The sequence below is a fragment of the Chryseobacterium sp. GVT01B genome (genome assembly GCF_019970045.1).
In the GTDB taxonomy this organism is placed as follows: domain Bacteria; phylum Bacteroidota; class Bacteroidia; order Flavobacteriales; family Weeksellaceae; genus Chryseobacterium.
In genome coordinates, this window is record NZ_JAHXYI010000006.1 from 1 (window position 1) to 115343 (window position 115343).

The following is a 115343-nucleotide window of genomic DNA, read 5'->3' on the forward strand; positions in this document are numbered from 1 at the left end:
ACTACGGAAATCGAATGATGTCTTTGTAAAACCTTAACAACACAATCTGTTTTAAATGCTAAACTATACTTTGATTTGCCCATAAAAAATGCCCCTAAAAAGTGTCTAACTTTTTGGGGGCACTCTAAAAAAGGTGCTTTTAATTTTCCAATATACCGGATAATACCTCTTTAATTGCATTGATAACAAATTTTGGTCATAAAGAGCAGTCGGTTACATCCTTTGACAAAACAATAGCAATAACGAAGGGCAAAAAAACATCTTCAACGCCCAGGTTTGTATATGGCAAACTCATAAAGTCCGATCGTGAAAATATTTACCAGAAAAAACATTCCGATCTAGTCTTTTACTACAGGATTTTTTTATTATCTGGAGTATTATACCACAAATACATCCTGTAAATATATTCAGTAAATTTGACGCATGCAGATTTCGCCGCCTGAACATTTGGCTCCTTTTATAAGACATTATATCTTTTTGGAAAATTCTGAAGAGGATATAAGGCGTTTAAGGCTTTTTACGGATGGCAGTTCCGGGCTTATTCTTTCCGGAGATATGAATCTGTATTCCGGTATTTCAGAAGATCGGATACCGCTTTCTTTTTTTTATGGAACTCTAAACGGCTATAAAGACTTCTTTTCAAAAAGGAAATTTTCTTTGATTGCTATTGTATTCCAGCCTTATTTTTTAAATATTCTTTTAAAAACATCCGCCAAAGAGGTTAGAAATCAGATTGTTTCTGTGGAAGATGTTCTAAAAAATAAGCTGGAAGTATTTCAGGAAAAACTTTTTAAGAAAACCAATCCTTTGACTGTTATCAATGATCTGAATATTTTTTTTACTGAATTTTTATCTGAAAAAATAAACACGGATTACCATATTATAGCGTCCACACAGCAATATATTCTTCAAAATAAAGGAGCTGTATCCTCCAAAGAATTAGAAAAATTCACAGGATATTCTGAACGTCATCTGGAAAGAAAATTTGAATTTCATATGGGAATATCACCTAAAAAATATGGAAATATTATCCGTCTTCATTACTTTTTAAGCCTTATTAATAAAAGTGTTGATGATAGAAACATGACGGTTCTTTCTTATGAAGCAGGTTTTTCTGACCAGTCCCATCTTATCAGGGATTTTAAAAATAATATCGGGCTTACTCCCAAACAGTATTTGAAGACAGAAAATAAAATGGCTGTCAATTTCATTCAGCTGTAAACAAGCATGTCGGTTTTATACAATTTTTGATAAGCAGAGTCCTCTAGTTTTGCTTAAAAAAACAATGAATATTAAAATTTCAACTGCACAATTTGAAAACAAAAGTGGAGATAAGGCGTATAATCTGTCTGTCATTGAAAAACTGGCCAGCCAGGCTGCTTCCCAGGGATCTCATGTTATTGCTTTTCATGAATGCTCCATCACAGGGTATACTTTTGCCCGGAAACTTTCAAAGGAACAGCTTCTTGATATTGCAGAACGTATTCCGGAAGGGGAGAGTATTCAAAAACTGCAGGAAATTGCAGCGCAGAATGACATCACCATATTAGCCGGGCTATTTGAAAAGGATGAACATGATCATCTTTTCAAAGCGTATGTATGTGTTGATAAAACAGGACTGAAGGCTAAATACAGAAAATTGCATCCTTTTATCAATCCCCATCTTACACCCGGTAATGAATATTGTGTATTTGATATCATGGGCTGGAAATGCGGTATTCTTATCTGCTATGACAATAATATTATTGAAAATGTCAGAGCTACAAGGCTTCTTGGTGCAGAAATTATTTTTATGCCCCACGTTACGATGTGTACTCCTTCTACAAGGCCTGGAGCAGGTTTTGTAGATCCTCAGCTTTGGGAAAACAGGATAGTTGATCCTACCTCTTTACGTTTAGAATTTAATGGAATGAAAGGCAGAGACTGGCTGATGAAATGGCTTCCGTCAAGAGCTTATGATAACGGGGCTTATATTGTTTTTTCAAACCCTGTCGGTATGGATGATGATCAGTTGAAAAACGGTTGTTCTATGATTATAGATCCATTCGGAGATGTTATTGCAGAATGCCGGTCATGGGAAGACAGTTTTGAATCTGCGGTTATTACTTCTGAAAAACTCAGCCAGTCAGGAGGATACAGGTACATTAAGGCAAGAAGACCTGAGTTATACAGGAATATCATAGGACAGGAGCATTCATCTGAACAAAAAGTGGTATGGCTGGATGATAAAACTGTTTAAAAATATAAACCCTCTTCAGACTCTGTCACGAGGGTTTATTTTATGGATTAATTGTTTGTTGAAGATCGCTCCAGGCACCACCATTGTAAATATGTTTGAAACCTCTTTCTTTCAGGATATTCTGTGCTTTTACACTGCGAAGTCCATGGGAGCATACGGTGATATATGTTTTTTTTGGATCCAATTCTACGTACCGCTCTCTGATTGTTCCTAATGAAATATTAACCGACCCTTCTATATGTCCCGTTTCATATTCCTTTTCAGTTCTTACATCAAGAATCACTGCTCCTTTTTTAATCAGTTCAGGCAATCCGTTATCTAAGGTCTGAAACCGATAAACTCTATATACAACATACAGTATAAAAGCTATTCCACAGACTATAAGAACATTTTTCATAGTTTACTCAGTATTTTTTTATCAATATAAAATGTTCCGAAAGGAATAAAACAGGCAAGAATCACTTTCCATGTAATCTCTTTAAATTTCCAGTTCTGTTCTACACCAATGCTCAGCGTATTAAACAGAAAGAGCAGGAATAAAGTTCCATGAACGGGGCCTATTAATCTTACAAATAAAGGGTTTCCCATCCAGTATTTCATCGGAACGGCAATACACACTAAACTTAATAATGAAATGCCTTCTAAAATAGCCAGAATTCTTAGCCGGCCAATTTTTGTTTTGAATAAATCCATCATAATTATCTGAAATAAGATCTGTTTGCTAAAGGAGAAAAAGGCCACGGAATAGCAATGAAAATAATAATCAGTGCAATAGAATACCAGATGCCCATGGTTTTGAATTTGTCTTTATCTGAAAGTTTTCTTTTGGCTAAAGCGGAACCGATAGTGATGATCACAACAGCTGTAATCATCAATGAAATATGAATCAACCCGAAAAACAGATGTTCAAAAGATTCTTTGGCTTCATTAAAATTTTTCCAGAAATATTGAATCACCGGACTTTTGAAATAGAATATCATTCCGATAATTAATTGTACATGAGCTATGGTAGCTGTCCAATGTCTTACAGAGTTATCTGTTCCGGTAAATTTTCTGTCTGAGGAATATCCTTTGTAAGAACGGAAAATAGCGTATATCAAGCTTATTAAAACCAGCCATCGGGTCTGTGAATGTAAAAAAGTCAGGGTTTGATACATTGTTTATTTTTTTGAACACAGCAAAGGTATAATAAAAACATACTAATTAGTATGTTTTTAATCAAAAAAATTATTGAAGAGTGTTGAAATATGATTTAAGTCCCTTTAAATAAACTAGATATACCTCTTTGGAATTTTCAACTTTTCCGAGATTTCTGACACCCCAATATCCTGAAATAACAAAAACGCTTACTTCTCTGGCACTGACATCTTTCTTAATGATTCCTGTTTCCTTACCTTTTTCAATACTTTCCGCGAAAGCATTTTCCCATTCTTTTGAAAGTTCGTGCAAAGCCTGGGTAAACGCAGTATGCCATGGTGCCATCTGCTGTACAAAATTGGAAGTAGGGCAGCCGTATTCAACTTTTAAAAAGTCAGTTTCCATCAGAAGATTGTAGATGATCTCATAAATATTGTCTAATGGATTTTTATTATTCTGAAGGGATTCAATAAAATTACGTCTGAAATTGGGCTTCATTAGTTCATTGATAATAGCCAGCCCCATTTCATCTTTGGTTTTGAAATGATAATAAAAAGCACCCTTCGTTACCTGAGTCGTTGCAATAATCTCATCAATGCTTGTGGTCTGGAAACCTTTTACATAGATCAGTTCGAACGCTTTCTGGAGAATAGTAAGACGGGTTGCTTCTGATTTCTTCATTAAAAATAAGTGATTATTGTACAAAGGAACAAATTTTAAATTGAAAATAAAACTATCATTATTCTGATATGTTTATACAATTTAAATAATTTTTATAATACAATTATTCGTCGGAAATTTGCTTTGTCAATATCAACAAAATACAAGACAATGAATTATCAAAAAGAAATACAGATCAATACTGCAACACAGACTGCTAAAAAAGGTCTTCCTGCAGCACTATGGGCATTAACAATAAGTGCCTTCGGAATAGGAACTACAGAATTCGTCATTGTAGGTCTTCTTCCAACAGTAGCTTCTGATTTAGGGATCACAATTCCTTCTGCAGGGCTATTGGTAAGTCTTTATGCGATAGGAGTAGCTATTGGAGCTCCGATACTAACGGCATTAACGGGGAAAATTCCGCGCAAGACACTTTTGGTTTCTATCATGCTGTTGTTTGTTATCGGAAACGGTTTGGCATCCATTGCTCCCGGTTTTATCACCTTAGTTTTGGCCAGGATTCTTACGGGATTTGCTCATGGGGTTTATTTTTCCATCGGTTCTACCATTGCAGCTTCATTGGTTCCTGAGGAGAAAAGAGCTACAGCAATATCTATTATGTTTGCCGGACTTACCCTGGCGATTGTAACCGGAGTGCCGTTAGGAACTTTTATAGGACAGCATTTCGGATGGAGAGCAACGTTCATAGGGGTTTCTATCCTTGGAATTATCGGATTAGTTGCCAGTTTATTATTGGTTCCCAACAATCTGAGAAACGGTAAAACAGCTTCTTTAAAAAGTCAGTTTAAAGTACTGGGAAACAGACGTCTGATTTTCGCATTTTTAATGACAGCCATGGGATATGGGGGAACATTTGTAGTATTTACCTATCTGTCACCTATTTTACAGAAAATTACAGGGTTTCAGGAGTCTACCGTAACTTTTATCCTTTTGATTTATGGAATTGCGATTGCACTGGGCAATTTGATTGGAGGAAAAGTTGCTAATAAAAACCCATTGAAAGCACTTCTATGGATGTTTGCTGCGCAGGGATTGGTATTGCTTGCTTTTTATTTTACTGTAAGCAGTCCGGTGTTAAGTATCATTACACTTTTCTTTTTAGGCGCCTTATCATTTGCTTCTGTTCCCGGACTTCAGCTATTAGTGGTACAGATTGCTGAAAAAGAACTTCCTGGAACAGAAGATGTAGCTTCAGGGATTAATATTGCTGCCTTTAATATGGGTATTGCAATCGGATCTTATGTGGGAGGAATGATTGTTACCTCCTCTTTGGGCTTGGAAAGTACTCCTTGGATCGGAGCTTTATTCCTTTTAGTTACAGTATTGATCACGGTTTACAGTATCCGTTTAGGTAAGAAAAATATATAGTTTTCATTACCCATGTCAAGGTTTAGAACCTTGACATGGGTAACTTTTATAGCACAAATACCATTAAACCTCATAAATCTCAGCATCTGTAAACACAAAAAATGTACTGTTCTTAGGCAGATTTTTAGTATCCAATCCTGTAAATTCACTGAAAGCCGGAAGTAACAACTGATTACTGCTGAGAGCAAAGCAGGGAAGCCTGATGTTTTTTACAGCAGAATTCAGGACAATTCCGGGATGAATATGTCCGGTAATCTGGAATTCAGGTCTGGCTGTATCAAAATCGTGAATAAAGGTAATCACATCTATTTCCAGCCACTCAGATTTGTGTTGAAAACATAGCTTTTTCTCCAACGCTTTTGAAATGCGGTCATGATTTCCTTCAATAAGATAAAACTGTATGTCCGTATATTGATTTTTCCATGTACAGAACTCATCCACATCAGAATTGTCTCCTGCATGGAGTAAATCTCCAACAACAATAAATTTTTCAGGCTGAAAAAATTCAATCAATGCTGATAATCTTTCCAGATCGCTTTTCATAATATGATTTGCCAGAGCAATGCCATTTTTGCGGAAATGAGCTGTTTTTCCAATGTGAAGATCAGAAAGAATAAGGGCTTTTTCCCTTTCCCAGAATAATGCACGCTGATTGGTAAGAATGAAAGTTTCATCTTGTACAGAAATGCTTTTGGTTGCTATAAACACGCTTTATAATTGAATATTTAATGTTTAAAGTTACGTCATATTAATGGAATCAGCCTACCTTCCGGCTTACATGAAACTTTTCATCAAAAACATAGGTCAGAGGAAAGCCTGTAGCGATTTCTCTTTCTAAGATTTCTTCAGGAGACAGATGCTCAAGGTACATGATCAGTGCACGAAGGCTGTTTCCATGAGCGACAATCAATACATTTTCGCCTCTTTTTAATAAGGGTCTTATCTGGCTTTCAAAATAAGGAATTACTCTGTTGTAGGTATCTTTAAGACTTTCCCCTCCGGGAGGAACCACATCATAGGATCTGCGCCAGGTATGAACCTGTTCATCACCATATTTCAAAGCGGTTTCAGCTTTATTTAATCCTTCCAGATTTCCGTAAGAACGTTCGTTTAATGCTTTATCTTTAACGATTGGTACATCAGGATTTCCTATTTCATTCAGAATGATGGATAAAGTATGCTGCGCCCTGATGAGCGCCGAGGTAAAAGCAATATCTATTCTTTCTCCTTTTAAAGCAAGACCTGCTTTTTTGGCTTCTTCAATACCGGCTTCGGTTATATCAATATCTTTCCACCCCGTAAATCTGTTTTCCAGATTCCAGAGTGACTGTCCGTGACGGACCAAGAACAATTTTTCCATTTTAAATTTAATTTACAACTTCTAAGATATACTCTAAGTTACGATGATTATTTAAACTTATCAAGAAATTTCAAACAGAATATTAGGCTAAGAATAAGATTAAAACGATAGATTTTTTATTTGATTTTATAAATTTTAGAATCTTGCAAAGGCGCAAATTTTATATTATCTATTTTTATTTAAGGCGCAAGAAAATCAAAGATTTGCAGCAAGATTAACGTGACTAAATTTTATCGGAGATAAAATCTTTGCGCCTTAAAATATTATTAATATCTATTTTTTGCTTCTTTGCGATAAACAAATATTCATCGGCATATCTGTTCTTACACAAAACACATTAATTAATTATAAAAGATCACTTATATTGGATAGCTTCAGCATTCTTTTAATTCTTGCATCAAGCCCTTCACTGGAAAGGGTTTGTCTCAGACTGTCTACTTTGATCGGGAAACTTAGCGGAGTAAAGGAACGGGAGTGTTTTAGAATAATTTCAGATTTTTCAATCCTTTTAAATGCTTCTACAAGTCGCTGCTCCTGAAGCTGCATATTAAAGACTTCCGTATAGGCCTGTTTAATTAAAAAATGATTGGCATCATGGTCTTCCAGCACTTTAAAAATAAGTCCGGCTGAACTCTGTAATGATTTATTGGAGCGCTGCTGTCCGGCATAGTTTTGAATCACCATTCCTGAAATTACAGCAATATCTCTGAATTTTCTTCTCGCCATTTCAGCAGAATTGATACTGGCAATCACATCGTTCATCAGATTGTCCCGGGTTAAAATCTGTTGCAAATTCTCTTCATTTAAAGGAATTTCTTTATCGCTGAACAGTTCAAATCCGTAATCATTCATTGCCATCGAAAATGAAATAGGTGCCAGTTTTGAGATACGGTAAGCAATCAGTGCAGCCATGACTTCATGCACCAGACGACCCTCAAAAGGATACATAAACAAATGATATCCCTCACGGTTCTTAATCATCTCCACCAAAAATTCTCCTTCTTTAGGAATATGAGAGTTCTTCTCCTGATTGACGAGCAATGGATGTAAAAATTTCAGTTCCTTTTCTGAAGCCTTCGGATTTAAAGCATGGGACAGCTTTTCTCTTAAAAAATGTCCAAGATTGGTACTTAGAGGCAGTCTTCCGCCAAGATAACTGGGAACAAGAGCTCTTCCTTTGGCTGCTCGTACATACACGGTCATATCTTTGATCATTGCGACCTCCAGAGTACGCCCGGCCAGAATAAATTTTTCCTCTTTTTTCAGTTTTGAAATAAAATATTCCTCAATCATTCCGATATAACCTCCGGAAATAAATTTCACTTTCAGCATGGCATCACTTACAATCACACCCATATTCATTCTGTGGAGCATGGCAATCTTTCTTGAAGTCACTTTGTAAAGTCCATCTTCCGTAATGACTACCTTATGGAATTCTTCATAGTTCTTTAAAACACTGCCACCAATCGTAAGAAATTCGAGAATGCTTTTCCATTCTTCATCGAGCATTTCCTGAAAGGCATATACTTTTTTGATTCTTTCGTAGAGTTCATCAGGATAAAAACCATCACCAACAGCCAGTGTCATCAGAAACTGAACCAGAACATCAAAGCATAAGACCTGTGGTTCTCTGGGCTCAACAACTTTCTGTTTCACGGCTTCTTTTAAAGCAGAAACTTCAATCAATTCCAAAGAGTGAGTGGGGACACAATAGATTCTGGAGGTTTCAAAAGGAGAGTGCCCGCTGCGTCCGGCCCTTTGCAGAAAACGCGCAACTCCTTTGGCAGATCCTACCTGAATAACGGTGTCCACAGGTTTAAAATCAATACCAAGATCCAGCGATGATGTGGAAACCACTGCTTTTAATTTACCTGAACTTAAATTTTCTTCAATCCAGATCCTCAAATGGGCATCAATGGAACTGTGATGAATGGCGATCTGGCCTGCAAAATCAGGATGAGCATCCAGCAAAAGCTGATACCACATTTCACTCTGGCTTCTGGTATTGGTAAATACAATGGTAGATTTTGATTCCAGAATAATTGGAACAACTTTATCAGCAAGCTTATTCCCAAGATGTCCTGCCCATGGTAATATTTCAATTTCATCCGGGAAAACCGGGAGAATATCTATCTTTTTCTGCTCTTTGGCGGTAATTTTTGTCTTTTTACCGTCATAAGGAATAAGAACGTCCATGGCTTCATCCAGATTTCCGATGGTTGCTGTAATTCCCCAGATTTTTATCTCCGGAACATATTTTCTAAGCTGTGAAATGGCCAGTTCTACCATGACACCACGCTTTGAACCCAATAATTCATGCCATTCATCCACAGCCACACATTTCATATCTGTGAAAAAACGGTCATTATTTTTCTGAGCGAGTAGCAAATGGAGACTTTCGGGGGTTACAACAAGAATTTCAGGCATTTTTTTGACCTGCTGCTGTCTTACTTTCGGATCGGTATCTCCGTTTCTTACGCCTACAGCCCAATCAAGTCCTATTTCATCAATAGCTTCCTGCATCGCTTTTGCAATATCTTTGGACAATGACCGCAGTGGAGTAATCCAGATCATTTTCAACCCTTTTTTATAGCTCTCAGGATGATTCAGGAAATCTGAAATCAATGCTAAGAAGACAGAAAAAGTTTTTCCAAAACCAGTAGGAGCGACTACCATTCCGCTGTAGCCGTTTCCAAATTTCTTCCAGGTTTCCAGCTGAAATTTAAAAGGGGCAATACCTTTATCGGTCATCCACTGCTGGATGATCTTTAATCCGTCGCTATGTTCAAAAACTGCCAATTTATATTTATTTTAAATTTTAATGCTAAGGACGCTAAGAGTTTATTTGATATTGTTTTATTCGATCGAAAGGGTGTTTCACTTAGCAAAGTTCGTATTTTATTGTAGCTGAACTTAGGCCTTTTCGAACAAAATATTACTAATAAGTTAAAAAACCTTGCGCCATTGCGTTATAATATTATTGTATTAATTTTTTTATCTCTTCCAAATTATCAATTTCATCTACTGTTTTATCTTTCCGCCATCGTACAATCCTCGGAAACCGGAGAGCAACACCGCTTTTATGACGGTTGCTGAAACCTATTCCTTCAAAAGCAATTTCAAAAACCAGTTCTGCTTTTACCGTTCTCACAGGTCCGAATTTCTCAATGGCATTTTTAGTAACAAACCGACTTACTTCCATGATTTCTTTATCTGTAAGCCCGGAATATGCTTTAGCTATGGTAACCAATGCGTCTCCGTTTTTTACAGCAAAAGTATAATCGGTATAGTAAGTGCTTCGTCTGCCGCTTCCTTTTTGAGCATATATAAGCACCGCATCAATGGTAAAAGGATTGATTTTCCACTTCCACCAGTCACCTTTTTTCCGGCCGGAATGGTAGGGTGAATTTTTTTGTTTTAACATCAATCCTTCACTGTTTACTTCTCTTGAATTTTCACGAAGTGAGTCCAGCTCTTCCCAATTTTCAAAGTCAAGACTTTTGGAAATTTTGATGTTCTGAGGATTTTCATTTAATAATAATTCTTCAAGCAAAGCTCTTCTTGCGGAGATAGGATTCTCTCTCAGATCATTATTTTCAAGCTCTAATAGATCATAAGCAAAGACTTCTATCGGAATTTCCGACAGCATTTTTTTAGTTAAAGTCTTCCTGTTTAATCTTTTTTGTAATTCATTGAAATTTAAAACTTTATCATCTTTTACCGCAAGTATTTCTCCATCTATCACAAAGTTGCCTTTCATGCCTTTTACGACTTCTGTAATCTCCGGAAATTGTTCGGTTACAAGTTCTTCACCTCTTGACCAGATAAAGACTTCATCATTTCTCCGGATGATCTGTCCGCGTATTCCGTCCCATTTGTATTCTACCAGCCATTCATCAGAATTTCCCAGTTCGTCAGGCTTTTTTTCCAAAGGATAGGCAAGACAGAAAGGATAGGGTTTTGAATTATCCGGATTCACATTTTCAGCCTCAATAAGCTCTTTAAAAGAGACTTCATCCGGCTGCCATTTTCCCATTAAGCTATGCATCAGTGCACTGGATTCCTGGCCGGAAAACTTTGTCAGAGCATTGATCAGGGTTTTATCTGATACCCCGATTCTGAAACTCCCTCCAATTAATTTATTGAAAATCAATCGTTCAGTGTAATCCAGACCGTTCCATGATTGCAATACAAATTCTTTTTTTTCTGTATCTGTTTTTCCTTTTAAACCGACAATATCATTCATCCATTCTGATAAGGTACGCTCTATATTTTCCTCAGGAGGTGGAAGAATCAACGATAATGTTTCCCCGAGATCTCCTACGGAAGAATAAGATTCCTGAAACAGCCAGTAAGGAAGTTTTGTGATTTCCAGCGCCCATTCTTTCATGTAATTGGTATTGACATTTCTCTTGGGCCTTTTTCCTGTAAACAAGGCGATAAACCATACTTTATCTTCATCAGGAGCACGTTCCAGATAATCGATGATGGCATCTATTTTAGCATTGGTCTTATTAGTGGTTTCCAAAGCGTTGATAAGGTCTGCAAAATGTCTCATGATTCCGGGGTTTCAAGGGTTTCTTTTTCAGATTCTTCTTCGTCTTCTCCAAATAAGGTTTCCACAACATCTGCTTTGACTCCGATTTCATTCAAATATTTTGAAAAAACTTCGGTTTGTCCGTGCGTAACGTGTACGAGTTCAGCTTCTGTGGCTTTTACAGTCTGCAATAAACCTTTCCAGTCTGCGTGGTCACTCATGGCAAAGCCAGCATCTGCACTCCGCCATCTTCTGGCACCGCGAACCTGCATCCAGCCGGAGCATATTGCAGTAGCCGGATCTGGAATTTTTTTGATAATATTACTGTCAAGTAAAGCGGGAGGGACGATTACAATTTCATGTTCCATTTCTTTTGGACGTTCCCTGAAATCAGCAATGGTGTAGTCCGGAAGGTCGATTCCTACTGTTTCAAAGGCTTCATTCAGCTTTCCGATGGAATAGTGGACGTATATTTTTCCCAGATCTTCCACCGCTTTCATAATACGCTGGGCTTTTCCTAAAGAATACCCAATAAAGACTGATGTTTTATTATTTTCTTTATTCTTCAGTACCCAGTTTTGTAGTTTTTTATTTAAATCCGGAACTTCAAGCCAATTGTAAATAGGCAGTCCAAAAGTACTTTCTGTAACAAATTCATTACATTTTACCAGCTCAAAAGGAGTGCTTAATCCATCATCCTGAACTTTATAATCCCCTGAAATGACAGTCACATATCCTTTATATTCAAGTCTGATCTGTGCAGAACCAATAATATGTCCGGCAGGATGCAGAGAGAGTTTTACCCCATTGATGTTGATAACTTCTCCGTATTCTACACTCTGGCATTCGATATCCATTCCGATTCTTTGGTGCAGAATAGGTTTTGTGAAATGGTGACAAAGGTATTTCTTCATTCCCCAACGAGCGTGATCAGCATGGCCATGGGTAATAATCGCCATATCTACAGGCCTCCATGGATCGATATAAAATTTTCCCTGAGGACAGAAAATTCCTTTTTTTGTAAATGTGATTAATTTCAATGGTGTGACTGGTTTTATAGAATAAGCTTCAAAAACTTAACCAATTTACAATAAACAGTTTGTTTTTTTCGATTGAATGTCTGAAAAACAGATGAAAAAAGCCGTTTCAAGTAGAAACAGCTCTTATTTTATTTTTCATTAAGGATATCGCTTACATGATCAATCCATTGATAATCAGGAATTGTTTTATCTATGTAATAATCCGGTTGAATCCCTTTTCCGTCAATAGCCATCTCCGGAATACGGAAGCTTTTAGAAAGTGAATATCCCAGTTTAAATTCGTTACAAGGGGAATTTACAAAATACATATTTGAAATGTCCAGAACTCCTGCTGTGGTCGTCCCAAAAAGTTTTACTTTTTTGCTTTGTTTGACTGCCAGTAAGAACTCTTCTGCAGTGCTGCCGTTCCCTTCATTGATGATAATTCCTACATTTTTCGGATAAGGTGAAATTTTATCTATTTTAGTAATTCCAACAATCTTTCCATCGTCCTGCAGGCTTACAAACTTGCCTAAATTCTGGTTTAATTTGTCGTAGGCTTTCTTTAGATACTCTTTTTCTTCTGCCGGAATTCCATATTTCTGGTAATTATCATAAAGATCAAGCATTCTCTGATTATTCAGTTTCGTAGAATAAAGCTGTGTTCTGACACTTCGGATAGGGTTTGTATAGATATAAGGGATAATTTTGGCAAAACTGTTGTCACTTCCGCCGCCATTATTTCTGATATCAATGATGAGGTTTTCTGTGCTTTCAATTTTAGATTGGTTGGCTGTGATAACGCTGTCTATATCTTTTTTCAATGCTCCATTAAAGGAAGGAATTCTTAAAAGCAGGGTAGTTTTATTAATCTGTTTTAAAAAAGGCTTTCCTGCCTGTGCTGCTTCGAAATAAGTTTCAATACCTTCTTCTTTTTCAAATTTCGGTGAAACTCTTTTCAGGGTAAAGTCATTGATTTCAAGATAATTTTTCCCGATGAATCTTATATTATTTATTTCCTGCCCGGATTTGTTTCTTAAGTAGAATGTTCCTTTTGTTTTATCCGCGTTAAAAGTCAGTTTTAAATCATAGGGTTTCCAGTTATCTGCTCCGGATTGGATAATAAAACCTTTATAAACATCTCCAAATTTTTTAATTCCTATCGTGTAAGGCTGGACTTCCCAGATCCCTTCAATATCAGAATCTTTTTTGGATGAAACTTCCTTTTTAAACTTTTCAATATCTACTTTTATGATTTCCGTGTTACTATTTATGGCTGAGACTACCGGCTGAGGCTGGGCTTGCTGATTCTCTTTTTCGATCATTTTAATGGAAATATGTCCGGATCTGAAGAATTTAAGCCATTCATAAATAGTCTGGGTGCATTCAGTATCTGATTTTGAATTTTTAATTCTGTTCAGAAATTCATTGTTATGAGCCTGGTAAGCCGGAAGTCCTTTTTTATCAATTATATATTGGTATCCGGCATCATTTTCCTCGAACGTTTTTTTTACCCATTGATAATTACTTTCACAGGTACAGTTTTGAGCAAAGCTAAAGGAAGAAGTGGATAAAAAAATGAATAAGAGTGTCTTAATTTTAAGCATACATGGTTTTTTAGTTTGAAAGCTACAAATCTAACGATAAATATATTTTTTTATGATTTTGAAAGGGTGTTTATTTAGCGATAAATTCCCTTTTTAATGGATTGTCTGAACTTTTCAGCAATATAAAATTGAACGCTGCAGCAATATTGTGCTTCCCGAAATCTTAGAAATTTGTATCATCATTAAAAAAGAATACAATGAGTAAAACAATTTTAATTACAGGTGCAGCTAGTGGATTCGGAAAGATTGCTGCTTTTGATCTTGCCAAAAAAGGACATAAGGTAATTGCTACAACACAGGTCTATCCTCAGATGAGTGATTTAATCCGCGAAGCTAATGAACAGGGAATTGATCTTACGGTCGATAAACTGGATGTAACCAGCCAAAGAGATATTGATTATATCTTAAAAAAGTATGAGATAGATGTTTTAATCAGCAACGCCGGAATCATGGAAGGTGGTCCGATTGCTGAACAGCCGGTAGATATTATCCGCTCTATGTTTGATGTAAATGTGTTTGGTGCATTGAATCTTGCACAGGGATTTATCAAAAAGTTTGTTGAAAAGAAAAGTGGTAAGATTGTTTTCACCTCTTCAATGGGAGGTTTATGGACCGTTCCGTATGTAGCCGCTTATTGTGCATCAAAACATGCTTTGGAATCTATCGCTGAAGGCTTGAGAACTGAACTTGCTCCATTTAATATCAAAATTGCAACTTGTAATCCAGGGGTATTTGGAACAGGATTTAATGACAGAGGAGTAGATTCTATTTTTCACTGGTATGATCCAAAAGTTAACTTCACACCGGAATCTGCTTTTGATGGGGCCGCAGAATCTTTAGCTCATCAGCTGGATCCACAGTCTATGGCAGAGGTGATCGTGAATGTAGCATTAGATGATGAGAGTCATTTTAGAAATGTACATCCAAAAGAAACTGAAGATTTTGTAAAACAGCTTCAGGCAGATGCATGGACCGCAAAAAGCTAATATCATGAAACTGAATTATAAAACCGCAGAAAAAGCACTGCATGCAGCAAAGGAAAAAGCATTATCCATGAATATTCCTGTAAGCATTGCTGTGGTAGATACCGGAGGACATCTTGTCGCACTGGCAAGACTGGACAGCGTCTACGGAGTGATTGACTTTGCCATTAAAAAAGCAAAAACAGCAGTTATGTTTGGTGTAAACAGTGATTTGATGGGTGAAATTATCTCAGAAACCGGTATTCACGGCTACGGAATGCTGAATTCAAATGAGGGGCTTCTCACTATTGCGGGCGGTGTTATCCTTAAAAATGCAGATGGAGATGTCATTGGTGCAATAGGCTCTTCAGGCGGGACTCCCGAGCAGGATAAACAAATTGCAGAAGCAGGCGCTCAGGCTATTGGTTAATTTCAGATATTTGTATGATGGAAAACACTTCTGAGATCATATTCGATAAACTGGTTTATTCATGTGCCTTTGAGTCTTACAGAGGTCATGAAGAATTTATTCCAGACCATTTTCTGGGATTTCAGATCTCCGGAGAAACGCATGCTTTTCATGAGCAAGGAAAGACTGTGATCAAAGAAAATACAGTAGTTCTGGTCAGAAAAAATCAGCTGATCAGGACTATTAAATATCCTTCATCGCATGAAAAATATCAATTTATTTCAATTACGCTTGATGATGAAACGCTGAGACAATATGCCAATGAAAACAAAATCACTGTAAATAATAATTTTCCAGGAAATCAGCGTTTGTTTTTTGAGCCCAATGATTTTTTTAAGAGCTATTTTACATCTCTTATTCCTTACATTAATAAAACACAGGAGATCCCGCCAAAATTAGCGATGTTAAAGGTCAAAGAGGCCATAGAACTCCTTTTGCTGAGTAATCCGGATCTTAAAAACCTCCTTTTTGATTTTTCTGAACCTTATAAAATTGACCTTGCAGAATTTATGAACAAAAATTTTATGTTCAATGTATCAGTAAATGCTTTTGCAAGACTCACAGGTCGTAGTTTATCGGGTTTTAAACGGGATTTCAATAAAACATTTCAGATGACCCCGAAACAATGGCTGAAAGAAAAAAGGTTAAAGGAAGCCTATTATTTAATTAAAAACAGGGATAAAAAGCCTTCAGATATTTATCTTGATCTGGGTTTTGAGAATTTGTCCCATTTTTATTCTTCTTTTAAAAAGAAATTTGGGGTGACAACTACAGAAGTTTAATGTCAATCAATAAAAAAAACACATTTATAGTATAAGGATTGGAAGTACAAAGACACAGAAAATAAATCTTGTGTCTTTGTATTTTCCTTTTCTGTTAAGGAATTATATTTTCAGATGTTCACTGATGATGCAGACCTTCAAAGTCCTATTTTTCAAAATTATAAAGATTGATTCCTATTTCTTCATTTTTAATTTTTACGACTCTGATATCCAGCGGATATATAATAAATTCTGCAGCTCCCTGGATTTTTGCCTCCAACAGATGTCCGGCTAAAGCAGTATAATCTTCTCTTCCCAAAGTAATGTGAAGATGAAGGGTTAGTTTTCCTTCTATTTCAGAGATATTTCCTGAGATATTAGTGACTTCCATCTGTTCTTTAAAGGTTTTGTCAACATACTTTTTGGTTGCAGGATTAAAAAAACGAAGTGTTGCTTCACTTACTGCTCCTATTCCAGAGACTTCTCCTGCCTGGATATTCCGATTCCTGATAAAATCCGTCAAAGTCTCTACAATACTAGAAAGATTATCAAGACTTACCACATATATTGAACCTGCTTTTCTTGCGGACCAATTATTTCCTTTATAATTTTGAACCTCCATAATACTAAGATTTTAAGGTAATACATACAATAATTATGCTTTGGTCAAACTTTAGGTAAAAAATGTATTATTTCTCCTGACATTTTTGAATAGTAAGTCCCTGAAACCGGTAAAAAATGCCGAAATTTGCAGCAAATAAGAAGTAATGAAGATTGTAGATATAGAGAACTGGAACAGAAAAGAACATTTTGAATTTTTTTCTAAAATGGCAAGCCCTTATTTTGGATTTACAACGGAGGTAGACTGTACAAAAGCGTATGATACCGCTAAAGAAAAAGGATATTCTTTTTTTGCCTATTATTTTCACAAGTCTATGGTGGCGATCAATACTATTGATGAATTAAAGCTAAGAATCATTGATGGTCAGGTGATACAGTTTGATACTGTACATGCCGGCAGTACGATCGGAAGACCGGATGGTACTTTCGGATTTTCATTTACGCCTTTCTCAGAAGATTTTGAAACCTTCAATGCAGCGCTTCAGGAGGAGATAAAAGGAGTGCATCAGACTTCAGGATTAAGATTAAGCAATGAAAGGTTGGGGAAAGACCACGTAAGACATACGACCATTCCATGGAATTCTTTCAGTGCTATATTGCATCCTACAGATTTTAATACTACAGAATCGGTTCCTAAAATTGCTTTTGGCAGGTTCAACATTCGCGACGGCAGAAAATATCTTCCGGTTTCTATTGAAGCACATCACGGACTAGCTGACGGTCTTCACCTTGCCAAATATCTGGAAGAATTTCAGAGACAGCTTGATCAGTAGAGGATAGTTTAAAGATAAGGATTGGTACAATTTTTAACAATAATTAAAGCCGGATATTTCCGGCTTTTGCTTTTTAATAATGAATCTTCCGTTTTTCTATTTTCACAATCTGATCTTTCTCCATCTGCTTTATGGTCCGTATAACCGTTTCTACACATAATCCGGTGAGTGAAGCCATTTGCTGGCGGGTAAGAGGAATCTGGAAAGAATAAGGCGCTTTATCCTCATGATAACTCTTCAGGTAATCCATCAGCAGTTTGAGTTTAGCAACCGGATTCTGGAAAGAAAGATTATAAAACATGATGTATTTATAGTACATTCTTTCAGCAAGACATTCATAAATGCTGAGTGAAATTTCAGGATTACTTTTGACCAGATCCAGAAAATTCTGCTTTGGCATTTTGTAAATGACGGAATCTTCTATCGCTACAGCATTCATGGGATAAGGCCGGTCAACAAAAAGCAGAGATTCTCCAAAGCTGTGACCATCCGAGAATATATTCTGAATAAATTCTTTCCCGTCTTCCGTATAATTATTGAGTTTAATTTTCCCTTTTTCAATCTGGTAATAATGGGTTGGAAACTCTTTTTCATGGAAAATCATTTCGCCTGTATGATAAGTTCTTGTTTCTGCCCCAAAAGAAATTAATAAACTTTCAATAATCATAGTTGTGATTTATTTATAAAATAAAGAAACACCGATTTTCTTGATTTCTCTTATCATGTGGTACCATTCATATACCACATATATTCATTTTTTTATGCGTGTTTAACCTTGAAAACATTGACTGAGATCATAAAAAGTAAAGGCAATAACACGTTACATTTACATCCTATCCAAAATTAAAGTATAAATAAAGGGAAACTGGCTGATAAAAGCAGTTAAGATATTTTTGTTTAAAATATAACGTGGTATCTATGTGGTACACGGTTTTTATAAAATTTTAATCATTTTCTCTTTCTTTGCCAGTATAAAAATGAAATAAAATTCATAGGTGTGATTTTTTTAACATAATCATTCAACAAATACAAACTATATGCTATGAATTATTGCAATATATTAATGAAAACCAATGAAATTTTGAATACATAAAAATTATTTTGTTCCCGATGTTAAATCAGCAAAAACACAGATTGAGTAGAGAAAATAAAGACTTTGTACAGATTCACAAAAGATGTGGTATCTGAAATGAGTAGAGATGAGAAAGTATTATGAAAAATAGAAAACCTGAACCCAACTTAGAGGATTTGAAGCAGAAAATTCTTGTACAAGACGAGATTATGGCCTTAGCCAAGGCAAATTCTCCTCGTCTGCTGAATAAATTCAGACTGGTTCATCCTGATTTTTTTAAAAAGTTATCCGCTATACAGCCTGCCCTTAAAAATTCTGAATTGATCTTTTGTATTTACCTTAAGCTCAATATGACCACTAAGGAAATTGCAACTTGTATTTTTGTAACACCTAAGGCGATACAAAACAGGAAAAACAGGATCAGAAAGAAACTCAATATTCCTTCTGAATTTGATATTTATAAATGGTTTAATGAAATTTAAACCATTTTTTTATTTGATTTCTATTACATTTCTTTCCAGATCGTGATAAAGAAGAACTTTCCAACGGTTTTCTTTTGCCTCTTTTTCCCATTTAAGACGTAATTCCATTGCTTTTCTGCCATCGAAATCACTTTTATAGGCTACATGGTATTTTAAATAAGAGGCCTGTGGAAGATCATCAGCTCCATAGAAAGCTGTTTCGCCATTTTCCCTGATCCAGAAAACCTGCATAAAAGGAGTATGTCCACCCACTACTTCATAGGAAATCTCATTTGTAATCTGCCCTGATCTTCATCCATCCATATAATATTATGCAGTTGAACCAGTTGTTCCAGAATAGTAAAATCAAAAGAGGGGTTGCCTTTCTTTTCCATAGCAAAATCAAGTTCACGTTTCTGGATATAAATCTGAGCATTCGGAAAAGTGGCTTTAAAGCCATTATCTGTAACGGTTATGGCCCCGTCAATATGGTCTTTGTGGAGATGGGAGAGTAATAGCTTCGTGATTTGATCAGGATGAATATTTTCTCTTTTCAGAATTTCTGAAATCACAGTTGTTCCGGATTCATTTTTCCAGCCTATTCCTGCATCTAAAAGGATATAATCACTTTCAGTAATGATAAGAAAAGGCTGTACAGACATTTTGATTCCACCAACTTTATCAAAATTTTCTTCTGTTAAAAGAGTGAAGTCTTTGGTTTTACTTGCCGAAAAATTGCCTTCTTTGAGCGGAATGATTTTCATGCTGCAAATTTCCTTAATATTTCTAACATTCAAAAGGTTTTCCATCGATATATATCATCAATAAAAACAATGATACAGACAGAGTGTTGAAATCATTCTACTTACCGAAGAATCTTATAGTATTCATAGAAATGTAAAGCCAAGGGGCGAATAATTTCTTTTTTTAATGATTATCTTTGATCTCTTAAAAATCTGACGGATTATTTTTGGTCTGCTGTCAGTCACTTTTCAATTCAAATAAAAACTTATACGTAATGCAGGAGAGTTCTTCCCACGGTATTTCCCGGACTGTTATCTGGCTTATGGCCGTTATTTCCGGACTGGTCGTCGCCAACAATTATTATAATCAGCCTTTACTGGCACTTATTTCAGAAGAGCTTCAGGTTTCTGAGAGTGCGGCAAGTAAAATTTCTGTGCTTACCCAGATCGGGTATGCATTGGGATTGTTGCTGATTGTTCCGTTGGGTGATAAATTTTTCCGCAAGAAATTGATTTTAATAGATCTGTTTCTCGTTTTCGGATCTCTTTTATGGATGACTTTTGCTACTGAGCTGTGGATGCTGTATGCTGCCAGTTTACTGATTGGAGCTACATCAGTTATTCCGCAATTGTTTGTTCCTATTGCAGCAGAACTTTCCTCAGATAAAGAAAAATCGGCCAATATTGGACTGGTAATGTCCGGATTGTTGCTGGGAATTCTTCTTTCCCGTTTTGTAGGAGGAATAGTGGGTGAAGTCTGGGGCTGGCGGGCTATGTTTGGTATTGCGGCAGGACTCATGATTCTTGTATGGCTGGCAGTATATAAAATGCTTCCTGAGCTTTCTCCTAATTTCAAAGGAACTTACAAAGAACTGATGCGTTCTGTGGCTCACCTGGCAAGAACACAACCTGTTCTTCAGCTGGCATCTTTCCGTGGTGCAATGGCATTTGGATCTATGTGTGCATTGTTTACAACTTTGGTCTTTCATATGGAGAAACCACCTTTTAATGCCGGATCATCTGTTGTAGGAAGTTTTGGATTAGCAGGAGCTGTAGGAGCTTTAGCCGCTGCAAAAGTGGGAAAGCTTCAAAAATATCTGGATATTAACCGTATTATATTGTATTCTTTGCTGATCGTTATTGGAAGCTGGGGCTTTACTTATTTTGCCGGAGAAACCTATTGGGGGCTGATTGTAGGCGTTATTCTTGTTGACCTGGGTGTACAGTCAAGTCATATTATGAATCAAACCAACTATTTCCTGATCAAATCAAATGCAGTCAACAGACTGAATACTGTGTATATGGTATCTTATTTCATTGGGGGATCACTGGGAACATGGCTGGCTTCCGTTGCATGGCAAAAGGCTCAATGGAGTGGGGTGTGTTTTGTAGGAACCGTGTTTGGAGTATTGGCCCTGATCGCTCATATTCTGTTTTCAAAAAGGGTAAATAGAGCAAATGCAGAGATGTAAAATTTTATATTGCTGATTGTTTAAGGCGCGGGATTTTATCAAAGATAAAATCCCGCGCCTTTTATTTTCAAGTTTATTCAGGTTCAAAATCTGCAGAAACTCTTACGCTTCGGTTGTTTCCTGTGCCAGCATCATTTCTCTGTGTTTTCCTCCCCATTCATCAAGCTGTTTCCATATAGGAATCAGTTCCCGGGCAATATCTGTAAGTTCATAATCTACTCTTGGGGGAACTTCTGCATAAACAGTTCTTTTTACTAAGCTTTCTTTTTCCAGTTCTCTCAGCTGCAGGGTAAGCATTCTTTCCGTTATTCCTGAAATAGAGTTTCTAAGTTCGCTGAAACGCAATTTCCCGTCCTTTAGTTTGTTTAAAATAATAAGTTTCCACCGGCCTCCGATTTTACATACAGCATAACTAAGATCACATCCCTGTATATATTGTCTGTTGATATTATTCGTTGAATTTTCTTTTAGCTTTCCCATTACTTACAAATTTGTTCGTACCATACATTTAGCTGTATACGGTGCAAATGTAAGGTTTGAGATTTAATTTTACACACAGAAAGCAGAAAATATGCGGCAATGAGGAACAATAGCGCTCACGTTCCCTGCAAAATAATAGTAACTTAAATCAAAATAATAATGCAATTAACACCTAAAATAACACAGATTTTAAATCATTTAGAAAAAATACAACCTTTCAATCCTCAGAGTTCCTTAGACGGAGCCCGTAAATATCTTGAAACAATGTCCCTTCAGCTTAGCGGCAAAAAGGAATCCGTAGCAATGATTGAAGAATTGGAGATTCAACAGGAAAATCATCAGATTCCCATTCGGATTTACCGTCCCAATGGAAAGAATGTTCAGAATTCATCGGCTATTATTTATATTCATGGAGGGTGGTTTATTGCTGGTGGATATGAAACCCATGATGCTGTAGTCCGTAAACTGGCCAATAAAACCGGATCTGTGGTTATTTTTGTAGATTACCGTCTTGCTCCGGAACATCCTTTTCCTGCAGGCTTAAACGATTCTCTTGACAGCATAAAATGGGTTATAGCAAATGCAGAATCTTTAGGAATTGATCCTGATAAAATAGGAATAATAGGAGATAGCGCTGGCGCAGCATTGGCTACGGCTGCCTCTACTCAAATGGGAAAGCATCTGAAATTTCAGGTATTAATTTATCCTGCAGTCGATAATCAACTCAATTCAAAATCATGGGAAACTTATGAAAACGGGCCTGTTCTTAATAAGCAGGGCGGTGTTGAAGCATGGGATTGGTACCTTCCCAAAGAAGAAAAGGATAATCCTTTGGCGATTCCTGTCTTAATAAAAGATTTTAAAGAAACTCCACCCACTTTAATAATTCTTGCAGAGCATGATCCTTTGCTTGATGATGGGAAACAGCTTTCTGAAAATATGAAAAATGCAGGTGTTACACTTACAACAAGTCTTTACAAAGATATGGTCCACGGATTTATGCATATGGGAGAAATTCTGGAAGAAGTACAGTCTGCAATAGGTGAAATGGCTGTTTTTGCTCATCAAAATTTAAATTCTGTCCAAGAAAAAGTATAATGAAAAAGTACGCATACATTGGATGTCTGGGATTTATAGCCGTTATTACAACAGAATTTGGGGTTATCGGAATTCTTCCACAAGTTGCAGAACATTATAAAATCAGTATAAACAAAGCAGGGTATCTGTTGAGTGCTTTTGCATTAATTATCGCTCTTACAGGACCTTTTATGACCTTATTTACGTCAGGGTTTGATCGTAAAAAAATAATGCTTGCAGCCATTTTTATGTTTCTGATTACGGGTTTTGTATCTTCTTTTTCACCACCTTTCTGGCTGTTGATGCTGGTTAGGATTTTACCGGCATTTCTACAACCCGTGTATATTGCAACAGCTTTATCTGTGGCAGTTTCCCAGGCAGATGACCGGAAAAAAAATGAGCTGATGGGAATTGTATTTAATGGAGTAGCCATTGCTATGGTTACAACGGTTCCTTTTGCAACATGGATTGCTGGACTTTGGTCCTGGGAATATTCATTTATGATACAGACTGCGGTAAGTCTGATTGCTTTAGTGGTCATTTACTTCCTTCTTCCCCCGATGCCTGTGAAAGAAAAAAAATCCTATGGAAACCAGATCAGAATCCTGAAGCAGCCTCCATTTATTCTAAGTACTCTGACTAACTTTTTCATGATTACGGCTTGGTTTTCTACTTAAAGCTACTTTGCAGATTATCTGAACAAAGCAAAAGGAATGGATACGTCAATGGTCAGCTATATGCTGCTGCTGTTTGGACTTATTGGAGTGGCAGCCAATGGAGTTGCCGGAAAAATGCTTAACAAAAATATTGCGGGTACTACGGCTATTTTTCTTTCCGGAACCATTTTAATACCTGTACTTTTATATTTTTCTGATGGAAATTTATGGGCAACGATTGCAGTCATCGGAGTCTGGGGATTTCTTTATTCGCCAAGTTTTCTGAATGCATCTGCTTATATGATTTCTTCTGCACCAGATTCACTGGAATTTGCCAACAGTCTGGCTACATCTTTCGGAAATCTGGGAGTAACGCTGGGAACTACGATAGGAGGTTGGATCATCGTTACAAAAGGAGTAGCATATATTCCCTGGATAGGTGTTGTTTTCGGGCTTCTTGCATTTCTGATGATGATCTTGAAAAGCAGAGTTGAAAAACGAAGCGAGGTTGTTTCCATTTGTCAGAATTAAACTGTAACAATTTTTGTTACATTGGATAAATTGTAGTAACTTTGTACTATCAATTTGATTTAAAATTAAATACAATGAAAATAGAAATCTGGTCGGACGTAATGTGTCCGTTTTGCTATATCGGAAAAAATAATTTTGAACAGGCTTTAAGCAAGCTGCCTTTCAAAGATGAAGTAGAAGTAGAGTGGAAGAGTTTTCAACTGGATCCAACTTTAGATCCCAATAAAACTCAGGATACCATTCAGTATTTCAGAGAAAAGAAAGGAGTTGGCGAAGCTCAGGCAACGCAAATGCTTGGACAGGTAACTCAAATGGGAAAAGGAGCAGGAATTGATTTTGATTTTGGAAAAACTCTGATCACCAATACTTTCAGTGCCCATAAATTACTTCACTTGGCTAAAAAGCACAATAAATCCAATGAAATGGAAGAAGCCTTGTTTATCGCTCATTTTATTGACGGTAAAAATGTAGGAGATACAGAAGTTTTGGTAGCTCTTGCTGAAAGTTTAGGACTTGACAAAGAGGAAGCAAGACAAGCTGTTACTACAGATCAACTGGATGATGAAGTTAACCAGGATATTCTTGAAGCAAGAAATAATGGCGTTTCCGGAGTTCCATTCTTTGTGCTGAACGGCAAATATGCTGTTTCCGGAGCTCAGCCTGTAGAGACGTTTGAAAATGCACTTCAGCAGACTTATAAAGAAACTGTAAGTCCGTTTAAGGATCTTTCCGGTGGTGCCGGAGCTTCCTGTGATGCTGACGGATGCAGTATTTAAGATAATAAAACCCCAAAACAATTGATTTGTTTTGGGGTTTTAATTTAATATATTAGAAAAACCTGTTGTATCTTTGTCATGCAGTACCAACAGCTGTATAAATCTGATTTCTCCATGATAAAAATTAACAACGAAACTCACTATTCAATTGACGATACCCTTTTTGTTTTTGCATTAGATTCCGAAGCAGGAACTGTTTTTGATGATAAAAATAAATTAATTACAGGCATCGGAAAGGTAAATGCAGCGATAGAATTAACCAAAGAAATTCACGCAAGAAAACCAAAACTGATTGTAAACTTAGGTTCTGCAGGAAGTAAAGGATTTCACAAAGGGGAAGTGGTATGCTGTACAAAGTTCATCCAGAGAGATATGGACGTAAGAGGGCTTGGATTTAAACTCTATGAAACGCCATTATCAGGAGTGCCCCCTGTATTGGAATATGGCCTTAAAATGGATGTCTTGAAAGAAGGAATCTGTGGCAGCGGTGACAGTTTTGAAATGAATCACTCTGAGACAGATTATAATATTGTAGATATGGAAGCTTATCCACTCGCGTTGATTGCTCAACAGGAAAATATTCCGTTTTTATGTCTGAAATATATTTCTGATGACGCAGGAAGTGACGCAGCAGATGATTGGAGCGTACAGGTACATCTGGCTTCCGAAGCTTTTAAAAAAATACTGTTTTCATAAACAAATATAAATCCTGAACAAAGTTTCAGGATTTTGTTTTCTATTTGTATTTTTACTTTCAACCCATCACTCATATGAAAGTTACTTTTTATAAGCCGATGCATCCTGTTTTGAAAGATTATATTGAAGGATATTATTTTATAGAAAAAGATGATCATCAGAAACCGGTAAAATATCTTACATTTCCGGACAATTACTTTATCGTGTCAGCATGTCAGGATGTCTCTGTTACACAGGACAAAGGATGGGTAGAAATTACCAGATCTTCTTCTGAAAATATAGTGGTTGATTTTGTATTCAGATGCTCTGTGCCTACTGAAATTTTTTATCGGCAATCGGTTAATGAAGTTACCGTTTACTTTAAACCCTTAGGTATTTATCATTTTTTTAATGCTGATAAAAGCGAAGATCTGGAACAGGAAATCCTTCTTTCAGACTTTACAGACATTATGGGCACTGTTTTAAAAGAGTCTGACAGAAGAGTACAAATTGATATACTGGAAAACTATTGTCTTTCCAAATTCCGGAAGAGGGACTTACATCTGGCTTATACAATATTGAATGATTTTGAAACAGAATTGAGTATCGAAGAAATTGCTTCAAAAAATAAAATCACGAGACAGTATGTCAACAAAATATCTCAGCGATATCTGGCTAAACCCGCTTCAGAATTCAGAAAAATACAGCGGTTTCGTAATGTCTTGATTTCAAATAAAAAATCCAGAAATCTTACAGAACTTTCCTATGAACATCTGTTTTATGACCAGTCCCATCTTATTAAAGATTTTAAAGAACTCACCAGGATAAGCCCCGGGAAATTCTTTGAGAATGTAGATACTGATCAGAATAATGTCTGGTTATTTATCTGAGTTTCCATTTTTACAATTCATACAGAACTCATTAAAATACATTTGTTGAAATATTAAATCCTTATTTCAATGAAAAAATTATATGTTGGGATTTCCCTTTTCACTTTCTTATTTTCGAGTGCCCAGAAAAATGATATTTCAGTAGTGCTTGCTGATATTACAGAAAAAGTAAAAAGTCATTATATTGATAAAGAAACTTATAAAAAAGTGGACTCTTTATTTCAAAGTGAACTTAAAAAAGGAACTTTTAAAGACCTCAATAAAAAAGGTTTTGCGGATCTTCTTACTCAAAAGTTAAGAACAACTATTAAAGACGAACATTTTTTTGTTAAATATCTCGAAAACTACACGCCTGAAAAACAGATGAGTGAAAAAGAGAAAGAGAAATTGAACAATGAACACAATAGTCTTGAAAATTTCGGATTTGAAACAGTTCAGCGACTTCCGGGGAATATTGGGTATATCAATTATAAAGGTTTTGCCTCTCCTGAAGCCAGTGAAAAAACTTTAGCTGCCACCATGAACTTTGTTGCCAATACCCATTCTTTGATTATTGATCTCAGAGAAAACGGAGGTGGAGAAAACGGGATGCTTCTTTTATTTTTAAGCTATTTTTTTGATCAGAAAAAAGATCTTTATACCACGTATTTCAGACATAATCAGAAAACAGTTGTAGACAGTACCCAACCCAAAGTTTCCGGACAGAAATATCTTCATAAAAAGATCTATATTCTTACCAGCAAAAATACTTTTTCGGCCGGAGAAGCTGTTGCCTATTTTTTACAGCAATATAAACTTGCCGAAGTAATTGGTGAAAAAACAGGGGGTGCAGCCAATCCTGTGGATCATTTTATGGTTCAAAATCAATATTTACTGCTTGTTCCGGCAGGAAAAATAACAGCCTTAAGTACTCAAAAGAATTGGGAACATATAGGAGTGATCCCCGATCAGGAAGTGAAAACTGAAGATGCTTTAAAGACGACTCACCTCAAAATTTTAAAAAATATAATAGCATCAGAAACAAAAACAGAACTAACCTTATCTGAAATAAAAAATCTTATTTATAAACTAGAACAATAAATACCTTTTATGTCATCAATTATTATCAATACATCCAGCGAAAAAGACCTCGAAATACTTCAGAATATTGGTATACAAACCTTCACTGAAACGTTTGCAGAAGATAATACTGAAGAGGCTATGAAAAAGTATCTGGAAGAAAGCTTTAATACTGAAAAGATAAAATCAGAGCTGAGTAATCCTGATTCATTTTTCTATATTGCCTGGGAAGAAGACAATCCGGTTGGTTACCTGAAAGTCAATTCAGGAAAAGCACAGACAGAACTTCAGGACGAAACCAGCCTGGAAATTGAAAGAATCTATGTAAAGAAAAGCCATCACGGAAAAAAAGTAGGTCAGCTTCTTTATAACCAGGCTTTGGAAACAGCAAGACATCTGAATAAATCATACTTATGGCTTGGAGTCTGGGAAGAAAATTTAAGAGCACTCAATTTTTACAGGAAAAACGGGTTTGTTGAATTCGATAAACATATTTTCAGACTGGGAGAAGAAGAGCAGACGGATCTGATGATGAAGAAAATACTGGATTAGAAGGACTTTTGTTCCGTAAATAATACAGATTTTCACTGATAATTATAACATTCCCAAATGAACAACTCAGAATTTATAAAAGAAATCACCCAATATTATCCACTATCTGATGAAACGGTGAAGGCTTTACTCGATATATGTACTGAAAAACATTATCACAAAAATGATTTACTGCTGGAATCCGGTTCAATGGCGAGATATTATTACTTCATCAAATCCGGGCTGATAGGATATTACACGGTAGATGAACAGGGAAATAATATTTATAAAATTTTCTTTGAAGAAAACAGTTTTGTAGCTTCCACAGCCGCCATTATCAAAAATGAACCTAGTGATTTCACAATCATAGCACTGGAAGACTGCACAGTGATACAATATCCTGCAAAAACTTACCGGGAACTGCTTGAAAAGCATCATGATCTGGCACTTTTTCATCTGTATTATCTGGAGAAAAACTGGGTGGTAAAAAAAGAACCTCTGGAAGTCTCGTTAAAGTACGAAACAGCAAAAAAACGTTACTTACAACTGGTTGAAAATAAGTCTCTTTACAGCAGATTAAAACAGCACCATATTGCTTCTTATCTGGGAATTACGCCTACACAACTTAGCCGGATAAAGAAGGAGCTCAACTGATATTGTAAGTCTGAGTGAAATAAAGTAACAAAAGCTTCAACATATGTTGAGGCTTTTTTTCTTTTTCTGCTGCAATTTTGCTATGTCAAAAGATCATTGGTACATTATATGTTTTATAATTAAAAGCCTGTGATTATTCATTAATTAAACATTTTCAACATGAAAAAGCTTATCAACATTGTCTTTGTACTGACTGCATTTGTACAGTTATCAGCACAAAAAATTATTCATCAGGAAGTATTCAGTCCCAAAATGAATAAAAAAATCAAAACAGTCATCATTACCCCAAATATTCAGCCTAATACAACCTATCCAACGGTTTATATCCTTCATGGTTTCAGCGGTAATCCGGACAGAATTATTAAGCAGGACATTCCTGATTTGGTTAAAAAAGCTCAGGAATTTAAAACCATTTATGTACTTCCGGACGGAAATTACAGTTCATGGTATGTAGATAGCCCCATTCTTAAAGATTCACAATATCAAACCTTTATTGGAAAAGAACTGGTAGAATTTATTGATAAAAATTATCCGGTAAAAGCAGAGAAAAGATTCCGCGGAATTTTGGGATGGAGTATGGGCGGTTATGGAGCTACCAATATAGGAATTACATATAATAAAACATTTGGTATCGTAGGAAGTTCTTGCGGAGCTCTGGATTTCAATTCTTTTGGAGAAGGCTATCAGAAATATATGGTGAATAAAGTTCTGGGACCATTAGAATCAATTAATCCCAATTTCCTTACTGACAGTAAAGTAAAATTAATGTCCGGAGCAGGACAGCAATATATTTTTGATTGTGGAACAGAAGATACCCAGATGATCAATATGAACAGAAATTTTCATAAGAAACTGACAGAGATGAAGATCCAGCATCTCTACACCGAATCTTTAGGAGGACATGTTCCAGAATATTGGAGCAGATCATTATCTGAGCAATTGTCATTGTTTGACAGGTTTTTTAAACAGTAAAATTATAACCCATGTCAAGGTTTGAAACCTTGACATGGGTTATAACAGCTGATTTTAGGTTTCGGCTAAAGCAAAAGGATTTATATTTTTTATTTGTTAAAACGGGCTAAAGCCCGTTCCTATTGAATATTGATTAGTTTTTATATCAATAGAAGTGGGCTTTAGCCAAAACTTACCACCTTTGATCCTTGTCAAGGTTTAAAACCTTGACAAGGATCAATCAAGTGAAAATCAAATAAAAATCCTTTTCAAGCACTGCTTAAAAAGGATTTGCGATTGATTGAATGTTCAAAAATGCTAACTAAGCATTATATTAAAAATGTTGAAAGTTTTTACCCAAATGTTCTTCTATCACAAAGAACGGATCTTCTGTAAGTGTATGTGCTCTCATATCAATAAGGCTCACTTTACTCATCATACGAAGCATGATTCTTCTCTCGCACGGATGTTCTATTCCGTCAATATTTCTTACTCCCGCACGGAAAGCCGACCTACCATGAGCACATAAATGATTATTAACCAGAATAACGTCTCCTGCCTGAGGCGTAAATCCTGAGTAAATCAAATGTCTGGCTTCTTCCCAGAACTCATACAGCGTATTCTGTGCTTCATCCGATTGTCTTATACTGGAATTGAACAACTGTTCAGCAGCATCAAATCTCATAAACGGAAGACTATAATTACCATACAGTACAGAATCTAATGTTTCTTCTTCATTTTCTGCTGTTTCCAGGTTGGCATCTTTCGGAATTTTATAAATACGCTCAAAAAGAGGTCTGTAATTGTCCCCGATAGATTCATGAGAACGGATAGAATAAAGCGTAGAAGGAACCTGCTCCTCATTTCTTACATACATAAAGCTTAAGTAGTCAGCCTGATGTTTCAGAAAAGCATCTTCTGTGTGTACATACAAGTCTGTTGAAGACCCTGATCCGGTTTGCGTTTCCTTCATTTTTTCATCAGGAATGATGGCATGGATCAGTCCGCCTCCTTTACGCTGTGAATAATATTGTACAGGTTTTGAAGGAAGTGCCCCATGAATAAGTGCACATGCAAAACCATATAAATTAAATTTTGAATAATCTGCCGCCTGCCAATTCGGAGGGGTAGATCCTATATCCTCCTGATCGATATCCATTAGTCCTGTAAAGATCAGGGCACCATACTGATTTTTTGAAAAGTCACTTGCAAAATCAGCCGCTATATTTAAAATTCTCTCCGGTAAGAAATAAGACGCCAGCTGATGTACATGCTTTATAAAATCACGGTTTTCATAATTGTCATACTTTTTCTGAAGATGCAGCGCCGCATCTTTTATCATTCTTCTTTCCTGAGAGGTGACTTCTATGACCGTAGGAAGCAGTTTTACCGCTGTTGAACAGTCTTTATCTAAAATTTCTGTAGAATTCATTAAAAAAAATTTGGTGTTAAGTAATAATTTTTATCTTTGTTTTTAATTATTCTAAATAACAATAGCTGGTTCAAATTTAGTAATAATTACGCAATCACCAAATAAATTATAATAAAAAATGAAAAATTTAAAAACCTGACTATCAGACATATACAATAGTGTATCAAAAAAACCACAACAACTCACAGATTTAAAAAATCACATTACAAAACTTTTATGAACAACAATTTAATATCCCTAGAAGAGCTCGCAAGCACAACTTCACCTCACATTTCGGGGAATTTTGGGAATATTTTTCATCCTGACAATTATGATCATTATCGTAATGCTGTCAATAGTACTTTAGACCTGGTTCAGGAATTTCTTCACAGAAACAACAAGCCTTTCAGTGGTATAGAAGCCAAAACAATGAAAGGAATGGTGGAACAGATTGATCTTAATCAAAAACTTTCCAATTATAATGAGCTTCTGGCAGAAGTAGATGATATTTATGTAAAACATGCCACAGCTTTTCACCTTCCACAATATGTAGCTCACCTTAACTGTCCTGTAGTAATCCCGGCATTGGCAGGAGAAATCCTTGTAAGTGCGATCAATTCTTCACAGGATACTTATGACCAGAGTGCAGGAGGAACTTTTATGGAAAGAAAACTGATCGACTGGACTGCCGGTCAGATCGGATATAATACGAATGAAAGCGATGGTGTTTTCACCGCAGGGGGCTCACAGAGCAATTTAATGGGATTGGTCATGATGCGTGACTGTTTTTCTCAGAAAAGATATAATCACAACATTAAAATGGATGGTCTGCCAGTGGAGGCAAGCCGTTTCAGAATATTTGTTTCAGATAAATCTCACTTCAGTAATCTGAAAAATGCTTCCATTATGGGACTGGGTGAGAAAAGTATTGTTAAAGTACCTACTGATGACCGTTTCCGTATGGATATTTCTCTTTTGAAAAAATATATTAAAAGAGAAGAACAGCTAGGAAATATTCCTATTGGTATTGTAGCAACAGCAGGAACTACAGACTTTGGAAATATTGATCCATTGGATGATATCGCCAATATTGCAGAACAATATAACATCTGGATGCACGTAGATGCTGCTTACGGTTGTGCTTTATTATTAAGTGAGAAATACCGTGACCTGATCAATGGTATTGAAAGAGCAGACTCTGTAACGATTGATTACCACAAATCATTCTTCCAACCTATCAGCAGTAGTGCTTTTATTGTTAAAAATAAAAAAGAACTGTTGATTCTTAAACACCACGCCGATTATCTGAATCCGAAAGAAATGGACGAAGAAGAAATTCCGGCACAGATCAATAAATCCATTACTCAGAGTACGAGAAGATTTGATGCTTTAAAACTTTGGTTTACCATAAGAATGATGGGGAAAGAACAGTTGGCAGAATATACAGACACCGTGATTGATCTTACCAAAGATGCAGCCGCAATGATTACGGAAGATGCAGATTTTGAGCTTCTTTCAGATTCTGACTTAAGTGTTCTTGTTTTCAGATATGTAAATCCGGAAATCAGTGATCTGAATGCCCTGAATCAATACATCAAGATGAAATTGTTCTACAGCGGAGAAATCCTTGTAGCAAGTACAAAAGTGGATGGAAACTTCTATCTGAAGTTTACGTTCCTGAACCCGATTACGACTACAGAAGACATTCATCAAATTCTCACCACAATCAAAAATCATGGAAAAGACTTTAATTCAGAAAAATAGAACAGGAGAAAAAGCCCGGGAAATTACTTTCAGAATTCTGTTGAACGGAATGTTGAGAGAACTGGGAAACGGAAAATTCTATCAGGGCGTTCCGAAATATGATCTTCTGACAGCAAAGGCTCTTCAAAATAGCGATTATTCATTGTTTATGAGATTTGAAATGAAGAAAAGCGGACTGTTTTTATTTGCTCCGGTTTCTTATCGTTCCGAAACTCTTTTTCATGAATACGAACCTGTTTTGTGGGCGGTAGACCACCAAAATCAAGAGGTTTCTGAAGTTAATGATCAAAAACTGACTGAATTGGTTTATAAAGAGTTTTCTGAGACAACCAATGAAAAAGGATTCCAACAATTTGTGGAAAGAATTCAAAGCAGCTTAAGAAATCTGGAACTGACAACAGAAGCTTGTCTTCAGGATGATCAGCTTTTAACGTATTCTTTCCTTGAATCTGAGCAAATGCTTCCTGCCGGACACAATCTGCATCCTTTCACCAAATCAAGAATGGGATTCTCTGAGGAAGAACAGCTTTTATATGGTCCTGAATTCGGGAAAGGATTTCAACTGGATTATTTCCTGATTCACAAATACTGCATCACGGAAAAGTCCCTTCCGGGAATTTCTGCAAAAGAAATCTTCGAAAAATGGACTTCTTTACCGGAAAGCTACGATTTTGAAAACATCAATGATTTTTATATAGTTCCATGCCATCCGTGGGAGGCACAATATCTTTTATCAACAGCAGAATATCCTGAAATGCTGGGTTCCGGGAAAATTATTCACATCGGGCCTTTGGGAGAGGATTTTTATGCGACATCTTCTATAAGAACAGTATATAATCCGGATTTCAGCTGGATGTTGAAATTTTCTCTGCATGTTTTAATGACAGGTTCTGTAAGAACGAATAGCTTAAAAGATCTCAACAGAGGATATGCTTCCGCAATCTGGTGGCAGCATCAAAAAGCTTCATTTGAACAAAATTTCCCGAATTTCAAATTATTGCTGGAACCTTCCACGTTAAGCGTTCATTATGAAGGAAAGAATATGGACAGTCTGAATATACTGCTCCGCGAAAATCCTTTTTCAAATGAAGATAAAGTGATTTTATTAGCAAGACTTTGCCAGGATGAATCTACAGATGGTTTCAATTTTACGACGCATTTCTTTAAAAACGTTGCGAATCAATTAGGGGTAGATACTGAAAAAGCAGCTATTATCTGGTTTGAAAAGTATGTAAACCTGTTGCTTTCTCCTTTAAACAGATTGTACAATCAATTAGGCATGGCTCCTGAAGTTCATCAGCAGAATCTTCTTGTACAGCTGGATAATCAGCTTCTTCCTGAATCTATTTATGTAAGAGACGGACAAGGGTATTTAATCAAAGAAAGCTTCAAAGGAAAATATGAATCTCTAATTAAAGATTATCCTGAAGTGGAAGACCTTTTCATCAGAGATGAGCGTCTTCTGGACATTATTTCACACCATCTTCTGGTAAGCAACCTGAGTGCACTGATTGCTTCAATTGGTAAAACAGGATTGGTGAAAGAAAGAAGATTAATCCATATTCTGTACAGGGAATTTGAAAATCTTCATGAAACTGAACCTTCCTCATTAACGGATTATGCTTTGAATCAAAGATATTGGGCAGTAAAATCAAACCTTCAGTCGGCGGTTGCTGATGTAGACGGCGGTGTAAATGCTTCTTCAATTTCTTATGCTAAAGTCCCGAACCTTCTTCACAAACATTTTTTCTCGGATCAGCTAATCAATCCACAGGGAACAGAAGTTTTCTTTAAAAGATATTTCCAGAAAGAAGACGTAACCATGAGTATGCGTCCTATAGATCTTGAAAATGACCTTGAAATGCTGCATGAATGGTTCAACCGTGAACATGCCGTAAAAATCTGGCAGATGAACTGGCCGATAGATGAGCTTGAAACCTACTACAGACTGATGCTTCCAAGTGATGAAGCGCACAGTTATATCATCGCAGGAAACGATGAACCTTCTTGTAATATTGAAGTGTATTGGGCTTGCAGAGATATTGTAGGCGATTATTATGAGGTACTGCCTACGGATTACGGAACACACCAGTTCATTGCACCTATTGATCCTAAAAAGAAATTTGTATCTCCATCCACTCAATCTATGGTTGACTATGTTTTTGCACAGCCACAGGTAGGAAAAATGGTAGGAGAAGGATCTGTAGACTCTCTTGCATCTATGATGAATAAAGCTCATGTAGGCTTCAAAGTAGATAAAGTAATAGAAATGCCTCATAAAAAAGCCAATCTGAACTTCTGTTATAGAGAATGGTACTGGGAAAAATTTCCACAGAATAAAGAGGTACAAATCACCACAAACATCACAAAAAATGACTAACGAAGCCGTATACAATGTAATAGGCATAGGTATAGGCCCTTTTAATCTGGGACTTGCCGCATTATCTAATCCGATTTCGGAACTGAAAACCCTTTTCCTGGACCAGAGAGATGGTTTCGACTGGCACCCGGGACTGATGATTGACCATGTAACCCTGCAGACCCCATTTTTATGCGACTGCGTTTCCATGGCTGATCCTACCAATCCTTTAAGCCTTTTGAACTATCTGAAGGAAACCGGAAGACTGTATAAGTTTTTTATCAGAGAAGATTTTTTCATTCCGAGAAAAGAATACAACCGTTACTGCCAATGGGTAATTGAACAGCTTCCACAATGCCGTTTCTCTACTCAGGTAGTGGATATTACTTATGAAGAAGGTTTATATCATGTAACTACGATTCACACCAAAACCAAAGAAACTACGGTTTTCAAAACGGAAAGACTGATTTTGGGAACAGGGACACAGCCTCATATTCCTTCTTTCATTCCGAAAGATGATTCCCGTGTTATTCATACCAGTAATTATCTGTACAGAAAAGAAGAGCTTTTATCTCAGGGTAAAAAAATAGCGATTATCGGTTCTGGTCAGAGTTCAGCGGAAGTTTTTTATGACCTTCTTCAAAACAGAAATGAAGAAACACAACTGGGATGGTATTCCCGTCCTGACAGATTTTTCCCTATGGAATATTCTAAACTGACACTGGAACTTACTTCACCTGATTATGTAGAATATTTCTACAACAGAAGCGAATCTGCAAGGAAAACGATTTTAAGCAAACAGCAAGCTCAGTTTAAAGGAATCAATTACGATCTGATCAATGATATTTACGATTTTATTTATGATCTGAATATCGACAATGCTGATCCTAATCTTAAAATTATTCCTAACAGCCAGCTGAATAGAGTAGACAACAGCAATCCTGATTTCATCAATCTTGAGTTTACCCAACTGGAACAGGAAGTACCTTATGACCAGGAAGCTGATTATCTGATTCTGGGAACAGGATACCGTTATCATGAGCCTGCATTCTTAAAGAATATTCAGGATAGAATCAAGAGAGATTCCAGCGAATTGTTTGATGTCAACAGAAATTATTCAATAGACCACAACGGAGGGGAAATTTATGTGCTTCATGCTGAAGTTCATACTCACAGCTATATTTCTACAGATCTGGGAATGGCTGCGTACCGTAATTCCTACATCATCAATGATATTCTGGGAAGAGAGCATTATAAAATTGAAAAGAAAATTGCTTTCCAGGATTTCGATGTAGAAAAATATGCTGATTTACCAACTGCCAAAATTTAATCAAAAAATGAACACCAACTTAAAAAATACAGTAAGCCAGGAAAACTGGAATCAGGCCAACAGAAATTTAATGGCTAAAACCATCGCAGAATTGATGCACGAAGAGCTTCTAAAGCCTGTGGTAACCTTTGAAAATAAAAACGGATATACTGTTTTTACCCTTGAAACCGGAGTTGAAAATATTGTCTACAGCTTCCGCGGACAGGAAAGAATGATGGATTACTGGCACATTGATAAAGACAGCATTACAAAAACAGAAAACGGTGAAGATTTGTCTTCTGTAGATGTAGCAGCTTTCTTCCTCGAAATGCAGACTGTTTTTGACTTAGATCCTTATACCATTGCAAGATACACGGAAGAATTACTGCATACTTTGTATTGTGATGCTTTAATCTTATCAAGAGGAGTAATGTCTTCAAAAGAGCTTTCAGATGCGGATTATCAGACGGTAGAGCATAATATGACCGGACATCCATGGGTAATTGTAAACAAAAGCCGATTAGGTTTTTCTCCACGTGATCTGAAAACATATGCTCCTGAAGCCGATGAAAATTTAAAAGTAATCTGGCTGGCTTCTCATAAAAGCAGATCGTCATTCCAGTCTTTGGAACATATTAACAGAGAAGAATTTTATCGTTCTGAAATAGGAGAGGATTTATATAATGATTTTCAGCAGCAGCTATTGAGCAAAAGAAAAGCTGTTGAAGATTATCACTTTATCCCTGTACATCCATGGCAGTGGGAGCATAAGCTTCAGATTCATTTTGCCGGAGATATCGCTTCTGGACTTTTAATCCAGTTAGGTGAGGGTAGTGATACTTACAGTCCGCAGCAGAGTATCCGTACTTTATTCAATGTAGATCATCCTAAAAAGAGATACCTGAAAACCGCTGTTTCTATTCTGAGTACGGGAAATATCAGAGGATTATCACCTAAACAGATGAAAATTGCTCCTGCTATTACAGATTGGGTAAAAGGTTTGATTAAAGACGATGCTTATCTGGAGAATAAAGAAACTATTTTCTTAGGAGAAGAGGCTGCAATTACCTATTTGCATCCACAATATGGAGCTATTGCCAGTGTGCCTTATCAGTATAATGAATTCCTTGGCGCATTATGGAGAGAAAGTGCTGAAAATTATCTGAAAGAAGACGAACAAATGGTAACCATGGCTTCTTTACTTTATGTAGATGAGAGTGGAGTTCCATTGGTTCAGGCATTCGCAGAAAAAGCAGGTGTGAGTATCAAAGAATGGATTGAAAGCTATCTTGATGCCTATCTTACCCCATTATTACACATTTATTACACCCATTCATTATGTGTAACGCCACATGGAGAAAACATTATGGTTGTTTTGAAAAATGGAGTTCCAAAAAGAATCGTAATCAAAGATTTTGTGGATGATATTGTACTTACTACAGAAGCCAGAGAAAAACTTCCTGCACACCTTGCAGATGGTTTGATTCAGTCTTCCAACAAAGAAAATATCCCGTTGTTTATTTTACTTGGCGTTTTTGATGCTTTCTTCAGATATCTGTCGAATGCACTTCATACCTATTCCAACTTTAATGAAGAAACATTCTGGGAACTGGTTCACAACTGTGTAGAAAATTATAAAGCTGAGAACACCCACCTTCAGGAAAGATACGAAAAGTATGACCTGTATGTACCGGCATTCAAAAGATTCTATATCAACAGTCTGCGTCTGAAAAATAACGGTTACAGCGAGAACAAAGCATTTGCCATTCCGAGAAAAGACGGAGCACTGCCAAATCCGCTGTATCAGATTGCCAATAAAAATTCAGTAGCAGCAGTATGAGGAAATTCCTGCATATACTAAAAGAAGGAGCGGTTTTTACGTATGGAGCCATAGCCGGAAAGAAAGTTGAACTGACTTCCGGAAGTATCAACCGTTCCATCTTTAGTCTTGCCATTCCCATGGTGATGGAACTTGTCATGGAATCTGTTTTTGTGAGTGTCAATCTATTGATTATCGCAAAATTAGGCGACAAAGTTTTGGGGCTTGTGGGAATTACAGATAACTACATCAACTTTGCTTATGCTATTGCCGTAGGTTTGGGAATTGCAGCAGCAACCCTTACCGCCAGAAGAGCAGGTGAAAAAGATAAAGAAGGAATGGGCAGAACAGCCCAATACATCATCTTGCTGGCCCTGTTTTTCGCGGTGCTTATTGGTGGAGTTTCCTGCTTTTTCGCATCGGAAATTGTTGATTTTCTGGGAATCAATGCCAGTACGGTAACCGAAGGTGTTTCTTTCTCAAGACTGGTCTTCCTGAGTATCGGGCTTGTGATTCTCCGCCTTTCTGTGAATGGACTTTTCAGAGGGGCTGGTGATGCCGATATTGCCATGAAATCACTTTGGATCTGCCATATTTCCAATATCATTTTCGCAGTGATCCTTGTTTTCGGATTAGGATTTATACCTGCTTTTGGATTGATGGGATTGGCGTATGCTACAGTTTTATCAAGGCTTTTAGGTGTTTTATATCAGGCTTTCGTATTGATATCCGGAAAAACCAGCATCAGCATCGGAGTTCCTTTACAGCTTGATCTACCCTTACTGCAAAAGATTCTGAAAATAGCCTTTGGAGGACTGGTTCAGTATATCATCCCAACATCCAGCTGGCTGATTATGGTGAAGATTATCTCCACTTTCGGAACCACAGCGCTTGCAGGATATATCATTGCCCAGCGTATTGCTTCCGTAGCTACGATGCCTGCCTGGGGAATAGGAAATGCTGCCGGAGTTCTTACTGGCCAGAATTTGGGTGCCGGAGAACCGGAACGTGCTGAAAAAACAGTTTGGAGAGCCGGAACCATCAACATGACTTATCTGGTACTTGTAGCCTTATTTTGGCAGATTGCAGCAGAATATGTGGTGAAATTTTTCACTACAGAACCGGAAGTTGCCAGATATGCGGTTCAATACATCCATGTGGTCTCTATGGCGTATCTGCTGTTAGGATTCACTATGGTGATCAGCCGTGCTCTGAATGCTGCTGGAAACATATTACAGGTAACATTGTTGTACCTCGTCATGTTTTATGTGATTCAGCTTCCTCTGGCTTATCTCTTAGGAGTAAGGTTTCAGTGGGAACTGAGAGGAATATTTACCGCAATCGTTTCTTCGGAAATTGTTTTGGCTGTACTATTCCTCATGATTTTTAAAAATGGAAAATGGAAAACTATAAAAATTTAAAATGAACACTACAGAAGAATTTTATGAAATTATCGCCTCTGCCATCGCAATAAAGAAAGAATTGGTAGATGAAAAACTAACGTATCAGGAAATCCCGGAATGGGATTCTATGTCTCATCTTCTTATCGTAGAAGCGCTTGAACAGTTTTATCAGATCAAATTTGATTTTAACGATATCCTGGAGATGGGAACCGTCGGAAAGATTCGCGAAAAAATGAAAAAATACGAAGTATTCGTAGAAAACTAAGCATATGAAAATTTTAGAAAATGTAATTGCCAATAAGAACTTGGGGTTTACAGATGCTTCCACCGGTACAACAATACCGGTGGGAACACTGTACCGGTCTTTAGGCTTAAACCCGGTAGAAAAAGGGCTGCTCTTTTTGTACAATGACAATCAGCTGTCCAGTATTGAGGTGCTTCTCAATTTTTACGGAACAGCTTACACGATTGCGGTACTGGGACAAAAACTGCATGAGGAATTCAAAGAACGTATTGAGGCAGAATACCGTCCGAAATACATCTTTGATCCACAGAGAGAAGCCATTGAAGGATATACTCTGAAAGCATTCTCAGACAACATCAGCATCTTTGCAAAGGATGATTATAAGAGTGAAGTTACGATTCACCCTGACATCAAAATCCTTTTGAGTACGTCTGGAACAACAGGTGTTCCGAAACTGGTTAAATTATCTGATGAAAGCCTTTATCAGAATGCATTGAGCATCCTTCAATATATGCCGGTTCAGGGAACGGATGTAGTTCCTTTAAATGTTCCGATCAATTTTGTATACGGATTCTCTATTTTCACCACCAACTGTATGCGCGCCGGAAGAATCGTATGTACAGATAAAGACATTATGCAGAAAGCATTCTGGGACGAAATGGAGGAGTATGGGTACAGTACTTTGGGCGGAGTTCCTTTTCTTTATGAAAACCTGAACAGAATAGGATTTTTCAGAAAAGATTCTCCAAGTCTGAGATATTTTACCCATACCGGAGGAGTAATCAATGCTGAACTGAGAAAAACGATTTTCTCTTACTGTCACGAGTTTAAAAAAGATTTCTTTGCACAATACGGACAAACGGAAGCAGGAGGAAGAATGGCTTATCTTACTACAGAAGGATTGCTGGAAGAAGAAACATCAATCGGGAATGTGGTAGAAAGAGGAAGCTTCAAAATTGATCCTGAAACGGATGAATTACTGTTTTCTCATGTCAGTATTTTCGGAGGTTATGCCAATAAACTGGAGGATCTTTCCACGTATGAGCAGCCTTCTGTACTGCATACCGGAGATACCGCCAGAAAAGGTGAAAACGGAATTTATTATATCACAGGAAGAATAAAACGTATCATGAAGCTTTTCGGAATACGTCTTAATCTTGATGAGGTAGAATTTATCCTTAAAAATGAAATGCAGGGCAATACTTTCGTATGTCTGAATGCCAATGATAAAAAAATTGTGGTATTGTATGACAATCCGGAAATAGATCCTCAGATCATCACCGAAACCATTAAAAATAAACTGCGTATCAACCCGCAATATGTACGCACAGAACTTATAGAATCATTCCCATTATCACAAAACGGTAAAATAAACTATCCCCTGTTACAAAACTTACAGCATGAAAACATCTAAAACCCTTATATTACTTCTTGGTCTTGCTTTATCTTCAAATTCGCTTTTTGCACAGCAAGGCGACAGAATTCATGGCAAAATCATGCTGTCTGAAAAAGCACCGGTAAAAAATGCTATTTTAAGACTTGTCAACACGTCTTATCAGGCAAAAACCAATAATTTAGGAGAATATTACTTTGAAAATGTGCCACCTGGAGAATATACGCTTCAGGTGGTTTTAAATGACATTGAACTGATGAGGGAACCCATCCAAATTCAGAAAGATGTCTACGAAATTCCTGCGATCTACGCTCCTTTACACAATAATGTGATTGAAGGAATTACAGTATATGCAGTGAGCAGAAATAAATTTTTGGATAAAGACAGTACTTCAGTGGCTAAAATGCCTTTGAAAGTTCTTGAAAATCCACAGGCTTACACAAGCATCAACCAGCAGATCATGAAGGAACAGCTTACTTACGATATTTCGGAAGTATTGAAAAACGTTCCGGGTATGGTAAAAATGCAGGGAAGTCCGGGAAGAGGTTCCGGAGACGGAAGTTTCTACTACAGCCTTAGAGGTTTTCCTACCAAAGTATCCATGGTAGACGGCGTTCCTGCAACCACCAACGGAGAGATAGATCCTGCCGATCTTGAGCGTCTTGAAGTGATCAAAGGACCTTCAGGAACATTGTATGGTGGGGCTGTAACTTCCTTTGGAGGTTTGATTAATGCTGTAACCAAAAAACCGAAAGATTATTTCGGAGGAGAGGCTTCTTATCTTATGGGAAGTTATAATCTGAACCGAGTAACCGCTGATGTTTACGGTCCGATTACAGAATCCAGAAATATGCTGTTCCGTTTGAATGCCGCTTATCAGTATCAGAACGGATTCAGAGATTCTGAATTCAGGAAGTCATTCTTTGTAGCACCTACAGTAAGTTATCAAGTTAATGAAAGATTGAAATTTAACTTAGGAGCTCAGATTTACAATTATGAAGGAACTAATACTCCGATTATTTTCCTTCCGAGAACAAGGCAATATTTTGCCCATAATCCTGATGAACTTGGTTTTGACTGGAAAAGATCATATTCCAACAATGATATGACCTTAAAAGCACCATCTATCAATGTAAAAGCAGAAGCGAATTATAAAATTTCAGATCAATGGACTTCACAGACTTTGCTTTCAAGAAACTTCAGAAAAACAGAAGGGTTATATCAATATCAGTTTATCAGAGGAAATACAAGTGATGCCATGCTGGAACGTAACGTACAGTGGCAGAACTCAGAAGCTTCTTCTACAAGTATTCAGCAGAACTTCAATGGACAATTTAATATTGGTAAAATTAAAAATAAGATGTTGATTGGGCTAGATTATCTGAATCAGACAATCAACAATAATCATTCTCCAATTGTAGTCTTTGATAATGTCAACGGACAAAGCTTAGAAGGATATCCGAATATTTCTAAAGATCTTGCCCTTCAAAAAATCCAGGCATTTACACAGGCAGCCATTCAGGCAGGCAAAACGCCTTTGGTAAGAAATAATTCCGCATCAAACCTTTATGGAGCCTATATTTCAAACGTCACTTATATTACAGATCGTTTGATTACCCTTTTAAGCTTACGTATGGATCATTACGAAAGTAAAGGACAACTTAACCTGAATGATAATAAACGTACCGGTGATTTTAATCAGACTGCATGGTCTCCAAAAGTAGGGATTGTATATCAAATCCTTAAAGACCAGTTATCTGCTTATGGTAACTATATGAACGGTTTCAGCTATACAGCACCTGTTGCACAGCAGCTTCCGGACATTAGCGGGGAAATGAAACCTCAGATGGCCAATCAGTGGGAAGTAGGAATTAAAGGAAATCTTTGGAGAAATAAAATTAATTTCACCGTTGGATACTACGATATTCTTGTGGATAACATCCAGAGAGGAAGCGGCGTAATCCGTGACGGAAAAGAATACAATATTGTTGTTCAGGATGGAACACAAAGAAGTAAAGGGATTGAAATTGAAACCATCATGAACCCTGTTCAGGGATTAAATATTATGGCCGGATATAGCTATAACCACAGCAGATACGAAAAGGCTGATCCCGCTGTAGAGGGACGTCGTCCTGAGTCTGCAGGTCCTGCGAATGTATTCAATTCATGGATCAGTTATATTCTTCCGATCAAAGGACTACAGGGACTTGGAATTGGTTTCGGGGTAAACCGCGTAGGAAAACAGATTACCGGAAATAAAACTGTTACCGGACAGTTTGCATTCCCAGCCTATACTTTAGTGAATGCTTCCATTTCTCTTGAAAAAGAAAGATACAGATTAGGATTTAAAATGAATAACCTGGGCAACGCACAATATTTTGCAGGGCAGGGAGTGGTAGTCGCTCAGATGCCTCGTAATTTTGTTGCTGAGGTAAGCTTTAAATTTTAAGAATGAAGCTGAAGTTTAGAAAAATTGCATATCAGTTACATCTATGGCTCGGACTCACGTCCGGGCTTATAGTTGTTATCATGGCCGCTACAGGATGTATCCTGGCTTTTGAAGAAGAATTAAAACATATTGTTCATCCCAACAGATATTACGTTGAAAACATCGGAAGAAACAAACTTTCATTGTCAGAGCTTACGGAAAAAGCAGAAAGAGCACTTCCGGAAGGTTTAAAGGTCAAAAGAGTCATTATGCCTTCTGATCCCTCACGAACGTATATATTCCGTACCTTAAAAATGAACGATGAAGCATGGACGTATTGGGGGACTTATCTTTATTATTATCGAATTTATGTAGATCCTTACACCGGAAAAGTACAGGAAGTAGAAGATGCAAAAAAAGACTTCTTCGAAATTGTACTGGATCTTCACAGAAGACTTCTGCTGGGTGAAAAAATCGGAAAAGCGATTACCGGTTATTCCACATTGATATTAGCTGTAATCCTTTTATCGGGGCTTGTGATATGGTATCCCCGAAAAATGAGTAAAGCCATGCTGAAAGGAATGTTTTTCATTAAAACATCTGCCAATTGGAAAAGGATTAATTATGACGCTCATAATGTGTTGGGATTCTATGCCATTATTCCTTTACTCTTAATCTCTTATTCTGCATTGATATGGAGCTTTGAGGATGTAGACAAATGGGTAAAGAATACGCTGAACGGAAATATTCCCACAGAAAAGAAAGCCAAAAGTATAATCCCTTCAGAGGAATTTTCAAACCGTGAAAATATTCTCAATCTCATCGGAAATACCATGGAAAAAGGATTGAAAGATAAGAAATCAGCACTTGTCAATTTCCCTAGATCGGAAGAAGGAACCTATTATGCTGAACTTACTTATGACGGAAGGCAGTATAGAAATGAACATTTTAATTTTGATCAATATTCAGGAGATATTTTAAAATCTCAATCTTATAAAAACAAAAATATCGGATATGGAACCGCATTAAGAGAAAGAAATTATGATCTTCACACCGGAAGCATTCTGGGACTGACTACCAGAATTATATATTTTCTGGCAGCCATTATCGCACTATCACTCCCGATTACCGGTTTTATTATCTATTTGAATAAGAAAAAGAAGAAACCAAAACATAAGAAAAACAAAGTAGTTTTTCCTCATCATCATTAATAAAGAGAAGAAGTTGTCTCAAAAGTGTCATTCTGGGCGAAATGAAATGTAGTGAAGAATCTCATAAAGGATATTATTGAGATTCTTCCTTCGTCAGAATGACAAAAGTCAAATCATTTGACCTTTGACATAGCCTTTTCTCTTTTCAAAAGTAAAATATAAAGTATCAAATTTTATCGGAGATAAAATCCTCGCGCCTTAAAAACAAAACGTTATAATCTAACTTGCGCCTTTGCGTTTTCCAACTAAAAAATAAGCAAACTATAATAATCACCCAACCAACCCTTTCACATTCTTCGAAAAAACCTCAATTCCTTTATTCATCTCTTCAAAATTGAGATCTCCAAATCCCAGACGCATCGCAGTAAGACCTTTATTCTGATATAACAATGTTTTAGGAATGAAAAGATTATCTTTTGCACAATTTCGGCTCAGTTGCATCAGATTCAACGGTATATTCCATTCCAGCCATATGGCCAATCCTCCGGAAGGTCTTTGAAAAGTAATAAAATCCCCAAGATTCTCTTCCAGTAACGCAGAAAAATGATCACGTCTTTCCTGATATACCTTTAAAGATTTTTTCAGATAACGGTTGATTTCCCCTTCTGCAATCATCTCTCCAAGCGCTCTTTCCATCAAAATATCTCCTTGGCGGTCTATAATTCCCAGATATTTACGCATTTCTGTCATCAGATTCTCCGGAGCAACGATAAATCCTGTTCTGAATCCTGGCGCCAACGATTTCCCGAAAGATCCAATATAGATTACCATTCCATTCGTATCAGCACTGGCTAAAGGAAGAATAGGACTTTTGTCATAATGAAATTCGTAATCATAATCATCTTCCAAGATAATAAATCCATATTCATTCGCTAATTCCAATAACTCAAACCTTCTCTGAGCACTTAAAGCAACGGTAGTAGGATAGTGGTGATGAGGTGTCAGATAAAGCATCCGTATTTTCTGCTTTTTACATGCTTCTCTTACACTTTCCACCATAATTCCTTCTTCATCAATGGGAATCGAAACAATGTCAACACCCGCTTTCATAAAGATCATATTGACGGAAAAATAGCTTAGAGCTCCCACCAATACAGTGTCACCGGCAGAAAGAAGAATTTCTGAAACAATATAAATACTCATTTCCGTACTTCGGGTGATGAGAAGATTATTCTTGGAAATAGGAAGCCCGCGGGAAAGATTCAGATATTGAGATAAATGTTCTTTAAAAAATTCACTTCCATCATGATTATAATGTCCCAAAGCCTTCTGATTAGATTTACGCTTCAAAATTGAGCTATAAAATCTTGAATGTTGTCCGATTTGGGTTAAACGGATATCCGGCACCCCATCATTAAAGACATACTCACAGTCCGAATGTTCAAAAGGATTATCAAGAATATTAGACATTTTGAATGAAAAACCAGTAGAAACAGGGTAGTTTTGAAGGTTATTTTGCTTAAAATCATTCAATTTCACAGGTTTTTCCTGATCTTTTCCAATGATAAATGTTCCTTTGTTGGGAAAGCTCTCTGTCCAGCCCTGAGCCGATAATTCATCATAAACCGCAACTGCTGTATTTCTGTGGATTTCCAGCATTTCACTGAAAGTTCTTGTCCCTGGAAGCTTGGTTCCGAAAGGTAAAAATCCTCTCTGAATCGCATTGATCAGTTGATTGGCAATCTGCAGATAGATAGAAGTCTCTGATTTTCTATCTATTTTTATAAAACTATCGTAAGGAATTTTAACCGGACTATCCATAATATCAAAACTGGCACCATGTAACCATCCGGCAATATACTACTTTTGACATCAAAATAAAAATCTATGGAATTTCATCATCTGTTAAAAAAAATTGTACAGGAAGGAAGTACCCATGCCAAATGGCTGAACACCCTTTCTTTTATGGAAAATGCCGGTGCAAGAAAAATATCAAAATGTGAACATCCTACTTTGGTTTCTCAGATCCAGCTGAAACACGCTGCTGAAGAGCACCGCCACGCTTATTATTTAAAGAAACAAATCGGGAAAATAAATCCTGAGCTTTGTAAAACCTACGAAAGTACAGAACTTCTGGCGCCAATTGCAACTAGCCAATATCTTCACTCATTGGATATAAAAGCCTGCCGTTATCTTCAGAAAGCTTTCAACCTTGATAAAACAGATATTAAATATGCTGCCTATCTTTTTGTAACCTATGTGATTGAGGTACGAGCTGACGAACTTTATCCGGTTTATCAGGAGGCACTTACCGAAGCTTCTTCTAAAATTATGGTAAAATCTATTATCCTTGAAGAAGAAGGACACCTAGAAGAAATGATTCATCAGCTCAATGAATTTGCTCAAGACTGGAAGCATCATGCAGAACATATTTTAACCATAGAAAAAGAATTGCATGAAGAATGGATCAATGCTGTTACCCGGGAAATTGCTCAGTTGAATTATGCTTAGCAACAGCTCTCGTTTTCAGGAATCTCTTGACAAAAGAAAAGAGGAGGGAACATTAAGGCGTTTGCGGCTTAAATCTGATGGAACCGATTTTTATTCCAATGACTATCTTGGATTTGCAAAAAGTACAGAACTCCAATATTTGCTACTGCAAAAGATTATGGATAATCCTCAGCTGCTTTCCGGAAGTACAGGCTCAAGGTTAATCAGCGGGAATAGTCAAATTGCAGTTTCTGTTGAAAATGAAATTGCACAGAAACATCAGTTTGAATCTGCATTACTTTTTCCGTCCGGATATAATGCCAATCTGGCCTTGTTTTCCACACTTCCCAGCCGTCATGATGTAGTTATTGTGGACGAACAGATTCATCGTTCAGTACATGATGCCTGTAAACTGTCGAATGCTAAAAAACTAAAGTTCAGGCATAATGATCTTGAAGATCTTGAAGATATTTTAAAAAGACAGGAAGATCATTGTTATATCGCGATAGAAAGTCTTTATTCAATGGAAGGAGATTTTGCTCCTATTCAGGAAATTACTTCAATTGCAAGTAAATACAAAGCTTCTTTGATTGTAGATGAAGCCCACGCTTTCGGTGTTTTTGGATATGGATTGATTGAAAAATATCAATTACAAAATCATGTTTCGGCAGCAGTTGTGACCTATGGAAAAGCTCTTGGAGCCCATGGAGCGGCAATTCTCTGTAATGAAACGGTGAAATCTTACCTGATCAATTTTGCAAGTCCTTTCATTTATACCACATCAGCACAGGATTTCCAGTGGATGAGTATAAAAACAGGATATGAATTTCTGGATCAAAATCTGGAGCTGACTAAAAAACTTCAGAATAATATCAGAATTTTCCAAAATCAAAATTTATATTCTCCATCGGCAGAAACAAGCCCGGTTCAGGCTATTGTAATCCCCGACAATCAAAAACTGAAGGAATTACAACAAACTTTATCTGAAGAAGGATTTTTAACCTACGCCATCTACAGCCCTACCGTAAAAGAAGGAAGTGAAAGATTACGGATATGCCTTCACAGCTTTAATACAGAAGAAGAAATTGTGAAACTGACTGAGATTATTAAAGAATTTATTTAAAGTATAGTTTTCAAACCCCGCAACACGAATCCCGAATCTCAAAAAATGAAATTATTTATAACAGGAATAGGAACCGAAATAGGAAAAACAATCTGTTCAGCCGTTTTGGTTCAGCATTTTAAAACAGAATACTGGAAACCTATACAATCGGGTGACCTGCATTTCACAGATAGTCATAAAATTGAAGCATGGACAGATATCGAATTTTGTCATCCGGAAACCCATCGTTTACAGCTGGCGGCATCTCCACATCAGTCGGCAAGAGAAGAGAATATTACGATAAATCTGAATGATTTTCAACTGCCTGAAACAGAAAGATCATTAATTGTAGAAGGAGCAGGAGGTCTTATGGTTCCCATTTCGGATACTACTTTTATGATTGATCTGATAGAAAGGTTAAGCCTTCCAGCTGCATTGGTGATCAGAAATTATTTAGGCTGCATCAATCACAGCTTATTGTCAATCATCGCATTACAGCAAAGAGAGATACAATTAGAGTACCTGATTCTTAACGGAGACTTTCCCGAAGATACAGAAAGGGTGATCTGCAGTTTTATTGAAAAAGAAACAAAAATTATAAGGATTCCAGAGATCAATCATACCGATAAGGAATCAATACAAAATGCTGCAAAGCAATTAACAATAACAAAAATATGATAATGGATACTAAAACAACATTAAGAAACAACTGGACGAAAGAAGAAATCGAGGAAATTTATCACCTTCCTCTGATGGAGCTGATCTATAAAGCAGCTACTGTACACCGTGAGTGGCATGATCCTTCTGAGGTACAGATTTCCACATTATTATCTATCAAAACCGGAGGATGCCCTGAAGACTGCTCCTATTGTGGACAGGCAGCCCGTTACCATACCAATATTAAAGTACAGGCTTTATTGCCTACAGAAACTGTAATTGCTCACGCACAAAAAGCAAAAGATTCCGGATCTTCAAGATTCTGTATGGCAGCAGCATGGCGTGAAGTTCGTAACAACCGCGATTTTGACAGGGTTATTGATATGGTAAAAGGAGTAAATGATCTCGGCTTAGAGGTTTGCTGTACGTTAGGAATGCTTACAGAAGAACAGGCTTTAAGATTGCAGGAAGCAGGATTATATGCCTATAATCACAACCTTGATACTTCAGAACAGTATTATGAAGAGATTATTTCAACCAGAACATTTGACAATAGAATCAATACCATCAATAACGTAAGAAAAGCAGGAATCACAGTATGCTCCGGAGGAATTATCGGGCTTGGAGAAACCCATAGAGACAGAATTTCAATGCTTCTGACATTAGCAACAATGCCAAAACACCCGGAGTCTGTTCCTATCAATGCATTAGCGAGAGTAGCAGGAACACCTTTAGAAGACAATGAAAAAGTAGATACCTGGGAAATGGTAAGAATGATTGCTACCGCAAGAATTGTAATGCCTTCTTCTATGGTAAGATTAAGTGCTGGTCGTATAGAAATGTCGGAAACAGAGCAGGCGTGGTGCTTTATGGCAGGGGCCAATTCTATTTTCACAGGAGAAAGAGAAACGTTATTGGTAACACCTAATCCAGGAGTTTCTGAAGATATGCAGATGCTTCAGACATTAGGACTGAAACCTATGATGAAAAAAGAAACATGTTGCTAGATAATTATGAATGATAAATTATGAGTGATGAGCTGGATTATTGGTATTATAGCGCTTATTATAAAATTGGTTTTTGAATTTTTATAAACTGCTGTAATCGGATATGAGTTGGAAAACCCAAGAACGCGAAGATTTTGAAGGTAAATAATATTTTAAAGCGCAATGATTTTATCTCCGATAAAATTGAAAAGTACAAATTTTCATTCTCTTGCAGATTATGCAAATTAAAAAAAATCTACAAGGAAATTTATGATACCTCACTTGCTGAAAATCTTTGATTTTCTTGTGCCTTAAAATTTTCGCAATCTATGATAAAACTTTGCGCCTTTGCGAACAATCCAACATTTCAATATATTCAACTAAATTATTGTTAAATCCATCTCCATCACTCATTTCAATTTTCACATCAATATATGATTAGTTTTTAACGCTAATGTTCACAAAGAAAGATTTTTTATTCTGAAAAATATTTCGTTCGTAAAGCCATTCTATTTAGCAATGCAGAATGTTTCTAATTGCTTAGTGAAACGCCTTCGCGAACTTAAAACAACAGCATGCAAAGTGAAAAACCTAGCGATCATTGCGCTAAAACTTAAACAATTTATCATTTATTTCTACTTTTTAGATCTATAATATGAATACAATAACAAAAGAAATCAGCCTGCAACAAAGAGATAAAGCTGTCAACTGGCATCCTTATACGCAGATGAAAACAGCTGATGATGCCATTCCTATTGTAAAAGGAAAAGGAATTTATCTTTATGATAACGAAGGAAAGAAATATATGGATGTCGTTTCATCTTGGTGGGTTACTTTGCATGGGCATTCTCATCCTTATATTGCCCAGCGTGTTTTTGAACAGCTGAATACTTTGGAACAAGTTATTTTTGCCGGATTTACACATGAACCTGCTGTACAACTTTCAGAGAATTTATTGAAGCTGCTTCCGGCGGGTCAGGAGAAAGTTTTTTATTCTGATAATGGCTCCACAGCAGTTGAAGTAGCTTTAAAAATGTGTATTCAATATGCGTACAATCAGGAAAAAAAGAAGACAAAGATTTTAGCTTTTAAAAATGCTTATCACGGAGATACTTTCGGAGCAATGTCTGTAAGTGAAAAAAGTTTCTGGACAAGACCCTTTGAAAGCATGCTGTTTGAAGTTGTTTTCATTGATACACCCAATGCTGAGAATCTGGACAGTTTACATACACAGATTAAAGAATTAGCCGATGAAGTGGCCTGTTTTATCTATGAACCATTGGTTCAGGGCGCGGCTGGAATGCTGATATATGATGCTGAAGATCTTAGCCAGCTCATGAAATTCTGCCGGGAAGAAGGTATTCTTATGGTACAGGATGAAGTGTTTACAGGATTTGGAAGAACAGGCAAACTTTTCGCAGCAGATTATCTTACAGAAAAACCGGACATCATGTGCTTTTCAAAAGGTTTAACGGGAGGTACGATGCCCATGGGAATCACTACATGTTCCAATGAAATTTACAATGCTTTTCTGTCGGATGACCGTTATAAAACCTTATTTCACGGGCATTCGTTTACAGCTAATCCTTTAGCCTGTACGGCCGCTCTCGCCAGTATGGAAATACTTTTGACAAACGAAACTCAAATGAATATCAACCGCATCACTCATCAACATTCAGAGTTTGCAAAAGCACTTGCTTTTCATCCTCATGTAGAAAAGGTTCGTCAGATCGGGACTATTTTAGCTTTCGATTTTAAAACCGGGAATGGTACTTCTTATTTCAATGAAATAGGGAAGAAGCTTTACAATGAATTCTTACAGAGAGGGATTATTATGAGGCCGCTGGGAAATGTAATCTATCTGGTTCCACCTTATTGCATTACATCCGAAGAATTGGATTTTGTATATCAGAATATTATGGAAGTTCTGGATCAGTTTAGAGATTAAACGGTCCCTTCAAGTAATAATTTTTTAATTTTTTTAAACCTTATAGATTTCAAAATCTATAAGGTTTTTAATAGGTAATAATTTAAAATTAAAGCAATTACTAGTTAGCCTTGGCAGATTCCTTAAAGTTCTTGTTCAGCTTTCTTTAAAATACCAATCAATTCTTTCAATTCTTCTTTACTGAATTCAAGCAAATTCTGATTATAGTGGCTTGACGGAATTTTTATATAATTGACCCAGGATGAAAGTTTCTCCCGGTAAACACTTCCGAATTCAATAGTATTCATGGTGACAAACTTATATTTGGTTTCCTGATTCGCTTTTTCACTTTCTTTCTGTTCCACGGTCTGAAGAGCCTGAATGAGCTTTCCTAGTTCATTCTTATCAATCGTAAGAGTCTTTTTCGATATTTCATCAAAGGTTTCATATTCATACATCATCCCCAGAAAAGTTTCTGATGAATTGTCCGAAGCAACTTTCGTTGCAATTTTTTGAATATTCAGGTTTTTAAACTTACCTACATTAATAATTTTCTTCTCAATTAATGTCCCTTTTCTTGAATTGATAGTAAGCCCGCGAGATGTTGGTATAGATCTTTGAATAGGAGGAGGCGTAATTTGAGCAGCTGCCCATGTACTTGATACAAAGGAAATCACAATGATGATTCTTTTCATTGATAGAATTGTTATTAGTTTTTTAAATGTAAATATACTTACTTCTTAATTAGTTTTTTTGTAGAAAATCTTCCATTTTCAAAAATTGTTTTTGCAAAATATACGCCTTTAGAAAGTTCGGAAACATTAGAATTATTTTCTGTTACCGTTTTTAATAGCCTTCCATCAACCGAATAAATCTCTATTTTATCAATTTTTTCTTTTGATTGATACATTAAATGGTGTTCTATGGGGCTTTCAAAAGTAATTTCAGGATTGTTTTTCACCGTTCCTTTTGTTGCTAATGTAGCAGTGCCGTTTAGAAAATATTTAACAATATTGAATGTTTCTCCATCAGTGCTCACAATGATATTATCATCAAAAACCTTTATTGAATTAATGCTATGATAAATTAAATTAGGATCATTTTCTATATATTCTCCAAATGCAGGATCAACAGCTCCATTCTGATCAAGCTTAGAGATATAATAATAAGTATATCCACTACTATTCGGTCCAGCATAGCCCGCAATATAATAAGAACCGTTTTTTTCATAGATATCCCGAAATTCAAGGCCAACAATTCCATTATAATTGAATGTGGTATCTGGTGTACCATCCGCATTAAGTCTTCCTAAAACAGGTGGAGTCTGCCCCGATAAATCATTTTTTGCATATACAATTTTATCAGCAGAATCTACTTTTATAATACTAGGTTCTCCACTAAACAAAACTTCTCCATTATTACCAAAACTAGCCATAGACTGTCCGTCAAAAGTGTATTTTTTTATTGTGTCAATTCCGAAAAAAAGAAGATTAAGCTGGTTATCTAAAATGATATTAGGAAGATAATTACTCTGAAAAGGATTCTGTTGATAAGTCAATATTTCTCCGTTATTCCCAAAGCTATTGTCTAATGTACCATCAGAATTTAATCTCAAAGTATGAGTTTTCGAGTCGGTTTGTCCAAAAGAATCCATACTAATTCCTGAAACAAGAATTTTATTGCCCTGTTGTATAAGATTAGTTAATTCAAAAGAAACGGATAAATTGGCTAATGCCTTTATTCCTCCATTTCCGAATGAAGGGTCTAATTGTCCATTTGAAAGTAAGCGAACTACATCCAAATAATACGTACTGTTTGTAGAGTCATATCGTTTGAGTAGTAAAGTTAATTTATCATCAGTATGTCTTATCACTCCAACAAGAGAACCATTATCGTAGTTCAAGGCAATTTTACCATTCGTACCAAAAGTCAGATCTAAAGAACCACTGTAAGTTGTCGCTTTAGAAATAATTAATTGGTTGGTGCTGGTATTGTAGGATTTATAAAATACTGAAGTTGTTGCTGCAGTTAATTCTCCTGAATAAGTGTTTCCCGTTCCTAAATATGAGCTTCCTGCTGGAAGAGTATAAATACCGTTTGAAGCAAACGCAGGATCTTTGGAAATAATTTGTGCAAAGGAAGCTTGTGCCACGAGAGTAAGCACAAATAATAATTGTTTTTTCATTGTTTGGTTTTTAATAAAAATTTTTGAGGTTATAATGTAACCTGTGTAAGTATATAATTTTTAGGTTGTGTTTTCAAATGTATGATAAAAATTTTATAAAAGTAAAAAGATGTTCAGGTTTTTGTTTTACACCAGTCCATTTCCCCATGAATGCAATTCAGAAAGAATTGGTCCCAGTTTTTGACCATTATCGGTTAATTTGTAATATACCTCAGGCGGAAAATTGTAGACTTCAATCCGTTCAATGATAAGATCTTCTTCAAGCTGTTTCAACTGCTCAGCAAGTACTTTTTTGGAAACCCGTGGCATGCTTCGCCAAAGTTCTACAAAACGTACTTTATCTTCCTCAAAAAGATTGTGCAGAATCAGCGGTTTCCATTTCCCTGAAAGGATATTCAGGCTCCGTCTTAATCCACAGTTTTTAAATTCTTCAAAATTCATAAGTCAGTTGAATATTTATGGTTAACCTTTTGGTAACCTTCGATTGTTTTATCCTGGTTGAGCAATAGCTTTGCCGTACAAACTTAGTCAAAATGAAATTACAATTATGGCGCAATGCAACATTGCTGTTGAATATTGATGGAATTTCCATCCTCGTAGATCCAATGCTTGGAGAAAAAGGGTCTCTCGGTAAATTCCCAATGGTAGACAACAAATTATTGAATCCTCTGGTAGACCTGCCTTTTAGCAAGGAAGAATTAAATCAAAAACTGGAAAAAATAGATGCTGTAGCCGTTACCCATCTTCATCCCGATCACTGGGACACTGCAGCTATTGAACTTCTGGACAAAAACATTCCAATAATCTGTTCGGATGTCATCTCAGAACAAATTACAGAACAGGGTTTTACAAACGTTTTCGTTGTGAATAATAAACTCCAATGGAGAAACACTGAAATATCTATAACCAAAGGCCAGCATGGAACCGGAGAGATTGGAGAAAAAATGGGAATTGTGAATGGTTTTGTTTTTAAAGCAGATAATAAATCCGTTTATATTGCAGGTGACAGCATCTGGTATGATGAAATTGCAAAGGAAATTGATAAGCATCAGCCACAGCACATCATTGTTGCAGGAGGAGCCGCTACTTTTTCAGTGGGAGATCCTATTATTATGACCAGTGAAGACATTATAAAAGTCTGTGATTACGCTCCGGAATCCACTGTTTGGGTAACTCATCTTGAAGCCGTAAGCCATTGTAAGGAAGACCGGAATTTTATCCAGAAAAAAATAATTGAAAAAGGATACGAAAACCAATGTTTCATACTAAAAGATGGCGAAGAGGTAAACCTGAAATAAACAACAGAAGTTATGGCTTATTTTTTGAATATTCCCTGATAAATAATTTGTATGCTGTCAGTTTTTCTCTTAAATCTTGATTGGAAAGAATTATTATTGGGACACGAAGAATGGTCATTTCTTTTAGAGATTATTCTTCGTACCATGATTATGTTTCTGGCTATTATCATTGGACTTAGAATTTTAGGAAAAAGAGGTGTAAAACAGCTTTCAATCTTTGAGTTGGTAGTTATTATCGGCCTGGGATCGGCAGCAGGAGACCCTATGTTTAATAAAGATGTCGGAATTATTTCATCCCTTATTGTTTTTATTGTTATTATTCTCCTATATTCTATTGTGACCCATTTTATCGGAAAAAGTAAAAATTTTGAAAATCTGGTTGAAGGAAAATCCATCTGCCTGGTAGAAAGTGGCGAATTTTCAATTAAAAACTTTCAAAAAGAAAATCTTGGGAGTGACGAATTCTTTGCAGAGTTGAGATTAAAAGGAGTTTCGCAACTCGGGCAGATTGAAATGGCTATAGAAGAAATATCAGGAGAGATTAGTGTATTCTTTTTAGAAGGTGAATCTGTAAGATACGGGCTTCCTATTATGCCAGGCTCATTAGATAATCCGTTAAAATATATTCATGAGGAAAAGCATTACTCTTGTATATTCTGTGGGTTTACAGAACCTAAAAAAGCGGGTAATGCCGGAAGCTGCCCAAGATGCCAAAAAGAAGAATGGGTAGCTTCCAGCAATAAAAGACGTGTAACCTGACTATACTAATCCTCTACACATTTATTTCTCGCAGCCTTCAATCCAAAATACAACATCAGCATTACTGCAAAACTTAATAAATAAAATGAGCTGTTCCAGGAAATATCCCAATCATGCAGTTTTCCAAATAATGGAGGCCCAAATGCTGCAATCAGATATCCAACAGACTGCGCCATCCCGGAAATCTTAACAGCATTGATACTGCTTTTCGTTCTCGTAGAAAAAAACAGAATAGATAAGCTGAAAGATAAACCGTTGGAAATCCCTATGATCACGGCATTCACATAAATCCACTGAGATTTCAGGAACACAAACATCATCGTGCTTCCGAACATCAGAGTGCATATAAAAAGAATCATCAGTCTCTGATCTTTCATCTTGCTGGCAATAATCGGGCAGCAGAAGGTCACAGGAATCATCGTAATCTGAATCACAAAGAAAACCCATCCCGAACTTTCTCCCTGCATATTAAAATCTGCAAGAAATGAAGGCAGCCAGGCCACCAGACAGTAATAAAATAAAGACTGCAGGCCCATAAAAATACTGATATTCCATGCCTGAGCAGATCTGAACATATTAAAATCAGAAGTGCTGAGTGCTGTTTTCGGCAGATTTGGATTTCTTTTATTAAAGATAAATTCCAATGCTAAAACAAGAAAACCCAATGCCGCAATCACCAGCCATATTCCCAGAGAACCTTTCCATCCAAACCCTGTCAGTTCCCCGATCTTCACACTAAAACCAGAAGCCAAAGCTGCTGTAAGATTCATGGATATGGCAAAAATACCTGTCATAAGACCAATCTGCTTCGGGAAATTATTTTTAACATATCCGGGAGTGACCACGTTTCCAATGCATATCCCTAACCCAATGAATATAGATCCTAAAAATAACAGCCAAAGAGATCCGCTGATTCTTAGAAATAAGCCAAAACTTAAAATAATCAGGGAATACATCAGAAGTTTACTGATTCCGAACTTATTAGAAAATTTGCTGACCAATACAGAGCAAGCCGCAAACATAAACAGTGGAATAGAGGTAAGCAGACTTACCTGAAAATTATCCAGTTTCAATGCATCTCTTACTTCTCCCAATACAGGAGCTACGGCCACAATCGGTGAGCGGAGGTTACTGGAAATTAATATAACTACCAGAACGTTAATGATTAATAAAACATACGAAGCATTCTTTTTTACTTCATTCTTCATCATAATAAAAACTTTTCCACAAAATTAGCACAGTAATTTTGTTTAATTTTGCCAAAGTTTTAACCTAAAACGACATGAACGCTAGCGACAGCATAAATATTGATGATCTGAAGAAGCCTTATTTTGTATGGTTTGAAGAAAACTGGGTTCATGATGATGTTCTTCACCATCATCAGAAAGGTCAGCTGGTATACGTGGAAAGCGGTTTTCAGTACATTACTATTGAAGAAAAAATTTACCTGCTCCCACAAAATCATGCAGTATGGATTCCACCAAACGCCGTTCATAAAACCAATTCACATTCCGAAAAGATCAAACTGATGATTATGTTTGCTGATATCAGGACAAAAAATCCTTTTTATCATGAAATCAATGTGTTTTCTGTACCCCCGGTTTTAAAAGAAATGATAAAATATGCTGAAAAATGGTCTAAGCAGATGAATTCAGATGATGATGAAAACCTATTTCTGAAAGCATTGTTCAACGAACTTCCACGATTTGTGGAGCATTCATTAACTCTTCATATCAGTCTTCCAAAAGATCAGCGTCTTACCAAAGTTATTGAGCATCTTCATCACCACTACCGGGATGAAATTAAAATGGAAGATCTCAGCGATACTGCACTTTTGTCTTTCCGTACATTAGAACGTATTTTCAAAAAAGAAACCGGGCTCACCTTAAGTAAATACCAGCAGATGCTGCGTATCATTAAAAGTCTGGAGTTTCTGAGCGCCGGTCATCTTACCATTTCAGAAACTGCTTATGAAGTAGGATACAAAAGTGTACAGGCCTATACCAGAAGTTTTTGTTCTGTTATGCAGTTCAGACCCACAGATTTTATCAAAACAATTCAATAGCCGTTTAAAGCACGGCAGAGGCGGTCAAAATATAGCTGAAAAGAGAGTTATTGAGATCTTAAAACTTTGAATATTCATTTATATAAAAGCAATTGACTTGTTTGAAAAATGATATAATTCACATTTTACATTATTTTCCACTTCCACAGTCAATATTCAATTATGATATTATTGAAAACAAAAAGGTCTCCACGAATGGAGACCTTAAAAAAACACAAATGATGAAAAAAAATTATTTCGATTCACAAATATAAACAAAAATCGTGTTATGCAAAACATCATAAGCTCATTTTTTTTAAAAAATATCTATTTTAAGTGAAAATAATTATTCTCTAAATGATTTTAGTTTTCTTTAGGATTCCGAAATTCTTTATGCAAAAAACATATCCTGTTAAATATAATTCGCATCCTGATGAATTGTATGCCGTTTTTTAACCCAAATTGAAAAGTTGCAAAAAGTGAATTATTATAAAAGCAAAGCTTCTTTAGTATATTTTTCAAACATATGTTTAACTTTTTTGTGACTCTACTCATAAAATTCTATAGATTTTTTACAGTAATTTCTCCAAAACATATTGCATGAGTCCCAAAAAATTTAAAGGAGTTCCTAAACAAAAATTCGGAGGTTTCCATGATACGGAAACCAGAAAATTATTTGATCAGGACTCTATGGCGTTGAAATTTGAAACATTAAAAGAGCGTTTTTTTTCAGTCAATAAGTGGCAAAGTTATTGTGGAGAAGCATTTGCAGCATTTAAACTTTACGATTTCAATGGCCGTCCCGTGGATCGTGAACCACAGAAAGGAGATTTTATCAGGATTGATATTCCGGGGCCGGGAGAATCTGAGGCCAAAGGATATGATTGGGTAGAGATTACAGATATCTGTTTTTATGAGAACAGCTTTGCTGAAAGTATAACAATGACCTGCAGACCATCCAGAAATCCAGAAGATAAAAAAAACCGCCATATTGCTCATTTTTACAGTTCCGGATCAACCTCTACTTTCATGATATCAAAAAGTCCTGCTCATTTAAAAGCCGCAGTGTATGGACGAAATGAAAGACCTAATCTGAATGCCAAATTCTTTGATGTTATCAGGAATCTTACTATCGCTGCCGGAGGAATGATGGGAGCTGCTAAAATACAGTGGAAACAGCTCAGCGACGGGTTATTGGATTTTGAATAGCTATTTTCTGCCTTTTTTGATCTAGATCAAAGTTTAGTATTTGTTGTACAGGGACCTTTGCACCCGAATATTTTAAACAAAATTTATGAGTACAACATTAGAAAAAGGACAGACTATTAATTTCTTTCAGGTGACTGCTCCCATTATCATTTCGGTGTTTGGGGTTTATCTTACGATAGGAATTGCTCTGGGAGTACTTCCCGGATTTGTCCAGAACACATTAGGCTTTGACAGCATTATTGTGGGGCTTGTTATTGGCCTCCAGTCGTTGTCAACACTTTTGACCCGCGCTTATTCCGGCAAAATTACAGATACCAGAGGAGCTAAGAAAAGTAAAATGTCCGGTGTGATATTAGCGGTTATTGCCGGGATTGTTTATGTACTTGCGGTACTATTTCAGGCTCATCCGCTAACGGCGCTTATCTTTCTTTTACTAGCAAGAATCATCCATGGTGTTGGTGAAAGCTTTCTGGTTACGGGAGCATTAACATGGGGAATAGGGCTTGTAGGACATTCTAACTCCGGAAAAGTAATGACCTGGAACGGTATTGCTATGTATGCGGGAATCGCAATCGGAGCTCCTGTGAGTATCTGGTTGAGTAAAGAATACAATATTCTTCCTGCTTTTATCCTTATAGCCTTACTTCCGCTTGTAAGCTGGCTTTCTACCGCAAAACTTCCTTCTATTCCTGTAGATAAAGACCATGTGCGAACACCTTTTTACAAAGTAATCGGTGCAATATCAGGCCAAGGACTGAGTCTTGCTTTTTCATCAATGGCATTTGGATGTATCGCCTCTTTTATTGCTTTATTTTTTTCACAAAAGAATTGGGGTGACGCTTCACTTGCCTTTATGGTTTTCGGAATATGTTACGCTCTTACCAGGGTTTTCTTTGCTTCATTTCCGGATAAATACGGAGGTTTTAAGATTGCTTTCATTTCTCTGATCATCGAAGTGGCAGGACAGCTGCTGATCTGGATGTCTGCGTCCAAAACACTGGCCATTATCGGATGTGGATTAACAGGGGTTGGATTTTCATTGGTTTTTCCAGCTTTGGGAGTTCTTGCCATTCAAAAAGTAAAACCACAAATGAGAGGAACAGCCTTGGGGGCATATGTTGCTTTTGTTGATCTTTCATTAGGATTGGCAGGACCTATTGCCGGACTGATTGCAGGCTGGTTTGATTATCAGGCAGTGTACCTTTTCGGGGGAATCAGCTGTGTTGTGTCTATGGTTATTCTACTATGTAATAAAAAATAAAAATGGCAAATTCTATAATCAGTCAAGCAGAAAAAACAAAAAAAATACGTTCTGTATTTATCGTTAAAAATAAACATTATCTTACTCCACATCTTATCCGTGTAGTATTTGAAATCAATGAAAATCAGGTTAAAATGCTGACTAATGTACGCTCCGGTTCTAATAATAAAATCTTTATTCCGGCTGAAGAGGGAAGCGCTCCTTTAATAAGAACATATACCAACAGAAAAATTGATCTGGAAAACCGGGAATTAAGTGTAGATTTCGTTGCCCATGGTGATAACGGACCTGCTTCTGCCTGGGCATTGCAAGCAAATTCTGGTGATTCATTGGAAATAGGAATGAAAGAAAGTACAAGACCTCTGATTCCTGATGCCGATTTTTATCTGCTGGCTGGAGATGCAACAGCATTACCCGTTATTTGTGCCATTGCAGAACAGTTTCCTCCTTATGTATCAGCAAAAATACTATTAGAGGTGGCAGGCAAGGAAGATGAACTTATTCTGTGTTCCGCAGCAGATATATCCGTTGAATGGCTTCATAATCCTCATCCGGAAGAGGGAAGCCCGCTCGCAGAAGCTGTAAAATCGGTTCAGTTTCCACCCGGAGTTTTGAAAGAATATGTGTATATCGCTGCAGAATATGCAACAGTACATGAACTTCGTATTTATTTTAAAACAACTCTGCAATGGGATCCTCATGGTTTATATATCTGCTCGTACTGGAAAGCCGGACAGGCAGAAAATATGTAGACCGTTTAGATAAAAATAGTAAGCAAAACCTTTTTATCACTACTTTTGCTTACATGCAGGAACTTTTAGCTTCATATATTAAAAATAGAATATCAGTAACGGATGAAGAATTGAATACCATTCTTTCTTATTTCAAATCTGTTCAATTAAAAAAGAACGAAACGCTCCTTACCAACGGGCAACACAGCCAACGGACATTTTTTGTTGTAAACGGATGTATCCGTATATTTTTCATCAATGAAGAAGGCCAGGATTCCACGCGGTATTTTGCATTTGAAAATCAGTTTGCAACCGCATTAACCAGTTTTATTACTTCTGAACCCTCCGACGAATTTATTCAGGCCGTGGAGGATTCAGAAGTATATTACATTAGTCATGAAAGTTTTTACCATCTCCTGGAAATTATTCCGCAATGGGAAAAATTTTACAGAATATATCTGGAAACAGCCTATGTGAGCAACACAAAGAGACTGATGTCTTTCCTTGTTCAGGATGCCCTTGAAAAGTACCGTCAGCTGCTGAGTGAAAATCCTGTTGTGGTAAGACGGCTTTCTAACAAAATGGTAGCCTCCTATCTAAATATTTCTCAGGAAACCCTAAGCAGATTGAAATCAAAACTATGATTTTTTGTTTGATAAATCTAACATTATTAGTAATAGCTATTATTTATTTAAACCACTTTTAAACTGGCTAAAATTATCAAAAAATTAATACCAGAGCCTGTTTAAGAAAAATTTAAGCCTTATATTTGTACCCATGTTAAAATGGTTCTCCATATTATGCTCGATGATGTATGTGCTGGCTACCACCAATGCGGGGGAAGTACTGAAGGTACCTATGTTTGTGGAACATTATATGGAATACCACGGAAGCTTATCAGAATTTGTGATGGAGCATTATGATAACCACAAACAGGATTCTGACTGGGATACCGATCAGAAACTGCCATTTATCAATCCACCCATTGTACTGACTGTACATGCTCAGCTTCCGGAACTTACATTCGAAATAAAAAAACCTAAAGAAATTACTGTTTCCAGGAAAAACAGTATTTATAAGGAAAAAGATTTCTCTAATTATTACCTTTCTCAGATTTTCCAGCCTCCGCGACTTTCTTAACAGATTTTATACTGACATTGCTTTAGCCTTAAAGCAGTTTATTTATTATTACATCAATTTAACCTGTTGTGCATTATAACACTGTTTATGATGTCTTTACTAAATTTTGTTTAAATTTTTCATCATGATAAGTTTACAACAAAGCACATGAGCATCAGGCAGATATTCTTACTTACGGGTATGATATCTTCTGCTATTTTACAAATAAAGACTTCAGCAACTTTAATAAGACACTTCGGGTTATCAATTAATAGTTTTTCCATGTTAAATAAAATTATTGAGTTTTCTGTAAAGAATAAACTCATCATTGCTCTGTTTACAGTGGGGCTTGTTCTTTTTGGGGTATATGAAACAACCAAATTACCCATCGATGCTCAGCCGGACATCACGAATAATCAGGTCCAGATCATTACCACAGCGCCTTCATATGGTGCGGCAGATATAGAACGTCTCGTTACATTTCCTATTGAACAGGCAACCAGCAACATCAGCGGAATTACCGAACTTAGAAGTTTTTCACGTTTTGGGCTTTCATTAGTAACGGTAGTTTTTGATGATAAGACTGATGTCTATTGGGCACGGCAACAGGTTCAGGAACGTTTACAGCTTGTTCAGGACAACATTCCTGCTGGAATCGGTAAACCGGAATTAGGTCCTATTTCCACAGGATTGGGGGAAATTTTCCAATATGTTGTAAGGGCCAAAAAAGGATATGAAAATGTCTATGATGAAACTGAACTCAGAACCATTCAGGACTGGGTGGTCAGAAGACAGCTTCTGGGAACTAAAGGAGTGGCAGATGTCAGCAGCTTCGGAGGAAAACTGAAGCAATATGAAATCGCCATTAATCCAAACAAACTTCAGGCATTCAATATCAATATCAACGATGTTTTTGGGGCATTGGAGAAGAATAACCAAAATACAGGAGGTGCTTATATTGAAAAGAAAGAAACCGTTCTGTTTATCCGAAGTGAAGGGCTTCTGGGAAGTACGGAAGATATCGGAAATATTCAGGTGGCAGAAACCAAAGAAGGTATTCCGGTACACATTAAAGATGTTGCTTCTGTGAAGATAGGTTACGCGACAAGATATGGTGCCATGACCTATAATGATACCGGAGAAGTATCCGGAGCTATTGTACTGATGCTGAAAGGGGAGAATGCCAACGTAGTGATTGGAAATATTAAAGAAAGACTGGAAAAAATACAGCAATCATTGCCTGAAGGCGTTGTCATTGAACCTTTCCTTGACCGTGCAAAAATGGTAAACAACACCATCAGTACAGTAAAAACAAACCTGATGGAAGGAGCTTTGATTGTTGTTTTCATTCTGGTTTTATTCTTAGGAAACTTCAGAGCGGGATTACTGGTAGCCTCTGTGATTCCTTTAGCCATGCTTTTCGCGATCATCATAATGAATATTTTTGGCGTAGGAGGAAATCTGATGAGTCTTGGAGCACTTGATTTCGGACTTATCGTAGATGGTGCCGTCATCATCGTAGAAGCTGTGCTGCATCAGCTGGCCCATAAAAAGCATTTCGGAAAAGACAATATGCTCAGCAAAAAAGAAATGGATGACCAGGTTTCCGGTTCTGCTACCAAAATGGTGAACAGTGCGGTTTTCGGGCAGATCATTATCTTAATTGTATATCTCCCGATTTTTACACTTCAGGGAATTGAAGGGAAAATGTTTAAACCAATGGCTCAGACCGTTGCATTTGCCCTGATTGGTGCATTTATTCTTTCCCTTACTTATATTCCTATGATGAGTTCTCTGGTACTGAGCAGAAAGAAGAAGGAAAAAGAAAATATTTCAGACCGCGTAATGGGCAAAGTGGAAACAGGCCACCAGAAATTCCTGATAAAAGCCCTTAAATATAGAAAAACCATTATTCTGGGAGTATTAGCCCTGTTTGTTGGTGCTGTTTTTACCCTTTCGAGAATGGGTGGAGAATTCATTCCATCTTTGGAAGAAGGTGATTTTGCAGTTGAAATGAGAATCCTTCAGGGAAGCAATATTAACGAAACCAAAAAAGCAACCACTCAGGCCGCCAATATCCTTTTAACCCAGTTTCCAGAAGTAGAAAAGGTGGTCATGAAAATTGGTAGTGCAGAAATTCCCACAGAACCGATGCCTATGGATTCCGGAGATATGATCATTGTTTTAAAACCTAAAAAGGAATGGACTTCTGCCAAAACATTTCCCGAACTTTCTGATAAAATGAGTAAAGCTCTGAACGTTATTCCTGGATTGACTACCAGCTTCCAGTTTCCTGTACAAATGCGTTTCAATGAATTAATGACCGGAGCGAGACAGGATGTGGTATGCAAAATCTATGGGGAAGATCTCGACAGCCTTGCTGCTTATGCAAAAAAGATGGGAAGTATCATCAATAAAGTAAAAGGAGCTCAGGATCTTTACATTGAGCCCGTTGTAGGTGCTCCACAGGTTGTTATTGATTACAACCGTTCTGAACTGTCCCGCTATAATATTTCTGTAGCTGATATCAACAGGGCAGTCAATATGGCTTTTGCAGGGCAAACGGCAGGCGCTTTATATGAAGGTGAGAAAAAGTTTGACATCGTTGTCCGAATGGATAATGAACATAAAAAAGATATTACCAGCATTCAGAATCTTTTGGTTCCTACTTCTTCGGGAGAACAGATTCCATTGTCACAATTGGCAAAAGTTGAGCTTAAAAACAGCCCGAACCAGATCCAGAGAGAAGATACCAAAAGAAGAATTATCGTAGGATTTAATGTAAGAGCAAGAGATGTTCAGAGTATCGTGGAAGAGCTTCAGCAAAAAGCAGGTAAAAGCCTGAAGTTATCACCTGGCTATACTGTTTCTTATGGAGGAGCCTTTGAAAATTTAAATGAAGCCAAAGCCAGACTCGGAGTTGCCGTTCCGATTTCATTAGTGATGATCTTCCTGCTGCTGTTCTTCGCCTTTGGTTCTGTAAAACACAGCTTACTTATCTATACTGCCATTCCATTATCAGCCATAGGAGGTGTTTATTTTCTGGCGTTGAGAGGAATGCCTTTCAGCATCAGTGCGGGGGTAGGATTCATCGCTTTATTCGGAGTTGCTGTACTTAATGGAATAGTTTTGATATCAGAGTTTAACCGATTGAAAAAGAACGGAATAACCAACACCAACAGAATTGTACTGATAGGCACAAAAATCAGGCTTCGTCCGGTTTTAATGACTGCTTTTGTTGCTTCATTAGGATTCCTTCCCATGGCGATCAGTAACGGCGCCGGAGCAGAAGTACAGCGACCTTTGGCAACTGTGGTTATTGGAGGTTTGATGCTCGCTACACTTTTAACCCTTTTTGTACTTCCTATTCTCTATGTTTTGTTTGAAAATATTAATAAAGATAAAATGAAATTCTCTAAAAAAACCAATTATAAAAAACTGTCAGTTTTCTTATTGCTTATCTCTTTCGGAAGTTTTCAGGCTCAGGAAAACATTACTTATGACCAGGCCTTGGAAAAGGCTTATCAGCAAAACGGAACCCTTAAAAACTCAAAATTAGTATCAGATTATCAGGAAAAACTCAAAGCGAGCTATCTGGATATTCCGCAGCTGGAAGTTACAGGAGGATTTGGGCAGATTCAGGGAGAGGAAACCGATAATTCATTCGGAATCTCTCAAAGATTCAACTTTCCTACCGTATATTCAAAAAGAAAACAGATGCTGGATGCGGAATGGTCTGCCAGTATCATCAATCAGAATCTGACCAAAACGCAGCTTAGTAAAGAAGTTACAGACGTTTTCTACAGAATATTGGTACTTCAGGAGAAGAAAAAAGTATTGGAATATATCAGCCAGATGTACAATAATTTTGCTGACAAGGCCGGGCTAAGATTAAAAAAAGGAGAAGCCAACATTCTGGAAGAATCAACCGCTGAAATCCAGAAAGAACAGGTGAAAGTACAGCTAAACAGTCTTGAAAATGACCTGAATATGGCAAAACTTCAGCTTCAGTTATTACTTCAGTCCGAAACTTCTTATCAGCCTGTTGCGGATAAACCAACGATGAATATTGGCCTTCAGATTTCCGAGGAAATGGTAAAACAACATCCTGAACTTCAGTATCTGCAGCAACAGATCAAAGTAGGAGAGGCCGAAGTACAGCTGGAGAAAAGCAGACTTCTTCCCGACCTTCTTGTTGGGTACACCAATCAAAGTATGAAAAACATCAACAATAACCGTTTCAATTCAGTTCAGGTAGGTGTAGGAATTCCATTGTTTACAAAGGGACAAAGAGCTATGGCAAAGGCGGCGCAGGCTAAAATTGCAATCTCTGAAAATCAATACCAAAGAAAAGAAATTGAACTTAAAAACAGATTGAAACAGCAGCTGAATAATTATATAAACCAACAGAGAATCATTGAAAATTATGAGCAGAAACAACTTCCAAAATCTGAAACTATTTTAAAAACAGCCCAGAAACAGATGGAAGTGGGAGAAATTGATTATCTGGATTGGGTAATATTGGTGAACCAGGCCGTAAAAACCAAAGCAGACTATATTGATCAACTGGAAAAACTGAATCAGATCAGTGCCGAACTTAATTTCTTAATTTCAAAATAACAACGTCATGCATTTCAAGAATATATCAATATACAGCCTTGCTTTACTCCTTACTTTATCTTCATGTTCAGGAAAAAAAGAGGAAGAAAAAACGGTTTACGAAAACACAAAATTTACCAAAAACAATGAAAATTCAGTTCATCTTACAGAAAAACAGATTCAGTCTGTAGGAATTACCACCACATCCATTCAGAACAGGAATATGGAAAAGCTGGTAAGACTGAATGGAAAAGCAGAAATTGCACCATCCCATATCAGTTCGGTTTCCAGTATTATGGGCGGACATATTAAATCTATCAACGTAATTAATGGAAGTCATTTCAACAAAGGCCAGGTTCTCGCCGTTGTAGAAGATCCACAGTTTATACAGCTTCAGCAGGATTATCTGGTGACAAAAGCACAGCTTGAAGCGGCAAGATTGAACTTTAACCGCCAGAAAGACCTTAATACGAGTAAAGCAAGCAGTGATAAGACTATGCAGACCGCTCAGGCAGATTATTCTACACTGAATGCTACTTTAAGAGGGCTCGAAGAAAAACTCAGAATCATCGGAATCAATGCCAAAGGTTTGAGTACCGGAAATATCCGAAGTAAAATCAATATTTATGCTCCGTTTACCGGTTTTGTAAGCAAGATTCTTGTGAACAATGGACAATACATCAATCCGGCAGATACATTATTTGAGCTGATCAATCCGACAGGATTACTTTTGGAGTTAAAAGTATTTGAAAATGATGTGAATGATGTGAAAGTGGGCCAGGAAATTTTAGTGTACAACAATCAGAATCCGGATGTAAAATCCAACGCCAGAATCGTCAGTGTAGTTCCAAGTATTGAAAATGGGGGATCTGCAACGGCAATTGCTAAATTGTCTTCGGTAAATTCTGAATTTGTAAAGGGAATGTACATCAATGCTGAAGTAAATATCAGCAGCCGTTACACACAAGGGCTCCCCAACGAAGCGATAGTATCTTTTGAAAACAAAAATTATGTTTTTGAAGATCTAGGAAAATCCAATTACAAAATGATTCCGGTAGTAACGGGAATTTCTGATGATCGGTTTACAGAGATATTAAAAGCCGATGTTTTAAAGGATAAGAAAATCGTGCAGAAAGGAGCTTACAGCCTTCTGATGATGCTTAAAAACAAAGCAGAATAATTAAGTAAAGTCACAAAAGCTTTTACTTTGAAACATCTTAATTAGGCAAGCTAAAATGATGACGCAGAAAATTTCACATAAGCGAAAATCAAAGATTTTCAAAAACTTAGGTGTACTTATTATGTTTAAGCAAGGTTCTTATGAAAGACTTAAGTGTAAAAAACTTTTGTGACTTTTGCGGTTAAAATAAACATACAAGAAAAAAAGATCAGTTATCCGGCTGATCTTTTTTATTTCAAACAATTGAAAAAAAATGATATTTGACATGTTTTTCATTTTAAAAAATATTATTTAATGCATAATTCATTTTAAAATAATACATTTAAGAAGTGAATAGTTTTTAAAGGATTTTTTAGATGAATAAGAAAAGAACTTTTATCGAAAATTTATGACAAAAAAACCTTTGCACAATTTCCATATTCCGGTAATGGGACTGGCTTACACCATAGACAGCCCGATCCGTGTTGCCCAATATGGAATTTCTTCTGTGATCTCCATCATTGATGATGAAATTCTGGAAAAGATGAAAAACTTTTATAATAAAAAGTTTAATCTCGACTATTTTGGAATCTCAACAAAGACAGATGATTACAGGGCAAAAAGAATTACTGCCTATCTGGATATGGTAGATGATATCGTGAATGAAAAATTTGAATCTTTCAAACAGGAAATCAGCAAAAATACTGAGGCATTAAAAGACTTTATGGCCATACTTCCGAATACTTCGGACCTTAAAAACGGACTTCAGAATCTTATCAATCAAAAAGATAACTGGAGCTCCAACATCAAGAACTTCATAGAATCTAACCTAAAACCGGGAAGTATTGACGTCAATATCATGACGAAAGTGGATAAAGACAATTATCAGAACAACGAACAGCTTCCGGTAATGTATAATGACGCCCATGCTTCACTGCGAGGATTTGCCAAAAGCAAACTGTCATCATCAATGGTTCTTTCTGCTGGAATGAATCCTCGCCTTTACAGCTATATGGAAGAGTTTGAAGACTTTTATCCTGATGAAAACGGAAATATTAAAAAGAAGATCATCCTTAAAGTAAGCGACTTCCGTTCTGCAATGATCCAGGGAAATTTTCTGGCTAAAAAAGGATTGTGGGTCTCAGAATACAGAATAGAATCCGGATTGAATTGCGGAGGACATGCCTTTGCAACCGAAGGAATGCTTCTTGGTCCAATCATGGAAGAATTTAAGCAGAAAAAAAATGAGCTTATACAGTCAGCATATGCCTTAATGACAGCTGCTTTGGAACAAAAAGGAAAATGTACTGTTTCCGAACCTCTGGAAATGAAAATTACCGTTCAGGGCGGAGTAGGAACTTCCGAAGAACATGAGTTTTTGCTGTCTAATTATCATGTAGACAGTGTAGGATGGGGCTCACCATTTTTACTGGTACCAGAAGCAACCTCTGTAGATACCGAAACCCGGAATCTGCTCGTAAAAGCAAAAGAACAGGATCTGTATCTGAGTAATATTTCGCCATTGGGAGTTCCTTTCAACACGGTAAAAGGTACCTCTAATGAAACATTGAAATATGAAAAAGAAGCCAAAGGTAAATATGGAAGTTCATGTCCCAAAAAGCTGTTGGCATTAAGCAAAGAATTCTCTCCGGAGGGAACCTGCACCGCTTCTAAAAAATATCAGGATATAAAACTGAAAGAACTGTATACTGACCGGGAAACCTTAACAGAAAAGGAGTTCGATAGAAGAAAGTCTCAAATAACCGATAAAGCATGTTTGTGTGTAGGACTTGTGAATGCGGCATATATGGAGCAAAATCTTGAAATCAAAGGAGAAAAACAAGGTGTTGTGATATGTCCCGGACCCAATATCGCCTTTTTTGATAAAGAAGTTTCACTTTCGGAGATGATAAAACATATTTATGGAAAAACCAATATTCTTTCCCATACCCAACGCCCGAATATGTTCATCAATGAACTGAAAATGTATGTTGAGTATCTGAGAAAGGAAATCACATCATCAGTAGAGATTACTCATTCCCAAACAAAAAAATGGAATACTTTCAAGAAAAATATACTTGAAGGAATAGAATATTATCATGATCTTTTTAAAGGATCATCATTCTTCAGCAACGGATTATCAACCATCAACCTGCAATTACAGGAGTATAAACTTCAGCTTACTTCTATTGAGGTTCCACAGGTTGAAAAATAACCGTATTTTTTAATTGATAGATAATAAAAACAGCTTTCAACGCGGAGGCTGTTTTTGTTTTTTTCTGTTTTGTTGAAGAATCGTACAGATGCTAGATTTATAATAGTATGCCTAATTTTAGGCGATAAAAAATCAAAATTTTCAATAAACGTGTGTCTAGTTTTACAGCATACAATTTTATCGGAGATAAATCCTTGCGCCTGATAAACGATGTTACAGATAAAAATTCTTTGCGTCTTTGCATTTATCCAACTTCTAATTATTTCATAAAATATGAAAACAAATTTTGCTTTTTCTAATAAATGTTGGAATATCGCAAAGACGCAAAGGGTCTAATATTACTTTATAAATTTAAGGCGCTAGAAAATCAAAGATTTTCAGCAAGCGTGTGTCTAATTTTTACAGCATACAATTTTATCGGAGATAAAATCCTTGCGCCTTATAAACGATGTTACAGATAAAAATTCTTTGCGTCTTTGCGTTTTCCTAACTTCTAATTATTTCAAAAATAATAATCAAAAAAATCGTGTAAACATCAGTATTTTCATTAATAATAACTATAATGGGAATGGCTATTTTGAATATCCTCAGGGCTTAATATTCCTTACCTTAGAGGTCACTTAGTAAAATTATTTTTATGGAAAAAAGAAAGATCAAGAACACCGATTTAACGATTGCGCCAATCAATTTCGGAGGAAATGTTTTTGGATGGACGCTGGATGAAAAACAGTCTTTTGATATACTGGACCGCTTTACAGAAGCAGGATTCAATTTTGTAGATACTGCAGATACTTATTCATGGTGGGTAAATGGCAATGGGGGACAGTCTGAGGAGATCATCGGAAAGTGGATGAAAAGCCGTTCTAACCGTAATGATATCGTTCTGGCAACCAAAGTAGGTTCTGAAACCAAAGAACATGGCTATGATATCAGCAGAAAACACATTTTACAATCAGTAGATGAGTCGCTGAAAAGGCTTCAGACCGATCATATTGATCTTTATTATACCCATTTTGATGACAATATCACTCCGGTAGAAGAAACACTTTCGGCTTATGATGAGATCATTAAGGCTGGAAAAGTTCGTTATATTGCGGCTTCCAATTTATCACCTGAGCGATTAAAAGCATCATTTGAAGCCGCAGAAAAGAATAATCTTCCCAAATATGTTGCATTACAGCCTCACTATAATCTGATGGAAAGAGAAGGTTTTGAGGGAAATTATGCACCTCTGGCAGAACAGTTTGATTTAAGCGTATTTCCTTATTGGTCTCTTGCTGCTGGTTTTCTAACGGGTAAATACCGTGATGAAGCAGATCTTGTGAAAAGTGCGAGAGGAGAGGGCGTAAGAAAATATTTAAATGATAAAGGGCTTAAAGTATTAAAAGCACTGGATCAGGTAAGCGCAAAACACAATACTACCCAGGGAACGGTTTCTCTGGCATGGCTGTTATCCAATCCTTTAATCACGGCGCCCATTGTAAGTGCTACAAGTGCGTCACAGCTTGAAACAGTATTCAATGCTCCAAAACTTATTCTGGATCAGGAAGATATTGATTTATTGAATAAAGCGAGCAACTAATTTTTCAACTTTCATTATAGACTAAAATTAAATCCGTTCAGTGATGAACGGATTTTTTATGATGTGACGACGCTAACCACCCCGTCAAAAATTCTTTGAATTTTCGCCACCCCTCCAAAGGAAGGGAATTCAGGTTTTCGGTTGTTATATTCAACATTTAATATTAATCAGAATATTCTTTCAACAGCTGTCTGTAGCTCATCAATATTGAAGATTTTGAAATAAAGCCTACAAAATCATTATTTTCGCTCACTACCGGAAGATTCCATACGCCTGTATCATCAAAAGTCTGAAGAATATCCAGCGGTTTATTTTCACGGTGCAGGATAGCCGGTGGAGTTTTCATAATCTGGGCAACCAATTGGGAAGCATCCATTTCTTTATTAAAAAGATAAGGTCTTATATCATCTAACGTAAGAACTCCTCTCAGTTTTCTGTTTTCATCCACAACGGCAAAAATATTTTTGTCGCCATTCTTTACCATTTCAAAAAGTTCTGTAACAGGAGCATTTTCATTAATTGTCTGTGAATATTTATCAATAAAATCTTCAGTTCTCAAAGCAAAAAGAAGGTTTTTATCATGTTTATTGGTGAAAATCTTTCCTTCATCTGCTAATGATTTCAGTTCCGGAGAAATTGGGGAAAACCATTTGGCAATAAGGTAAGACATCACAGAAACAATCATCAGAGGAATGAACAAATCATACCCGAAGCTGGATTCAGCAATCAGAAATATTGCTGTAAGAGGAGCATACAAAACGCCGCTCATTGCTCCGGCCATTCCTACCAGAACAAGATTCGTTACAGGAACATCTGTAAAACCTATATGCTGGCAAACCAAAGCAAATAAGTAGCCTAAAGTTCCTCCTGCAAAAAGGGATGGAGCAAAATTACCTCCGTTACCTCCGCTGAATATCGTAAAAGAAGTGGCAAATGCTTTTAACAGCAATACCAGAACTAAAAATATAATAATGGTCCATTCTCCGATCTCAAAATATCTGAAAAAACTGTTTTCAATAATAGAATGGGTATTTCCGTTGGTAAATGCTTTCACCGTTTCATATCCTTCTCCGAATAAGGGAGGAAAAAGAACACACAATAATGAAAGTACAGCGCCTCCAAACATTGCTTTACGCATTCTGGAAAGCTGAAGCCCTTTTATAAAATGTTCTACTTTTTGAGAAATAATTACAAAATAACGGGCATACAAGCCTGTTACAATTCCTAAGATAAGGTAATAAGGAACATTTTTATAGTTGAACGCATCTCTTGTATAAAACCTGAAAAGAACATCTTCCTGAAGCAAAATCCTCGACAAAAGACTTCCGCAGACAGCAGCCACAACCAAAGGAATAAAGTCTGTAAAAACCACTCCCGTCAACAGAATTTCAAAGGCAAACATAATTCCGGCAATAGGCGCATTGAATGCCGATGCAATCCCTGCTGTAGCACCTGCAGCCAGCAATAAAGTACGTTCTTTATAACTTAATCTGTAGGTTTGTGCATAGTTTGAGCCAATAGCAGCTCCGGTAACGGCTATAGGACTTTCCAGCCCTGCTGAACCTCCCAACCCTACGGTAACCGCACTTTGTATCACCTGAGAATACATTTTAACGGAAGCTACGATACTGGAATTCTGTGCAATTTCATAGAGAATGGCCCCGATACCTTTACGATCCTGTCCTTTGAACAATGTCAGAACAATCATTGTGGTAAGAACAATTCCTAAAAAAGGAAAAACAATATAGAACAGTATCTGATATTCAAAGTGGACTTTATTGGTAATAAAATTGTGGATGTAGTGTACCAACGTTTTCAGAATAACTCCTGCAAGACCCGCCGTACAGCCTACCAGAATCCCGGAAAGAACAAGAAACTGATTTCGGCTCAGCCTGTTGTTCAGCCAATGCAGAATAAGCTCATAGCTGCGTGCTTTTTCTAATCCGTATTTCTGGAAATCTCTTTTAAATTTAAGGAAGCTCAGGTACTTTTTTTTGTTGTGAATTTTCACCTTGGAAACATTTTTATGCTGCTATGAATAGATACAGCTCCGTAAATTTATGAAATATCTTACAAAAACACCTAAAAACACCTTTCTCAATTTCTGTTCATCATCTTTATTTATGACAAACTTTATCCTTTTTTCTTAGAATTACCCGTCAATAATAATCCTGCAGCTACCGCTCCAATAAGTCCTGCACCTGCCCAGATCAAAGGTTTTGCGGGAATAGAAAACAATGTTTTCCCATCAATTCCCATATTTCCTTTAGAAGGTTCCTGTACATTTCCGCCGGTATTTTTATCCTGATGCGCTTTTTTCATGACCATCCGCATTCCTGCTGAAGAGACATAGCGAATGACTCCCGGAAACATTTCATACAGGTTTTTAAATACTACTGCAGACCAATCGGGATAGGTAGCTTCTTTTGGGCTCTTGGCAGTCTCTACAATGGAAGCGGCCAGTTTACGCGGATCAAATGAAGGAGGAGGTGTACCGAGTTTTATTCCTGAGTAATTAGCGGCATGTTCTATTCCTGATGATTTCTGAAATCCCGGGTAAAGCGCACAGATATGAATATCAGGAAAATCCGAAACTTCTCTCTGTAAGGTTTCCACCATACCGCGGATTCCAAATTTTGAGGCCGTATAGGCTGTTCCATACGGTGCAGGCATCCATCCGCCTATGGAAATATTGTTAAGCAATACTCCCTTTTTCTGTTTCTTAAAGACAGGAAGCACTGCATGGGCCGAGTGCATGTATCCCAGTAAGTTTGTTTTCACGATCTGATCGCTTACATCAACCGGAATTTCCTCAAATTTACCAAATGCCAGCACTCCGGCATTATTCACCCAGTAATCAATTTTACCACTAAATTCAAGGGCTTCTTTAACTAAATTTTGAACATCTCCGGCTATAGAAGTATCTGTGGGAACAACAATCACCGTAGCCCCAAGTTTTCTGCATAGTTCTGCCGTTTCTTTCAAAGCTTCTTCACCTCTTGCTGCCAGCACAAGATCTGCTCTCTGTTCCGCAAAAGCTTCTGCTGTTGCTTTCCCAATACCACTTGAAGCACCTGTAATGACCACTGTTTCTCCAAAAAAAGGAGGTCTTCTTTGATTTTTCATAATAATAGAGATTTAAGTGTTGGTATTTTTTAATTATCCGTTCCCTGTATTTCTTTTTGGAAAGAGAATAAGCCTGATGGATGGATTGTTGGTGATAAACAGACGGAACCAGTCCATTGCCATCTGAATTTTATTTTTGAATCCTACCAAAGGAATAATATGAATGAAAAGCCAGGTGAGCCACGCTATGAATCCATTAAAAGAATGCTTTGGAAGATCTACCACAGCATTGTATTTTGAAATAATCGCCATACTGCCTTTATCATTGTACCGGAATTGCTCCAGAACTTTTCCGTCTTCTATCCGTTTAAAATTGGCAGCTAGATTTTTACCCTGCTGAATGGCAACCTGAGCGAGCTGAGGATGGCCTTTGGGATATTTTTCTTCGGCCAGCATTAAAGAAATATCTCCCAATGCATATATATTTGTGATCCCTTCTACTTTGTTATAGGCATCCACCAAAACCCGTCTTCCTTTTCCAATGCTTTCTTCCGGTAAACCCGGGATTTCTTTTCCTATCACCCCCGAAGTCCATATCAGGGTTTCTGTCTCGATAGAATTTCCGTCACTTAATATGACTTTATTGTCTGTATAATCTTTTACGGAAACATTCAGCAGAATTTTAACACCTAATTCTTTCAGTTTTTCATAGGCTGTTTCCTGGGCGAGTCGGCTCATGGGTGAAAGTAAGGTAGGCAAAGCATCAATCAGATAAAGATTAGAAAGCCCCAGTTTTATTTCAGGATATTCTTTCTGAGCAATATATTTTCCCATTTCGGCCAGCATCCCTGCCAGTTCTACTCCTGTGGGACCGCCTCCTGCAATAACGATATTCTGAAGTTTTTCGGCTTCTTTAATGTCTTTATTCCGGGCAGCTTCTTCCAGGGTCAGTAGGATATGATTTCTGAGATAAAGTGCTTCTTCAATATTTTTCATAGGCAGAGCGCATTTCTTTACACTCTCCATTCCAAAGAAATTAGATTCTGTTCCTAATGCCAATACCAGATAATCATAGTTCAGGTTTCCCGTATCAGTTTCTACTATTTTACTTTCAGGGTTTACTTTCAACAGGCTTCCCATATGAAATTTCACATGTTTGTCGTTGGAAAAAAGTTTCCTGAAAGGGTAGCTGATATTGGTAGCTTCTATGAAGGAAGTAGCAACCTGATAGATGAGTGGCGGGAAAAAATGATAATTGTTCTTATCAACCAGGGTTATTTTGAACCTTTTATCATTTTTGAGAGATTTGATAAGATTGATCCCCGCAAATCCTCCTCCTACGATTAGAATATGCTTTTTCATAATAAATTGTTATTGAAATGGTGTACTGAAAGAGATTCAATAACAGGACCAAAGAAGTTCCAAAATAAATATTTAACATAATGTTTAAAACAACAAAACCTACCTTGTTTTAATGAGAAACAAGAGTTTCAGGATGTACTGTCTATTTTCCTTTTAACGTTTCGCACGATGTTTGCAGCCTGTTTAAGAATCCAACACTTTAAATATATTCATATGAAAACAGAGATTTTAACAGAAAAGCACCGACTGGGAATAGGTGGAGTAGCGATAGGAACGGCTTTTGAAAATATTACTGATGAACAGGCTCATAAGATACTGCAAACAGCCTGGGACACAGGAATCCGATATTATGATACGTCTCCGTGGTATGGACTGACTAAGAGTGAGCGAAGATTCGGAGGTTTTCTTAAGGATAAAGACAGGAGTGATTTTATTTTTTCAACCAAAGTAGGAAGACTTTTTCATAAGGTTCCTGAATCTGAAGTTCCGCCTACCATGTGGAAAAATCCTCTTCACTACGATTTCTTTCATGATTATACAGCCGATGCTGTGCAAAGATCTATTGAAAACAGCCTGGAAAGAACCGGACTGAGTCATATTGATATCGTTTACATTCATGACCTGTCTGAAGATCAGGTAGGAGACCGCTATCCTTATTTTCTGAAACAGGCTAGAGAAGGGGCTTTTAAGATTCTTTCAAAGCTTAGGGAACAGGGAATTATCAAAGCATGGGGAATGGGCGTAAATAAGATAGAACCTATTTTAGATTGTATAGACTCTGCCGATCCGGATATCTGTCTTTCTGCAACGCAGTATTCTATTCTGGAACATGAAGATGCAGTAGACCGGCTGCTTCCCGTTGTGAGAAAAGCGGGGGTAAAACTTGTTTCGGGAGCAGGATATAATTCAGGGTATCTGGCAGGAAGAGAGCGCTACAATTATAAAGATGTGATCCCAAAAGGAATGCATGAGAAAAGAGCCCGGATGGCTTCTATTGCAGAAAAATACAACATAAGTATTATTGATGCTGCTCTTCATTTTGTATTGGCTTCTGATGAGTTTGCTTCTATTATTCCCGGAGCGAGCCAGCCTGAACAGGTAAAAGATAATATGAAAGCTCTCAATACTACCATTCCTGTTGAATTCTGGACAGAGTTAAAAAATGAAGGATTGATTTATGAGAAGGCACAGGTTCCGGGAGGAAAATAAATAGTTTATATCTTTTATGTTTATTCGCTTAAATTCAAAATTTCTTCAAAATTTAATGATAGTTTTATGCCATGAAAATTCTAATCGTTGAAGACGAAGCAGCACTTACCCAAAGTATTTCCGAATATCTGTCCGGAGAAAACTACCTGTGTGAAGCAGCCAGTACATTCAGTGAAGCTATGAGTAAAATAGAGATATTTGACTATGACTGCATTTTACTGGACATTATGCTTCCGGATGGAAATGGTCTGAAAATACTTGAAGAATTAAAAAAGCAACAGAAACAGGACGGCGTTATTATTATTTCTGCCAAGAATGCTCTGGATGATAAAATTGAAGGATTAAAACTGGGTGCAGATGATTATCTTACCAAACCTTTTCATCTCTCTGAGCTTATGGCAAGGGTATATTCTATTATCCGGAGGAAGCAGTTCAGCAGCTCCAATGTGGTAAAACAAAATGAGCTTCAGATTGATTTGCTGGCTAAAACGGTTGCTGTAAATGATGAAGCCATTTCATTAACCAAAAAAGAATTTGATCTCTTGATTTATTTTATAGGCAATAAAAATAAAGTCATCTCCAAAAGTACACTGGCAGAGCATCTTTCCGGAGATCTTGCAGATATGCTAGACAATCATGATTTTGTATATGCTCACGTAAAAAACCTTAAGAAAAAGCTGTATGATGGGGGATGCGGACATTATCTGAAAACGGTGTATGGAACGGGGTATAAGTGGGAAAGCTAGATTAATTATGAATTATGAATTATAAATGATGAATTATAAATTATGAGTGAAAAGAAAAATGTACTGAAAGATAAGAGTTTTAATTTTGCAATAAGGATTATTAATCTTTTTAAATATCTTTCTACTTCTAAGAATGAATATGTTCTGAGTAAACAGTTATTAAGAAGCGGAACAGCAGTAGGAGCTTTAATAAGGGAGTCACAGAATGCAGAAAGTAAAGCTGACTTTATTCATAAACTCGCTGTTGCTCAAAAAGAATGTGATGAATCTATTTACTGGATTGAGCTTTTATATCATACTGAATATTTATCATCTACTGAATTTGAAAGCATAAATAATGAAGCCATAGAAATATTAAAAATAATCCGAAGCATCATCATTACATCAAAAAACAAATAGTCTTCCGTAGAAAATAACAATTCATAACTCATAATTTATAATTCATAATTATGTTGAAGCCTCTACTCACCAAAACCACAAAGCCCTTTCTCATCTACGTGCTTATTGTGTTGATGATAAGTATTCCTGTATATTATTTTGTGGTGGACACCATCTGGAAAAGTGAACTGGATGAGCATAATCAGATTATCGTAGAGAAAACGGCGTATGAATTTAACCAATTAAAGCTGTCTGAAAAAGAATTGGATAAAAGCCTTGCGCTATGGAATGACATCCAGCCTGAGACGAATATTGAGAAAATTTCAAATCAACAAATAAAAAAGGATACGGTTTATACTTATGAAAAGCACCTGCCCTTTATTTCGGAACAAAAAAAGGAGCGCTACAGATGTCTGAAAAAAGTCGTTTATCTTCAGAACAAACCTTATCTTTTTACCATACAGACCAATATTGAGGAATCACACGAAACAATAGCTGTGATTGCGATGATTACCATTTTTTTCTTTGTAATCATTGTTTTAGGGCTTTTATACCTGAACAGAAGGCTTTCTTCATCTATCTGGAAACCATTCAGAAATACATTGGATCAACTGAAAACCTTCAATCTTAACAGTCAGAATACCATACAATTTCCAGCTTCTGACACCACAGAATTTGAAGAACTGAATCAGTCTCTTTATAAACTGATAGAACGTAATATTTCTACTTATAAAACCCAGAAAGAATTTACAGAAAACGCTTCCCATGAGCTGCAGACTCCTTTGGCCATCATTAAGAATAAGCTTGATCTTTTGCTTCAGGATCAGAATCTCACTGAAAAGCAGTACAGAATTGCTGAAGATATGAACAAGGCTCTTACAAGAAGCTCCCGCATCAATAAAAACCTCTTGCTGCTTGCTAAAATTGAGAATAACCAGTTTGACAGTTCTGAGATTGTTTTGTTTGACCATTTACTTCAACAAAGTATAGATACGCTCGGGGAACATTTTGAGCAAAAAAATATTTCTGTTCAGGAAGAGATCTCTGGCAGTGTACAGGTGAATGGAAACAGCATTCTCACAGAAATACTGATCAACAACCTCATCATCAATGCCATTCGCCATACTTCTCCTGGAGGTTTTATTGCTATACAATTGACGGGTTCATCTTTTGAAGTTTCCAATTCCGGAGCTGAAAAGCTGAATACGGATTTCCTGTTCAAAAGATTTTCAAAACTTTCAACAGATAACAGCGGAAGCGGGCTGGGACTCGCTATCATTCAGGAAATCTGCAGGTTTCATCATTGGACGATCAGCTATCGCTTTGAAAACAATCGCCATATCTTCACTGTTAAATTATAGTTAAAGAATTTCACGGCTCCGGCAATTCAAAATTTCTTCTAAATCGTATTGCACCTTTGTATAGAAAATACTGAGGCAGATATTTATTTGTAATGACTGAAAAACAAGTCTTCATTCACAACAACTATCTGGTCTTCTGAATCAATGCCATTGGTGGCATCTAAAAACAAAGCAAAATGAGAACAGCAAACAAAGTAGCAGCCGTTACACTCCTTTTCTGGCTTATGAAAATTGTAGCCACTACCTTGGGGGAAACCTTGGGAGATTTTATTTCTATGACGCTTAATCTGGGGTATGTTGTAGGAATTTTGGTTACACTCGCATTTTTCATCCTCATATTATCCGTACAGCTTCGTGTAAAAAAATATATTCCGGCAGTTTACTGGATCGTGATTATCGCAACAACAACTTTAGGAACAGAAATCTCCGATTTTATCGACCGTACTTTAAAAGCAGGATACCTGGTGGGGAGCCTGATTTTGCTTTTTGGTCTTTTAAACTCCTTATTCTTATGGTATAGAAAATATAAAAACCTTGAGGTTTATCCCATTTTTGAAAGAAATAAAGAATTCTATTACTGGACGCCCATCTTATTTTCCAATAGTCTGGGAACAGCTTTCGGGGATTTTCTGAGTGATAATTTAGGACTTGGATATATGACGGGAGCTTTGATCACCGGGCTCATTATATTAATAGTAGTGGCGCTTCATTATTTTACAAAAATCAATCATGTCGTCCTGTTCTGGATTGCTTTTGTTTTTACCAGACCATTTGGTGCCACATTCGGAGATCTTTTGACAAAATCTTTAGCTAAAGGAGGTCTGGACCTTGGAACACTCAATGCTTCCCTGATATCTCTTGCTCTGATGGTTTTGATGATTATCATTTCACAAAGAAAACACAGCCGGGAATTACCTCTTCAAAACGAATAATTAATATTTCTCCTTATAACAAACTTTTTATAGAAAATAAAGACTAGCAGAATGAATAAGACAGCCTTGTTATTTTTCCCAACCTGTATGGTAATTTCTTCCCTTGTTTCAGCGCAGACAGCTTCTGTAACGGCATCCGGAAGGATCATGAATAAAGATAAAACAGCAATACCTTACGCCCATATTATTTTAAAAAAAGAAAAAGACAGCACTTTTACGGCCGGAACCATTACCAATGAAGAAGGAAGATTTTCTATTACAGGCATAAAACCGGACCATTATCTTCTGGAAACCTCCATCACCGGATATGATACGTACACTCAGCCTGTTTTCATAGGAAGTCTTTCAGAGTTTCTGGAAATCCCTGCCATTGAACTGAATCAGAAACAGGAAAATGAAACGAAAATAGAAGCCATCACCATTACGGCATCTAAAAAGAATGAAATAGACAGCCGACTTGACAAAAAAACGTATTCTGTAGCAGACAACATCAGCCAAAGTGGCGGATCGGTATTACAAAGCATGCAGAATCTTCCCGGAATTACTGTACAGGACGGTAAAGTACAGCTGAGAGGAAATGATAAAGTAACGGTACTTATTGACGGTAAACAGACTGCTCTCACCGGGTTTGGAAGCCAGACAGGGCTGGATAATATTCCGGCTTCTGCTATTGATAAAATTGAAATCATCAACAATCCTTCCTCAAAATATGATGCGAATGGAAATGCGGGAATCATCAATATTATCATGAAAAAGAATAAACAGAACGGATGGAATGGAAAAGCAGGGTTTACAACAGGTTTAGGCTCACTTTGGATAAGAAAAGAAAACCTTCCCACAATAAGACCGCAATATACACTAACACCTAAAATAAATCCTTCACTGTCTGTTAATTACAGAAAAAACAAGGTAAATATATTTTTACAGGCCGATAATTTATATACCGAAACCCTTAATAAAAATGAATTTGTAACCCGTACTTATGATGATGGAACCGTTATTAATTCTCAGCTGAAAAGAAACAGAAATACGAATTTCTTCACCACTAAAGCAGGAATAGACTGGACTATTGATCCGCAAAATACCTTAACCATTTCAGGAATGTATGGAAGCGAAAAGATCATCGACAGGGGAGATCAGCCGTTTTTCAATGGAGATATGTCCCAACGTCTTCGCCTGTGGCAGTTTTTGGAAGACGAACTGAAAACAACCGTGATGGGAACTGCTTCTTATCAGCATAAATTCAAAGACGCAGGGCATGTTTTGAATGTAGGATTCAATTATACTTTCCACAGAGAGGATGAAAAGTATTTCTATGATAATTATCTTCCTTCTTCCACAGGAACGGATGCCTTCAAGCTGTTATCTGATGAACAGGTATATGATTTCAACATAGATTATGTAAAACCTCTGAAATACGGCCGGATAGAAACCGGGATTAAATTAAGAAAAAGAAGCATTCCTACCAACATGAATTTTATTCCCGGTACCAACTCTGTGCTGGATGCTTCTGCAGGAGGAAAAGCCGATTATAAAGAGTTTATTCCTGCGGTGTACGGAAATTATGTTTTTGAAAATGAAAAATGGGAAGCAGAACTGGGATTGAGGCTGGAATATGTAAAAATTCAATACGATGTAAATCCCAACCACCCAACTTATAAAAGTGACGGATACAATTATACCCAGCCATTCCCGAATTTCAGACTTGCTTATAAGCTTGATGACCGCAATAAGTTCTCTGTATTTTATAATAGAAGGGTAGACCGTCCTAATGAAGTGGACATCCGTATTTTTCCAAAGTATGATGATGCAGAAATCATTAAGGTAGGAAATCCGGCACTGCGTCCTCAGTTTACGAATTCCATTGAGCTTGGATATAAACACAATTGGGATAACGGATATCTGTATTCTGCATTATACCACCGTTTTGCCAACGGAACCATCACGAGAATTTCAAGTATTGTTCCGAACAGTACTCTTATTTATGCCATATTCCAGAATGCCGGAAAAAGCTATAATACAGGAATTGAAACGATATGGAATCAAAAGATATCGGATGTCTATTCCTTTAATGTCAACGGAAATTTATACCGTAATCAGATCAATGCATTTACTGTAGAAAATCTGTATCCAAAACCTAATACTTTCTCGGCAGACCTGCAGACTGCCATCTCAGGGAATGTTAAAATGAATAACGTTTTTCATTTTTCGAAAGGCCTGGACATGCAGTTTACACTCGTTTATCTGGCACCGGATATTATTCCGCAGGGAAGAATAAAATCAAGGTTTTCTATGGATGCAGGAGTGAAAAAAGCCATTCAGAAAGGGAAAGGCGAACTGTTTTTAAATGCTTCGGATTTACTCAATACAATGGTCATCAGAAAATCTGTTCAGGGCAGCGGGTTCGCTTATACAAGTAATGATTATTATGAAACTCAGGTGATCCGGCTTGGGTACAGCTATAAATTTTGATACGGAATTGAATAATTATAAATGTGATTTAAGATGAAAAAACACTTTCAAAAAACAGTGATGTATATCTTGGTTTTGAGTTCAGCTTTAAGCACAATCAATGCTCAGAATACAAATGACACTATTGAAGTTCAGAAACCTGTACAGGATAGCATAATCACTACAGAAATTCAAAAGAGCAAACTGAACTATAAAAGCCTGATTATTCCTACAGTATTCATTGCCTATGGAGTAGCAGGTCTGTCAATGAATAATCTAAAGAAACTTAATATTTCTACAAAAGTGGAGATCAGCGAACATCAGCCCACGCAAATAAAACTGGATAATTATACCCAGTATGCTCCTGCGGTCATTGTATATGGACTGAATGCAGCAGGGATAAAAGGGAAACATAATCTGAGAGACCGTACTATCATTTATGCTTCTTCACAATTAATTGCGGCAGCCTTTACCATGCCTTTAAAGCATCTTGTAAAAGAGGAAAGACCGGACAGATCAAATACCTTATCTTTTCCTTCAGGACATGCAGCGACAGCATTTTCTTCAGCACAATTTATGTTCAGGGAATATAAAGACACTAATTTCTGGCTGAGCATTTCAGGATATCCGTTTGCTATTTTCACAGGGGTATACAGAATGCTGAATGATAAACACTGGCTGGGGGATGTTGTGGCAGGAGCCGGATTTGGAATTCTGTCTACCGAACTTGCCTATTGGCTGTTTCCAAAAATTGATAATTTATTGCGAGGGAAGAACATGAGTAAAAATACCCTGTCATCTACGATGGTAATGCCGTTTTATCAGAATAAAATTGTAGGAATAGGTTTAGTAAAAACTTTTTAACATACAAGCACGGTTTAGTATTGAATGGTGCTTGTATTTATACTACTTTCGCCTTGCGAATTATTTTTGCCAACAGGTTCGGAAAAAATCTCTTCAGATAAACAGCCATTACTTCTTTACCTCCTATGGCTTTTTGTTTTTTCTGTTTTTCAATGGCATGGAGCATTTTTTTTGCGAAAATATCTACAGGCATTCCATTTTCCGTGGCATCATCCATTGTGCCTTGTGATGAACCGTCTCCTGTAACTGCATTAATGGAAATATCGGTCTGTATAAAACCCGGACAAATAATCGTAACCCTAATATTCTGATTGAATAATTCCGCCCGTAAAGCATCAAAAAAACCATGTAAGGCGTGTTTTGCTCCGGCATAACCACTTCGCATAGGAGCTCCGAATATTCCCATAAGACTGGATACAACCGCAATCTGCCCTCCATTGTTTCGGATCATATAAGGTACTGTTGCTTTAGTAAGGGCTACCGTTCCGATATAATCAATATCTATCAGCTGTTTATCCACTTCAATATCCGTTTCCATGGCTAAAGAACGTTGAGAAAGTCCTGCATTATTAATCAGAATATCAATCTTTCCAAACTGTTCTGAGGCTTTTACTGCAATGGCAGGCATTTCTTTATAATTCTTCAGGTCTAAAGGAATCACTGCATACCGATCTGTATTCAATCCTGCTTTTTCAGCTACCAGATGCAGCTGCTCTTCTTTTCGGGACGACAGGATGATTTTAGCATTGCTGTTCTTTGCAAGACTTGTTACCAAAGCTTCTCCGATACCTGATGAGGCTCCGGTAACCCAAATCACTTTATGATCGAAATAACTGCTCATTCTTTACTATTATTTAATTTTTAAGTCCTGCAATATATTTTCCGGCTTTCATTCCTGAAAAGATACAGCCTCCCAAAAATGTACCTTCCAACGCTCTGTAACCGTGCATTCCGCCACCTCCAAAACCAGCCACCTCTCCGGCAGCATACAATCCCTCAATAATGCTGTCGTCATCTTTTAAAACCTGACCATTCAGATTGGTTTTTATACCTCCTAATGTTTTACGGGTTAAAATATTGAGCCGTACAGCAATCAAAGGTCCGTTTTCAGGAGCTAAAATCTTATGGGGAGCAGCTACACGCCCAAGTTTATCCCCTAAATAATTCCGGGTATTCCGGATATAATTAACCTGAGTATCTTTTGAAAATTTATTGTCTAATTCTCTGTCACGGGCTTCAATCTGAGATTTTATTTTTTCATAATTCAAAAGGTTATTTCCGGCCAACTCATTCATCCTGTTAACCAAATCTTCCAGATTATCTGATACAATAAAGTCTTTTCCATGTTCTTTAAAGTCTTCTACCGGTCCCGGAGCCTTTTTACCAAAAATCCTTTTCAGAAAAAGAACATAATCTTTATTCGTGATATCCGGATTCTGTTCTGAACCTGAAAGGGCAAATTCTTTTTTAATAATTTTCTGAGTGAGGATAAACCATGAATAAGAAAAACCTGTTTCCTGTATATACTGTAAAGTTCCCAGTGTATCAAATCCGGGAAGAAAAGGAGCGGGGAGACGTTTTCCTTTTGCATCAAACCATAACGAAGAAGGCCCAGGCAATATGCGGATTCCGTGGTTAGGCCAGATCGGATTCCAGTTTTGCAACCCTTCTGTGTAATGCCACATTCTGTCACGGTTGATAATATGAGCTCCTGTATTTTCTGCAATACCAATCATTTTGCCATCTACATAAGCAGGAACGCCACAAACCATATTTTCCGGTGCTTTACCAAGTCTTTCCGGCCAGTTTTTTCTTACCAGCTCATGATTGGCGCCAATTCCTCCGGAAGCTATAATGATATTCGGAGCGGTATATTCAAATGATGAAATCACATTTCTGTTCGTTTCAGCACCTCTTTCTTTAGTATCATTCTCCAGAATATCTCCTTTGAGACCTTTTATCTTCCCGTTTTCTAAGATAAATTCCGTCACCCGATGTCTGAACTTCATCTGCAGTAATCCCTTTTCCTGAGCTTTGTATGCTTTTTCTACAAAAGGTTTTACGACTCCTGTCCCGGTTCCCCAACTCACATGAAAGCGAGGTACCGAATTCCCGTGTCCAGTTGCAGAACCATCACCACGTTCTGCCCAGCCTACCATAAACATCAGTTTGATGCCTAATTTGGAAATGTATTCATACTTTTCACCGGCAGCAAATTTCAGATAAGCTTCTGCCCATTGACGGGGCCAGTAGTCTTCCGGACGATCGAAACCAGCCGTTCCTTTCCAGTCCTGAAGTGCCAGTTCATAAGAATCTTTGATCCCCATTTTTCTTTGCTGAGGCGAATTAATCAGAAACAGACCTCCGAAAGACCAGAATGCCTGTCCTCCTATATTCTGTTCAGTTTCCTGATCCAAAAGCAGTACTTTTTTTCCGACATTGGTAATTTCCATGGCAGCAGTAAGCCCTGCCAGTCCGCTTCCTATGATGATGGCATCAGGCCGGAATGTTTCTTCCATTTTTAGGTATTTTTGTTGAATGATACTTACTATAAATGTATTAAATATTTAAAACCAAAAAAATATAAGCTGCAAAATATTCAGTATTTAATACTAGAGTTGTTTAAACTTGACAAAATCACAAAAATTTTCATTTTAAAACACTGTTATTCAGGAAATTAACTTCATTACTGGATCAGCCATTCACGGGGAACACAGTTCATTATAGAATCTTGAACTTAGAATGTGATTCATATCATTCAAAAAAACTGTTCTCTTCAAAATATCCCGTAAACGCTGATTTTCCTGTAATCCTCTATAAAACATTTCTATCTTTGTGAAAAATAGAAGTATGAAGTATTTATTTATCATTGCCTGCTTTGTCTGTTCCATTTTCAGTCAGGCACAGCAAAAACAGGATCCATGGAAAGACAGCCAGCTTATGGACCCGGCGTTACTGGCTTCCCGAATCGAAAAGCATAAAACAAAAGATCTGGTAATCATTTCGGTGGGTCCTGAGGCCATCATCAAAGGTTCTGTAGATATAGGACCAACGCATGAGCCTGAGAACCTGGAAAAACTGAGAAACTATCTGAAAGACATTCCTAAAAACAGAGAAATCGTAATATACTGCGGATGCTGTCCTTTTGTAAAATGTCCTAATATACGTCCTGCTTTTGCTTTACTGATGGAAATGGGCTTTAAAAACGCGAAGCTTTTAAATCTTCCGAAAAACATCAAAACAGACTGGCTGGATAAAGATTATCCTACAAATGATTAATATGAAGAATGCTTTAACTCTGTTACTTTTAATAATTTTCTCAGGATCTGTTGCCGCTCAAAGTACAATAGAAGTAGGGAAAAAAGCTCCTGAAATTACAATGACCAAGTCAGACGGAACTTCATTTGCCCTTTCAACATTAAAAGGAAAGGTCGTTCTGATTGATTTCTGGGCAACCTGGTGTGCTCCCTGTGTAGAGGAACAGCCTGAGCTGAAAACATTTTATGATACCTATTCTGAACAGGTAAAAAATAATAAGTTTGAAATTCTGGGGGTTTCTTTAGATAAAAATAAGGAAAGCTGGAAGAAAGCAATTGACAGATTTAATATCCAGTGGATACAGATCAGTGATTTAAAATTCTGGAAAAGTCCTGTCGCAAAACTTTACGAAATTGATGAACTTCCTTTTAATATCATCATCGACGGACAGGGAACAATTTTAGCTAAGAATCTTCACGGTAAGGAGCTGGAAGAGTTTTTAAAGAAAACTTTAAATCAGAATTAAGAATATAAAATGTGCTGATGCTGTACATGCCAGTAATCTTTTAAGCATTCATAAGGTGGATCTGATGTTTTTGGATCTCCACCTTCCCGTGGTAAAAGGCTTTGACTTTCTGAGAAAATTAAAAAATCCTCCATTCGTTATTGTTACCACTGCTTATCATCATTATGCCGTAGAAGGCTACGAACTTGATTTTGCAGATTATCTGATGAAACCTATTCCCTATGAGCGCTTTCAGGCTGCTATCGGGAAGTTCAAATATTTAATGGAAGCGGAGGATGCTTTACTGGAAGTATCTGAACGTGATTATATCTTCATCAATAGCGGGAAAAAGCAGATTAAAATTACTCTGCAGGATATTTTCTACATCGAGAGCTTAAGAGAGTATATTCACATTCATACAAAAACAGAAACTTTCACTTTTAAAATGCCTATCAGTAAAATAGAAAAGATTCTAAATCCCAAAATGTTTGTCTGTATTCATAAGTCGTATATCATTTCAAAGGACAAAATAGAAGTTAAGTCGGCCAATGTCATTCAGATTAGGGGGAAAAACCTTTCGGTGGGAAGGACGTATAAGCCGTTGTTGGAGCTTTAAGAGGGAAGTGTCTAAACCACCCCGTCAAAAATTTTAAATTTTTGCCACCCCTCCGAGGGAGGGGAATTTTCAGTCGTTCAATTCAAAATTCAGGAAACCGGCAATTTTGCTGTTTCTGTTTCTCAGTTTATAATTTTAGTAGATTTTATCGCGTTGTTGATATATATCTTTGACTCAATTCTTTACTTTTTATCCAAATTTACATAGCAAAAGATACTTGATGAGAAATCAAAAAAAGAGTGAAAATCACCGGAATATAGAAAACCAAATGAGATAAATGTGGTTAGTTGATTATGCTAATGTTGAATGATGATTGGCTTAATGATTAGTGATAATCTTAAGCCAATTTCTTTTTCAGGAGGAATATCTTATTTTAAAATATTTTAAGCCCAACTATTCCTGCAACAATCAGTAATGCAGAAAGCAATCGTAAAATACTTGCTGAGTCCTGAAAAAACAAAATTCCCACCAATAAAGTTCCTACAGCACCAATTCCGGTCCAAACTGCATAGGCTGTTCCAATAGGGATACTTTTCTGAGCGTACCAGAGAAATCCGCCGCTAACGGACATACAAATGATCGAAAATATGATCCAGCTCCATTTATTATTTTCCGGTTGTTGAGATAATTTAAGTCCCAAAGGCCATCCAATTTCAAAAATTCCTGCGATAATTAATGCAATCCAGTTCATACTACTTATTTTTAATGATGTTGCTTTTATTGAAAATTTCATTAAAAATGAAGTTCTTTACAATAAAAGGCTCCATCTCAATTAATAATACAAAATTACCATTACCCATTCATATTCAATATAATAAACTTTGTGACGCTGCAAAAAACAGAGATAGAACGTATGATACAGACAGTGAACCGTTCAATATTCCATAATGAATGTAAGTCTGAATATATCCCTAATATTAATATCTTTATACCTTGGAAAAGAGTGAGCAGAAATCTTTTTTTTGTTCAGACCTATTCATCTCAATTATGCTAACAGATATCATTACAAGTCATCTTAACGTCCTTTTTTGTGGAATCAATCCCGGTTTAAAATCATCGGATGACGGCCATCATTTTTCGGGAAAGAGTAACCGTTTCTGGAAAGTCCTTCACCAGTCGGGGTTTACTTCTTATGAAATTGAAGCGGTGAATGATACTTCTATTCTGGATTTCGGGCTGGGACTCACAACTGCTGTCGCAAGGGCAACTTCCCGTGCTGATGAACTTTCAAAAGAAGAGTTTGACAATGCTTTGGATACATTTAAAACAAAAATAACAGAATATAAGCCTCAATATGTAGCTTTTCTCGGTAAGGCTGCTTACAAAGCTTTCTCTAAAAAGAAAGAAATTCTATGGGGACTGCAGACAGAAGATTTCTGTGGAGCAAAAGTCTGGGTTTTGCCCAATACCAGCGGTTTGAACCGGGGTTTTTCACTCGATCAGCTGGTTGCTTATTATAAAGAGTTTTATCATACAATTCATGAATTGTAATTGTTATATTGTATTAGGTTTACTCACATATTTATTTCCTTTCACAAAAAAACGCAAGGGTAAAAGGGCATCTTCCTGAGCATATGCAACGCCTACACGGGGAGCTTTTATAATGTCATCGGCAGGATATTGAATTCCGTGATCTTCAATCCATATTTCATTTCCATCCAGATCTTTTTTATTAAAAGATTGATCAATACCTAAAGCTTTGGCTGCAGATCCGGGGCCGGAAGAAATAGCCGCCTTATCTGCGGACATATTACGTCTGAGTTCCATGATGCCTTTTCCTATCAGCGGCTCAACAGCTCTGATTAACACAGCGTGAGGCTCATCTTTTACAGAAGTTACAACATTGAACAGATGATGAATTCCGTAGCATAGATAAACATAGGAAATACCACCATGACTGTACAACGTTTCCGTGCGGTTTGTCCGTCTGCCGCCATACGCATGGGAAGCTTTATCCAGAACTCCGAAATAGGCTTCTGTTTCTACAATAATTCCGGCTGTTATTTCACCATTAATATCTGTAAAAAGAACTTTCCCCAGAAGATTCTGAGCAAGAAAAAGAACGTCTTGGTTTGAATAATAGGAGAGTGGCAGTTTCAAATGAGTGGTTTTATGTATTTAATGAGTTAAAAGTAGGGATATAAAAACAATTTTCATAGAGTTAAACAGATTGTCACTACATTTGAACATGAGTTAATGACACTCACTCACCCCAAAAGCAAAATTATGATGAAATTTTTCAACCTGACGCTGTTTATGGTTATTTTTTGTCTGACAGCATTGTCATTCAGTATTCCTTATCAGCAGTCTTATCAAAAAATGATTGTCGGGAAGTGGCAGCCGGTACTCTCAGAAAGTGAAGGGATTGAAGCTAATGGAAACCGAACGGTAAAAAATTACAAATTAAACAGCAAAGACCTCATGCAGTTTAATGCTGACGGCTCCATTATTGATAGTGGGCAGCTTTATTTTTCGTATGAATTACATCCTGAAGACAAAATCTTATCTTTATTTGACGGGGGTAATTATGAGCGAAGATTTGAAATCGTCCAACTGGATAAAACAACAATGAAGATTGTCATGAAAGAGACAGACAAATACAAAGGAGAGCCTTTTCATATAACCTGGACCATTGTATTTAAAAGAAGATAAAACGAACCCAACATTTCTCTGTAACCTTTCAAAAGAGGTGATATCTTTAACCATATTTTAAGTGAGTTCTAATTGTATTCTAATGCGATAAAGCTCTACTGCTGCATTATTAGCTTTAATTTTGCAAAATGGAAAAGAAAAATTTATTTACCACTTTATGTAAAACTATTTGCTTGTTATTATTAATTGTTGGCAGTACCGTGATTAAAGCCCAAAGTAAAGGAACTTCAGAGATAAAAATTGCCTATGGACTTGGAACGACCACAGATTTTATTAATGCTTTTACCAGTGTGTTTACATTCGGTTATGGTCCTTATGAGACAGGAAATTCCGGAGCTTTTGTTGTTGAATATAACTATGCAATAAAGGATAAATGGATTATTGGAACAGACCTCGCATATCAACAGGTAACGAGAGAATATTCCGATAAATCAACGGAAAAATCACACAATTATACTTTTGCCGTAAAAAGTAACTACAACTATATATCCAAACCAAAATTTCGTATGTATTACGGATTGGGATTAGGATTAACATTGGAAAAGAGTAGGAATCCTTTACAAAGTATCTCACATTTTAATTATCAACTTACAGGGCTCGGAATTAGATTAGGAGGCAGATTGGGAGTAAGTGCTGAAGCAGGTTTTGGATATAAAGGAATAGGAAATGTAGGGCTGGCTTACAGTTTATAATAATCAGGATCAATATTCATTACCTCTATTTAAAAGAAAAACCAGATAATTTGATATCTGGTTTTTTCTTTTCTATCTTCCTCCCGGAGGACAATGTTCTTTTAAATATTTTGTAAATAGAGTAGCAAGGTGCTCTGACGTACCTTCCCCTTCATCAATGGAGTGTGTACGGTTAGGATAAGACATCAGCTGAAACTGTTTGTTGTATTTTACCAGCTCGTTGATGTAGACTTCCGTATTCTGGTAATGTACATTATCATCACCTGTTCCATGAACCAGTAAAAGATTTCCTTTTAGATTTTTAGCATAAGCCAGTGGAGACCCATTCACAAAATCTTCTCTGTTTTCCTGTGGAAGCCCCATATATCTTTCTTGATAGATATTGTCATAGAACAACTGATTGGCTACCGGAGCAATAGCAATCCCGGTCTGGTAAATATCAGGATATTGTCCCAAAAGGTTCAGGGTAGATGAACCTCCGCCGCTCCAGCCCCATACGGCAACTCTTGAAGTATCTGCATAAGGCCATTTTGCAAATAAAGCTTTAGCTCCCATTGCCTGATCACGGATATTAAGCTGTCCTATTTTACGATAGACTGATTTTCTCCATTCACGTCCTCTTGGAGCAGGTGTTCCACGGTTTTCAAGGGAAACATACAGGTAGCCATCTTCAGCCATATCTCCAACGTACAATTGGTTCCAGCCTGTATAGAAACTGTCTGTTACTGTTTGCATTGCCGGTTCTCCATAGACTGTGAAAACCACCGGATATTTTTTATTAGGATCAAAATTTTTAGGCTTTACCACCCATCCGTCCAATGTAACACCATCCTGTGTGGTAATCTGGAAAAACTCTGTTTTAGACTTTGCAGGATCTGCTTTTGCTGTTCTCTTGGCAGCAACGAGTTCTTTATGTTCCGGAAGTGATATTACAGAACCCATTGAAATGGCATTAACGCTGTTATTGGTAAACATCGCGATTTTCCCATTGGGTGATATCGTGTATATATTGGAACCTGTGTAAGCTTCAGGGGTAACTTTTTGTGCTTTTCCTCCTTTCATACTTACTTTGTACAGATACTTTTGAGTCGCATTATTGGGTGATGCTGAAAAGTAGATCTGTTTGTTCTGAACATCAAAAAACTCAGGTTTTATCACATCGAAAGCATCTTTGGTAATCAATGTTTCCTTGCCGCTCATATCTATTTTATAAATATGTCTCCATCCATCTTTTTCAGAAAGCCAAAGGAACTCCTTTCCATTCTCAATCCAGTCCCAGCCACTTGGGTCATTATCGTTCCAACGGGATTTGATATCAATCCATGCAGCATCTGTTTCCGTATGAATAGTCTTGCTGCTGCCAGAGTTGGCATCTGCCACGATGATTTTGCTTTGATTCTGTTTTCTGTTCAGCTGCTGAAGAATAACGGATTTAGAATCTAGTACCCATTCCATTCTCGGAATATAATTTTGCATTTCATCTCCTGCAATATCTGCTTTCTTTGAAGATTTAGAGGCAAGATCATAAAACCAGATGCTGCAGCCTGAAGGATTTTCGCCCACTTTCGGATATTCTACAGGAACTGTAAATGAATACAGGCTGTCTGTATTATTGATCATCAGGAAGTTTTTTGTACCTCTTGCATCCAGCTTCCAGTAAGCAATTTTGTTACCGTCGGGTGACCATCGGAAACCATCCTGAGTTCCAAATTCCTCTTCATATACCCAATCAAAAGTACCGTTGATCATACCGTCTGTACCATCAGTCGTGATTTTGGTAATCTGGTTGTTTGAAAGTTCTTCAACATACATATTATGCTTGGATACATACGCTACTTTTTTTCCGTCCGGAGAATATTTTGCAAACATCAGTGATGAAGAAGGTAATCCTTTTCCAAGCTGGGTAAGCTTTTTAGTGTTTTTGTCAAAGATCCAGTAATCTCCACGGGTATTGTCTCTCCATACTTTTCGGGTATTGGCAAAGAGTAATAAACTTTTGTCATCAGGAGATACCTGGAAACTTTGTACCTGCAGTGGTTCAGAACTTCCCATAGGAACAAGTTCATTGCTGTTTAAAAGAGTCTGATCTTTTCCGGGATGCAGTACATCAACAATTTCAACCCCCTTTTTAGTAAATGAATAATAAGCATTGCCATCCGGAGTCCACTGTGTTTTTTGTGCAGCCAATGGCGACAGACACAGGAAGTATAATGCAATAACGGTTAGTTTTTTTATATTCTTCATAGTTATTATTTGATTAAGCTCAATGTTCAGCTCTGTAATTTTCAATTTCTTCAACTGTTTTTATTAATCCGTTCCCAAGAAGTCTGTACCCGTCATCAGTAATCAGGAAATCATCTTCCACACGGATTCCTCCAAAGTTTCGGTATTCATTTACTTTATCGTAATTGATAAAATCTGCATTTTTATTTTCAGCCTGCCAGATATCAATCAGTTCCGGGATCATATAAATACCGGGTTCAACCGTTACTACAAATCCGGATTCAAGAGCCTTTCCTAAACGTAAAGATTTAAGACCGAATGTTTTGGTATCTTTTGGTTCTTCTTCGGTATAGCCAATATACTGCTCTCCGAGATCTTCCATATCATGTACATCAAGTCCCATCATATGTCCCAATCCGCATTGGAAAAATAGGGTATGGGCATGGTTTTTTACCGCTTCTTCAGGATTTCCTTTCATCAATCCAAGATCAATAAGACCTTCTACAAGATGCTGAGAAGCTTTCAAATGAATATCCTTGAATCGAACACCCGTTTTCAGAAGCTGTTGGGCATTATTAAAAGCATTCAGAACCACTTCATACATTTCCTTTTGTTTTGTACTAAAAGTTTTGCTCACAGGAAATGTTCTGGTAAGATCGCCTGCATATCCCATTGCCGTTTCCGCTCCGGAATCGTTAAGGAAAAGATCTCCCTCTTTCAAAGTATTAAGGCGATAATGATTATGCAGAATTCCTCCGCTTATGGTTACAATCGGAGGATAAGACATCTGACATTCTTTATTGGCAGCCAGATATTGAATGGCATTCGCAATTTCATATTCTTTAATGCCCGGTTTTGCGATCTGCATCGCCAGCAAATGCATTTCATTGGATACATTCACGGCCTGTTCTATCTGCACTATTTCCTGAGGTTCTTTTATAGACCGCTGCTTCACAATGGCTTTAATCATTTCTGCAGAAGGCTGTAATTCTGTTATTTTAATCCCAAGAAGATCGGCAAGTAAAATTTTATTGGAAGACTGATACGGAGGAAGATAATGTACTTTTCTCCCGGAAGTTTGTGCTTTTAGAATATATTGAGAAAGTTCTGCATACAGCATGGTTTCCTGTACTCCGGATTTCAGACTTTTTTCTTTAAGGGTTTCCTGTCTGCCCATCCATACGATGTCATCTATACTTAATTCATCTCCGAAAACAATGGTCTTATTCTCATCAATATCAATAATGGCCGCAATACGGGGTTCCTGGATTCCGAAATAATATAAATAGGTGCTGTCCTGACGGAAATAATAAGGATTGTGTTCAAAATTCACAGGATTCTCTATATTTCCCAAAAACAATAAAATTCCGCCCGATACATTACTTTGTAAAACTGCTCTTCTATCTTGATAGGTTTGTGTTGAAAACATATTATGAATACTTTTTAATTTAAAGCTTTAAAGGTACGATTTTGTACTATTGACCGCTCTTTATTTACTAAAATAAAGAATAATGTAAAGTTTGGATTTTAATATGATATCCAGTGTTCATATTTTGCTTAAATTCGATCATATTTTAACCTTTTACATCAAAATATCGGTTCTATGAAGAGTCTTCAGTTTTCAGTCCCTGCTGACACCAACAAAAGTATCCGTATTCAGGAAGATATAATGCCCAATTTTTATCCTTACTTCCATCGCCATACGGAAACCCAGATCATGTGGATTCTTAAAGGACACGGGACACTGGCCATAGAACAAAATCTCTTTAATTTTGAGGCCGGTGATATTTTCTATCTGGGAGCTAATCAATCACATGTCTTCCGGGGTAATTTTGATAAAGATGAAAAACAAAAAGTTCATTCCATCTCTATATTTTTTGATCCGTATAAAAAGATCGCTGCATTTTTTGACTTACCGGAATTTGGAGAGCTTAAAAATTTTATTGCCCATTCAGAAGTCGGTTTCCAGGTTGCCCCTAAATTAAAAATATGTATCGGGGAAAACATTGCAGCATTACAAAAAACAGAAGGAGTAGAGCAGATCATAGATTTTATCAGGATTTTAAACCATCTTAAGCAAAACAGGCATCTGCATATTCCCTTATCTTCAGAAAAGAATCTGCCAAATCATATTTCAGATTATGATCAAAGAATTATAGATGCCCAAACCTTTATTAAGAAGAATTTTGCTCAAACTAAACTTACCCTTGACAGTATTGCTCAGGAAGCCTGTATGACCCCTCAGGCATTTTGCAGATCTTTTAAAAAACGAACCGGAATCACTTATATTGAATATCTTAATGAACTCCGGGTACAACGAGCTTGCAGACTATTAACATCCAGCAGTATGTACAGTATTTCTTCTGTGGCTTTTAACAGCGGATTCAACAGCCTTACCAATTTTAACCGGGTTTTCAAGTCCATTATGAAATATTCGCCTAAAGAATACCTTAAACACTATAAAGAGGCCACTATAGAGCAATAAAAAGCAACTTGTTAAAATACGGTTAGTATCTATTAAAATATTAACATTTACCGTTTTAAAATTCACCTAGTTTTGAATAAATATTATTTGATATGAGTACAAAACTAAACTGGGAAGGTATTTATCCTGCTGTATTAACTCCTTTTACCAAAGAAGGTGAGATAGACTTTGAAATGTTTGCTCTCAATACAGAAGCCCAGATCAAAGCAGGTGTTCACGGAATTATCCTTGCGGGAACATTAGGGGAAGCCAGCGCGTTAGAAACTGAAGAAAAATTTGAACTGCTGAAATATGCAAAAAAGATAACACAGGGAAGAATTCCTGTCATTCTTAACCTTTCTGAAAATACTACCAAAAATGCAGTAAACTTTGCTCAAAAAGCTAAAGAATCAGGTGCTGACGGGCTCATGCTGCTTCCTCCGATGCGTTATAAAGCCGATAATCGTGAAGTAGTAGAATATTTCAAAGCAGTGGCTTCCGCTACGGACCTTCCAATCCTGATCTATAACAATCCGGTTGATTACGGAATATATGTTACCCTTGAAATGTTTGAGGAGCTTATTGAGTACCCAACCATTCAGGCTGTTAAAGAATCTACTAGAGATCTTGCCAATGTAACCAGGATGATCAACCGTTTTGGAAAAAGAATCAAAATTCTCGGAGGCGTAGACACCATTTGTCTGGAAACCCTGATGCTTGGCGCAGACGGCCTTGTAGCAGGTCTTGTAGATGCTTTCCCTTATGAAACCATGGCAATGTACAACTATGTGAAAGCAAATGAATACGACAAAGCCGTAGCAATCTACAGATGGTTTATGCCATTGCTGGAACTCGATATCCACCCAAAACTTATTCAGTATATCAAACTGGCTGCTACAGCGGAAGGAATAAGCAGTCCATATGTAAGAGCCCCACGTCTGGAACTTCATGGAGAAGAAGCTGAAAGAATTCAAAAGATTATTGAAGAAGGCAGAGTGAATCGTCCGAAACTACTAATTCCGTAAATACAGATATGATAGAAGAAACATCACCACAAAATATTGATAGAAGAATTCAGATGGCGGTTGAAGCCTTCCAGTTCCTTAAGAACACCTCTGTAAAAGAACGGGCTGCCTTCATGAACAAAGTTGCCGATCAAATTGAAGCACTGGGAGAAGAACTTTTGACAACGGCTCATACTGAAACATCGCTGCCTTTAGCCAGACTTACTGGTGAAAAAGCAAGAACAACAGGACAATGGAGAAGCTATGCCAAAGCGGTAGCCACCGGAATATATACAGAACCAAGAATTGATCTTGCACAATCTGACAAACAAAAAGGAGACATCCGAAAATACAATGTGGGTATAGGACCTGTAGTAGTTTTTGGGGCCAGTAATTTCCCGTTTGCTTTTTCTACAGCGGGCGGTGATACGGCAAGTGCTATTGGAGCAGGTTGTCCTGTTATTGTAAAAGCTCATCCGGCTCACCCTAAAACCTCTCAGCTCATGGCTGATGCTATAACAGCTGCCGTGAAAGAATGTGGCTGGCCTGAAGGAATCTTCAGCCATATTACCGGAACATCCAATGACATCGGGGCTTATTTAGTTCAGCATAAAGAGATCAGAGCCGTTGCATTTACCGGTTCATTTACCGGTGGGAAAGCGTTGTTCGACATGGCGAATCACCGTGAAGATCCTATTCCTGTTTTTGCAGAAATGTGCAGCATCAATCCAGTATTTGCCCTGCCGGATTTGCTTGAAATCAGAGCAGAAGCGTTCGCTAAAGAATATCTTTCATCCTTAACATTAGGAGTGGGACAGTTCTGTACCAATCCGGGAGTATGTATTGCTCTTAAAGGAGAATCTCTGGACCGTTTTATCATTACCCTGAAAAATGAAATTCAGACAGCAGTTCCCGCAAAGATGCTTCACAAAGGAATTTATGAAAGTTTTGAAAAACATAAGACCTTTGCAGCAGAACAGCCTGAAGTACATATTATTGCAACAGCAGATACAGAAATTAATGAAGGGTACGGACGTGCTATCGTGATAGAAACCAACGCCAAAAACTTCATGAAAAATCCTGTACTAAGTGAAGAGGTTTTCGGGCCTTTTGGTATCATTGTAACTTGCGAAACCCAGGAAGAGATAACGGAAATCGCTAAACAACTGAAAGGACAGTTAACAATTACCGTAGCAGCTACCGATGAAGATGCCCGGAATCATCTGATGCTTATTAATCTTCTAAAGGATAAATGTGGAAGGTTACTCTTCAACGGAATGCCTACAGGAGTAGAAGTTGTTTATGGCATGCAGCATGGAGGCCCTTTTCCTTCCACTACTGATTCCCGTTTTACCTCCGTAGGACCAGATGCTGTAAAGAGGTTTATCCGTCCTATTTCTTTCCAAAACTGGCCAGATGAATTTTTACCTGAAGAATTGCAGAATGAAAACCCGTTACGAATCAGCAGAATAATAGATGGAGAAGTCAATTCAGAATCATTAAAATTACAAACCACATGAACAGAACGTTTTTTTGTATAGATTCACACACCTGTGGCTGCCCTGTACGTCTTGTAGCAGGAGGAGGTCCTATTTTAAAAGGAAAATCCATGATGGAGCGCAGGCTTCATTTTATGAAAGAATATGACTGGATCCGGAAGGGGCTTATGTTTGAACCCCGCGGGCACGATATGATGAGTGGAAGTATTTTGTATCCACCTTTTGACGAAGAAAACGATATCGGAGTTTTATATATTGAAACCAGCGGATGTCTTCCCATGTGCGGACACGGAACGATAGGTACAGTAACCATTGCTATAGAAGAGGGTTTGATTTTTCCCAAAATTCCCGGCAAGCTGCGCCTGGAAACACCGGCAGGACTTATTCTTATTGATTATGTACAGGAAGGCAAAAAAGTAACCTCTGTAAAATTAACCAATGTAAAATCCTTTCTGTATGCCGAAAACCTGGAAGTTGATTGTCCTGATCTCGGATTGATAAAAGCGGATGTAGCTTATGGCGGGAACTTCTATGCGATTATAGATCCTCAGGAGAATTTCAGAGATATTTCCGATTTTACAGCCAGCCAGCTTATTCATTACGGAAAAATCATCAGACAACTACTCAATGAAAAATACCAGTTTATTCATCCTGAGAATGAACACATTACCGGATTAAGCCATATTCAATGGACGGGTAATCCCAAAGACCCTAAAGCCAGTGGACGAAATGCTGTTTTAGTAGGAGAGAACGCTTTGGATCGTTCACCATGCGGAACAGGTACCTCTGCAAGAATGGCTCAATGGTATGCTAAAGGAAAATTAAAAGAAGGCGAAGAGTTTATCCATGAAAGCTATATCGGATCCCAGTTTATCGGGAGAATTGAAGGAACGGCTACTGTTGTCGGAAAACCGGCAATTATCCCTTCAGTAGAAGGCTGGGCAAGAATCACCGGTTATAATCATATTATTATTGATGATGAAGATCCTTACTGGCAGGGATTTCAGGTTATGTAAACAAACATATGACACAGAATAAAGGAAAAGCACTCATTATTGGTGCAGGAATAGCAGGTTTAAGCTCCGCCTATTACCTTTTAGAGAAAGGCTGGAGTGTAGAAATTCTGGAACAGAACGATCTTTCCAACAATTGTTCTTATGGCAATGCAGGAATGATTGTACCCAGCCACTTTACTCCGTTAGCGGCACCAGGTGTTGTGGCACAAGGAATCCGCTGGATGTTTGATAGCAAAAGTCCGTTTTATGTAAAGCCTTCATTGAATTCTGACCTGTTTTCCTGGGGGATAAAATTCTTAAAACACTCCAACCAAAAGCATGTGGACCGCTCAGCAACAGCCATCAGAGACCTTAATCTGGCGAGCAGCATCCTCTACAACGAGATTGCCACAAAGGATGAATTTGATTTTGATCTTAATCAGAATGGTATTTTAATGCTCTATAAAACAGAGAAAGTTGCAGAAGAAGAGATAGAGCTTGCCCACAAAGCAACCAGGATGGGTTTACCCGTTGATATTCTGGATAAAAAAGATATTCAGGAACTCGAGCCCAATGCCCGATTGGATGTTATCGGAGGAGTCAATTACAAATGTGACGGTCATATGAATCCCATGAAACTGATGGAGCAAATGATCTCTTATCTTAAAAAGAATGGTGTCACTTTTCATACTCATCACAAAGTAACCGGCTTTGAAAAATCAGGAAATATGATTAAAACCATAATTGCCAATGATAAAAAGTTTACAGCAGACCGTTTCGTCATGACCGGAGGTTCATTTCTCCCTGAACTGGCTCAGAAAGCAGGGATCAAAATTCAATTAATGCCCGGAAAAGGATATTCTTTCATGCATACCCCTGAAAATCCGGTCAATACCCTAAATCATGCTGCTTTATTACTGGAAGCAAGAGTGGCTGTCACTCCTATGAACAGGCAGATCCGTTTCGGTGGAACGATGGAACTGGCTTCCCATTATGATAAAATTAACATGAAAAGGGTAGAAGGGATCATCAGGTCTATTCCTCAATATTTACCTGACTTTCAGATTGAAAAACCCAAAGAATCTGAAATTTGGTTCGGCTACAGACCCTGCGCTCCGGATGGACTTCCTTATTTAGGACAATCTTCCCAATTGAAAAACCTGATTATCGCAGGCGGCGGCGGTATGATGGGTTTAAGTTTAGGACCCATTTTTGGAAAAACAGTGTCAGAACTTGCCAATGACCAAAAGCCAACGGTTGAGATAAAGATATTCAACCCTGAAAGATTTAGTTAAAAAACACCACATAACACACAAATCAAGCCAAAAACAATTTGATTATTCAAATAATTTATTAACAACCAAATCCAAAATTTATGAAAAAATTTAAATTACTAGTACTTGTTTCCCTATTTCCAATAATAGGTTTTGCGCAAGAAAACAGACCTCGGGAGTGTAAAGCAGATGAAATGATGAAAAAACATTTTGAACTGCACCCTAAATCTAAGGCTGAATATGAAAATTTTGAGAAATACACCCAAGATTTCGTAAAGAAAATGGGTTCAGACAAAAATTCATTGAATAATAGGATCAACAATCCAACGTACATTATTCCTGTGGTTTTTCATGTGTATGGAGAATCTCAGAGTAATGTAAAAGTAAATTACCAAAAAGTAGTTGACTTACTGGAACAAATCAACTTAAATTTCAATGGAATTAACACGGATTCAAATACTGTGGATCCTGATTTCCAATCTATCAGAGCAGCATTAAGTATTGAATTTCGATTAGCTAAAATTGATCCAACCGGAAAAGCAACAAGCGGAGTGGTATTTCACCCATTCAAAGGTGGATATGGCAACGGAGGTGGATATGATACAGAAATTGGCACAGATGCATGGGATAATACAAAGTATATGAATGTGTATATACAAAATGACCTATATGCTAATAAAGATTTATATCAATCAGGAGTTGCCTGGTATCCGGATTCATACATGACTTCAGTAAATACAGCCAGAGTTGTTTATAACGGACGTTATATATTTAATGCTGCAGGAACACTGGCTTCAAACGAGTTTTCTGATACATTTACTCACGAATTCGGCCATTGGTTAAATCTTCAACACACGTTTAATGTTCCATGTTCAACTGCAAACCCTACTAATGATGGTGATGGAGTTGCTGACACCCCTGTAGAAAATACTTCTTCCGGATTAGGATGTTCAGCTGGAAACAATTGTCTTGGACAAAAAGTAAACGTTGAAAACTATATGGGATACAATGGTTCTTCCGGTTGTTATAAAATGTTTACCAATGGACAGGTTAACAGAATGCTGGCAGCATTAAACCATCCTTCGCGAATGAATTTATGGCAGCCTGCCAACTTAGCAGCAACCGGAGTTGCCAATACTCCACCTAGATTAACCCTTAGCAACAGTACATTTACAGAGAACTTAAACAATAATGGAGCCGTGTCATTAGATGGAACAGTAGCATCTGCTCCTACATCAACGATTACGCTAAAAGGAGCTACATTTGCCGTTCCCAATGGAACAACTCTTACTTCAGGAACACATTTCACTTCTTCATTACCAGCAGGACTAACAGCATCTATAGCAGTTATAAGCCCTACTACTGCTACACTTAGCATAAATGGTGCGGCAACCAGTCATCCTAAAAGTCAGGTCCTGAATTCATCAATTACGTTCCTGAATTCGGCTATAACAGGAGGCGTAACTTCATTAGGATCAACGACAGCTTTGGCATTAACTTTTTCTTACAAAGATCCTTATAAAATAGTTACAGGAACTCCTCTGGAAAGTTATGCCAACCCAACACCAACAACAGTAACCACCAACTCAGGGGCAACTTGGAAATATTTTATCATTAACCCGGAGCTTAGTGATGATGCCGGGTATGGCGCCTGGTACTATGGAGCCAATCAATTAAAATTAGAAACCTATTGGAAAGGATTAGTTTGCCAAACAGGAACACGAAATATCAGTTTAATTCCGGCTTGCACCACTATAACTAATGCAAATAATATAGGTTACCCAATTGGTACTCCCGGACAACTTGACGTGTACACTCCTACATACACTAACTGGTCTGGCCAAACCGCTTATGTTGGTTTTAGAAACCAATTCGAGGGCTACAATATTAACGGCTATTTCAAACTGACTGTTGGGGCCAATGGTTCAGGTTATTCTGTAACTGCGTTTGGATACAATACACAACCAAATGGCAGTATTACAACCCCTTGTGCATTATCATTATCCACTGCAGACGTTGATACAATAGACTCAGAAACTTCTATCTATCCAAATCCGGTTTCTGATGTATTAAATATTAAAACAAAAGGGGAAATTAAGTCAATTTCTGTTTATGATATGTTTGGAAGAAAAATGAATGCTAAAGTTATGGGGGATAAGGTTGATGTTAAACACTTCCTAAGCGGAACTTATTTAATTGATATTGAAACTTCTTTAGGGAAATCTTCCCAAAAATTCATTAAAAAATAGGATCAAACGGTAACCTATGGACAATATTCTGGCGGCAGTGGTCTGCAACACCATCAACCTCCTGATTATTACTTCAAAGCAGTTACAGATTGGTTTAAAACTTTTTAAATAACAAAACACTTTTCTCAGAAATATGAATAATAGTTTAGTATTCATATACAGTTGATTGGGCTTCATTGTAAGCCCAATTTTTTATTCTATTTATGAGCAGTTCTTCATTTATTTGTGTACTTTTATTCTGTAATTACAATTCCAATGCATTATAAAAACGACACCATCATCATCCGTGAATTTACAACTAAAGAATTTCCTTTGTTTTCCACTCTTTTTGAAAATGAGAATGTTACCCGCTATCTGCCTTATAAAACTCCTGAAGAATATAAGGAAATGTTTGACAAAGCAGTGGCAGATTATAAAGAAGGACCATTCAGCAGATGGGGAATATTCTACACTCAAAATAACGATTTTGTAGGAATGTGTCTGGCCAGAATCTTCCTTGATAATCCCGATCAGCTGGAAATAGGATATACTTTGGGTGATAATTATTGGGGAAAAGGTCTTGGAACTGAAGTTTGTAAAGCCCTTGTTGAGTATTGTTTATCATTAAATCATCAGAAAGATATCGTTGCTGTAACCGATCTTGATAATATAGGTTCTCAGAAAGTTCTTCTGAACAACAACTTTAAGAGAATTGAAAACCTAAAACGGGAAGATAGGGAGCTGGCTTACTTTATATTACAGAAATAGTAAACAGATCTGATCCTTAGAACCGGAGGCCTGCAAATTCCCCTCCTTTGGAGGGGTGGCGAAAATTCAAAGAATTTTTGACGGGGTGGTTATCTTTCACTGCAGATTTCACAGATCTACACAGATGATTGTATATATGTTGTGCAAAGCAATCATAAAAATCTTTGATTTTTAAAGCTTCAGTGTACTTCTCAACAGCCTACCTGTCACTTAAAATATACTTAAATGTTTTTTTAATCTTTTGTGACTTTTTTGGTTGAAATACATCAAAGCCTTCCACAGAAAACATTTCATTTATCAGATATTTATCATAACTTGCAGAAATTATGATGTCAAAACGTTGCAAATATGCGCTTAAAGCAATGGTCAGATTAGCAAGGAATTATAACCAGGGCTTTCTGCCAACCTCTGTTATTGCACAAGACGAGAACATCCCCAAAAAATTTCTTGAACAAATCCTTCTTGAACTTAAAAGAGCCAAACTTGTCAACAGTAAACAGGGTAAAGTAGGAGGGTACTATTTACTGAAATCACCCGATGAAGTCTCACTAGCAGACATTTACCGCATTTTTGACGGGCCAATTGCATTAACCCCATGTGTATCTTTAAACTTTTATGAAGCCTGTGATGATTGTGTGGATGAAGCAGTCTGTTACCTCAGAAAAGAATTAATGATCGTTCGTGAAAAGACAAGAACAAGCATGATGGAGGCTACTCTGACTAAGTTCATTACTCAAGGATAAAATTTTTTTATTTAAATTCTACTATTTTGATAGGAGTTATAGAATTTTGTATATATTTGCAGGACTTAAATCTCAATTCAAAATGGAAAACAGTCTGAAAAATGAATACGAAAACCTTTTGAGAGAGGCTGCTGAAGCTTCTTTTCAAACTAATGGACTGCAATTACTGGCTGAAAGATTTCCGGATAAAGTGATCTTTTCAACCAGCTTCAGTTACGAAGATCAGGTGATCACTCATCTGATAAAAGATTTAAATATTGAAATTTTTACCCTAGATACAGGAAGACTTTTTGAGCAGACCTACGAAACCTGGACTTCCACAAAAGCTTTCTTCAAAAAGAACATCAAAGCCTATTATCCGGATATGGAAGAGCTCAGAGAATTTGTAACAGAAAACGGGCCTGATTCTTTTTATCAGTCTGTTGAAAAGAGGAAAGCGTGCTGTACCATCCGTAAGGTTCATCCATTAAAAAAAGCATTGGAAGGTTATAAAGTATGGATTACCGGTCTTAGATCCGAACATTCCCCAAACCGGAAGAATATGCCCCAGCTGGAATGGGATCAGGATAATAAGATCATAAAATTTCATCCCATCCTTCACTGGACGACAGAACAGGTGACAGAGTATGTAAAAAAACATCATTTACCCTACAATCACCTTCACAAGAAAGGATTTGTAAGCATAGGATGTGAACCATGTACCAGAGCGATCAAAGAAGGGGAAGATTTCAGGGCAGGCCGATGGTGGTGGGAAGATGCCAATAAAAAAGAATGCGGTCTGCATATTCATCAATAAAAAAGAAAAACATGTCAATACAGCAGTTAAACTATTTAGATCAGTTAGAAGCCGAATCTATTTATATATTAAGAGAAGTAGCAGGTCAATTTGAACGTCCGGCATTATTATTCAGTGGAGGAAAAGACAGTATTGTGCTTGCTCACCTGGCAAGAAAAGCATTTTTTCACGGGAAAATCCCATTTACGTTTGTTCATGTGGACACCGGGCACAACTTTCCGGAGGTGTTGGATTTCCGTGATCAGCTGGTAAAGCAGTTTGATGTTAATCTTGCTGTGAGAAAAGTGGAAGATACTATCAAAAGTAAAAAACTAACCGAGGCTAAAGGTAAATTTCCAAGCAGAAACTGGCTGCAAACTTACACTCTTCTTGACACGATTGAAGAATTTGAATTTGATGCCTGTATCGGAGGAGCTCGTAGAGATGAAGAAAAAGCCCGCGCCAAGGAAAGAATATTTTCAGTTCGTGATGAATTCGGACAATGGGATCCTAAACTTCAGCGTCCTGAGTTGTGGAATATCTTTAACGGAAAAATCCACAAAGGAGAAAATGTAAGAGTTTTCCCTATCAGCAACTGGACAGAACTGGACATCTGGAATTATATCCGAAGAGAAAAAATTGAACTTCCTTCTATTTATTTCTCGCATGAAAGGGAAGTGGTAGACTTTAATGGTCAGTGGCTTGCCAATTCTTCACATGTTTTCTTAGAACCTGAAGATATTGTCACCACTAGAAAAATACGTTACCGTACCGTAGGAGATATGACCTGTACCGCAGCAGTAGAGTCCAATGCGGTCACAATAGATGCCGTCATTGAAGAAATTGTAGCAACCAGAATTTCAGAACGTGGCGAAACAAGAATTGACGACAGGGTAACAGAAGCCGCTATGGAGGACAGAAAAAAAGGAGGCTATTTTTAATCAATGATAAAAGATAATTAATCAATGATTACACAAAGTATTTCATCAATTATCATTTATCACTTATCATTTATAATTAAAATCGTATGGATATATTAAGATTTATAACAGCAGGAAGCGTTGATGATGGCAAAAGTACCCTTATCGGCAGACTGCTTTACGATAGCAAAAGTATTTTACAGGACCAGTTGGAAGTCCTTGAAAAACATTCAAAAAATAAAAATGAAGACGGAGTAGACCTGGCTCTTCTAACAGATGGATTGCGTGCAGAAAGGGAACAGGGAATCACCATTGATGTTGCCTACCGTTATTTTTCAACAGCAAAAAGAAAATTTATTATTGCTGATGCTCCAGGCCACGTACAATACACGCGTAATATGATCACCGGAGCATCAAACTCTGACCTTATGGTTATTCTTATCGACGCAAGAAAAGGCGTGATTGAACAAACCAGAAGACATTCCATCATCGCTTCTTTATTACAATTAAAGAAAGTCGCTGTAGCCATTAATAAAATGGATATGGTGGATTATTCGGAAGAAGTTTTTGAATCTATCAAATCAGAATACTCAAAAATTGCAGAAAATCTTGGATTAAACGATGTCACTTATTTTCCGATCTCTGCATTGAAAGGAGATAATATCGTTTCAACATCTGCCAGAACAGACTGGTACAAAGGAAATTCACTTCTTAAATATCTTGAAGAAGTAACCCTGAATGAAGAAAAAAACAACGGAAGCCGTTTTCAGGTTCAGTATGTAATTCGCCCTCAGACCGAAGAACTGCATGATTACAGAGGATACGCCGGACAAATATTAAGTGGAAAATTCACAAAAGGAGACAAAATCCATATTCTTCCGGCAGATCTGACCACTGAAATTACTAAAATTGAGATCAATGGTATTGAAAAAGAGGAAGCTTTTGAAGGGCAGCCTGCAGTGATCCATCTTGCTCATGATTTAGATGTCAGCAGAGGAGATATTTTTGTCACGGAAGAACAGATTCCGTCCGTTGAAAAAGATCTGGAAGTTCTCTTATGCTGGCTTGATCAGAAACCTTTACAACCGGGGAATAAATACCTTCTGCAGCAGAACAGCAGACTTGTGAAAGCAATTGTTAAAGAGATAGATTACAAGATCAATGTTAACACCCTGACCCATGAACAGGCAGACAGCGAAATTAAACTGAATGAAATTGTAAAAGTTACCCTGCGAACGGCACAGCCTTTGGTCTATGACAGCTTTACCAATAATAAAACAACGGGCTCTGCCATTTTGGTGGATGAAACGTCCAATTCAACGGTAGCAGCCTGTATAATTCAATAGAAAAATGGCAATTTCCGATCACTTAATAGAAAGAATTCATCAGACCAAACAAAATAGTAATCATGGATTCTTTGATAAGATAAAGACTAAAAGATGGGTTAAGGATTTGTATGAAACACTTTTCCTTCCCCAGAATGACAACACTGAAGATCAGCTGAAAAGAAATTTTGGAGCACTGCGGGAAACTCTTTCAGAACAGATCAATACCGTAACAGGTGATCAGGACAGTACTGAGAAACAAGTGAATCAGTTTTTTGAATCTCTGCCTGACCTTTATGATCAGTTGGTACTGGATGCAAAATCTATTGTAGAATTTGATCCTGCCGCCGATTCTCTGGAAGAAGTCTATCTGGCATATCCCGGCTTTTTTGCCACTTATGTCTATCGTATTTCACACCAGTTGTGGAGTCAGAAAGTGAAAATATTACCGCGTGTCATTTCAGAGTATGCTCACAGCAAGACAGGAATTGATATTCACCCGGGAGCTACCATCGGAAAGTCTTTTTTTATTGACCATGGGACAGGAATTGTGATCGGGGAAACAACAGTCATTGGAAATAATGTCAAAATCTATCAGGGAGTTACCCTCGGAGCCTTGAATGTTTCCAAAGAAAAAGCTCACCAGAAAAGGCATCCCAATATTGAAGATGATGTGATTATCTATTCTGGAGCAACTATTTTGGGAGGCGAAACTACCATAGGCAGAGAAAGCATTATCGGAGGAAATGTCTGGATAACACAGGATGTTCCTGCCAATTCGCTGGTTTACCACAAAAGTGAAATAAAAATAAAGGATAATACTTCATTACCCGAATCATTAACCTTTGTGATTTAAAAAAACAAAAAAATAAATTGATATGAGATTTCAGAACGCATTAGAAACGATTGGAAATACTCCCGTCGTAAAAATTAATAAATTATTCAATTCAGATCACGAAATCTGGATTAAACTTGAAAAAAGCAACCCTGGCGGAAGCATTAAAGACAGAATCGGACTGGCGATGATTGAAGATGCAGAAGCAAAAGGATTACTAAATAAAGACAGTACCATCATAGAACCTACCAGCGGAAATACAGGAATAGGTCTGGCTCTGGTAGCAGCTGTAAAAGGATACAAACTCATTCTTGTCATGCCGGAAAGCATGAGTATAGAACGCCGTAAAATTATGGAAGCTTACGGTGCCGAATTTGTACTTACCCCAAGAGAAAAAGGAATGAAAGGCGCTATCGAGAAAGCTAATGAATTGGCTCAGGACACTCCTAATTCATGGATTCCAAGACAGTTTGATAACCCTGCCAACGTAAAAGTCCATGTTGAGACTACTGCTCAGGAAATTTTAAAAGACTTCCCGGACGGACTGGACTACATCATCACCGGAGTAGGAACCGGAGGACACATCACAGGAATTGCAAAAACCGTCAAAGAAAAATATCCTAACGTAAAAGTATTCGCTGTAGAGCCGGAATTGTCTCCTGTTTTAAGCGGAGGAAGCCCGGCACCACACCCACTACAGGGACTAGGAGCTGGATTTGTTCCTTCCATTCTGGATATTACCCTTTTAGACGGAGTGATTACCGTAGGAAAGGAAGAAGCTTATGAGTACGCCCTCAATGCCGCTAAAAAAGAAGGCCTTTTTGTGGGAGTTTCCACCGGAGCCGCTTTAGCAGCCATCGCAAAACAGTTGCCTGAAATACCATCTAACGCTAAAATCCTGACGATTAATTACGATACCGGAGAAAGGTATCTGTCTGTGGAAGGACTCTTCTAAATCCTTAATTAACATCTACTTCAATGAAAACAAATATAAAATCACCAAAGGTTTACCTTATCGGTGCAGGGCCCGGCAACCCTGAACTGATCACTGTAAAAGCAGTAAAAGCGATCGCAGAAGCAGACGTCATTTTATGTGACCGCCTTGTAAGTCCTGAGATTCTGGAAACATACGTCAATGAAAATACAGAAATCATCTATGTAGGGAAAGAATGCAGCAAAAATGCTTCCACCCCTCAGTCTCATATCAATACTTTAATGGTGGAATATGCTCGTCAGAACAAAACTATTGTAAGGCTGAAAGGAGGAGATGTTTCCATATTCTCCAATATTCTGGATGAACTGCAGGCTTTAAAACAAAATCATATTCCTTACGAGATCATCCCGGGAATTACAGCAGCTTTAGGAGCAGCAGCTTTTGCAGGGATGCCTTTAACAGCAAGAGGATATTCTACATCCGTTCGTTTTCTGACCTATTATAAATCAGAAATTGTAACTGAAGAATACTGGAAAGAACTTGCTTTTACTAATGATACTCTTGTTTTCTACATGTCCAAAGGAAATCTTACTCCTCTTGTAGAAAAGCTTATACAGCTAGGGATTTCTAGTGATAAAAAAATTGCAGTCATTGAACAGGCCACAACGCCTTATCAAAAGGTGTACACGTCATCTTTTGATGATTTTAACGAAAAATTCGGAGACAAAGTCTTTGCATCACCTTCTTTGGTTGTAGTTGGCAAGATTGTCAATCTGCATGAAGAGTTTTCATGGCTTAAAAATGCAGAACAGGAAGGTCTTTACTTCAAATCAGTGGAAAACGGAAGTCTAATCCCTACAACTCAAAATTTCTTTGAATATGCTGTCTGAAACAAAATTAAATGTATTAAAACAAATCTCCGGAGACCTCTCCAGAGATGAAGCCATCTGGGCAAGCGGATATCTTGCAGGCATTGCCGGAGGAACTTCACTGACCGCCGTACTACCGCCACAGCAACTCAATAACAGCACTCAAAATGCTGTAAAAAAGATAACTCTGGCTTACGGAACAGAAACCGGAAACAGCAAAAAACTGGCTACAGCATTGGCAGGTATCGTGAAGAAAAAAGGACTTCAGGTTAAACTTGCTGATCTTTCGCAATACAAACCTAAAGATCTGGCTAAAGAAGAATTCTTTTTCGTAGTCATCAGTACACAGGGAGAAGGAGAACCACCAGCTCTTGCCAAAAAATTCTACGATTATATTCATGAAAATGAAATCAATCTCAGCGGACTGAAATATGGAGTACTGGCCTTGGGAGACAGCAGTTATCCTCTGTTCTGCCAAACCGGAGAAGATGTAGATTCACGTTTTGAAATATTAGGCGCTCAACGCATTATTCCAATAAAGAAATGTGATATTGATTACGAGCAGGAAGCTTCCCATTGGGTAGAGCATGTATTCGACACCGTTCATAAAAATGCTGGTCAGAGTACAAAAAATGTTGCAGCATCAAAGATTACTTCCGGTAGAAAGAAATATCAGGGGAAAGTTTCGGCTATCATTAATCTGAACGATATTACTTCTGAAAAAGAAACGTATCATATTGAAATTGAAACTGAAGAAGCACTTGTCTATCAACCAGGAGCAGCTTTGGGAGTTATTCCGTTCAATTCAAAATCTGTCGTGGATGAAATTATTACGCTGACAGGAATTGATCCTCAAAAACAAATAGAAACATCAAAGGTTACAGCTTCTGTTGAAGAACTGCTGTACAAGCATCTTAACATCAGTTATTTACTCAAATCTGTTGTTGCTCAATATGCAAAAATAACGGGACATTCCATCCCGGAAGTGAGACTCAGCCTTCTTGATCTCCTCAGAATTTATCCCGTAAAAAATGCAGATGAATTTGAAGAAATCCTACAGATAGTAACTGCTCAGGCACCCCGCCTGTACTCAATTTCTTCGTCGCTGGAAGCTCATGGTGACACGGAAATTCATATTACGGTTGCGAGATCAGAATTCTTTATTGATCATCAGAAACACAACGGGTTATGCAGTGGTTTTCTAAGTGAATTCAAAGAAGGAGAAGAGGTGGAATTTTATATTCAGGATGCAGGACACTTCAAACTGCCGGAAGCCGATAAAGATATTATCATGATAGGACCGGGAACGGGTATTGCACCTTTCAGGTCTTTCCTTTGGGAACGTGATGCAACGGGTGCAGAAGGAAGAAACTGGCTGTTTTTCGGAGACAGGAATTTTGTTTCAGATTTTCTTTACCAGGCTGAACTTCAGGATTTCCTTAAAACAGGCAGCTTAACGCATTTAGACCTTGCTTTTTCCAGGGATACAAATGAAAAAGTATATGTTCAGCACAGGCTGGAGCAAAAATCTCAGGAAATATTTTACTGGTTGGAAGGGGGCGCGTCAGTATACGTATGTGGCGCTAAAGAACCGATGGCCCGTGATGTGGAACAAACACTTCTGACCATTATTCAGAATGAAGGAAAACGCAGCAAAGAAGATGCTGTAAACTATCTGGAAGAAATGGAGCTTGACGGCAGATATGCCAAAGATGTTTATTAAACGAAGTAAAGAAGTATTCGTAAAAAATTAAAGGAAATAGTTATGAACAATGATAAAGAAAACCTTTCACCGGTAGAAAGGATTAAAACCAGCAGTAACGGGCTCAGAGGATCTTTAAAAGAGAGCCTTGCTGATCAATTTACCGGAGCTATCCGGGAAGATGACCAAACTTTGATCAAATTCCATGGAATGTACCAGCAGGACGACAGAGACCGAAGGGAAGAGCGTGTCTCCAAAAAACTGGAATGGCTATATTCCTACATGATCAGATTAAGGCTTCCCGGCGGCTTTTTAACTCCGGAACAATGGGTAGGATTGAATGAAACGGCCGAAGATCACTCAACAGGAACCATCAAAGTAACGACAAGACAAACCATTCAACTGCATGGTATTTTAAAATCTCATTTAAGACCTACCATTCAGAGTTTCAATCTGCAGCATCTGGATTCTATTGCAGCTTGTGGGGACGTCAACAGAAATGTAACCTGTACAGCCAATCCTTCAGAATCCCCTTTACAGCAGGAAGCTTACGAACTGGCAGGGAAAATCAGTGAAATGTGTCTTCCAAAAACCAAATCTTACTACGATATCTGGATTGATGACGAACTTTTGGTTGATCGTAAAGCAGAAGAAGATCCATTATATCAGGACAGATATCTTCCAAGAAAACTGAAAATAGGAATTGCTGTTCCGCCCAATAATGATGTAGATGTATTTATCAATGATATTGCACTGATCGCAATTATTGAGAATAATAAAATTGTGGGTTACAATATTGCTGCCGGAGGTGGACTAGGAGCTACTCACGGAAATGAAGCCACTTATGCCCGTCTTGCATCCATCCTTGGATTTGTAGATACCGAAGAAAAAGTATTGAAGGCCGTCTACGAAATCATCACGGTTCAAAGAGACTTTGGAAACAGAAGTGACCGAAAATTATCAAGGTTAAAATATACCATTGATAAATTGGGTATTGACCAATACAGAGCTGAAGTAGAAAAAAGAACAGGATTCAGTTTCGAACCGGCCCGCGAATTTAAGTTTGAACAGAGAAAAGACCGTTATGGCTGGATTCAGAATCATGAAGGAAAATGGTTTTACACTGTATTTGTAGAGCACGGAAGAATCCTTAATACAGCTGAATATCCTTTAAAATCAGGATTATTAAAAATCGCACAAACGGGAAAAGCTAATTTCCGTTTTACCTGCAACCAGAACCTTATTCTGGCTGATATTGATGAAAAAGATAAGATTGAAATTGAAGATATTTTAAAAGAATACGGAATCTTTAATTATACAAACGGTGCAAGTGCCTTACGTAAAAATTCTGTTGCCTGCGTAGCTTTAAACACCTGTTCACTCGCTTTAGCAGAAGCTCAGCGTTATCTGCCTTCTCTGGTCACAAAAATAGAACCTATTCTTGAAAAATATGGCCTTTTGGAAGAAGATATCACGATCCGTATGACCGGCTGCCCAAATGGCTGCGGAAGATCTCCCAATGCTGAAATCGGATTTGTGGGAACAGCCTATGGAAAATATAATCTCCACATCGGAGGAGACCGCCTGGGAATGCGACTGAATACAAAATTTAAAGAAAATATTGGTGAAGAAGAAATTCTGACCACACTGGATGAACTTTTCGGAATTTATGTACAGAAAAGACTTACAGAGGAAACATTTGGTGATTTTTCATACCGTTACTTACACACCTTAAATTAATTATATGGCTAATTTTCATTATGATCTGAAAAAAAACAAAAACAATCAACCTCTTCTTTTAGGCAGACGAATGTGTATGTGTTGTTGATTCTCAAATAACAATATATACAAAGCTGTTTCAACTTTTTGAACTATGAGGAAAAGTTAATACGACATCCTGTCATTGCGAACATAAGGCAAAGCAATTTCAGCATTATATTAACGGCATAAACCACCCCGTCAAAAATTCATTGAATTTTTGCCACCCCTCCAGAGGAGGGGAATTCTAAGCCCTTCAATTGTAACATAAAACGATATTGAAAATTTTCATCATTAAAGGTAAAAAAATTCAGACAGCTTCATTCTCAATCTAAAAAATGAAGAAAAAATGAAAAACAAAAAGCAGGGAAATTTTCTACCTAAAGCAGGTATTATAGCATTTACATTTCTATTTTTTAACCTTGCAGAAGCACAGCAGCAGCTTATAGAGCTTAGCGGAAGCATCAAAAATACAGGAACACACAAAGGTCTCGATTCTGTAAAAGTACAGATCGAAAATACACAGGACACTGCATTAACGGATCAACTGGGGAATTTTAAAATCAGAACAAGAGTTACTATACCGTTCAGAGTGGTTATTCAGAAAGATGGTTTCTCCAGTCAGACGGTTGAAATTCTTTCTCCTTCCAACAAAATAACAATAGGGCTGAACCCTCAGAATACCATCATTGATGATGTCGTGATTTCAGCTTCCAGAGTTCCGGAAAAAATATTAAGATCTCCGATTGCGATTGAAAAAATTGAT

At 37.2% G+C, this 115343-nt stretch carries 106 protein-coding genes and 1 pseudogene (1 of these 107 running past the window's edge); 76 read left to right on the plus strand and 31 right to left on the minus strand.

The window, feature by feature from the left end; genetic code table 11:
- Nucleotides 1–423: 423 nt before the first annotated feature.
- Nucleotides 424–1221, plus strand: a complete 798-nt coding sequence (locus LC457_RS14830; protein ID WP_223600574.1) for a helix-turn-helix domain-containing protein — start codon at nt 424–426, stop codon at nt 1219–1221.
- Between the two features lie 64 nt (nt 1222–1285).
- Nucleotides 1286–2239, plus strand: coding sequence for a nitrilase family protein (locus LC457_RS14835; RefSeq protein WP_223600575.1), 954 nt, complete (start codon nt 1286–1288; stop codon nt 2237–2239).
- 40 nt (nt 2240–2279) lie between these two features.
- Here LC457_RS14835 and LC457_RS14840 read toward each other — a convergent pair whose 3' ends face one another.
- From LC457_RS14840 to LC457_RS14855, 4 genes are all read right to left on the minus strand, one after another.
- Nucleotides 2280–2636 carry a rhodanese-like domain-containing protein gene (locus LC457_RS14840; protein ID WP_223600576.1) on the minus strand — a complete coding sequence of 119 codons (357 nt, stop codon included), beginning with the start codon at nt 2634–2636 and terminating at the stop codon, nt 2280–2282.
- Nucleotides 2633–2935 carry a DUF3817 domain-containing protein gene (locus tag LC457_RS14845; RefSeq protein ID WP_047422960.1) on the minus strand — a complete coding sequence of 101 codons (303 nt, stop codon included), beginning with the start codon at nt 2933–2935 and terminating at the stop codon, nt 2633–2635. The genes LC457_RS14840 and LC457_RS14845 overlap by 4 nt, the downstream gene beginning before the upstream one ends.
- Before the next feature lie 2 nt (nt 2936–2937).
- Nucleotides 2938–3396, minus strand: a complete 459-nt coding sequence (locus LC457_RS14850; RefSeq protein ID WP_223600577.1) for a hypothetical protein — start codon at nt 3394–3396, stop codon at nt 2938–2940.
- A gap of 70 nt (nt 3397–3466) precedes the next feature.
- Nucleotides 3467–4057, minus strand: a complete 591-nt coding sequence (locus LC457_RS14855; protein ID WP_223600578.1) for a TetR/AcrR family transcriptional regulator — start codon at nt 4055–4057, stop codon at nt 3467–3469.
- Nucleotides 4058–4207: 150 nt separating this feature from the next.
- Here LC457_RS14855 and LC457_RS14860 point away from each other — a divergent pair, with 150 nt between their 5' ends.
- A complete protein-coding gene (locus tag LC457_RS14860; protein WP_223600579.1) occupies nt 4208–5428 on the plus strand; it encodes an MFS transporter in 1221 nt (406 codons plus the stop codon).
- Between the two features lie 63 nt (nt 5429–5491).
- Here the strand turns inward: LC457_RS14860 and pdeM are convergent, their stop codons facing one another.
- The 6 genes from pdeM to LC457_RS14890 form a co-directional block, all read right to left on the minus strand.
- Complete coding sequence (pdeM, locus tag LC457_RS14865; RefSeq protein WP_223600580.1) at nt 5492–6136, minus strand: ligase-associated DNA damage response endonuclease PdeM; 645 nt, start codon at nt 6134–6136, stop codon at nt 5492–5494.
- A gap of 49 nt (nt 6137–6185) precedes the next feature.
- Complete coding sequence (locus tag LC457_RS14870) at nt 6186–6788, minus strand: 2,3-diphosphoglycerate-dependent phosphoglycerate mutase (RefSeq protein WP_223600581.1); 603 nt, start codon at nt 6786–6788, stop codon at nt 6186–6188.
- Nucleotides 6789–7133: 345 nt separating this feature from the next.
- Nucleotides 7134–9587, minus strand: coding sequence for a ligase-associated DNA damage response DEXH box helicase (locus tag LC457_RS14875; protein ID WP_223600582.1), 2454 nt, complete (start codon nt 9585–9587; stop codon nt 7134–7136).
- A gap of 178 nt (nt 9588–9765) precedes the next feature.
- Entirely contained in the window at nt 9766–11346 is a 1581-nt protein-coding gene (locus LC457_RS14880) for an ATP-dependent DNA ligase (RefSeq protein WP_223600583.1), read from the minus strand.
- The gene (locus LC457_RS14885; protein WP_223600584.1) at nt 11343–12365 is read right to left on the minus strand and encodes a ligase-associated DNA damage response exonuclease; all 1023 of its coding nucleotides are present in this window, start codon (nt 12363–12365) and stop codon (nt 11343–11345) included. The genes LC457_RS14880 and LC457_RS14885 overlap by 4 nt, the downstream gene beginning before the upstream one ends.
- Nucleotides 12366–12493: 128 nt before the next feature.
- Complete coding sequence (locus tag LC457_RS14890; RefSeq protein WP_223600585.1) at nt 12494–13951, minus strand: S41 family peptidase; 1458 nt, start codon at nt 13949–13951, stop codon at nt 12494–12496.
- Nucleotides 13952–14148: 197 nt separating this feature from the next.
- On the opposite strand from LC457_RS14890, the gene LC457_RS14895 reads away from it, so the two are divergent.
- From LC457_RS14895 to LC457_RS14905, 3 genes are read left to right on the plus strand one after another with little or no spacing between them, the layout of a single operon-like run.
- Nucleotides 14149–14937: an SDR family oxidoreductase gene (locus tag LC457_RS14895; protein WP_223600586.1), complete on the plus strand. Its 789-nt coding sequence runs from the start codon at nt 14149–14151 to the stop codon at nt 14935–14937.
- A gap of 4 nt (nt 14938–14941) precedes the next feature.
- Complete coding sequence (locus LC457_RS14900) at nt 14942–15343, plus strand: heme-binding protein (RefSeq protein WP_223600587.1); 402 nt, start codon at nt 14942–14944, stop codon at nt 15341–15343.
- Between the two features lie 14 nt (nt 15344–15357).
- Complete coding sequence (locus tag LC457_RS14905) at nt 15358–16164, plus strand: AraC family transcriptional regulator (protein WP_223600588.1); 807 nt, start codon at nt 15358–15360, stop codon at nt 16162–16164.
- Between the two features lie 145 nt (nt 16165–16309).
- On the opposite strand, the gene LC457_RS14910 is transcribed toward LC457_RS14905, so the two are convergent.
- The gene (locus LC457_RS14910; protein ID WP_223600589.1) at nt 16310–16765 is read right to left on the minus strand and encodes a PPC domain-containing DNA-binding protein; all 456 of its coding nucleotides are present in this window, start codon (nt 16763–16765) and stop codon (nt 16310–16312) included.
- 145 nt (nt 16766–16910) lie between these two features.
- On the opposite strand from LC457_RS14910, the gene LC457_RS14915 reads away from it, so the two are divergent.
- The gene (locus LC457_RS14915; protein ID WP_223600590.1) at nt 16911–17537 is read left to right on the plus strand and encodes a chloramphenicol acetyltransferase; all 627 of its coding nucleotides are present in this window, start codon (nt 16911–16913) and stop codon (nt 17535–17537) included.
- A 73-nt stretch (nt 17538–17610) separates the two neighbouring features.
- Here LC457_RS14915 and LC457_RS14920 read toward each other — a convergent pair whose 3' ends face one another.
- Nucleotides 17611–18204 carry a Crp/Fnr family transcriptional regulator gene (locus LC457_RS14920; RefSeq protein WP_223600591.1) on the minus strand — a complete coding sequence of 198 codons (594 nt, stop codon included), beginning with the start codon at nt 18202–18204 and terminating at the stop codon, nt 17611–17613.
- A 545-nt stretch (nt 18205–18749) separates the two neighbouring features.
- Here LC457_RS14920 and LC457_RS14925 point away from each other — a divergent pair.
- The gene (locus LC457_RS14925) at nt 18750–19091 is read left to right on the plus strand and encodes a hypothetical protein (RefSeq protein WP_223600592.1); all 342 of its coding nucleotides are present in this window, start codon (nt 18750–18752) and stop codon (nt 19089–19091) included.
- 9 nt (nt 19092–19100) lie between these two features.
- On the opposite strand, the gene LC457_RS23450 is transcribed toward LC457_RS14925, so the two are convergent.
- Nucleotides 19101–19322, minus strand: a complete 222-nt coding sequence (locus tag LC457_RS23450; RefSeq protein WP_308116412.1) for a hypothetical protein — start codon at nt 19320–19322, stop codon at nt 19101–19103.
- Nucleotides 19323–19342: 20 nt separating this feature from the next.
- Nucleotides 19343–19834: an MBL fold metallo-hydrolase gene (locus LC457_RS14930; protein ID WP_308116413.1), complete on the minus strand. Its 492-nt coding sequence runs from the start codon at nt 19832–19834 to the stop codon at nt 19343–19345.
- Nucleotides 19835–20088: 254 nt separating this feature from the next.
- Here LC457_RS14930 and LC457_RS14935 point away from each other — a divergent pair, with 254 nt between their 5' ends.
- Nucleotides 20089–21285, plus strand: coding sequence for an MFS transporter (locus tag LC457_RS14935; protein ID WP_223600593.1), 1197 nt, complete (start codon nt 20089–20091; stop codon nt 21283–21285).
- A 102-nt stretch (nt 21286–21387) separates the two neighbouring features.
- Here the strand turns inward: LC457_RS14935 and LC457_RS14940 are convergent, their stop codons facing one another.
- Entirely contained in the window at nt 21388–21765 is a 378-nt protein-coding gene (locus LC457_RS14940; protein ID WP_223600594.1) for a helix-turn-helix domain-containing protein, read from the minus strand.
- Nucleotides 21766–21924: 159 nt separating this feature from the next.
- Between LC457_RS14940 and LC457_RS14945 the strand changes: the two genes are divergently transcribed.
- The 10 genes from LC457_RS14945 (at nt 21925) to LC457_RS14990 (ending at nt 29586) form a co-directional block, all read left to right on the plus strand.
- Nucleotides 21925–22863, plus strand: a complete 939-nt coding sequence (locus LC457_RS14945; protein WP_223600595.1) for an alpha/beta hydrolase — start codon at nt 21925–21927, stop codon at nt 22861–22863.
- Nucleotides 22863–23519, plus strand: a complete 657-nt coding sequence (locus LC457_RS14950; protein WP_223600596.1) for an MFS transporter — start codon at nt 22863–22865, stop codon at nt 23517–23519. The genes LC457_RS14945 and LC457_RS14950 overlap by 1 nt, the downstream gene beginning before the upstream one ends.
- A gap of 18 nt (nt 23520–23537) precedes the next feature.
- Nucleotides 23538–24029, plus strand: coding sequence for an MFS transporter (locus tag LC457_RS14955; RefSeq protein WP_223600984.1), 492 nt, complete (start codon nt 23538–23540; stop codon nt 24027–24029).
- Nucleotides 24030–24103: 74 nt separating this feature from the next.
- Nucleotides 24104–24805 carry a DsbA family oxidoreductase gene (locus tag LC457_RS14960; RefSeq protein ID WP_223600597.1) on the plus strand — a complete coding sequence of 234 codons (702 nt, stop codon included), beginning with the start codon at nt 24104–24106 and terminating at the stop codon, nt 24803–24805.
- A 114-nt stretch (nt 24806–24919) separates the two neighbouring features.
- A complete protein-coding gene (locus tag LC457_RS14965) occupies nt 24920–25501 on the plus strand; it encodes a nucleosidase (protein WP_047422978.1) in 582 nt (193 codons plus the stop codon).
- A gap of 74 nt (nt 25502–25575) precedes the next feature.
- Nucleotides 25576–26370 carry a helix-turn-helix domain-containing protein gene (locus tag LC457_RS14970; protein WP_223600598.1) on the plus strand — a complete coding sequence of 265 codons (795 nt, stop codon included), beginning with the start codon at nt 25576–25578 and terminating at the stop codon, nt 26368–26370.
- Between the two features lie 69 nt (nt 26371–26439).
- A complete protein-coding gene (locus LC457_RS14975; RefSeq protein ID WP_223600599.1) occupies nt 26440–27450 on the plus strand; it encodes a S41 family peptidase in 1011 nt (336 codons plus the stop codon).
- Nucleotides 27451–27459: 9 nt separating this feature from the next.
- Nucleotides 27460–27981, plus strand: coding sequence for a GNAT family N-acetyltransferase (locus LC457_RS14980; RefSeq protein ID WP_223600600.1), 522 nt, complete (start codon nt 27460–27462; stop codon nt 27979–27981).
- A 57-nt stretch (nt 27982–28038) separates the two neighbouring features.
- Nucleotides 28039–28614: a Crp/Fnr family transcriptional regulator gene (locus tag LC457_RS14985; RefSeq protein WP_223600601.1), complete on the plus strand. Its 576-nt coding sequence runs from the start codon at nt 28039–28041 to the stop codon at nt 28612–28614.
- 159 nt (nt 28615–28773) lie between these two features.
- Nucleotides 28774–29586, plus strand: coding sequence for an alpha/beta hydrolase family protein (locus LC457_RS14990; RefSeq protein WP_223600602.1), 813 nt, complete (start codon nt 28774–28776; stop codon nt 29584–29586).
- A gap of 313 nt (nt 29587–29899) precedes the next feature.
- Here the strand turns inward: LC457_RS14990 and LC457_RS14995 are convergent, their stop codons facing one another.
- The gene (locus LC457_RS14995) at nt 29900–30997 is read right to left on the minus strand and encodes a TauD/TfdA family dioxygenase (RefSeq protein ID WP_223600603.1); all 1098 of its coding nucleotides are present in this window, start codon (nt 30995–30997) and stop codon (nt 29900–29902) included.
- A gap of 216 nt (nt 30998–31213) precedes the next feature.
- On the opposite strand from LC457_RS14995, the gene LC457_RS15000 reads away from it, so the two are divergent.
- The 9 genes from LC457_RS15000 to LC457_RS15040 are packed head-to-tail and all read left to right on the plus strand — an operon-like array spanning nt 31214 to nt 44906.
- Nucleotides 31214–32740 (plus strand): aspartate aminotransferase family protein, encoded by a 1527-nt coding sequence (locus tag LC457_RS15000; protein ID WP_223600604.1) that lies wholly within the window; start codon nt 31214–31216, stop codon nt 32738–32740.
- Nucleotides 32712–35120, plus strand: coding sequence for a GNAT family N-acetyltransferase (locus LC457_RS15005; protein ID WP_223600605.1), 2409 nt, complete (start codon nt 32712–32714; stop codon nt 35118–35120). Before LC457_RS15000 ends, LC457_RS15005 begins: the two co-directional genes overlap by 29 nt.
- Nucleotides 35113–36429: a lysine N(6)-hydroxylase/L-ornithine N(5)-oxygenase family protein gene (locus LC457_RS15010; RefSeq protein ID WP_223600606.1), complete on the plus strand. Its 1317-nt coding sequence runs from the start codon at nt 35113–35115 to the stop codon at nt 36427–36429. The genes LC457_RS15005 and LC457_RS15010 overlap by 8 nt, the downstream gene beginning before the upstream one ends.
- Nucleotides 36430–36436: 7 nt before the next feature.
- Entirely contained in the window at nt 36437–38248 is a 1812-nt protein-coding gene (locus tag LC457_RS15015) for an IucA/IucC family siderophore biosynthesis protein (protein WP_223600607.1), read from the plus strand.
- Complete coding sequence (locus LC457_RS15020) at nt 38245–39648, plus strand: MATE family efflux transporter (RefSeq protein ID WP_223600608.1); 1404 nt, start codon at nt 38245–38247, stop codon at nt 39646–39648. Before LC457_RS15015 ends, LC457_RS15020 begins: the two co-directional genes overlap by 4 nt.
- 1 nt (nt 39649) lies before the next feature.
- A complete protein-coding gene (locus LC457_RS15025) occupies nt 39650–39895 on the plus strand; it encodes an acyl carrier protein (protein ID WP_047374822.1) in 246 nt (81 codons plus the stop codon).
- A 4-nt stretch (nt 39896–39899) separates the two neighbouring features.
- Nucleotides 39900–41288, plus strand: a complete 1389-nt coding sequence (locus tag LC457_RS15030; RefSeq protein ID WP_223600609.1) for an AMP-binding protein — start codon at nt 39900–39902, stop codon at nt 41286–41288.
- Nucleotides 41275–43716: a TonB-dependent receptor gene (locus LC457_RS15035; protein ID WP_223600610.1), complete on the plus strand. Its 2442-nt coding sequence runs from the start codon at nt 41275–41277 to the stop codon at nt 43714–43716. Before LC457_RS15030 ends, LC457_RS15035 begins: the two co-directional genes overlap by 14 nt.
- A 2-nt stretch (nt 43717–43718) precedes the next feature.
- Nucleotides 43719–44906 (plus strand): PepSY domain-containing protein, encoded by a 1188-nt coding sequence (locus LC457_RS15040; protein WP_223600611.1) that lies wholly within the window; start codon nt 43719–43721, stop codon nt 44904–44906.
- Between the two features lie 270 nt (nt 44907–45176).
- On the opposite strand, the gene LC457_RS15045 is transcribed toward LC457_RS15040, so the two are convergent.
- Complete coding sequence (locus LC457_RS15045) at nt 45177–46667, minus strand: PLP-dependent aminotransferase family protein (protein ID WP_223600612.1); 1491 nt, start codon at nt 46665–46667, stop codon at nt 45177–45179.
- Nucleotides 46668–46733: 66 nt separating this feature from the next.
- Here LC457_RS15045 and LC457_RS15050 point away from each other — a divergent pair, with 66 nt between their 5' ends.
- From LC457_RS15050 to bioA, 5 genes are all read left to right on the plus strand, one after another.
- A complete protein-coding gene (locus LC457_RS15050) occupies nt 46734–47357 on the plus strand; it encodes a hypothetical protein (RefSeq protein WP_223600613.1) in 624 nt (207 codons plus the stop codon).
- Nucleotides 47350–48459, plus strand: a complete 1110-nt coding sequence (locus LC457_RS15055) for a pyridoxal phosphate-dependent aminotransferase family protein (RefSeq protein WP_223600614.1) — start codon at nt 47350–47352, stop codon at nt 48457–48459. Before LC457_RS15050 ends, LC457_RS15055 begins: the two co-directional genes overlap by 8 nt.
- 45 nt (nt 48460–48504) lie before the next feature.
- The gene (bioD, locus tag LC457_RS15060; protein WP_223600615.1) at nt 48505–49116 is read left to right on the plus strand and encodes a dethiobiotin synthase; all 612 of its coding nucleotides are present in this window, start codon (nt 48505–48507) and stop codon (nt 49114–49116) included.
- Between the two features lie 2 nt (nt 49117–49118).
- Nucleotides 49119–50102 (plus strand): biotin synthase BioB, encoded by a 984-nt coding sequence (gene bioB, locus LC457_RS15065; RefSeq protein ID WP_142716947.1) that lies wholly within the window; start codon nt 49119–49121, stop codon nt 50100–50102.
- Nucleotides 50103–50736: 634 nt separating this feature from the next.
- Nucleotides 50737–52029, plus strand: a complete 1293-nt coding sequence (gene bioA / locus LC457_RS15070; protein WP_223600616.1) for an adenosylmethionine--8-amino-7-oxononanoate transaminase — start codon at nt 50737–50739, stop codon at nt 52027–52029.
- 122 nt (nt 52030–52151) lie between these two features.
- Here bioA and LC457_RS15075 read toward each other — a convergent pair whose 3' ends face one another.
- The 3 genes from LC457_RS15075 to LC457_RS15085 form a co-directional block, all read right to left on the minus strand.
- Nucleotides 52152–52703, minus strand: coding sequence for a hypothetical protein (locus LC457_RS15075; protein WP_223600617.1), 552 nt, complete (start codon nt 52701–52703; stop codon nt 52152–52154).
- A 38-nt stretch (nt 52704–52741) separates the two neighbouring features.
- The gene (locus LC457_RS15080) at nt 52742–54193 is read right to left on the minus strand and encodes a T9SS type A sorting domain-containing protein (RefSeq protein WP_223600618.1); all 1452 of its coding nucleotides are present in this window, start codon (nt 54191–54193) and stop codon (nt 52742–52744) included.
- Between the two features lie 126 nt (nt 54194–54319).
- Nucleotides 54320–54634 (minus strand): helix-turn-helix domain-containing protein, encoded by a 315-nt coding sequence (locus tag LC457_RS15085; protein WP_223600619.1) that lies wholly within the window; start codon nt 54632–54634, stop codon nt 54320–54322.
- Nucleotides 54635–54726: 92 nt separating this feature from the next.
- Between LC457_RS15085 and LC457_RS15090 the strand changes: the two genes are divergently transcribed.
- Nucleotides 54727–55491, plus strand: coding sequence for an MBL fold metallo-hydrolase (locus tag LC457_RS15090; RefSeq protein WP_223600620.1), 765 nt, complete (start codon nt 54727–54729; stop codon nt 55489–55491).
- Between the two features lie 51 nt (nt 55492–55542).
- Nucleotides 55543–56250 (plus strand): DUF421 domain-containing protein, encoded by a 708-nt coding sequence (locus tag LC457_RS15095; RefSeq protein ID WP_223600621.1) that lies wholly within the window; start codon nt 55543–55545, stop codon nt 56248–56250.
- A 5-nt stretch (nt 56251–56255) separates the two neighbouring features.
- On the opposite strand, the gene LC457_RS15100 is transcribed toward LC457_RS15095, so the two are convergent.
- On the minus strand, nt 56256–57461 hold the full coding sequence (locus LC457_RS15100; RefSeq protein ID WP_223600622.1) for an MFS transporter: 1206 nt from the start codon (nt 57459–57461) through the stop codon (nt 56256–56258).
- Between the two features lie 71 nt (nt 57462–57532).
- Between LC457_RS15100 and LC457_RS15105 the strand changes: the two genes are divergently transcribed.
- The 10 genes from LC457_RS15105 (at nt 57533) to LC457_RS15150 (ending at nt 72169) form a co-directional block, all read left to right on the plus strand.
- Nucleotides 57533–58315: an AraC family transcriptional regulator gene (locus tag LC457_RS15105; protein WP_223600623.1), complete on the plus strand. Its 783-nt coding sequence runs from the start codon at nt 57533–57535 to the stop codon at nt 58313–58315.
- Between the two features lie 579 nt (nt 58316–58894).
- A complete protein-coding gene (locus tag LC457_RS15110) occupies nt 58895–59503 on the plus strand; it encodes a hypothetical protein (RefSeq protein ID WP_223600624.1) in 609 nt (202 codons plus the stop codon).
- Between the two features lie 85 nt (nt 59504–59588).
- The gene (locus LC457_RS15115; RefSeq protein WP_223600625.1) at nt 59589–60764 is read left to right on the plus strand and encodes an MFS transporter; all 1176 of its coding nucleotides are present in this window, start codon (nt 59589–59591) and stop codon (nt 60762–60764) included.
- A gap of 2 nt (nt 60765–60766) precedes the next feature.
- Nucleotides 60767–61516: a siderophore-interacting protein gene (locus tag LC457_RS15120; RefSeq protein ID WP_223600626.1), complete on the plus strand. Its 750-nt coding sequence runs from the start codon at nt 60767–60769 to the stop codon at nt 61514–61516.
- Nucleotides 61517–61569: 53 nt separating this feature from the next.
- Nucleotides 61570–62139 (plus strand): Crp/Fnr family transcriptional regulator, encoded by a 570-nt coding sequence (locus LC457_RS15125; RefSeq protein ID WP_223600985.1) that lies wholly within the window; start codon nt 61570–61572, stop codon nt 62137–62139.
- A 133-nt stretch (nt 62140–62272) separates the two neighbouring features.
- Nucleotides 62273–62635 (plus strand): hypothetical protein, encoded by a 363-nt coding sequence (locus LC457_RS15130; protein WP_223600627.1) that lies wholly within the window; start codon nt 62273–62275, stop codon nt 62633–62635.
- Between the two features lie 261 nt (nt 62636–62896).
- Entirely contained in the window at nt 62897–67234 is a 4338-nt protein-coding gene (locus LC457_RS15135) for a CusA/CzcA family heavy metal efflux RND transporter (protein ID WP_223600628.1), read from the plus strand.
- A 7-nt stretch (nt 67235–67241) separates the two neighbouring features.
- Nucleotides 67242–68393, plus strand: coding sequence for an efflux RND transporter periplasmic adaptor subunit (locus LC457_RS15140; protein ID WP_223600629.1), 1152 nt, complete (start codon nt 67242–67244; stop codon nt 68391–68393).
- A gap of 388 nt (nt 68394–68781) precedes the next feature.
- Nucleotides 68782–70587, plus strand: a complete 1806-nt coding sequence (locus LC457_RS15145; RefSeq protein WP_223600630.1) for a hypothetical protein — start codon at nt 68782–68784, stop codon at nt 70585–70587.
- Nucleotides 70588–71224: 637 nt separating this feature from the next.
- Nucleotides 71225–72169, plus strand: coding sequence for an aldo/keto reductase (locus LC457_RS15150; RefSeq protein ID WP_223600631.1), 945 nt, complete (start codon nt 71225–71227; stop codon nt 72167–72169).
- Nucleotides 72170–72332: 163 nt separating this feature from the next.
- Here LC457_RS15150 and LC457_RS15155 read toward each other — a convergent pair whose 3' ends face one another.
- The 3 genes from LC457_RS15155 to LC457_RS15165 all read right to left on the minus strand — a co-directional run bounded on the left by LC457_RS15155 (nt 72333) and on the right by LC457_RS15165 (nt 76597).
- Entirely contained in the window at nt 72333–74180 is a 1848-nt protein-coding gene (locus LC457_RS15155; RefSeq protein ID WP_223600632.1) for a chloride channel protein, read from the minus strand.
- 122 nt (nt 74181–74302) lie between these two features.
- The gene (locus tag LC457_RS15160) at nt 74303–75295 is read right to left on the minus strand and encodes an SDR family oxidoreductase (protein ID WP_223600633.1); all 993 of its coding nucleotides are present in this window, start codon (nt 75293–75295) and stop codon (nt 74303–74305) included.
- 33 nt (nt 75296–75328) lie between these two features.
- Nucleotides 75329–76597, minus strand: a complete 1269-nt coding sequence (locus LC457_RS15165) for an NAD(P)/FAD-dependent oxidoreductase (RefSeq protein WP_223600634.1) — start codon at nt 76595–76597, stop codon at nt 75329–75331.
- A gap of 213 nt (nt 76598–76810) precedes the next feature.
- Between LC457_RS15165 and LC457_RS15170 the strand changes: the two genes are divergently transcribed.
- The 7 genes from LC457_RS15170 to LC457_RS15200 all read left to right on the plus strand — a co-directional run bounded on the left by LC457_RS15170 (nt 76811) and on the right by LC457_RS15200 (nt 84538).
- Nucleotides 76811–77806 carry an aldo/keto reductase gene (locus LC457_RS15170; RefSeq protein WP_223600635.1) on the plus strand — a complete coding sequence of 332 codons (996 nt, stop codon included), beginning with the start codon at nt 76811–76813 and terminating at the stop codon, nt 77804–77806.
- Between the two features lie 71 nt (nt 77807–77877).
- Nucleotides 77878–78552 carry a response regulator transcription factor gene (locus LC457_RS15175; protein ID WP_223600636.1) on the plus strand — a complete coding sequence of 225 codons (675 nt, stop codon included), beginning with the start codon at nt 77878–77880 and terminating at the stop codon, nt 78550–78552.
- Between the two features lie 42 nt (nt 78553–78594).
- On the plus strand, nt 78595–78951 hold the full coding sequence (locus LC457_RS15180; RefSeq protein ID WP_223600637.1) for a four helix bundle protein: 357 nt from the start codon (nt 78595–78597) through the stop codon (nt 78949–78951).
- A gap of 50 nt (nt 78952–79001) precedes the next feature.
- On the plus strand, nt 79002–80291 hold the full coding sequence (locus tag LC457_RS15185) for a HAMP domain-containing sensor histidine kinase (RefSeq protein ID WP_223600638.1): 1290 nt from the start codon (nt 79002–79004) through the stop codon (nt 80289–80291).
- A gap of 176 nt (nt 80292–80467) precedes the next feature.
- Nucleotides 80468–81223, plus strand: a complete 756-nt coding sequence (locus LC457_RS15190) for a hypothetical protein (protein ID WP_223600639.1) — start codon at nt 80468–80470, stop codon at nt 81221–81223.
- Nucleotides 81224–81274: 51 nt separating this feature from the next.
- Complete coding sequence (locus LC457_RS15195; protein ID WP_223600640.1) at nt 81275–83695, plus strand: TonB-dependent receptor; 2421 nt, start codon at nt 81275–81277, stop codon at nt 83693–83695.
- Between the two features lie 33 nt (nt 83696–83728).
- Nucleotides 83729–84538, plus strand: coding sequence for a phosphatase PAP2 family protein (locus LC457_RS15200; protein ID WP_223600641.1), 810 nt, complete (start codon nt 83729–83731; stop codon nt 84536–84538).
- A gap of 37 nt (nt 84539–84575) precedes the next feature.
- Here LC457_RS15200 and LC457_RS15205 read toward each other — a convergent pair whose 3' ends face one another.
- Together LC457_RS15205 and LC457_RS15210 are read right to left on the minus strand one after the other, a co-directional pair.
- Entirely contained in the window at nt 84576–85379 is an 804-nt protein-coding gene (locus LC457_RS15205) for an SDR family oxidoreductase (protein WP_223600642.1), read from the minus strand.
- Between the two features lie 13 nt (nt 85380–85392).
- Nucleotides 85393–87057, minus strand: coding sequence for an FAD-binding dehydrogenase (locus tag LC457_RS15210; protein ID WP_223600643.1), 1665 nt, complete (start codon nt 87055–87057; stop codon nt 85393–85395).
- Between the two features lie 331 nt (nt 87058–87388).
- Between LC457_RS15210 and LC457_RS15215 the strand changes: the two genes are divergently transcribed.
- From LC457_RS15215 to LC457_RS23455, 3 genes are read left to right on the plus strand one after another with little or no spacing between them, the layout of a single operon-like run.
- Nucleotides 87389–87817 carry a rhodanese-like domain-containing protein gene (locus LC457_RS15215; protein WP_213279521.1) on the plus strand — a complete coding sequence of 143 codons (429 nt, stop codon included), beginning with the start codon at nt 87389–87391 and terminating at the stop codon, nt 87815–87817.
- Nucleotide 87818: 1 nt separating this feature from the next.
- Entirely contained in the window at nt 87819–88322 is a 504-nt protein-coding gene (locus tag LC457_RS15220) for a TlpA disulfide reductase family protein (RefSeq protein WP_223600644.1), read from the plus strand.
- Between the two features lie 4 nt (nt 88323–88326).
- Entirely contained in the window at nt 88327–88917 is a 591-nt protein-coding gene (locus LC457_RS23455; protein ID WP_223600986.1) for a LytTR family DNA-binding domain-containing protein, read from the plus strand.
- A 373-nt stretch (nt 88918–89290) separates the two neighbouring features.
- Here LC457_RS23455 and LC457_RS15230 read toward each other — a convergent pair whose 3' ends face one another.
- The gene (locus tag LC457_RS15230; protein WP_223600645.1) at nt 89291–89608 is read right to left on the minus strand and encodes a multidrug efflux SMR transporter; all 318 of its coding nucleotides are present in this window, start codon (nt 89606–89608) and stop codon (nt 89291–89293) included.
- A 47-nt stretch (nt 89609–89655) separates the two neighbouring features.
- Here LC457_RS15230 and LC457_RS15235 point away from each other — a divergent pair, with 47 nt between their 5' ends.
- Entirely contained in the window at nt 89656–89805 is a 150-nt protein-coding gene (locus LC457_RS15235) for a hypothetical protein (RefSeq protein WP_223600646.1), read from the plus strand.
- A 99-nt stretch (nt 89806–89904) separates the two neighbouring features.
- Complete coding sequence (gene mug / locus LC457_RS15240; RefSeq protein ID WP_223600647.1) at nt 89905–90408, plus strand: G/U mismatch-specific DNA glycosylase; 504 nt, start codon at nt 89905–89907, stop codon at nt 90406–90408.
- Between the two features lie 3 nt (nt 90409–90411).
- Here mug and LC457_RS15245 read toward each other — a convergent pair whose 3' ends face one another.
- Complete coding sequence (locus LC457_RS15245; RefSeq protein ID WP_223600648.1) at nt 90412–91017, minus strand: DNA-3-methyladenine glycosylase; 606 nt, start codon at nt 91015–91017, stop codon at nt 90412–90414.
- A 126-nt stretch (nt 91018–91143) separates the two neighbouring features.
- Between LC457_RS15245 and LC457_RS15250 the strand changes: the two genes are divergently transcribed.
- Together LC457_RS15250 and LC457_RS15255 are read left to right on the plus strand one after the other, a co-directional pair.
- A complete protein-coding gene (locus tag LC457_RS15250; protein WP_223600649.1) occupies nt 91144–91569 on the plus strand; it encodes a hypothetical protein in 426 nt (141 codons plus the stop codon).
- A 173-nt stretch (nt 91570–91742) separates the two neighbouring features.
- Nucleotides 91743–92261, plus strand: a complete 519-nt coding sequence (locus tag LC457_RS15255; RefSeq protein ID WP_262904081.1) for an outer membrane beta-barrel protein — start codon at nt 91743–91745, stop codon at nt 92259–92261.
- A gap of 72 nt (nt 92262–92333) precedes the next feature.
- Here the strand turns inward: LC457_RS15255 and LC457_RS23515 are convergent, their stop codons facing one another.
- The 3 genes and pseudogenes from LC457_RS23515 to LC457_RS15265 all read right to left on the minus strand — a co-directional run bounded on the left by LC457_RS23515 (nt 92334) and on the right by LC457_RS15265 (nt 95913).
- Nucleotides 92334–92996 carry an alpha/beta hydrolase family protein gene (locus LC457_RS23515; protein ID WP_374200558.1) on the minus strand — a complete coding sequence of 221 codons (663 nt, stop codon included), beginning with the start codon at nt 92994–92996 and terminating at the stop codon, nt 92334–92336.
- 243 nt (nt 92997–93239) lie between these two features.
- A pseudogene (locus tag LC457_RS23520) lies at nt 93240–94505 on the minus strand (DPP IV N-terminal domain-containing protein); the annotation flags it as partial.
- A 19-nt stretch (nt 94506–94524) separates the two neighbouring features.
- The gene (locus LC457_RS15265) at nt 94525–95913 is read right to left on the minus strand and encodes an aminopeptidase P family protein (RefSeq protein ID WP_223600652.1); all 1389 of its coding nucleotides are present in this window, start codon (nt 95911–95913) and stop codon (nt 94525–94527) included.
- 174 nt (nt 95914–96087) lie between these two features.
- On the opposite strand from LC457_RS15265, the gene LC457_RS15270 reads away from it, so the two are divergent.
- The 17 genes from LC457_RS15270 to LC457_RS15350 all read left to right on the plus strand — a co-directional run.
- On the plus strand, nt 96088–96969 hold the full coding sequence (locus LC457_RS15270; protein WP_223600653.1) for an AraC family transcriptional regulator: 882 nt from the start codon (nt 96088–96090) through the stop codon (nt 96967–96969).
- A gap of 92 nt (nt 96970–97061) precedes the next feature.
- Nucleotides 97062–97973: a dihydrodipicolinate synthase family protein gene (locus LC457_RS15275; RefSeq protein WP_223600654.1), complete on the plus strand. Its 912-nt coding sequence runs from the start codon at nt 97062–97064 to the stop codon at nt 97971–97973.
- Between the two features lie 8 nt (nt 97974–97981).
- Nucleotides 97982–99472 carry an aldehyde dehydrogenase (NADP(+)) gene (locus LC457_RS15280; protein ID WP_223600655.1) on the plus strand — a complete coding sequence of 497 codons (1491 nt, stop codon included), beginning with the start codon at nt 97982–97984 and terminating at the stop codon, nt 99470–99472.
- Nucleotides 99469–100467, plus strand: a complete 999-nt coding sequence (locus LC457_RS15285; RefSeq protein ID WP_223600656.1) for a 4-hydroxyproline epimerase — start codon at nt 99469–99471, stop codon at nt 100465–100467. The genes LC457_RS15280 and LC457_RS15285 overlap by 4 nt, the downstream gene beginning before the upstream one ends.
- Nucleotides 100468–100475: 8 nt before the next feature.
- Entirely contained in the window at nt 100476–101741 is a 1266-nt protein-coding gene (locus LC457_RS15290; RefSeq protein ID WP_223600657.1) for an FAD-binding oxidoreductase, read from the plus strand.
- An 80-nt stretch (nt 101742–101821) separates the two neighbouring features.
- The gene (locus tag LC457_RS15295) at nt 101822–103969 is read left to right on the plus strand and encodes a zinc-dependent metalloprotease (protein WP_223600658.1); all 2148 of its coding nucleotides are present in this window, start codon (nt 101822–101824) and stop codon (nt 103967–103969) included.
- 255 nt (nt 103970–104224) lie between these two features.
- Nucleotides 104225–104716 carry a GNAT family N-acetyltransferase gene (locus tag LC457_RS15300; protein ID WP_223600659.1) on the plus strand — a complete coding sequence of 164 codons (492 nt, stop codon included), beginning with the start codon at nt 104225–104227 and terminating at the stop codon, nt 104714–104716.
- A 326-nt stretch (nt 104717–105042) separates the two neighbouring features.
- Nucleotides 105043–105459, plus strand: coding sequence for an Rrf2 family transcriptional regulator (locus LC457_RS15305; protein WP_223600660.1), 417 nt, complete (start codon nt 105043–105045; stop codon nt 105457–105459).
- Nucleotides 105460–105541: 82 nt separating this feature from the next.
- Nucleotides 105542–106255: a phosphoadenylyl-sulfate reductase gene (locus tag LC457_RS15310; RefSeq protein ID WP_223600661.1), complete on the plus strand. Its 714-nt coding sequence runs from the start codon at nt 105542–105544 to the stop codon at nt 106253–106255.
- A gap of 11 nt (nt 106256–106266) precedes the next feature.
- Nucleotides 106267–107175: a sulfate adenylyltransferase subunit CysD gene (cysD, locus tag LC457_RS15315; protein WP_223600662.1), complete on the plus strand. Its 909-nt coding sequence runs from the start codon at nt 106267–106269 to the stop codon at nt 107173–107175.
- 86 nt (nt 107176–107261) lie between these two features.
- The gene (locus LC457_RS15320; RefSeq protein WP_223600663.1) at nt 107262–108500 is read left to right on the plus strand and encodes a sulfate adenylyltransferase subunit 1; all 1239 of its coding nucleotides are present in this window, start codon (nt 107262–107264) and stop codon (nt 108498–108500) included.
- Nucleotides 108501–108504: 4 nt separating this feature from the next.
- Nucleotides 108505–109335 (plus strand): serine O-acetyltransferase EpsC, encoded by an 831-nt coding sequence (gene epsC, locus LC457_RS15325; RefSeq protein WP_223600664.1) that lies wholly within the window; start codon nt 108505–108507, stop codon nt 109333–109335.
- A gap of 22 nt (nt 109336–109357) precedes the next feature.
- Nucleotides 109358–110269 (plus strand): cysteine synthase A, encoded by a 912-nt coding sequence (gene cysK / locus LC457_RS15330; protein ID WP_223600665.1) that lies wholly within the window; start codon nt 109358–109360, stop codon nt 110267–110269.
- 23 nt (nt 110270–110292) lie between these two features.
- Entirely contained in the window at nt 110293–111138 is an 846-nt protein-coding gene (gene cobA / locus LC457_RS15335) for a uroporphyrinogen-III C-methyltransferase (RefSeq protein WP_223600666.1), read from the plus strand.
- Nucleotides 111128–112840, plus strand: coding sequence for a sulfite reductase flavoprotein subunit alpha (locus LC457_RS15340; RefSeq protein WP_223600667.1), 1713 nt, complete (start codon nt 111128–111130; stop codon nt 112838–112840). The genes cobA and LC457_RS15340 overlap by 11 nt, the downstream gene beginning before the upstream one ends.
- A gap of 42 nt (nt 112841–112882) precedes the next feature.
- Nucleotides 112883–114559: an NADPH-dependent assimilatory sulfite reductase hemoprotein subunit gene (locus tag LC457_RS15345; protein ID WP_223600668.1), complete on the plus strand. Its 1677-nt coding sequence runs from the start codon at nt 112883–112885 to the stop codon at nt 114557–114559.
- A gap of 367 nt (nt 114560–114926) precedes the next feature.
- Nucleotides 114927–115343, plus strand: the beginning of a protein-coding gene (locus tag LC457_RS15350; protein ID WP_223600669.1) for a TonB-dependent receptor. It continues 990 nt past the right edge of the window; the window shows 417 of its 1407 coding nt (coding positions 1–417); it begins with the start codon at nt 114927–114929; its stop codon lies off the right edge, out of view.

What these genes read in the sequence shown, in the direction of transcription:
- LC457_RS15000 (WP_223600604.1), top strand. Translation starts at nt 31,214, where the DNA reads ATGAACAACAATTTAATATCCCTAGAAGAGCTCGCAAGCACAACTTCA.
- LC457_RS14970 (WP_223600598.1), top strand. Translation starts at nt 25,576, where the DNA reads ATGAAAGTTACTTTTTATAAGCCGATGCATCCTGTTTTGAAAGATTAT.
- LC457_RS15250 (WP_223600649.1), top strand. Translation starts at nt 91,144, where the DNA reads ATGATGAAATTTTTCAACCTGACGCTGTTTATGGTTATTTTTTGTCTG.
- LC457_RS15010 (WP_223600606.1), top strand. Translation starts at nt 35,113, where the DNA reads ATGACTAACGAAGCCGTATACAATGTAATAGGCATAGGTATAGGCCCT.
- LC457_RS15310 (WP_223600661.1), top strand. Translation starts at nt 105,542, where the DNA reads ATGGAAAACAGTCTGAAAAATGAATACGAAAACCTTTTGAGAGAGGCT.
- LC457_RS15200 (WP_223600641.1), top strand. Translation starts at nt 83,729, where the DNA reads ATGAAAAAACACTTTCAAAAAACAGTGATGTATATCTTGGTTTTGAGT.
- LC457_RS14920 (WP_223600591.1), bottom strand. Translation starts at nt 18,204, where the DNA reads ATGATTATTGAAAGTTTATTAATTTCTTTTGGGGCAGAAACAAGAACT.
- LC457_RS15045 (WP_223600612.1), bottom strand. Translation starts at nt 46,667, where the DNA reads ATGGATAGTCCGGTTAAAATTCCTTACGATAGTTTTATAAAAATAGAT.
- LC457_RS15180 (WP_223600637.1), top strand. Translation starts at nt 78,595, where the DNA reads ATGAGTGAAAAGAAAAATGTACTGAAAGATAAGAGTTTTAATTTTGCA.
- LC457_RS14935 (WP_223600593.1), top strand. Translation starts at nt 20,089, where the DNA reads ATGCAGGAGAGTTCTTCCCACGGTATTTCCCGGACTGTTATCTGGCTT.
- bioD (WP_223600615.1), top strand. Translation starts at nt 48,505, where the DNA reads ATGAAATTATTTATAACAGGAATAGGAACCGAAATAGGAAAAACAATC.
- LC457_RS14890 (WP_223600585.1), bottom strand. Translation starts at nt 13,951, where the DNA reads ATGCTTAAAATTAAGACACTCTTATTCATTTTTTTATCCACTTCTTCC.
- LC457_RS15040 (WP_223600611.1), top strand. Translation starts at nt 43,719, where the DNA reads ATGAAGCTGAAGTTTAGAAAAATTGCATATCAGTTACATCTATGGCTC.
- LC457_RS15230 (WP_223600645.1), bottom strand. Translation starts at nt 89,608, where the DNA reads ATGAACTGGATTGCATTAATTATCGCAGGAATTTTTGAAATTGGATGG.
- LC457_RS14975 (WP_223600599.1), top strand. Translation starts at nt 26,440, where the DNA reads ATGAAAAAATTATATGTTGGGATTTCCCTTTTCACTTTCTTATTTTCG.
- LC457_RS14860 (WP_223600579.1), top strand. Translation starts at nt 4,208, where the DNA reads ATGAATTATCAAAAAGAAATACAGATCAATACTGCAACACAGACTGCT.
- LC457_RS14925 (WP_223600592.1), top strand. Translation starts at nt 18,750, where the DNA reads ATGAAAAATAGAAAACCTGAACCCAACTTAGAGGATTTGAAGCAGAAA.
- LC457_RS15100 (WP_223600622.1), bottom strand. Translation starts at nt 57,461, where the DNA reads ATGATGAAGAATGAAGTAAAAAAGAATGCTTCGTATGTTTTATTAATC.
- LC457_RS14850 (WP_223600577.1), bottom strand. Translation starts at nt 3,396, where the DNA reads ATGTATCAAACCCTGACTTTTTTACATTCACAGACCCGATGGCTGGTT.
- LC457_RS15055 (WP_223600614.1), top strand. Translation starts at nt 47,350, where the DNA reads ATGCTTAGCAACAGCTCTCGTTTTCAGGAATCTCTTGACAAAAGAAAA.
- LC457_RS14985 (WP_223600601.1), top strand. Translation starts at nt 28,039, where the DNA reads ATGAACAACTCAGAATTTATAAAAGAAATCACCCAATATTATCCACTA.
- LC457_RS15035 (WP_223600610.1), top strand. Translation starts at nt 41,275, where the DNA reads ATGAAAACATCTAAAACCCTTATATTACTTCTTGGTCTTGCTTTATCT.
- LC457_RS15075 (WP_223600617.1), bottom strand. Translation starts at nt 52,703, where the DNA reads ATGAAAAGAATCATCATTGTGATTTCCTTTGTATCAAGTACATGGGCA.
- LC457_RS15175 (WP_223600636.1), top strand. Translation starts at nt 77,878, where the DNA reads ATGAAAATTCTAATCGTTGAAGACGAAGCAGCACTTACCCAAAGTATT.
- LC457_RS15210 (WP_223600643.1), bottom strand. Translation starts at nt 87,057, where the DNA reads ATGGAAGAAACATTCCGGCCTGATGCCATCATCATAGGAAGCGGACTG.
- LC457_RS14895 (WP_223600586.1), top strand. Translation starts at nt 14,149, where the DNA reads ATGAGTAAAACAATTTTAATTACAGGTGCAGCTAGTGGATTCGGAAAG.
- LC457_RS14845 (WP_047422960.1), bottom strand. Translation starts at nt 2,935, where the DNA reads ATGATGGATTTATTCAAAACAAAAATTGGCCGGCTAAGAATTCTGGCT.
- LC457_RS14930 (WP_308116413.1), bottom strand. Translation starts at nt 19,834, where the DNA reads ATGAAAATCATTCCGCTCAAAGAAGGCAATTTTTCGGCAAGTAAAACC.
- LC457_RS15115 (WP_223600625.1), top strand. Translation starts at nt 59,589, where the DNA reads ATGAGTACAACATTAGAAAAAGGACAGACTATTAATTTCTTTCAGGTG.
- LC457_RS14900 (WP_223600587.1), top strand. Translation starts at nt 14,942, where the DNA reads ATGAAACTGAATTATAAAACCGCAGAAAAAGCACTGCATGCAGCAAAG.
- LC457_RS14950 (WP_223600596.1), top strand. Translation starts at nt 22,863, where the DNA reads ATGAAAAAGTACGCATACATTGGATGTCTGGGATTTATAGCCGTTATT.
- LC457_RS15085 (WP_223600619.1), bottom strand. Translation starts at nt 54,634, where the DNA reads ATGAATTTTGAAGAATTTAAAAACTGTGGATTAAGACGGAGCCTGAAT.
- LC457_RS15235 (WP_223600646.1), top strand. Translation starts at nt 89,656, where the DNA reads ATGAAGTTCTTTACAATAAAAGGCTCCATCTCAATTAATAATACAAAA.
- LC457_RS14965 (WP_047422978.1), top strand. Translation starts at nt 24,920, where the DNA reads ATGATAAAAATTAACAACGAAACTCACTATTCAATTGACGATACCCTT.
- LC457_RS15190 (WP_223600639.1), top strand. Translation starts at nt 80,468, where the DNA reads ATGAGAACAGCAAACAAAGTAGCAGCCGTTACACTCCTTTTCTGGCTT.
- LC457_RS15090 (WP_223600620.1), top strand. Translation starts at nt 54,727, where the DNA reads ATGAAATTACAATTATGGCGCAATGCAACATTGCTGTTGAATATTGAT.
- LC457_RS15295 (WP_223600658.1), top strand. Translation starts at nt 101,822, where the DNA reads ATGAAAAAATTTAAATTACTAGTACTTGTTTCCCTATTTCCAATAATA.
- LC457_RS15215 (WP_213279521.1), top strand. Translation starts at nt 87,389, where the DNA reads ATGAAGTATTTATTTATCATTGCCTGCTTTGTCTGTTCCATTTTCAGT.
- LC457_RS15305 (WP_223600660.1), top strand. Translation starts at nt 105,043, where the DNA reads ATGATGTCAAAACGTTGCAAATATGCGCTTAAAGCAATGGTCAGATTA.
- LC457_RS14940 (WP_223600594.1), bottom strand. Translation starts at nt 21,765, where the DNA reads ATGGGAAAGCTAAAAGAAAATTCAACGAATAATATCAACAGACAATAT.
- LC457_RS15300 (WP_223600659.1), top strand. Translation starts at nt 104,225, where the DNA reads ATGCATTATAAAAACGACACCATCATCATCCGTGAATTTACAACTAAA.
- LC457_RS15285 (WP_223600656.1), top strand. Translation starts at nt 99,469, where the DNA reads ATGAACAGAACGTTTTTTTGTATAGATTCACACACCTGTGGCTGCCCT.
- LC457_RS14960 (WP_223600597.1), top strand. Translation starts at nt 24,104, where the DNA reads ATGAAAATAGAAATCTGGTCGGACGTAATGTGTCCGTTTTGCTATATC.
- LC457_RS15160 (WP_223600633.1), bottom strand. Translation starts at nt 75,295, where the DNA reads ATGAAAAATCAAAGAAGACCTCCTTTTTTTGGAGAAACAGTGGTCATT.
- bioB (WP_142716947.1), top strand. Translation starts at nt 49,119, where the DNA reads ATGGATACTAAAACAACATTAAGAAACAACTGGACGAAAGAAGAAATC.
- LC457_RS15130 (WP_223600627.1), top strand. Translation starts at nt 62,273, where the DNA reads ATGTTAAAATGGTTCTCCATATTATGCTCGATGATGTATGTGCTGGCT.
- LC457_RS14830 (WP_223600574.1), top strand. Translation starts at nt 424, where the DNA reads ATGCAGATTTCGCCGCCTGAACATTTGGCTCCTTTTATAAGACATTAT.
- LC457_RS15110 (WP_223600624.1), top strand. Translation starts at nt 58,895, where the DNA reads ATGAGTCCCAAAAAATTTAAAGGAGTTCCTAAACAAAAATTCGGAGGT.
- LC457_RS14905 (WP_223600588.1), top strand. Translation starts at nt 15,358, where the DNA reads ATGATGGAAAACACTTCTGAGATCATATTCGATAAACTGGTTTATTCA.
- LC457_RS15050 (WP_223600613.1), top strand. Translation starts at nt 46,734, where the DNA reads ATGGAATTTCATCATCTGTTAAAAAAAATTGTACAGGAAGGAAGTACC.
- LC457_RS15015 (WP_223600607.1), top strand. Translation starts at nt 36,437, where the DNA reads ATGAACACCAACTTAAAAAATACAGTAAGCCAGGAAAACTGGAATCAG.
- bioA (WP_223600616.1), top strand. Translation starts at nt 50,737, where the DNA reads ATGAATACAATAACAAAAGAAATCAGCCTGCAACAAAGAGATAAAGCT.
- LC457_RS15185 (WP_223600638.1), top strand. Translation starts at nt 79,002, where the DNA reads ATGTTGAAGCCTCTACTCACCAAAACCACAAAGCCCTTTCTCATCTAC.
- LC457_RS15270 (WP_223600653.1), top strand. Translation starts at nt 96,088, where the DNA reads ATGAAGAGTCTTCAGTTTTCAGTCCCTGCTGACACCAACAAAAGTATC.
- mug (WP_223600647.1), top strand. Translation starts at nt 89,905, where the DNA reads ATGCTAACAGATATCATTACAAGTCATCTTAACGTCCTTTTTTGTGGA.
- LC457_RS15135 (WP_223600628.1), top strand. Translation starts at nt 62,897, where the DNA reads ATGTTAAATAAAATTATTGAGTTTTCTGTAAAGAATAAACTCATCATT.
- LC457_RS14855 (WP_223600578.1), bottom strand. Translation starts at nt 4,057, where the DNA reads ATGAAGAAATCAGAAGCAACCCGTCTTACTATTCTCCAGAAAGCGTTC.
- LC457_RS15005 (WP_223600605.1), top strand. Translation starts at nt 32,712, where the DNA reads ATGGAAAAGACTTTAATTCAGAAAAATAGAACAGGAGAAAAAGCCCGG.
- LC457_RS15165 (WP_223600634.1), bottom strand. Translation starts at nt 76,597, where the DNA reads ATGAAAAAGCATATTCTAATCGTAGGAGGAGGATTTGCGGGGATCAAT.
- LC457_RS14840 (WP_223600576.1), bottom strand. Translation starts at nt 2,636, where the DNA reads ATGAAAAATGTTCTTATAGTCTGTGGAATAGCTTTTATACTGTATGTT.
- LC457_RS15140 (WP_223600629.1), top strand. Translation starts at nt 67,242, where the DNA reads ATGCATTTCAAGAATATATCAATATACAGCCTTGCTTTACTCCTTACT.
- LC457_RS14980 (WP_223600600.1), top strand. Translation starts at nt 27,460, where the DNA reads ATGTCATCAATTATTATCAATACATCCAGCGAAAAAGACCTCGAAATA.
- LC457_RS23450 (WP_308116412.1), bottom strand. Translation starts at nt 19,322, where the DNA reads ATGCAGGTTTTCTGGATCAGGGAAAATGGCGAAACAGCTTTCTATGGA.
- LC457_RS15095 (WP_223600621.1), top strand. Translation starts at nt 55,543, where the DNA reads ATGCTGTCAGTTTTTCTCTTAAATCTTGATTGGAAAGAATTATTATTG.
- LC457_RS15170 (WP_223600635.1), top strand. Translation starts at nt 76,811, where the DNA reads ATGAAAACAGAGATTTTAACAGAAAAGCACCGACTGGGAATAGGTGGA.
- LC457_RS15265 (WP_223600652.1), bottom strand. Translation starts at nt 95,913, where the DNA reads ATGTTTTCAACACAAACCTATCAAGATAGAAGAGCAGTTTTACAAAGT.
- LC457_RS15105 (WP_223600623.1), top strand. Translation starts at nt 57,533, where the DNA reads ATGAACGCTAGCGACAGCATAAATATTGATGATCTGAAGAAGCCTTAT.
- LC457_RS14995 (WP_223600603.1), bottom strand. Translation starts at nt 30,997, where the DNA reads ATGAATTCTACAGAAATTTTAGATAAAGACTGTTCAACAGCGGTAAAA.
- LC457_RS14910 (WP_223600589.1), bottom strand. Translation starts at nt 16,765, where the DNA reads ATGGAGGTTCAAAATTATAAAGGAAATAATTGGTCCGCAAGAAAAGCA.
- LC457_RS15290 (WP_223600657.1), top strand. Translation starts at nt 100,476, where the DNA reads ATGACACAGAATAAAGGAAAAGCACTCATTATTGGTGCAGGAATAGCA.
- LC457_RS15280 (WP_223600655.1), top strand. Translation starts at nt 97,982, where the DNA reads ATGATAGAAGAAACATCACCACAAAATATTGATAGAAGAATTCAGATG.
- LC457_RS15340 (WP_223600667.1), top strand. Translation starts at nt 111,128, where the DNA reads ATGCTGTCTGAAACAAAATTAAATGTATTAAAACAAATCTCCGGAGAC.
- LC457_RS14990 (WP_223600602.1), top strand. Translation starts at nt 28,774, where the DNA reads ATGAAAAAGCTTATCAACATTGTCTTTGTACTGACTGCATTTGTACAG.
- LC457_RS14915 (WP_223600590.1), top strand. Translation starts at nt 16,911, where the DNA reads ATGAAGATTGTAGATATAGAGAACTGGAACAGAAAAGAACATTTTGAA.
- LC457_RS15020 (WP_223600608.1), top strand. Translation starts at nt 38,245, where the DNA reads ATGAGGAAATTCCTGCATATACTAAAAGAAGGAGCGGTTTTTACGTAT.
- LC457_RS15320 (WP_223600663.1), top strand. Translation starts at nt 107,262, where the DNA reads ATGGATATATTAAGATTTATAACAGCAGGAAGCGTTGATGATGGCAAA.
- LC457_RS15205 (WP_223600642.1), bottom strand. Translation starts at nt 85,379, where the DNA reads ATGAGCAGTTATTTCGATCATAAAGTGATTTGGGTTACCGGAGCCTCA.
- LC457_RS15150 (WP_223600631.1), top strand. Translation starts at nt 71,225, where the DNA reads ATGGAAAAAAGAAAGATCAAGAACACCGATTTAACGATTGCGCCAATC.
- cysK (WP_223600665.1), top strand. Translation starts at nt 109,358, where the DNA reads ATGAGATTTCAGAACGCATTAGAAACGATTGGAAATACTCCCGTCGTA.
- LC457_RS14835 (WP_223600575.1), top strand. Translation starts at nt 1,286, where the DNA reads ATGAATATTAAAATTTCAACTGCACAATTTGAAAACAAAAGTGGAGAT.
- LC457_RS15345 (WP_223600668.1), top strand. Translation starts at nt 112,883, where the DNA reads ATGAACAATGATAAAGAAAACCTTTCACCGGTAGAAAGGATTAAAACC.
- LC457_RS15195 (WP_223600640.1), top strand. Translation starts at nt 81,275, where the DNA reads ATGAATAAGACAGCCTTGTTATTTTTCCCAACCTGTATGGTAATTTCT.
- cobA (WP_223600666.1), top strand. Translation starts at nt 110,293, where the DNA reads ATGAAAACAAATATAAAATCACCAAAGGTTTACCTTATCGGTGCAGGG.
- LC457_RS15145 (WP_223600630.1), top strand. Translation starts at nt 68,782, where the DNA reads ATGACAAAAAAACCTTTGCACAATTTCCATATTCCGGTAATGGGACTG.
- LC457_RS15125 (WP_223600985.1), top strand. Translation starts at nt 61,570, where the DNA reads ATGCAGGAACTTTTAGCTTCATATATTAAAAATAGAATATCAGTAACG.
- LC457_RS14870 (WP_223600581.1), bottom strand. Translation starts at nt 6,788, where the DNA reads ATGGAAAAATTGTTCTTGGTCCGTCACGGACAGTCACTCTGGAATCTG.
- LC457_RS15025 (WP_047374822.1), top strand. Translation starts at nt 39,650, where the DNA reads ATGAACACTACAGAAGAATTTTATGAAATTATCGCCTCTGCCATCGCA.
- LC457_RS15220 (WP_223600644.1), top strand. Translation starts at nt 87,819, where the DNA reads ATGAAGAATGCTTTAACTCTGTTACTTTTAATAATTTTCTCAGGATCT.
- cysD (WP_223600662.1), top strand. Translation starts at nt 106,267, where the DNA reads ATGTCAATACAGCAGTTAAACTATTTAGATCAGTTAGAAGCCGAATCT.
- LC457_RS15080 (WP_223600618.1), bottom strand. Translation starts at nt 54,193, where the DNA reads ATGAAAAAACAATTATTATTTGTGCTTACTCTCGTGGCACAAGCTTCC.
- LC457_RS15275 (WP_223600654.1), top strand. Translation starts at nt 97,062, where the DNA reads ATGAGTACAAAACTAAACTGGGAAGGTATTTATCCTGCTGTATTAACT.
- LC457_RS14880 (WP_223600583.1), bottom strand. Translation starts at nt 11,346, where the DNA reads ATGAGACATTTTGCAGACCTTATCAACGCTTTGGAAACCACTAATAAG.
- LC457_RS23515 (WP_374200558.1), bottom strand. Translation starts at nt 92,996, where the DNA reads ATGCAAACAGTAACAGACAGTTTCTATACAGGCTGGAACCAATTGTAC.
- LC457_RS15030 (WP_223600609.1), top strand. Translation starts at nt 39,900, where the DNA reads ATGAAAATTTTAGAAAATGTAATTGCCAATAAGAACTTGGGGTTTACA.
- LC457_RS14945 (WP_223600595.1), top strand. Translation starts at nt 21,925, where the DNA reads ATGCAATTAACACCTAAAATAACACAGATTTTAAATCATTTAGAAAAA.
- LC457_RS15120 (WP_223600626.1), top strand. Translation starts at nt 60,767, where the DNA reads ATGGCAAATTCTATAATCAGTCAAGCAGAAAAAACAAAAAAAATACGT.
- epsC (WP_223600664.1), top strand. Translation starts at nt 108,505, where the DNA reads ATGGCAATTTCCGATCACTTAATAGAAAGAATTCATCAGACCAAACAA.